Raw genomic sequence first — 113,215 nt, 5'->3', positions numbered from 1 at the left:
GATACCGCCGCGAGGCGTCCACGCTCCAGCCGAACACGCCGGTGTAGAACGACACGGCCTGCCGCGGCGCCCGCGTCATCAGTTCCACCCAGCCCAGGGACCCGGGTACGCCGAACACCCCGGCGCCCGGGAAGGCGTCCGCCTGCCACAGCTGGAAGACGGCGCCGGTGGGGTCGACGGCCACCGCGGAACGGCCCGCGTCGAACACGTCCGTCGGGCCGAGCAGCGCCTGCCCGCCCGCCGCCCCCACCGCACGGAGGGCGGCCTCGACGTCGGTCACCGCGAACGACACGTTCCAGGCCACCGGCTGTGACTCCTGGTACAGCGGCGCCAGCGCGGCGACCGCCGCGTCACCGAGGTACGCGACCGTGCAGCCGCCCGGCTCCTGACGCGGGTCCGTCCCGGGGCGCCAGCCGAACAACCGCGTGTAGAACCGTCGGGCGGACTCCGGATCGGTGGTCCCCAGCTCGGCCCAGCAGGGCCCGCCGGTCACCGGCGCGGACTGTTCCATGGCGCTTCCCTCCGTCCCCTCGCCACGCTAAGCCCGCCTTCCGGGCCCGGCCATCCGGCGCGGGCGTGCGCCGCCCTCAGATGCCCGGCCGGTAGCGCAGCGGGTGTTCGGCCGGGATCTCGACCAGCACGATCGGTGTGCCGTCCGGGTCCGCGATCCACATCTCGAGCAGGCCCCACGGCTCCCGCACCGGGGGACGGACGATGTCGACGCCCTTGGCCGCCAGTTCCTCGTGCGCCACCGCGATGTCCTCGACCTGGAGCCACAGCCGTACGTCCGGGGAGGCCGCCGAGGAGGGGTCCGCGCGGCCCGAGAGCTCCAGGAACCCCCCGCCGAGGAAGTAGACGGTGCCGCGTTCCGGGCCGGTGCCGAACTCGCGGTGGACGGCGAGGCCCAGCCGCTCCCCGTAGAAGGCGCGGGAGCGGTCGGGGTCGGTGGGGCGGAGCAGGACGCGGCTGCTCAGTACGTGCACCATGCGGCCGAGCGTAGTGGCCGGGTTAGTCTCGTTCCCGCCCGAGCCACGCCGGAAGGCGCCCAGACGAACCGGAGACGTGCCCATGGAATCCGCCATCGACACCGCACTGACCTTCCGCGACGCGACCGACGCCGATGTGGACGTCCTCGTCGCGCTGATCGAGTCGGCGTACCGGGGCGAGTCCAGCCGGGCCGGGTGGACCACCGAGGCGGACATCCTCCAGGGGCAGCGGACCGATCCGGAGGGGGTGCTGGAGGTCATCAAGGCGCCGGACAGCCGGCTGCTCGCGGTGGAGCGCGGCGGCCGCGTGGTCGCCTGCTGCCAGCTGGAACACCGCGGCGCGCACGCCTACTTCGGGATGTTCGCGGTCAGCCCCGCCCTCCAGGGCGCCGGACTCGGCAGGACGATCATCGCGGAGGCGGAACGCCGGGCCCGCGAGACCTGGGGCGTGGAGGAGATGCACATGACGGTGATCTCCGTGCGGGAGGACCTGATCGCCTGGTACGAGCGGCGCGGCTACCGCCGTACGGGACGGATGACGCCCTTCCCGTACGGCGACGAGCGCTTCGGCATTCCGCAGCGGGACGACCTGGAGTTCGAGCTGCTGGTGAAGGAACTGGTCTGACGGCTCACGCGGTGAAACGCCCGGTGCGCTTGATCTCCGGGTAGTCGGTGGTGGCGCCGTCGAGCCCCAGGGCCCGTACCAGTCTGAGGTGGTCCTGGGTGTTCACCACCCAGCCGATGATCCGCAGCTCGGCCTTCCGCGCCCGCTCCACGGTCTCCAGGGTGAGCCGGCGGATGTTGAGGCAGACGGTCGAGGCACCGGCCCCGACCGCCCGGTCCACGATGTCGGGGCCGTAGCGGCTGGCGATGAGCGCCGTACGGACGCCGGGCACCAGGCGGGCGGTCTCCGCGATCGCCTCGTCGTGGAACGAGGACACCTCGACCCGGCCGGCCAGGTCCCGTCCGTTCATCACCTCGGCCAGCGCCCGTGCCGCGTGGACGTCCTTGATCTCGGCCTGCAGCGGCGCCCGGACGGCGTCGAGCACCTCCTCGAAGACGGGGATCCGCTCGCCCCGCCCGGCGTCCAGGGCGCGCAGCTCGGCGAGGGTCTTGTCGGCGATCGCGCCCGTGCCGTCCGTGGTGCGGTCCACCTCCGTGTCGTGCATGACGACGAGCGCGCCGTCCTTGCTCAGATGCAGATCGAGTTCGATGACGTCGAGGCCCGCCTCCTGGGCGGCGACGAAGGACCGGAGGGTGTTCTCGGGTTCGACGCCCATGACTCCGCGGTGACCGATGGTGAGGAAGTTCAAGATGCGACTCGCTTCCGTCGACGGCGGCGGGGGGCCGCGTCCCTACGGCCCTCCTGGACCGTATCGCCTGTGCCCGTCGCGTCCAGAGGCTGAACCTCGATCGCAGACAACGTCGCTCCCCAGGTGTATCACAGGAAAAAATGCGGTGAGCGTGGGGGTAGGGCAGGATAATTTCTTGAGATGCCCCTTGCTGGGAGAAACCTCATATGTATACGGTCTCCATACGCGAGGTTCTCCTGTGGAGGATGAGACATGACGGAAATTCTTGTGCAGGTGGGTGCCGAGGGGCAGGTTCCTTCGGCGACCAGGGTGGTGGAGCACCCGGCATGGCCCGTGCTCAAGGATGCCGTGGAGCGGATCCGGCCCTGGCAGTCAAAGGACGGCTCGATCGACTTCGACGCCGACGGAGCCCCGGACCGCGCCGACGCCGAGCGCGCGGTGCGCGCCGTGATCGGCGCCGTCGAGGAGCTCTCCCCGCTGCTCCCGCACGACCGCGCCTACCACGAGGCGCTCGCCGAGGACCTGGACCGCTGGGCCGGGGGCGGCTTCGCGGTGCCCGACTTCCTCGACTCGCTGCTGGCCTTCCAGCCGGCCGCGAACCGCGCGGACGGCCTCCAGCACCTGGTCGTCTTCCCGATGTACACGCAGAACGGCAACCCCGACCGCAACCTCGAGGCGGTCGTGCTGCGCATGGTCTGGCCCGACTGGCTGGCCGAGCTGGAACGCACCCGCTACGACAACCCGCTGTTCTGCGGCATCACCTTCGAGGACTTCACCTCGGGCTACGACACCAACTCCGCGGTCCTCTTCCCGGAGACCATCGCGGTGCGCGAGGCCCCCGAGCGGTTCACCTGGGGCGGCATCTTCTGCGACCGCGAGGCCGCCCGCTTCCGCCGCGTCACCGAGGCCGCCGTGGACATCCTGGGTCTGGAACTGCCCGAGGACGTCGCCGCGATGGTGCACGACCAGAAGCGCTGCGAAGAGGCGTTCGTCCTCTGGGACATGGTCCACGACCGCACCCACAGCCACGGCGACCTGCCGTTCGACCCGTTCATGATCAAGCAGCGCCAGCCGTTCTGGATGTACGGCCTGGAGGAGCTGCGCTGCGACCTCACCGCCTTCAAGGAGGCCGTGAAGCTCGCCGGCGACGGCGTCCCGCAGGCCCGTGACGTCCAGGTCGCGGTGCTCTTCGACCGGATGTTCCGCTTCCCCGTCACCGGCGAGCGGGTCCGCAACTACGACGGCCTCGGCGGCCAGCTGCTCTTCGCCTACCTGCACAAGCACGACGTCGTCCGCTGGACCGACAACAAGCTCTCCATCGACTGGGAGCGCGCCCCGCAGGTCACCAACCAGCTGTGCGCCGAGATCGAGACGCTGTACCGCGACGGCATCGACCGCCCCAAGCTCGTCCACTGGTTCGCCGGGTACGAGCTGGTCTCCACCTACCTCTCCCCGCACCCGGGCTCCAGGTGGGCCAAGGGCCCCGACGCCCTCGACCTGACGCAGCCGCCGCGAAAACTCGTCGATGACGTGCTTCCGGACGAGTTTCCGCTGAGCATGTTCTATGAGGCACTGTCCAAGAAGCTGAAGAACGTGATCGCCTCCACCCGGGGCATCACGGCGGACGGCGCCGAGCGGGCCGCCGCGTGAGCGACGGCACCGACGACCAGGAACAGGCTCGGGAGGCGAGGACCATGGGGAACGGGGCGCTCGACGGCGCGGTGATCGCGGTGGCCGGAGCGGGGGGACCCGCGGGCCGGGCGGCACTGCTCAGGCTGGCCGAGGCGGGGGCGACCGTCGTCGGCTCCGACAACGACCCGGAGCGGCTGGCGCAGGCGGTCGACGCGGCGCGCTACGCGCACGGCGGCGCCACCGTCACCGGTGACACGGTCGACCTGCTGGACCTGGACTCCACCCGCGACTGGGCCACCCGGGTCGAGAAGGAGTTCGGCCGGGTCGACGGACTGGTCCACCTCGTCGGCGGCTGGCGCGGCAGCGAGACCTTCACCAAGACCAGCCTGGACGACTGGGACTTCCTGGAGCTGCTGCTGGTGCGCACCGTGCAGCACACCTCGCTCGCCTTCCACGAGGCGCTCCAGCGCAGCGACCGCGGCCGGTACGTGCTGATCAGCGCGGCCGGGGCGACCAGGCCCACCGCGGGCAACGCCGCGTACGCCGCGGGCAAGGCGGCCGCCGAGGCCTGGACGCTCGCCATGGCCGACTACTTCCGCAAGGCCGGGGGCGAGCGGGGGCCGACGTCGGCGGCTGCCATCCTGGTGGTGAAGGCGCTGGTGCACGACGCGATGCGCGCCGACCGCCCCAACGCGAAGTTCGCGGGCTTCACGGACGTCAAGGACCTGGCCGAGGCCATCGTCGGCGTCTGGGACAAGCCCGCCGCGGAAGTGAACGGAAACCGTCTGTGGCTGACCGAGAAGCCGTGAACCCACCGAGGACCGACGCGCGTCGTCATCACGACCCGGACGTCCGCGGTTTCGCCAGCGACAACTACGCCGGGGCCCACCCGGAGGTGCTCGCCGCCCTGGCCGTGGCCAACGGCGGGCACCAGGTCGCGTACGGCGAGGACGCGTACACCGAGAACCTCCAGCAGGTGATCCGCAGCCACTTCGGCCCCACCGCGGAGGCGTTCCCGGTGTTCAACGGCACCGGCGCCAACGTCGTCGCGCTCCAGGCGGTCACCGACCGCTGGGGCGCGGTGATCTGCGCCGAGAGCGCCCACATCAACGTGGACGAGGGCGGGGCGCCGGAGCGGGTCGGCGGGATCAAGCTGCTCACCGTGCCCACCCCGGACGGCAAGCTCACCCCCGAGCTGATCGACCGGCAGGCGTACGGCTGGGACGACGAGCACCGGGCGATGCCCCAGGTGGTCTCCATAGCCCAGGCCACCGAGCTGGGCACGGTCTACACGCCCGACGAGATCCGCGCCATCTGCGAGCACGCCCACGCGCACGGCATGAAGGTGCACGTCGACGGCTCCCGGCTGGCCAACGCCGCCGCCACGCTGGACGTGCCGCTGCGCACCTTCACCAACGCGGCCGGCGTCGACCTGCTCTCGCTGGGCGGCACCAAGAACGGCGCCCTGTTCGGCGAGGCGGTCGTGGTGCTGAACCCGGACGGCATCCGGCACCTGAAGCACCTGCGCAAGCTGTCCATGCAGCTGGCGTCCAAGATGCGCTTCGTCTCGGTGCAGCTGGAGGCCCTGCTCGCCCGCGACCTGTGGCTGCGCAACGCCCGCCACGCCAACGAGATGGCCCAGCGCCTGGCCGAGGGCGTGCGCGCCGTGCACGGCGTGGAGATCCTCCACCCGGTGCAGGCCAACGCGGTCTTCGCGCGGCTGCCGCACGACGTGAGCGAGCGCCTGCAGAAGCGGTTCCGCTTCTACTTCTGGGACGAGGCGGCCGGTGACGTCCGCTGGATGTGCGCCTTCGACACCACCGAGGACGACGTGGACATGTTCGTGGCCGCGCTCAAGGAGGAGATGGCCCGCTAGCAGTGCATGCATAGATATGCGGCCGACCGGAAATGCATTGACTGCCGGTCGGTCGCATACCTATGCTCTGGCGGCATGCAGCTGATCCAGGAAACCCCGGACCTCTCCGCCTACTTGGCCGCCGATGAGGCGATCGACCACCATCATCCGCTGGTCCGCGAGACGGCGGCACGCCTCGCCGCCAGGGTGGCCGACTCGTATGAATATGCGCAGGCGGCCTTTGAGTTCGTGCGCGACACCATTCCGCACTCCCAGGACTCCGGCGATCTCCGGGTCACCTGGCGCGCCTCCGACGTCCTGGAGCAGCGCACCGGCATCTGCTACGCCAAGGCCCACGCGCTGGCCGCGCTGCTGCGGGCCGAGGACATCCCGACCGCCCTCTGCTACCAGAACCTCGGCGTCGTGCACGGCCTGGTCGCCGTACGGTTCCACGGCGCCTGGCACCGACAGGACCCCCGGGGCAACAAGCCCGGGGTGGACGCGCGGTTCTCCCTGGACGGCGAGCGGCTGGCCTTCGTCCCCGATACGGCATCCAATGAGGCGGACTACCCGGTCCTTCATGCTGCACCGCACCCGGTCGTGCTGAACGCCCTCAAAGCCGCCCCCGACCGGCCGTACCTGTGGAGGACCCTCCCCACCGCCCTCTGACCCGAGGCGGCCCAGGACCTCCACGCCGCCGTGTCCGACGAGGTGCGCGCCCCGGCACCCGGCTTCCCCCGACTCGTCGGGGCCCACGGCCCGGCCGACGGACCGCTGGAGAGGTTCAGTCCCGGCGCGCATCACCGTGCACCCCGTCGCGGGGGTGCCCGGGGCGGCCGTTAGTCTGCCCCTCATGCGTGACGGGGGACAGGACGAACAGGTGGACGCGGACGCGCGACCGGGGCGCCTTGCCCTGCTGAGACGGCACTGGCTGCTCAGCTCGGCCGTGGCGCTGGTGCTGCTCGCCACCGCGACGGCGGTCCCGCTGGCCCTGGCGGACTCCGGTGACGGCCCGCCCTGCCGGGAGGTACCGGCTTCGACCCGCGCCCTCGCGAAGGACCCGGCCGCCGCCACCCGCGCCCTGGACCCGGGTGACGACATGTCCCGTTTCCCGGCCGTCCGCGAGCTCGTCCGGCACGAGCGTCCGTGCGGCGACGGCGCCGAGGCGCTCGGGGCCGTGGTGGAGGCCGCGACCCGCGCCGCGCGCCCCGGCGCCCCGCACACGGTGGCCCAGGCGCGTGCCGCCTACGCCGTCGTCGCGGCCCTGGACTGGGCCGAGGTGCCCGACGGGATGGCTCCCGGCCTGGCGCGGATGCTGGCCGACTACGTGGTGGACGAGGCCCGCTACCTCTCCCCCTCCGACGACGTCACGGGCCCGGCCGCGACCTCCGAGCAGGCGGCGTCCGACGAGGATGGCTACTCCCCGTACGGCCGTTTCCTCGCGCCCGAAGAGGCGCACGCGGACTTCGAGTACACCCGTCCCGACCTTGACGCGGAGGCGGATCCCGACCGCCTCATCGAGGAAGTGGCCCGGAACCCCGAGGCGTTCGCGATCCTCTACGACGCCGAGCGCGCGTACTTCGCCCACTACCTGGAACGGCTCACCTCCCAGGGCGGCGACCCCGACTTCCGTCCCGGGAAAGAGCCCCGTGGCGCCTCCACCTCGACCGCCACCTCCTGGCCCGACAACGACCTGGAGGACATCGCCGGGCGGATCGGCTCCCTGATGAGGCACCGCGCGGCACACGCCAGGAAAGGCGAGATCCCCGACCTCGCAGCCTTCGACCGGGCCGTACGGCGGCACACGCGCGGCGCCTACCTGCCCGCCGTGCGGCGCCTGACCACCCGTCCGCCCATGGGCGACATCGCCGACCGCCCGGTCTCCGGACAGCTGCGCGGGGAACTCGCCGACGGCCGCCGCCAGTTGTTCGCCATGCTCGACGCCTGGGCCGAGGCGCGGAGCGTGCCCGGGGCGCGAGCGGCGGCCATGCGCCAGATCATCGACAACGCGTACGTACTGGGGCTCTGGATGAGCATCTGAGCGGGTTCCGGCGGGCAGCCGGTCACCTCACCAGCAGGCCGGAGCAGTTCCGCCGCTCCATCTGGTCGCGGGCGAACGCCTCCAGCAGCTCCCGTTTGCCGTCCCGCCCCACACCCGGGATCTCGTCCGACCCGTCGACGGCGAAGTGCGCGGCCTCGCCGGCGCAGCGGGCGGTCGCGGTCAGGGGGAGAGGCCGCCCCCTGTGGTCGGTGGCGAAACGGCTGCTCCAGTCGCCGTACCAGGCGACGAACGTCAACCGGCGCCCGTCGCCGCCGTCCGCCGCCTTTCGGCCGTACAGCAGACAATGGCCCGTCGGCGCGGTGTCGTTGGTCCCGTCCGCCACCTGCCAGCCGCCCTCGTCAGGGAGGCCCGCGCGTGTCGTCCACCCGCATCCGGTGTCGCCCGCCTCGGCGAGCGGAACCGGCTTCGGAACCTCCTCCGGTTCGACGAGCCCGGCGTCACCGTCGGGAGCGGCCAGCGGCTCGGCGCCGCAACCGAGCCGGTCGGAGGCCCCGTTGACGAGCGCCACGGCCGTCTCGTAGACGACCGGGTGACCCCACAGGGTGTCCGTGCCGAACTGCGTGCGCACCAGCAGCCTGTGCGGCCGGCCGTCGTCGTCCTTCCCCAGGCCGGGGCAGGGCAGGAAGAACTGCGCGGCACCGAAACGGTCGATGAAGCCGGGCAGGCCCGGGAGCACCGGCGCCTGAGGGAGGAACCCCTCCTCCGGGAAGGCGGTCAGGAACTCCCGGTCCTGCTGGTCCCGTCCGGTGTAGGCCTCCACCCACAGCACCAGGTCGCTGCGCAGGTCGTCACCCTCGAACGACAGCCTGCACCAGTACTCGCCGAGCTCCCGGTGCGTCACCGACTCGGCGTCCTTGAAGTGCGACCCCTTCGTCGCGAGCTGTCGTACCGCGTCCCCCGGCAGTGCCCCGTCGCAGGCCGTGCGCACCAGCCACCAGTCCTGGGCGAAGGGCGCGGCGATCCAGCCGCCCAGGCCCACCGCCGCCGCGGCCGCCACCGCCACCTTGATCCAGCGTCGCATCGTTCGCCCCCGTAACGCAGCCGACAGAACGGAACCGGCGTGCGGGACGCCGGTTCCTCGTCACTGGCGGGACCCTATCGACAGAGCGGGGCACCCGGGACGGTGGGTGTCAGCGGGCCTCGGCCTCGCGGACCTGTTCCGGGGTCGGGGCCGTGCCGCCGAGGTGGGCCGGCATCCACCAGGTGTCGTCCGGGTCCTTGGGTCGCACCGGGTACGCGCGCTGCGCCGCCTCCAGCAGTTCCTGCACGCGCTCGCGCAGCTGACGGGTGATCGCGCCCGCGTACTTGTCCCTGGACGCCTCGATCGCCTCTCCCACGCGGATGGTGATCGGGGTGTGGCTGCGCCCGAAGTTGCGCGGGTGGCCCTTGGTCCACAGCCGCTGCGTGCCCCACACCGCCATCGGGATCAGCGGCACGCCCGCCTCCTGCGCCAGGCGCGCGGCGCCCGACTTGAAGCTCTTCAGCGTGAACGACTGCGAGATCGTCGCCTCCGGGAAGACGCCCACGATCTCCCCCGACCGCAGCGACCGCAGCGCGTGCTCGTACGCCGCCTCGCCCTGCTCGCGGTCCACCGGGATGTGCTTCATGCCGCGCATCAGCGGACCGGAGATCCGGTGCCGGAAGACCGACTCCTTCGCCATGAAACGGACGAGCCGCTTCTGGGGGAGCGCCGCCAGGCCGTTGAAGACGAAGTCCAGATAGCTGATGTGATTGCTCACCAGCACGGCGCCGCCCGAGCGCGGTATGTTCTCCGACCCCTGGCAGTCGATCTTGAGGTCCCACACCTTGAACAGGGTGCGGGCGAAGCCGACGACGGGCCGGTAGACGAGGTCTGCCATGGGCGGGTCGGAACCCTTCCTTCTCTGCCTGGGAAGGAAGCTCCCAGTCGAAGTTACGCAGCCGTAGGTTTTACGGCTTGTCGCAGATGGTGCCCGAAGAACGGCCGGTGAACCAGCCCTGGCGCCCGTCGGCGGCGAGATTCTCGTCACGTCCACCCTTGAGCCACCTCGGGCTTTGTGCGCCCGGCCGGGAATGTCCACGGCCCCGGGAGCGCTGGAAGCCGTTGACGGAGGAGTCATGGCGGGAGCGGGCGAGTGAGGGATCGGGACGGCGGGCGACGGCTCGGAGCGGCGGAACCGTGGGCCGGGCCGGAGGACCGGTGGGTGGACCGGCTGGAGGGCCGGCTGGGGGAGCGCGCCACCCTGGTGCAGTTCTCCAGTGCCTTCTGCGCGCCCTGCCGGGCGACCCGGAGGGTGCTGGCCGAGGTGGCCGCGCTGGTGCCGGGCGTGGCCCATGTGGAGATCGACGCCGAGGCCCATCTGGAGCTCGTGCGCCGTCTGGAGATCGTGAAGACGCCGACGGTGCTGGTCCTCGACGCCGCCGGCCGGGTCGTGCGGCGCGCGACCGGACAGCCGCGCAGGGCCGATGTGATCGCCGCGCTCGGGGAGGCGGTGTGAGGGCCGGCCCATGGTGAGGCGTCTCCCACATCACGGGACCGACTTGACTGTGCCCACCACTTGTCGTCAGCCTGACCCCATGTCTTCGGAACTCCTTCGCCACCGGCGGGTACCCGGCCGCCCGGCGGCCGCCGCCCGCCCCGCGCGTGTGCGCCGACCGGGCCGGTGAGCAGCCGCGAGCCCGTTCGTCACCTCCCGCGGAAGGACAGTTCCGTGACGGCCGCGTCCGACCTGGGCACCGCCCGGCCCGCCTCGCCCGAGCTGTTGCGCTCCGTCTTCCGCAGGCACGCGGCGGGCGTCGCCGTGATCACCGCGCGCGGCCGCCGCGGTCCGGTCGGCTTCACCGCGACCTCCCTCGCCTCCGTCTCCGCCGAGCCTCCGATGCTCTCCTTCGGCATCGGCACCGGGAGTTCCAGCTGGCCGGCGATCGCGACGGGCGACCACGTCGGCGTGCACGTCCTCGGGGAGCACCAGCAGGAGCTGGCGGCGACCTTCGCGCGCAGCGGCGCCGACCGCTTCGGTCCGGCCACCGCCTGGCGGGAGGGGCCGGAGGGGGTTCCGGTCCTGGACGACGTGCCGGCCTGGATGGTGTGCAAGGTGGTGGCCCGGGTGCCCGCCGGTGACCACCGGATCGTGATCGCCGAGGTCCTGTTCGGCGACCCCACCGGCCACGGCCGTCCGCTCCTCTACCACCAGGGGCGCTTCAACGGCCTGCGCGACTGAGACGGGCTTCCCCCTGGTCGCGAGCCCGTCGAGTTCCGGTTACGCTGCGTTGCGAAGGTCACAGTTCAAAGCGCTTGCTTAGCGGGAAGGAACTGGGTGTACTGACGAGTAATATTTCGTTCGGAGCGCGGGCCGCCCCGACCGGGACCGTCCGCTTCGGGCGCCTATGCTGCCTGCAGGCAGGCAGCCAGAAATGACGATGCAGTAGGAGAGCCGGCGTGAGCTTGAGGATCGTTGTCACCGTGAAGTACGTGCCCGACGCCACTGGCGACCGGCACTTCGCCGATGACCTGACCGTCGACCGGGACGACGTGGACGGTCTGCTCTCCGAACTGGACGAGTACGCGGTCGAGCAGGCGCTGCAGATCTCGGAGAACTCCGACGACGACGTGGAGATCACCGTGCTGACGGTGGGTCCCGAGGACGCCAAGGACGCCCTGCGCAAGGCGCTGTCCATGGGTGCGGACAAGGCGATCCACGTCGAGGACGACGACCTGCACGGCACCGACGCCATCGGCACCTCCCTGGTCCTGGCGAAGGCGATCGAGAAGGCCGGCTACGACCTGGTGATCTCCGGCATGGCCTCCACCGACGGCACCATGGGCGTCGTACCGGCGCTGCTGGCGGAGCGTCTGGGCGTGCCGCAGGTGACCCTGCTGTCCGAGGTGTCCGTCGAGGACGGCACGGTCAAGGGCCGCCGCGACGGCGACGCCGCCTCCGAGCAGCTCGAGGCCTCCCTCCCGGCCGTCGTGTCGGTCACCGACCAGTCGGGTGAGGCGCGTTACCCGTCCTTCAAGGGCATCATGGCGGCGAAGAAGAAGCCGGTTCAGTCCTGGGACCTGTCCGACCTCGACATCGACGAGGACGAGGTCGGTCTCGAGAACGCCTACACCACGGTCGTCTCCGCGGCCGAGCGTCCGGCGCGCACCGCCGGCACGATCGTCAAGGACGAGGGCGAGGGCGGCAAGCAGCTCGCCGAGTTCCTCGCGAGCCAGAAGTTCGTCTGAGCTACGAGGCTCCACTCGCTTCCCGCCCCTCACCCTTCGCAAGCAGGAGAGAAGAAGTCCCATGGCTGAAGTTCTCGTCTACGTCGACCACGTGGACGGTGCCGTCCGCAAGCCCACCCTGGAGCTGCTGACCCTGGCCCGCCGCATCGGCGAGCCCGTCGCCGTCGCCCTCGGCAGCGGCGCCGCCGACACCGCCGCCACGCTCGCCGAGCACGGCGCGGTGAAGGTCCTCACCCACGAGGCCGCCGAGTACGCCGACTACCTGGTCGTGCCGAAGGTCGACGCCCTGCAGGCCGCCCACGAGGCCGTCTCCCCGGCCGCCGTCCTGGTCCCCTCCTCGGCCGAGGGCAAGGAGATCGCCGCCCGCCTGGCGCTGCGTCTCGGCTCCGGCGTCATCACCGACGCCGTCGACCTGGAGGCCGGTGACGAGGGCCCGGTGGCCACGCAGTCGGTGTTCGCCGCCTCCTACACCACCAAGTCCCGGGTCTCCAAGGGCACCCCGGTCATCACGGTGAAGCCGAACTCGGCCGCCGTGGAGGCCGCCCCGGCCGCAGGCGCGGTCGAGGCCCTGAGCGTGACCTTCTCCGCCCAGGCGACCGGCACCAAGGTCACCGGCCGCACGCCGCGCGAGTCGACCGGCCGTCCGGAGCTGACCGAGGCCGCGATCGTGGTCTCCGGTGGCCGCGGTGTCAACGGCGCGGAGAACTTCGCGATCATCGAGGCGCTCGCCGACTCGCTCGGCGCGGCCGTCGGTGCCTCGCGCGCCGCCGTCGACGCCGGCTGGTACCCGCACACCAGCCAGGTCGGCCAGACCGGCAAGTCGGTCTCGCCGCAGCTGTACATCGCCTCCGGCATCTCCGGCGCGATCCAGCACCGCGCGGGCATGCAGACCTCGAAGACCATCGTGGCCATCAACAAGGACGCCGAGGCCCCGATCTTCGACCTGGTCGACTACGGCGTCGTCGGCGACCTGTTCGACGTCGTGCCGCAGCTGACCGAGGAGATCAAGACCCGCAAGGGCTGATCACCCGAGGCCCGGCCGGGGCCCCCGCGACCGCACCGGTCGCGGGGGCCCCGGCGTGTCACAGGGTCAGGCAGGCCTGGACCGGCAGATGGTCGCTGGGGAACCGGCCGCTGGCCGCGAACGTGTTCACCGACGCCCGGTGCACCGTGACACCGGGCGTGGCCAGGATCCAGTCGATGCGGGCACCGCCCGGCACCAGCGGCCCGTACCCGTGGAACGTCCCGTACGCCTCCCCGCGCTCGGCCGCCGCGTCCCAGGTGTCGACGAGCCCGGCGCCCAGCATCGTGTCGTACACGGGGTTGCCGTGGGCGGCGGCGTTGAAGTCGCCCGTCACGACCACCGGCAGCGAGCGGGCCAGTTCGCGGACGCGTTCGGCGACGAGGGCGGCGGCCCGCTCCCGCGCGTACTGGCTCGCGTTGTCCAGATGGGTGTCGAGGACGCAGAACTCCCGGCCGTCGGCGCGCAGATCGCGGAAGCGGACCCAGGTGACCATGCGGATGTGGGCGTTGCCCCAGGTGTTCGAGGCGATCACGTCCGGGGTGTCGGACAGCCAGAAGTGGTCGTACTCCAGCGGGGCGAGCCGCCGGGTGTCGTAGAGGACCGCCATGAACTCGTCGCGGCTGCCGCCGGCCCGTCCGGTGCCGATCCAGTCGTACGACGGTCCCAGGTCGGCCCCGATGTCGCGCAGCTGCCGGTACAGGCCCTCCTGGGTGCCGAGGACGTGCGGGCGCTCGCGGCGCAGCAGCTGCCGCATCACGGGCCTGCGGGCGGCCCAGCTGTTCGGCTCGGCCGTGCTCGCGAACCGCAGGTTGAACGACATGACCCGCAGCGGACGTTCCGGGCGTTCGTCCGCCGAGGCCGGTCCGGGCGGCAGTGCTGTACTGGAGAGCGGGAGGACGACGGAGGCGGCGAGCGCGCTCTTCAGTCCCAGACGGCGTGTGACACGGCTGTGAGTCGGCACGGACAAACGATGCCAGATGGACGTGAACATGACGAGATGGGGGAGTGGGCCGGGGCGTAAGACGGTGTTGACCGGCGAGAAGGAAGCCCGATAGCTTCATTCAACGGATTGTTGATTCCGTATGGCGGAAGCTTGGGAGGGTGTGGGATGGGTCAGGAGCGGCAGGAGCGGGTGGCGACCAGTCTCGCGGGCGCCGTGCGTGAGGAGATCGGCGCCTCCCTCGCACCGGTCGACGCCGAGCTGGAGCGCCGCTACCCCGGAGACCCCGGCACCCGCCAGCCCGTCCACACCGTCTACGTCCCCGGTGACGCCTTCGCCGCCGACACCGTGCGCGCCTGGGGCGACCGGGCCCTCGCCGCGCTCGACGAACACGCCCCGGACGCCGCCTCCTTCGCCGCCGTCCTCGGGCTCGACGACGACCTGGCCGAGGACGTGTACGACCGCGTCCGCGCCAAACTGGAACGCGAGCCGGTCGAAGACCTGCGCGTCGACTTCGAGGACGGCTACGGCAACCGCCCCGACGCCGAGGAGGACGAGGCCGCGGCCCGCGCGGCCCGGATCGTCGCCGAGGCGTACCGCGACGGCACCGCGGCCCCGTACACGGGCATCCGCATGAAGTGCCTGGAGGCCGCCGTCCGCGACCGGGGCATCCGCACCCTCGACATCTTCCTCACCGGTCTGGCGGAGGCCGGGGGGCTGCCCGACGGGCTGGTCCTGACCCTGCCCAAGGTCACGTATCCCGAGCAGGTCACCGCCATGGCCCGGCTCCTCGGTGCCTTCGAGGAGGCGCGCGGCCTCGAACCCGGCCGGATCGGCTTCGAGATCCAGATCGAGACCAGCCAGGCCGTCCTCGCCGCCGACGGCACCGCCACCGTCGCCCGCATGATCCAGGCCGCCGGGGGCCGCGCCACCGGGCTGCACTACGGCACCTTCGACTACAGCGCCTGCCTCGGCGTCTCCGCCGCGCACCAGGCGAGCGACCACCCGGCCGCCGACCACGCCAAGGCCGTCATGCAGGTCGCCGCCGCGGGCACCGGCGTACGTCTCTCGGACGGCTCCACCAACGTCCTGCCCGTCGGACCCACGGCGCAGGTCCACGACGCCTGGCGGCTGCACTACGGCCTCACCCGCCGCGCCCTCGCCCGCGCCTACTACCAGGGCTGGGACATGCACCCCGGCCACCTCCCCACCCGCTACGCGGCCGTCTTCGCCTTCTACCGCGAGGGCTTCGCACAGGCCGCCGCCCGTCTCGCCCGGTACGTCGACCGGGCCGGCGGCGACGTCATGGACGAGCCCGCCACCGCCAAGGCCCTCGCCGGACACCTGCTGCGCGGCCTGGACTGCGGCGCCCTGGACGACGCCGAGGTGGCGCGCCTGTCCGGACTGTCCCGCGCCGGCCTGGAGGGCTTCACGTCGCCCCGGCGGGGAGGCCTCACGGCCTCCGTGCGGTAGCACGGCCGCCCGCTTGCTCCACCTATCGAATCTCGATAGATTTCCATCGTGGTTCGGTTCAAGGAGGGGTGATGGGACGGTTGACCGTGCTCGCGCTGCGCGCCGTGATGGTGGCGCTGCTGGCGGGCTCCCTGGGGGTCCAGACGGTGCTGGTGCCGCTGATGGCGAGCGACCTCGAAGGGCTGGACGCGGAGTACTCGTCGCTGCGGTTCCCGCTCCTCCTCGTCGTGGTCCTCGGCGTGGTGACGGCCCAGGTCGTCCTGGTCTGTGTCTGGCGGCTGGTGACGATGGCGCGGCGCGGGACCGTCTTCTCCCATGCCGCCTTCCGCTACGTGCACATCGTCATCGGCGCGTTCGTCGCCGCGGGGCTGCTGGTGTTCGCGCTCGGAGCGCTCCTCGCGCCCGGCGAGGCCGTGGCCCCCGGCGTCGTGGTGCTGCTGGGCGGGGCCGGTCTGGCGATCCTGGGCATCGCCCTGGTCGTGCTCGTCCTGCGGATGCTGCTGGCGCAGGCCGTCGCGCGCGACGTCGAGGCGTCGCGGATGCGGGCCGAGCTGGCCGAGGTCATCTGATGCCGATCGCCGTCGACATCGACGTGATGCTGGCCAGACGGAAGATGTCCGTGGGCGAACTCGCCGAACGCGTCGGGATCACGCCGGCCAATCTGGCGGTGCTCAAGAACGGCCGCGCCAAGGCGGTGCGCTTCACGACCCTCGCCGCGCTCTGCGAAGTGCTCGAGTGCCAGCCGGGCGACCTGCTGCGCTGGGAGCCCGAGGACACCCCGCCCTGACCTGTCACCCGTGCCCCTTAGGCTGTACGCCACGCACGGTCGGTGGTGTCGAGGAACGGGGCAGTGGTGTCAGCGGGGGAGTACGGACAGGGGGACGGAACCGGGCGGCTGCTGGCCGGCCGGTACCGGGTGACCGCGCAGCTCGGGCGCGGCGGCATGGGCGTGGTGTGGAAGGCGGTGGACGAGGTCCTCGGCCGCGAGGTGGCGGTCAAGGAACTGCGCACCTACACCGACGCCGCCGGTCCCGAACTGGCCGACCTGGGACTGCGGATGCAGCGTGAGGCCCGCGCGGCCGCCCGGGTGCGCCATCCCGGCGTCATCGCCGTCCACGACATCGCCGAGACGGACGGCCGGCCCCTGATCGTCATGGAACTCATCGACGGGCCGTCCCTGGACGACGTGCTCCGCGACCGCGGCACCCTCGATCCGCGCGAGGCGGCCGACATCGGCGCCAAGGTGATGGACGCGCTGGCCGCCGCGCACCGGGCCGGCGTGCTGCACCGCGATGTGAAGCCCGGCAACATCCTGCTCGACCGCTCGGGCCGGACCGTCCTCACCGACTTCGGCATCGCCACCATGGACGACCCCGGCGACGGCGCGGCCACCCACCTCACCCGGAGCGGCGAGATCGTCGGCTCCCTCGACTACCTGGCGCCCGAGCGCGCCCAGGGCGCCGTCCCGGGACCGGCCTCCGACGTCTGGGCCCTGGGCGCCACGCTCTACGCGGCCGTGGAAGGCGCCTCGCCCTTCCGCCGTACGTCGACGTTCTCCACCCTCACCGCGATCGTCTCCGAGCCGCTCCCCGACTCCGGCCGGACCGGCCCGCTCGCGCCCGTCCTCGGGCGGCTGATGGACAAGCGGCCCGAGGCCCGTCCGGAGGCCGCGGAGGCACGCGTCCTCCTGGAAGCCGTCGCCACCGGCGCGGACACCCCGACCACCTCGCTGCGCCGGCCCACGCCCGTACCCGCACCCGTCCGCACCGAGACGGAGCGCAGCGTCCCGGCGGTGCCACCGGGCTTCGGGCCGCCGGAGCGGCCGACCCGGCCCGAGGCACCGGGCGGCCCGGTGCCAGGTGCGCACGCGGTCCCGGAGGCCGGTTCCTCACCCACCGGCCCCATGGACTCCGCAGCGCGCTCCCGCCGCAAGGGGCGCGCGCTGCTCGCCGCCGTGGCCGTCACCGTCGTCCTCGCCGCGGCGGGCATCACGGCCGCCGTGTCCGACTCCTCGGACGGGAACCGGGCGGACGCGCGCACCGGGGGCACCCGCACCGACGCCCCGGCCTCACCCACCCCGTCAGGCGACACGGACGCCACGCGTCCCCTGGGACCCGGAGCGGACGCGGAGAGGAGCGCGGCACCGTCGGAGAAGTCCGACGAGAAGGACGAGACCGAGGACACCCCCACCGGCCGTCCCGCCACGTCCGCCGCCGAGAAGACCCCGGACCGCGGCACGTCCGGTGGCGACGACAGCGACGGCGCGCCGGGAGGGGACGGCGGCGCGGCCACGGCGGCCCCCGTCTGCCACCCCGTCGGTGGAGGCAAGTACAACTGCCAGGTCTGGCGCACCGCCACGTCCTACACCGCCTCCGGCACCGAGGCCGGCCTCCTCAACGCGGGCACCAACTACTTCTACTGCCAGCAGAACCTGGGCCGCCGCGAGACGCACGGCGAGTGGACCAACACGTGGTGGGCCAGAACCGACGACGACAGCGGCAACACCGGCGTCTGGGTCAGTGACGTCTACATCAGGGGCGGCGCCGACGACGCACCGGTGCCGGGACTTCCGTACTGCTGAGACCCCGCGTACCGCTCCAGGCCGCAGACCGTCGCCAGCTTCCGCTCCGCGAACAGCCGGGTTCCCCGCGCGCACAGCCGGAGGTCGGCGCGGGCCCGCGCGCAGAACTCCTCGGGGGAGACGCCGAACAGCTCCCGCAGTCCGGGCACGTTCACGAGCAGATCGGTGAGCAGCGCCCGCTGACCCGGGTGGGCGCGCGGGGCGCCGGTGCCGTCGTGCAGCACGCCGTGGCGGTTCACGTACGCGTACGCGCCGGGGAGCGCGGAGCCGTCGGCGAGTTCCACGCGCACATCGGGCGCGGGCAGCCAGACGCGGTGGAAGTTGCCGTCCGGCCGCGGTACGCCCTCGCTCGCGTCGATCACCGCGAGCTGCCGGGCGTCGAGCCAGAGGACGAACAGCTCCCGTACCGTCCCCGGGGCGCGGACCGGCGAGTGGGACACATAGCCCATACGGCTGACGTGCGCCGAGACGCCGATGCCGACGCCTGTCACCCGCGTCCGCACCATCGGCACCGGCGTGATGACCCCGGACTCGGCCATCTTGTGCCGCAGCTGGCCGGGACAGGCGTTGGAGCCGACCGCGAGCACGGGCACGCGGTCCTCGTACACCAGGCGGTCCAGCGGCAGCAGCCGGTCCCCGTTCAGCAGCCCCGAATCCCGCGGCCACGCGCCCGGATACAGCAGCGGGTGCTCGCGCGGCGCCTTCTCGAGACCCAGCGCCCGCAGGGTGCGGTCCTCCTCCACCGGCACCGCCCGCCGCTAGTCCGCCGGAGGCAGCTCGCCGGAGCCGCGGGTGATCAGCCGGGTGGGGAGCTCGATCCGCTCCGGAGCGAGCAGGGTGCCGTCCAGCTGGCGGAACAGCCGCTCGGCCGCGGTCCGGCCGAGGGCCGCCGCGTCCTGGGCGACGACCGTGACGCCGGGCTGGAGCAGATCGGCGAGCTCGATGTCGTCGAAGCCGACCAGGGCGACCCGGCGGGCGTGTCCGGCCAGCACCCGGATCACGGTGACCGTCACCCGGTTGTTGCCCGTGAAGATCGCGGTGACCGGATCCGGTCCTGAGAGCATCTCCTCGGCCGCCCGGCGCACCCGCTCCGGGTCGGTGACGCCCAGCGACATCCAGGAGTCCGCCACCGTTATCCCCGCGTCCTCCATGGCGGTCCGGTAGCCGCGCAGCCGCTCGGCCGCGGTGTGGATGCGGGGCATGTCGCCGATGAAGCCGATCCGGCGGTGTCCGTGCGCGATCAGGTGGCTCACGCCGTCGTGGGCGCCGCCGAAGTTGTCCGACACGACGACGTCCACGTCGATGTGCCCGGCCGGACGGTCCACGAAGACGGTGGCGACGCCCGCCTTGATCTCCGGTGCCAGATAGCGGTGGTCGTCCCCGGCCGGGATCACCACAAGACCGTCCACCCGCCGCGCGCACAGCGCCAGCACCAGCTCCTGCTCGCGGTCGGCGTCCTCCGCGCTGGAGCCGTTGATCAGCAGGGCGCCGTGTGCGCGGGCCACCTCCTCGACCGCCCGGCTCAGCGGACCGTAGAACGGGTCCGCGAGATCCTCCAGGACCAGGCCGATGCTGGCGGTGCGGCCCTTGCGCAGCACGCGGGCGCTGTCGTTGCGGCGGAAGCCGAGCGCCTCGATCGCCTCCTGGACGCGGCGCTCCGTCTCCGGCGTGACGCCGGGCTCGCCGTTGACCACGCGGGAGACCGTCTTGAGTCCGACCCCGGCGCGCGCGGCCACGTCCTTCATCGTCGGACGGTTGCCGTAACGGGTCCCTGGGATGCGGTCGGTGCGGCGGGTCGTCTCCGGCACGGTGCGGTGTCCTGTCCTGTCGGCCACGGGGATGCGTAGGTCCATGGGCTTGTATGAGGATGTGGCGTCGAGCATAGAGCCTGGACAACGTTGTCAGGCTCGGGGGACACTGTCCCATGCACACTCCGGCCCGCACCTCGCCGCACGATCGGCCGTTGCCCGTGCTCCATGTGTTGCCTCCTGGTCGCACATGGTCGTTCTCGGCGGTTTTCTGATGTTTCAACGGGGAGATCCGACACTGATGCACACCGACCTCGTGGCCGCGCTCGACATCGGCGGCACCAAGATCGCCGGCGCGCTGGTGGACGACCAGGGCCGGATCCTGGTCCGCGCCCAGCGGCCGACGCCCGCGCAGGAGAACGGTGAGACCGTGATGCGGGCGGTCGAGGCGGTGCTCGGCGAGCTCACCGCGTCCCCGCTGTGGCACCGCGCCGGCGCGGTGGGCATCGGCAGCGCCGGCCCCGTGGACGCCTCCGCGGGCACGGTGAGCCCGGTCAACGTGCCCGGCTGGCGCGACTACCCGCTCGTCGCCCGGGTCCGGGACGCGGCCGGAGGCCTGCCCGTGGAGCTGATCGGCGACGGGGTGGCGATCACGGCCGCCGAACACTGGCAGGGCGCCGCCCGCGGCCACGACAACGCGCTGTGCATGGTCGTCTCGACCGGGGTCGGCGGCGGCCTGGTGCTCGGTGGCCGGCTGCACCCCGGGCCCACCGGCAACGCGGGCCACATCGGCCACATCAGCGTGGACCTCGACGGCGACCTGTGCCCGTGCGGTTCGCGCGGCTGCGTGGAGCGCATCGCGAGCGGCCCCAACATCGCCCGCCGCGCCCTGGACGACGGCTGGCGTCCCGGCCCGGACGGCGACACCTCCGCCGCCGCGGTGGCCACCGCCGCCCGGGCCGGCGATCCGGTGGCCGCGGCGTCGTTCGAGCGGGCGGCCAGGGCGCTGGCCGCCGGTATCGCGGCCACCGCGACACTCGTCGAGATCGACATCGCCGTGATCGGCGGGGGCGTGGGCAAGGCGGGCGAGGTCCTCTTCACCCCCCTCCGCAAGGCCCTCACCGAGTACGCCACCCTGTCCTTCGTCCAGCGCCTCGCCGTGACCCCGGCCCGGATGGGTACGGACGCGGGTCTGGTGGGCGCGGCGGCGGCGGCGCTGGCGGGCAGGACGGACACGGCGGTGGCGGGAGTCTGAGGGCCGGGTCCGGTCCCTGCCGCCGGTCGCCGGTGTCCGGGGCTTCGCGGTGCGGCCTGCCGTGCGCGGCGCCGTGACGGCCACCGGGGTGGCCCCGGGAACACGTGCGTGACCCCGGGGCCGCTCCGGCAGTTGTGCCGGGCATGAAGAAGCGCAGCATGCTGGCCATCGCCTCCCTCGCCACCGGCTTCGTCGTCGCGGCCGTCACCCCGTCGCACGCGGCCGCCGACGGGGGCGCCCCGCTCGGCGTCGACGACACCCTCAGCACCCTCGACCGGACCGTCGCCGAGGACAACACCGTGGAGCTGGACATCGACCGGGGCGACAAGGACTGACGAGCCCCGCGGCACGGCCGTACGGCGCCGGTGCCCCTGGACGACAGGGGCACCGGCGCCGTTCTCGCGCGTTCTCAACCGGATCTGGTTTCCGTGGCAGGGTGGAGCGGGCAAGCCACAGGGGGCCAACAGAAGAGGGGGAAACGTGATCGTCTGGGTCAACGGGGCGTTCGGTGCGGGAAAGACCACCACCGCGCGCGAACTGATCGAGCTGATCCCGAACAGCACGCTCTTCGACCCCGAGGTCATCGGCGGAGCACTGGACCAGCTGCTTCCGCCCAAATGCCTCGCCGAGGTCGGCGACTTCCAGGACCTCCCGATCTGGCGACGACTCGTGATCGACACGGCGGCCGCGATGCTCGCCGAGCTCGGCGGGACCCTCGTGGTCCCCATGACCCTGCTGCGCCAGGAGCACCGCGACGAGATCTTCGGCGGGCTCGCCGCCCGCCGGATACCGGTCCGGCATGTTCTCCTCGCCCCGGCGGAAACGATCCTGCGTGAGCGCATAGCCGGCCGTGAGGTCCCGGCGGACCTCCCCGACGGCGACATACGCGTTCGGCAATGGTCGTACGACCATATCGAACCGTACAAGGCGGCCCTCGCCGCCTGGCTCACCGCCGACGCCTACCCGGTCGACAGCGGGACCCTCAGCCCCTACGAGACCGCCCTGCGGATAGCGGAGGCGGTCGGCAGCGGGGAGGTGCCGGCCTGCGACATCGTGCAGACGCCCGAGCCCACCGCCGAGACGGTCGCCGCCGGTGTGCTGCTCTTCGACGAGCAGGACCGGGTCCTGCTCGTCGACCCGACCTACAAGCCGGGCTGGGAGTTCCCGGGCGGGGTCGTGGAACGCGGCGAGGCCCCCGCGCGTGCGGGTATGCGCGAGGTCGCCGAGGAGACCGGGATCCGCCTCGACGACGTACCGGCGCTCCTCGTCGTCGACTGGGAGCCGCCCGCGCCGCCCGGATTCGGCGGCCTGCGGCTGCTCTTCGACGGCGGCCGTCTCGACTCCGCGGCCGCCGGACGCCTCCTGCTGCCCGGACCGGAACTGCGCGGCTGGCGCTTCGCCTCCGAGGCCGAGGCCGCCGATCTGCTGCCCCCGGTCCGCTACGAACGGCTGCGGCGGGCCCTGCGGGCGAGGGAACGCGGGAAGGCGATGTACCTGGAGGCCGGAGTGCCGGTCGGATGAGCCCGGACCGGCGGACGCCGGCCGGCGTCCGCCGCCGGGCGAGGGCGGACCCGCCCGGCGGCACGGTGCCGTGGACGGGCGGGGCGGCCTCCTCCTTCGGGAGCGCCCGCACGCCCCGCCGGGTCAGGGAAGCCGTCCCGCCCGTGACGTCCTCGAGTACGGCCGGACCACGGCGGTCAGTTCGCGCCGGACGCGTAGTTGCGCAGGAACAGCGCCTCCGCGACCGACAGCCGCTCGAGTTCGTCGGGGGACACGCTCTCGTTCACCGCGTGGATCTGCGCCTCCGGCTCGCTCAGGCCGATGAGCAGGATCTCCGCCTTCGGGTAGAGGGCGGCGAGGGTGTTGCACAGGGGGATCGAGCCGCCCTGGCCCGCGTACTGCATCTCCTGGCCCGGGTACGCCACCGCCATCGCGTCGGCCATGGCCTGGTAGGCCGGGCTGGCGGTGTCCGCGCGGAACGCCTGCCCCTGACCGATCTGCTCGGTGCTCACCCGCGCGCCCCACGGCGTGTGCGACTCCAGGTGCGCGCGGAGGAGCTTCGTCGCCTCGACCGCGTCGACACCCGGCGGCACCCGCAGGCTGATCAGCGCGCGGGCGCTCGCCTGCACCGAGGGCGTGGCGCCGACCACCGGCGGGCAGTCGATGCCGAGCACGGTCACCGCCGGGCGCGCCCAGATGCGGTCGGCGACCGTGCCGGAACCGATCAGCTCCACACCGTCCAGCACCTTGGCGTCCTTGCGGAACTGCTCGTCGTCGTACCGCAGTCCGTCCCACGCCTCGTCGCCGGCCAGCCCGTCGACGGTGGTGCTGCCGTCCTCGGCGCGCAGCGAGTCCAGCACGCGCACGAGCGCGGCCAGCGCGTCGGGCGCGGCCCCGCCGAACTGGCCGGAGTGCAGGTTGCCCTCCAGGGTGTCGATCCGCACCCGGACGAGCGTCATGCCGCGCAGGGTGGAGGTGACCGTCGGCAGACCGGCGCGGAAGTTGCCGGCGTCGCCGATCACGATGGTGTCGGCCGTCAGCAGGTCGGGGTGGTTCTCGGCGTACCGCTCCAGGCCGCCGGTGCCCTGCTCCTCCGAACCCTCGACGATCACCTTGACGTGCACGGGGACGCCGCCGTTCGCCTTCAGCGCCCGCAGCGCCAGCAGGTGCATGATCACGCCGCCCTTGCAGTCGGCGGCCCCGCGCCCGTACCAGCGGCCGTCGCGCTCGGTCAGTTCGAACGGCGGGGTGGCCCAGCCGGCCTCGTCCAGCGGCGGCTGCACGTCGTAGTGCGCGTACAGCAGCACGGTCCTGGCGCCCTCCGGGCCCGGCAGGAAGCCGTACACCGACTGCGTGCCGTCCGGGGTGTCGAGCAGCGCCACGTCCGTAAAGCCCTCGGCGGTGAGCGCGTCGGCGATCCAGCGGGCGGCGCCCTCGCTCTCGACCCGCGGGAACTGGTCGAAGTCCGCCACCGACTTGAAGGCCACCAGCTCGGTGAGCTCCTCCTTCGCCCTGGGCATCAGCGAGGCGACGGTCGCGGCGACCGGATTCGACGACATGGGCACGCTCCTTGTGGGTGCGACGTTGAAGCTTCCGAGTACTTCTTTGTACGAGATGATCGTGCGGTGTGCGTGAGGACCCGTGTACGGGGCACTCACGCCGCCGATCCTCCCACAGCGAGCCTCGGTGACCGCCGCCGTAGGATGCGGGAGGACATCAGCGGCAGGCGGCTGGATCGGGAGCAGTAGACCATCGTGAGCAGCGAGAACTCTTCGGCGGACGACGTACAGCAGGTGTGGGACGTCGTCGTGGTGGGCGCGGGACCCGCGGGGGCCTCGGCCGCCTACGCGGCGGCGGTCGCGGGACGGCGCGTGCTGTTGCTGGAGAAGGCGGAACTGCCGCGCTACAAAACGTGCGGCGGCGGCATCATCGGCCCCTCCCGCGACTCACTCCCGCCCGGCTTCGAGCTTCCGTTCAAGGACCGGGTGCACGCGGTGACGTTCTCGAACAACGGCCGCTTCAGCCGCACCCGCCGCTCCCGGCAGATGCTGTTCGGGCTGATCAACCGGCCCGAGTTCGACCAGCAACTCGTGGAGCACGCGCAGAAGGCGGGCGCCGAGCTGCGCACCGGCGTCGCCGTGCAGCGGGTGGAGCAGCACGGCTCGGCCGTGCCGGACCGGCGCACGGTCGCCCTCGTCCTGCAGGGCGGCGAGACGGTGCTCGCGCGGGCCGTGGTCGGCGCGGACGGCAGCGCGGGCCGCATAGGGGCCCACGTCGGCGTCAAGCTGGACCAGGTCGACCTCGGCCTGGAGGCGGAGATCCCGGTGCCGGAGACGGTCGCCGAGGACTGGAAGGGGCGGGTGCTCATCGACTGGGGCCCGATGCCCGGCAGTTACGGCTGGGTCTTCCCCAAGGGCGACACGCTCACCGTCGGCGTGATCTCGCGGCGCGGTGAAGGCGCCGCGACCAAGCGCTACTTGGAGGACTTCATCGGGCGGCTCGGCCTCGCCGGCTTCGAACCGAGCATCTCCTCCGGCCACTTGACGCGCTGCCGCGCCGACGACTCGCCGCTGTCGCGCGGGCGGGTGCTGGTGTGCGGGGACGCGGCGGGGCTGCTGGAGCCGTGGACCCGCGAGGGCATCTCCTTCGCGCTGCGCTCGGGCCGGCTGGCGGGGGAGTGGGCGGTGCGGATCGCCGAGGCGCACGACGCCGTGGACACGCGCCGGCAGGCGCTGAACTACGCCTTCGCCGTGAAGGCGGGACTCGGCGTGGAGATGAGCGTCGGCAAGCGGATGCTGGCCGCGTTCGAACGGCGTCCGGGGGTGTTCCACGCGGTCCTCACCGGCTTCCGCCCGGCCTGGAAGGCGTTCAAGGACATCACACAGGGCTCGACGACGCTCGGCGAGCTGGTCCGCACCCACCCGTTGGCCCACCGCGCGCTGATGGCACTGGACCGGCGGCCCGCGGGCGACGAGGCCGGCTCCCGACCGTGATCCGGGGCATGCTCCCGTCCGCCTCCCGTGCCGACCGCGTCCTCGTCGCGTCCTCCGCGACGCCCACCGGGCGGCGGCCCGGCCCTCGCTGCCGGCCGGTGGCCCGGAACCGTGCGGACGGCCGCGGGACGTTCTTCCGGCACGCGGCGGGCCGACCCGCCCGCACCGCCGCCCCGGCGCCGCCGCGGCGGGACGGGGGCGGACGGAGTCCGGTCGCTCAGGCCGCCGGAACCGGGGGTGAGGGCAGCAGCGCCGGATCCTGACGAAGCACCCGGGCGTGCAGCGACCGCAGCCCGGGCCCCGGGTCCGCCCCCCATCGCCTCGGTGAGCCGCCGCCGCGTCTCCTCGTACACGGCGAGCGCGTCCGCGGGACGTCTGGTGCGGCACAGGGCCAGCATCAGCAGCTCCGCGAGGCGTTCGCGCAGCGGGTGCGCCGCCACGAGCCGGACGAGTTCGTGCAGGTGCTCGAAGGCCCGGCCGAGGGTGATCTCGCCCTCCAGCAACCCCTCCAGGACCGTGAGCCGCTTCTCGGCCCACCGCAGCCGCTCGGCCTCGAGGTACGGCGCCCGCAGCCCCTCGACGAACTCACCCCGCCACAGCTCCTCGGCACGGCGGGCCAGTTCGACCGCACGCCGCACCGCACCGCACCGCGCTCGCCGCCATGCGCCGCCCCCTCCCGGCCGGTGCCGCGGTGCTGGCCGTCCTGCTGCTGGCCGCCTCGCCCCTGCTGGGCCTGCGCTTCGGCCTGCCCGACGAACGCACCCTGCCCGAGGGCACCTCCTCGCGCACCACCTCGGAGACCGTGCACCGGGAGTTCGCCGCCGAACCCACGGACACGGTCCAGGTCGTCCTCGACCGGCCCGCCGACACGCGCGTACGCGGCCGGACTCTCCCGCGTCCCCGGCGTCTTCCAGGTCGACGCCCCCGACGGCACCTACCGGGACGGCCGGCGCACCGCTCCGCCCGGACAGGACCGGCTGACGGCGCCGGACGGGCGGGTGCGGCTCGCCGTCGTACCGACCCAGCAGATCATGCGCGGCGACGTCCCCGCCTTCGTGGAGCGCGTCCGGGACACCCCGGCCCCGGCCGGTGCCCTGGTCGGCGGCTACCCCGGCGAGACGACCGACTTCCGCTCCGTCATCCTCGACCGCCTCCCCCTCGCCCTGGGCCTCGTCCTGGCGGCGACCTACGTGATCCTCTTCCTGATGACGGGCAGCCTCCTGCTGCCGCTCAAGGCGACCGTGCTCAACCTGCTGAGCCTGTCGGTGATGTTCGGCTGCCTGGTGTGGGTCTTCCAGGACGGGAACATGTCCGGGATCCTCGGCTTCACCCCGACCGGCTCGATCGAGCCCAGCATCCCGGTGCTGATGTTCTGCGTGGCCTACGGGCTGTCGATGGACTACGAGGTCTTCCTGCTGGCCCGCATCAAGGAGGAGCACGACCGCACCGGCGACACCCGGAAGGCCGTCGGTGAGGGCATCCGGCGCAGCGCCCCGCTGATCACGGCCGCGGCCGGCATCCTCGCCCTGTCCTTCCTGTCCTACGCCACCGGCGGCGTCGTCTTCCTCAAGGAACTCGGGGTCGGCACCGCCCTGACGATCCTCGTGGACGCCACCCTCATCCGGGTCGTGCTGCTGCCGGTGACGATGCGGCTCGCGGGGCGCGCGAACTGGTGGGCGCCGCGGCCACTGCGCCGGCTGCGGATCCGGGGGGCCGACGCACCGGCGGAGGTACTTCACCGGGAGTACGTGTGATCACCACGCCGGGCTGACGCCGGCCGGGGCGTCGGGCGTCTAGCGTGGCGGACATGGACGAGCAGCGTGGCCCCGGCGGCGGGCCGCCGGGGCGGTGGCGCCCCGTGCGGCCGCCCCGGCCGTGGCGGTACGGTCCGCCCGGACGGGGCCGCCGGACCGGCGGCCCCGACGAGGACGGCGAGCGCGGGCGCCCCCGGTGGCCCTGGCGCTCCACCGTGCTGCTCACCGCGTTCGTGCTGGTCGGCTCCGGTTTCGCCGACCACGCCCAGGAGGGCGAGCGGGTCGCCCTCGACCCCGTCGCACGGGTGCTGCTGCTGGCGTCCGGGGCGATGCTGCTGTGGCGACGGCGGCACCCCGTGCCCGTGGTGTTCGGGTCGGTCGCCGCCGTCCTGCTCTACACCGGTGCCGGATACCCGTACGGGCCGGTGTTCCTCACCATCGCCGTGGCCTGCTTCAGCGCCGTCGTCTCCGGGCACCGGCACGCCTCCTGGGCGGCGATGGGGACGTTCTGGGCGGGGCACGCGCTGATCGCGCAGCTGCTGTACCGGTGGCTGCCGCCGTCCGGTGACGCGGCCGCCTCCTGGAACCGGGAGATCGTGATCGCCACCTGGGTGGTGGCGCTCGTGGCGGTGTCGGAACTGGCCCGGACCCGCCGTGAGCAGTGGGCGCGGGAGCGGGCCGAGCGGGCCCGGGCGGCGCGGCGGCGCGCGGACGAGGAGCGGCTGCGGATCGCCCGTGAACTGCACGACGTCCTCGCGCACAGCATCTCCGTCATCAATGTGCAGGCGGGCGTCGGTCTCGCCCTGCTGGACAGCGACCCGGAGCAGGCGCGCAGCGCGCTCACCACCATCAAGGCCCAGAGCAAGGAGGCGCTCGGTGAGGTGCGTCAGGTGCTCGACACGCTGCGCGCGCCGGGCGCCGCGCCGCGCACCCCGGCGCCGGGCCTGGACCGGCTGCCCGAGCTGGTGGAACAGGCCGCGAGCGCGGGCCTCACCGTGACGGTCGAGGGGGAGCCGCCGCACCTGCCGCCCGGCGCGGACCTGGCCGCCTTCCGCATCGTCCAGGAGGCCCTCACCAACGTCGTACGGCACTCGGGCTCGCGCGAGGCGCGGGTGCGGATCGAACGGGGCGAGGGGCGGCTGCGACTGCGCGTCGACGACGACGGTCCCGCCACCGGCGCCGACGCGGGCGGCAGCGGGAGCGGGCTCGCCGGGATGCGGGAGCGGGCCGCCGCGCTGGGTGGCACCATCGAGGCGGGCCCGCGCCCCGACGGAGGGTTCCGGGTGCTCGCCGTACTGCCGATCGAGGCCGAGGAGGACCGTTGATCCGCGTACTGCTCGCCGACGACCAGTCACTGGTCCGGGCGGGATTCCGCGCGCTGCTGGACGCGCAGCCGGACATCGAGGTGACCGGGGAGGCGTCCGACGGCGAGGAGGCGGTGCGGCTGATCCGCGAGCTGCGGCCCGACGTCGTGCTCATGGACATCCGCATGCCCGCGCTCGACGGTCTCGCCGCGACCCGCCGGGTCACCGGGGACGCGGAGCTGGGGGACGTGAAGGTGGTCATGCTCACCACCTTCGAGCTGGACGAGTACGTCTTCGAGGCGATCCGCTCGGGAGCCTCGGGCTTCCTGGTCAAGGACACCGAGCCGGAGGAACTGCTGCGCGCGGTGCGGGCGGTGGTCGACGGTGACGCGCTGCTGTCGCCCGGGGTGACGCGCCGGCTGATCGCGGAGTTCGCGGCCCGTTCCAAGGAACCGGCCGCCGCCGGCGCCCTGTCCGGGCTCACCGAGCGGGAACGGGAGGTCATGGCGCTGGTCGGCATCGGCCTGTCCAACGAGGAGATCGCCCGCCGTCTGGTCGTCAGTCCGCTCACCGCGAAGACCCATGTCAGCCGCACCATGGTGAAACTGGGCGCCCGTGACCGGGCCCAACTGGTCGTGCTGGCCTATGAGTCGGGGTTGGTACGGCCCGGCTGGCTGGGCTGAGCCGCCCGCCGGAACCGGACCAGCACGGCGACCGTGCGGACGGCGAACAGGACCGTCGCGAGCGTCATCCCGGTGCGGAGCAGCACCGTCTCGAAGGTGCCCGGCAGCTCGAAGAGCAGCGCCGGCCCCGCCACGGCCCCGAGAACGACCGCCGCGGCGAACGCCGCGCTGCACAGCGCGTACCCGATCTCGACGGTGACGGCGTCCCGCTCGGCCTGGCTCCGCCGTCCCCCGTGCCTCGTCATGCCCGCCCCCTGGATCCGGTCACTCGAGGAGTGAAACAGGCGTGCGCCCCGGCGGGCAAGGAGCCCGGCCGGGGCGCACGCACCGGGGACGCCGCCCTCGCGGCTGTGGAGCACCGGCAGGGATGCCTCGCAGCCGGGGCCGGTGTCCGCCGGGGACGGAGGCGGTGAGCGCAGAGGTCACGCCCGGGAGACTTGCGTGCGCATGCCTGCTACGGTGCGCCCATGGCGGCGAAGCAGGCCGAACAGGCGCTCGTGGAACGGTGGCGGGACGTGCTCGCGCTGCATGCGCGCACCCAGTGCGAGATCGACCGCGCCCTGCACGGACACGGGCTGTGCGCCAGCGACTTCGAGGTCCTCGACATCCTCGCGCAGGGTTCCGGACCGGGCGGCTGCTCCTACCGCGTCCAGGAGATCTCCGAGCACGTCCATCTGAGCCAGAGCGCGCTCTCCCGGCTGGTCGCCCGGCTGGAGAGGGAGGGCCTCGCCGAGCGCGGGACGTGCCCGGAGGACCGGCGGGGAGTGCGGGTCTCGCTCACGGCGAAGGGGCGCGCGCTGCACGGCGAGGTACTGCCCGTGCAGCGCGCGGTGCTGGCCCGGATGCTCTCGGACGCCGGGTGACCGGACCGGCGGAGGACTCTCAGCCCACGGCGGACGTCTCCCGCCAGAGCGCGGCCAGCTCCGGATCACCCGACACCGCCGGTACCGGCACCCGGTTCCACAGCGCGAGATACAACTGCTCGGCGGGTCCGGCCAGTTCGCACTCCGCGTCCCCGGCCGCGTCCCGGGTGGTCACGGGCGGCTCCGGGGAGAGCCGTACGGTCCACACCGCGTCCGCGTCGGTCGCGCGCACCCGCAGGACCCGGGGCGCCCCGGTGCGCACCCGGCTCCTGGGCCGGGCGTGGAACCCGCGCAGCAGCTCGTCGACGCCGTCCACGGCGAAATCCGTGGCGATCGGCGACGGCGTGCCGCCGCGGGCCGACTCGGCGTCGAACCGGTGGACGGTCGTCTCGTGCGCCTGCCGGCGGGCCCAGAACGCGAGTGCGGAGGGCGGTCCGGGCAGAAAGGTGAAGCACTCCACGTCGGGCGCCGCGCCGGCCAGGGTGTCCACCAGACGGCGGTGACCGTCGCGGTACCAGGCCACCAGCTCGGAGCCGTCCAGTCCGGGATGCTCGCCCATCGGGCGCGGGGCGATGTGCCCGTCCGCGACGAAGGCCGCGGCCCACCGGTGCACCACGCCGGTGTGCCCGACCAGGTCCCGGGTGAGCCACCCCGGGCAGGTCGGGACGGGGGCGTCCGTGCCCGCCCGCTCCGCGGCGTCGGCCAGCAACTGGCCCTCTTTCTCCAGTATTTCCAGGAACCAGGCAGTGTCCATGGGCAGGAGTCTGCCGTACGGACGCCTGCCCGGCCCTACGGAAGCGGGGTTCCGCCCGTCGCGTTGACGATCTCCGCGGTGATGTACGACGCCTCCTGCGAGGCGAGGAAGACGTACGCCGGGGCCATTTCGGCCGGCTGGGCCGGACGCCCGATGGGCGCCTGCTTGCCGAACTCCGCGGTGTCCGGCAGGGTCGCCGGGATCAGCGGCGTCCACACCGGCCCCGGCGCCACGGCGTTGACCCGGATGCCCCGCCCGATCAGCATCTGCGCCAGCCCTTGGGTGAACGTGACGATGGCGCCCTTCGTGGTCGCGTAGTCCAGCAGGTGCGGGCTCGGCTTGTAGGCCTGCACGGAGGCCGAGTTGATGATGCTTCCGCCCTCCCGCAGGTGCGGCACGGCCAGCTTGCACAGCCAGAACATGCCGTACAGGTTGGTCCGCATCACGCGGTCGAACTGCTCGGTGGAGATCGCCTCGATGCCGTCGGGCTGCGACATCTGGTACGCCGCGTTGTTCACCAGGATGTCGATCCGGCCGAACTCCGACACCGCGCGGTCGATCAGCGCCCGGCAGTTCTCCTCCTCCCGCACGTCGCACGCGACGGGCACGGCCCGCCGGCCGGCCTCCTCCACCCACCGCGCGGTCTCGGCGGCGTCGTCCTTCTCGCTGTCCAGGTACGTGAAGACCACGTCGGCACCCTCGCGGGCGAACGCCAGGGCGACCGCCCGGCCGATCCCCGAGTCCCCGCCCGTGATCACGGCCGTGCGGTCCGTCAGCCGGCCGCTGCCCCGGTAGGAGTCCTCCCCGTGGTCCGGCGGCGGGTCCATGGGGCCGGTCCAGCCGGGGTGCGGCTGGTCCTGGGACGGGAAGTCGGGTGTCGGGTGCTGCTCGACGGGATTCTGCTGCTCGGTCACGGTCTCTCCCATTGTCCGTGGAGGGGCGGTCGCGTGGTCGGCGCCCGTCGGCGGAGGACCGGCGGACGCCGGCATCCGGGTACCCCGGTACCGCGCACCCCATCCGTCCCGCCCTCACCACCGCCCGGACGGCCGGGGGCCGCACGGAATCAGCCCGCGTCCACGTGACGGGTCGCGAAGCCGATGACGGTGGCCACCGCCGCCAGTACGGCCACGCTGGTCAGGGCGGCCGGGAGGCTGAACCAGTCCGCCATGAAGCCGATCGCGGGCGGGCCGAGGAGCATGCCGCCGTAGCCCAGGGTGGAGGCGGTGGCGACCCCGCCGGGGCCCGCGAGCGCGCCCGCCCGCTCGACGGCCACGGGGAACAGGTTCGCGAGCCCGAGGCCGGTGACCGCGTAACCGAGCAGGGCCGCCCACAGGGACGGCGCGAGCGCGCCGAGCAGCATGCCGGCCGCCGCGGTGGAGCCGCCCGCGAGGACGGTACGGGTCCGGCCCAGCCGCTCCAGCAGCGTCGTTCCGGAGAGCCGCCCGACCGTCATGGCGAGCGCGAAACAGGAGTACCCGACGGCCGCGGCACCCGGCGAGGCGCCGAGGTCCTCCTCCAGATGGAGCGCGCCCCAGTCGGCCAGCGCCCCTTCGCCGTACGCGGTGCACAGCGCGATGAGCCCGAAGACGATCACCAGCGCGCGGGTACGCCGGTCCGGCCGGTGCGGGGCGGGCGCTGACGCGGTCCGTCCCGCGTCCGCCGGGGTCAGTGGCTCGCACCGCATCAGCGCTCGTCCCGCGACAGCCGTCACGAGCAGTCCGACGACGGCGAGCCCCCACAGGTGCCGGGCCGGCGACAGCGAACCGGCGACCAGCGCGCCCAGCCCCGCGCCGATCATGCCGCCCAGGCTGAACGCCGCGTGGAAGCTGGGCATGATCGGCCGCCCCAGCGCGGCCACCAGGTCGACGGCGGCACTGTTGAAGGCGACGTTGATCCCGCCGTACGCCGCGCCGAACAGCAGCAGTACGACGCCGAGCGCGAGGACGGAACGGGTCAGCGGGGGCAGTCCGACGCTGAGGCAGAGCAGGACCGCGCAGACGACGGTGACGAGGTGGCTGCCGTACCGGCGGCACAGGCGGCCGGTGAGTGTCATGGTGATCACGGCCCCGGCGGAGACGCCGAGCAGGGCGAGGCCGAGGGCGCTCGCGGAGGCGCCGGTCTGTTCCTTGATGGCGGGGATGCGCACCACCCAGCCGGCGAAGACGAAGCCGTCGAGGGCGAAGAAGGCGGTCAGGGCGAGACGGAGTCGGACGAGGTCGGTACCCGGCACCACACTGTGCGAACGGGTTTTGTTTATTGGCGGCACAAAATCAGGCTAGGCGGCGGCGCGGTCCGGGGCAAGGGAGGCCGGACAGGGGCGGACGCGGACGGTGTGCCGCCGGAAGGGTGGGGGCGTTAACCCGTGTGAACGTCCCGGATGGTGAGGTCGGGCGCCATGGCTGAGTGTGGATCATGCCGGAGCCCGGGACATCCGTGCTGACGAGGAGTCAGCTGCCCGGCCTCCTGTGGAAGGACTCTCAGATGCGCTCTGCCCGCATGCTGCTTGCCACCGCGACGGCCACGGCGGCCCTCGCCATCGCCGCGCCCGCAGCCTACGCCGACCAGTCGGGCGACGGGGGGCACGACAAGTCTTCCTCCAGCAAGGAGTACGAGAAGGAAAGCAAGGAGTACGACAAGGGCGGCAAGGAGTACGAGAAGGACGGCAAGGAGTACGAGAAGGAGAGCAAGGAGTACGACAAGGGCGGTAAGTACGACGAGCACGACAAGCCGCACGGCGGCGTGCACACGGGCGGCGGGGCCCTGACCGCCGTGAACGAGGAGGACTGGGGCACCGCCAAGGACCCGAAGTACGACCCCGAGACGTACAAGGAGAAGGACGACTCGCACAGCGAGGAGTCCTACAGCGGCAAGCAGGACAAGGAGTGGAACAAGGAGAAGCCGCGCGGCGGGATGCACACCGGTGGCGGCGGGCTCGCCGAGCCCGGTGTCACCGCGGGTGGTATGGCCGCACTGGCGGTCCTCGGCACCGGAGCCTACGCGCTGCGCCGCAAGAAGGCCGCCGGGAGCGTGGCCTGAGCCGTGTCCGGCGCCATAACGGGGCCGTCGTACGTGCCTCGCGCGTCATGACGGCCCCGCTCGCTCGTCCGTGTGCCGTGTCCGAATGAGGTGGTCCCCCCGATGCCGGCCAGTCCCCTTTCCTCCCTCGAAACCGATCAGACGCCGCCGGCGCGGCGGAGGCTGCGCGCCGTCATGACGGCGGTCTTCTGGAGCGGAGCCGGCCTGGTGCTGGCCACGACGCTGATGGGCGGCGGGGAAGACCCTCCCGACAACGCCCACGGGCCGCGCGCGGCGGCCGCGGTCTCCGCCGCGCCGTCCGCCCCCGCCGCCGACGAGCCCGCCACCCGTGAACCGGCGGCCAGGCACCTGCCGCGGTCCGAGCCGACCCGGCTGCTCATCCCCGCCATCGACGTCGACGCCCCCTTCACCGACCTCGCCATCGGCAGCCAGGGCCGGCTCGATCCGCCGCCGCCCCACAACACCAACCTGGTCGGCTGGTACGCCGAGGGAGTCTCCCCGGGCGAACGCGGTACGGCGATCATCGCCGGACACGTGGACACGGCGACGTCCCCGGCCGTGTTCGCCCGGCTCGGCGAACTCGACAAGGGCGACCGTTTCCGGGTGCTGCGCGCCGACGGCAGCAAGGCGACGTTCGTGGTGGACGAGGCGGAGTCCTTCGAGAAGGACGACTTCCCCGATGAGCGCGTGTACGCCGACACCCCCGACGCCCAGGTGCGGCTCATCACCTGCTCCGGGGCCTACGACCATGCCGCCAAGGACTACACCGAGAACCTGGTGGTCTTCGCCCACCTCGTCTGAGCCGACCGGGACGGCAGGCCGCCCGGAAGGGGGAGGGTGCCTTCCGGGCAGCGGTCCGTCAGGCCACGGAGCAGTCCGCGCCGTTGAGGCTGAACGCCGTGGGGCTGGGGTTCGCGCCGGTCCGCGAGGCCGTGAAGCCGAGGCTGACCGAGCCCGAGGCGGGGATCGACGCGGTGTACGAGGCGGAGGTGACGCTGACCTCGGAACCGCTCTGCGTCGGCGTACCGCCCCACATGTGGGTGATGCGCTGGTCGGCGGGGAAGGCCCAGCGCAGCGTCCAGCCGTTCACCGCCGAGCCGCCCGTGTTGCGGACGGTGACCTCGCCCTGGAACCCGCCGGGCCACTCGCCCGTCACCCGGTAGCCGATCTCGCAGGCCCCCGCCGTGCCGCCGGAGGACGTGGTGACGGTCACCGTGGCGGAGCGCTGCGAGCGGTTGCCGGCGGCGTCCCGGGCGTAGACGGCGAAGGTGTAGGCCGTGTCCGGGGTGAGTCCGGTGACGGTGGCGGAGGTGCCGGCCGTCGTGGTGACGACGCTCTCCGCACCGCCGCTGATCCGCACGACGTCGTAGCCCGTGACACCGTTCGCGTCGGTGGCGGCGCCCCAGGTGAGGGTCGCGGACGAGGCCGTCACCGCCGAGGCAACCGGGGTGCCGGGAGCGGTCGGGGCCGTGGTGTCGTCGCCCGGGCCGGATCCGTAGACCGCGGCCTCCTCGGAGGTGGCCGCGATGCCGTCGGCACCGTCGAAGAGCCGCTCACCCCAGCTGGTCAGCTGGTCCGGGTCGAAGTTCGTGACCATGTCGAGGTACTCGACACCGCCGCCGTTGCCGCTCCAGGACCAGCCGAGGTAGCCGAGCCCGAGCTGCCGGGTGACGGCCAGGATGGTGTTCTCGTCGGGGTCGCCGTCGGAGTGGTTGTGGCCGAACTCGCCCACCACGATGGGGAGTTTCGCCGAGACGAAGCGGCCCAGATAGTCGCTGATCTCGGCGGCGGTGTCGAAGACGCCGTACATGTGGATGGAGAACACGGTGTTGGCGTCCGGGTCGGCGGCGAAGACCGAGGCGGCGTTGTCGCGCATGGTGAAGGCCCAGTCCTGGCCCCAGTTGGGGGCGTCGACCATCAGCGTGTGGTCGAACCCGGCGGCGCGCAGCTTCTGGACGGCGGCCTTGGTGTCGGCCGTCCAGGCCGTGTAGTTCGTGTTGCCGTAGGGCTCGTTGCCGATGTTGACGATGACGTAGTCCTCCTGGCCGGCCAGGGCGCCCTGGACGCTGATCCAGTAGTCGGCGGCCCGGGAGAGGGTGGCCGCTCCGCTCTGCTCGCCGTAGCCGGTGGTGTCGTGCACCTCCAGGACGCAGATCAGCCGGTTCTGCTTGCACTGCGCGACGACGTCTCCCACGTCGGAGGCGTCGTTGCGGGTCCAGCGGTCGCCGCTGGAGAGGACGACGCGCACGGTGTTGGCGCCCTTGGCCTTGATGTGCGCCAGCGAGCCGATCCGGTCGGCGTACCAGGTGTGCGCGTGGTTGACACCGCGCATCACGAAGTCGTTCCCGGACGCCTCGAGGAGCCGGCCGTTCTCGACGCGGAAGCCGGTGGGCGCCGCGTGCGCCGGAGTGGTGGAGGCGAGGAACGGGAGGAGGAGTCCCAGGAGGGCGGCGAGAAGGCCGACGGCTCGTGGGGAGGCGGGCGTACGGGGTCTCATGGCGGCTCCAGTGGGGGTGCGGTCGGTTGTCCTTGCTGTGCGCCGTGCGGTCAGGAGGCGGCCGTGCAGTCGACGGTCGCCGTCGGGGCGGAGGAGGTCGCCGGGGCGGTGGCGATGAGGCCGAAGGTGGCGCTCGCACCGAGGGCGAGGGCCCCGTTCCAGCTCGCGTTGGTGACGGTGGCCGTGCCGTCGGCGGCCGTGCCGAGGGTGCCGTTCCAGACCTGGCCGACACGGGCGCCGTCGGCCGGTACGACCGTCACCGTCCAGCCCGTGACGGGGGCGGCGGAGGTGTTGCGTACCGTCACCTCGGCCTGGTAGCCGCCCTGCCAGGTGGAGACCGCGCGGAAGGACGCGGTGCAGGTGGCGCCGCCGGGCCCGCCCGGGCCGCCGGGGACGCCCGCCTCCAGCAGCGCGGCCAGGGCCGGGAACCAGCGCGCGGCGATCTTCTCGTTGCCGGCGTCGTTCGGGTGGACGCCGTCGTAGGTGTCGGTGGCCGTGTCGAACCCCGTCCACTGGTCGACCACGGTCACCGGGGAGCGGTCGGTGCTCGTCGCCGCGGCCCACGCGGGGACACGGGCGTTGAAGTCGGCCACGCGCTGGGCGCAGGCGGCGCAGGTGCCGGGGTTCATGGGGATGATCTGGGCGACGAGGACCCGCATGTCCGGGTTGGACTCCCGCATCTGCCCCACGAGCTTGGTGTAGGCGGCGAGGATGCGGTCGGGGGAGACGCTGCTCCAGACGTCGTTCGTGCCGAAGTGCATGACAACGATGTCGGGCAGCGTCGCCGCCAGCCGTGCGGGAAGCAGGTTCTGGTCCGCCACGTTGGTGACCAGTTCGCCGCCGTGCCCTTCGTTGTCCCCGTCGTGCGCCACGCCGCAGCCCTGCGCGGGCAGGGTGCCGACGAAGTCGACGTTCGTGTGCCCGGCGTCCAGCAGTCGGTTCCACAGCAGGGCCCGCCAGCAGCCGGGCGACCCGGTGATGGAGTCGCCCAGCGGCATGACGCGCACCGGGTCGGCCGCCGCCGGGGCGGCTGCCGCGGCCGGGGCGGCGGTTGCGGTCACGGGGAGGAGCAGGGCGGCCAGCAGGCCGAGGAGCGGAAGCGTGCGTAAGTGCAGGAGGCGGATGTCGCGCATGGTTGTTCCCCTTCCCTGAAGGATGTGGGAGCGCTCCCATACGGAACATCAAGCCACTGTTGTCATTTACGCGTCAAGAGGTTGGGTCGAGGTGGGTGCCACGAGAGGCCGAACTCCGCGCCACGGCTTTCTCCGTCACCGGATACCGCAAGGGGCTTTCTCCGCCACCGGATGCGGTGAAGACCGGGCGGGGCGGGCCGCGACAGCCGTACGACGGTGACCGTCGTGGCCCGGGGTGGCTCTACGGTGTCGCGGCGGGGAGCCTGGTGGGTACCACCGGCAGCATCATGCCGTCGCCCAGGGGCGCCGTGTGCGGTACGAGGGCGCCTTCCCTGGCGATCTGGAGCAGGTCCGGGAGCTCGTAGGGCTCGGCGCCCTCGAGGTCGACCTGGTAGCCCATGTCGCCGAGGCTCGCCGCGGTCATCCGGCTCAGCGGGTTGCTCGCACCGGAGATGAACGGCGACATCAGTTCGGTGACGAAGACGGCCTCGCGCCAGTGGCTGTCCTGGGTTCCGGGTCCGCCGAAGTTGGCGACCGGTACCGGGACCGGGTCCTCCTCGCCGAGGAGCGCGGCGAACTCCGCCATCGCGCCCGCACCCACGAAGGTGGGGTTCCGGCTGCCGGCGCCCTTGAGGAGGCCGAATTCGCTCCACAGGGTGCCGACGCACAGGACGTGTCCCATCTCGTGCGTGATGACGTCGACCAGCGTGCCGTCCGCTTCCATCACGGCGAGGTCGGCGGAGTCGAACCTCATCACGCCCTTCGCCGGCAGAAGCCGGCCGAACTGGGCGGACTCGTCGCGGAAGTCGGTGGGCCCGGCCATCCCCAGGATCTTCCCGGGGCCGTCGATGTCCACGCCTTCGGCTTCGATCAGCAGGTCGTCGATGACGTCACCGCCGACGAGCGCGGTGTCCAGGTCCCCGACGATGACCCTGGCCCAACGGTCGGCCGCCGCGGCGAAGGCGTCCTGCTGAGTGCTCGTCAGTCCGCCGAGGAAGCGGACCTCGATGGTGAACGGCGAGGTTGTGCGGGCGACTTCCCTGGCCCGCTCGAAACTGGCGACCGCTCGGTACGTCGGGAAGGTGTTCGTGGCGACGCTGCCCATCGTGCTCTCCTCGTGTCGGCCCCACGGTGAGTCACCCCCTCCGTCCACACTAGGCCGATCGGGTGGGTGGCGCGCGCCGGCCGGTCACGCCGCCGTCCTCGACGTGCAGGTGGGCGAGGCCCCTCCTAGCATGGATCGCGGGGCATGTCGGAAACTCCCCTTTCCCGGTCCCGCTCAGCCGGCACCCCGATTCCGGCCGTGAGCCGACCACCGCCGTCCCGGCCGCCGACACGGTGTCCGCCGCCGGAACCTCCCGCGCCCACTGCCCCATGGGGTGGCGACGGAAGGGCGGCGGAGCAAGGAGTACCGCGATGACCGAGCAGCGACGCGCCGGACGGCCTTCCACGGCCGGATACCGTACGTCCCTCTTCTGGCGGATCGTCACCGGCGGTGCCGAGTACGTCGACCGGCGCATCGGCTGGGACCGGCTGCCCGTCCTGCCGGGTCTGCTGACTCTCCTGGGACTGCGTGTCAGGCTCCGGCAGGAGAACCTCCACGACACCGGCTCCCTGCCCTCGGTGAATCCGCCCGACGTCGGGCCGCCGTCCGGGAGCCACCGGGTCAACCGGACCGCCGACGGCAGTCACAACGACCTCGACGAGCCGCGCATGGGCATGGCGGGCACCCGTTTCGGCCGGAACATCCCACTGGACAGGATCGGCCCGGCCACTCCCGAGGACGTGCTGTCCCGGCCGACTCCCCGCGAGGTCAGCCGCGCCCTGCTCACCCGCGACGCGTTGATCCCGGCCGAGTCGGTCAACTCGCTGGTCGCCGCCTGGCTCCAGTTCATGGTCCGTGACTGGTTCAGCCACGGGACGAGTCCCACGGAACGGCCCTGGGAAGTGCCGCTCGTGGACGACGATCCCTGGCCGGAACGGCCCATGCGGATCATGCGGACGCCGGACGACCCGACCCGGGACCCGCGGGCACCCGCAGGGACGCCCGACACCCGTGTCAACGTCTCCTCCCACTGGTGGGACGCCTCACAGATCTACGGGACGGACGAGACCGCACAGCGGCTGACGCGCACCGGTGAGAGGGGCAGGATCCGGCTGTGGGACGACGAGCGGTCGCCGTCGCCCACGGACTTCTCCCGCGTGCCCGGGTTCTGGCTGGGACTCGCGATGATGCAGGACCTGTTCGCCCGGGAGCACAACGCGATCTGCGACCACCTGCACGACGCGTACCCGTCGTGGGCCGACGAGGAGCTGTTCCAGCGTGCCCGGTTGGTCAACGCGGCCCTCCTCGCCAAGATCCACACCGTGGAGTGGACGCCGGCGGTGATCAGCCACCCCACGACCGTCAAGGCGCTGCGGGCCAACTGGTGGGGCCTCGCGGGCGAACGCGTGCACGACCTGTTCGGCCGGATCAGCCGCAGCGAGGCCGTCAGCGGCATCCCCGGTGGCGCCCGTGACCACTACGGCGTCCCGTACTCCCTCACCGAGGAGTTCGTCGCCGTCTACCGGATGCACCCGCTCATCCGTGACGCGTGGCATCTGCGTTCCGTGACCGACGACCGGACCCTGCGGCACTGCAGCCTCCGCGACATCTCGGGGCCCGGCGCGCTGGAGGTCCTGCGGGCCACCGGGACGGCCGACCTGCTCTACAGCTTCGGCACGCTCCACCCGGGACTGGTCACCCTGCACAACTTCCCCAGGTTCCTGCAGGAGTTCGAGCGTCCGGACGGGCATCTGCAGGACCTCGCCGCCACGGACATCCTGCGCTCCCGCGAGCTGGGCGTCCCCCGGTACAACGAGTTCCGGCGGCTGCTGCGGCTGCGGCCCGCGGCGAGCTTCGCCGAGCTGACGGACGACCCGGCGTGGGCGGAGCAGATCGAGCGGCTCTACGACGGCGACATCGAGAAGGTCGACCTCATGGTCGGGCTGTACGCGGAGAGGCTGCCGGCCGGGTTCGCGTTCAGCGACACGGCGTTCCGCGTCTTCGTCCTGATGGCCTCGCGCCGGCTGAACAGCGACCGCTTCTTCACCGACCACTACACCCCCGAGGTGTATTCCCAGGCCGGCCTGGCCTGGATCGACGACAACAGCATGAGCACGGTGCTGCTGCGCCACCACCCGGAGCTGCGCCCGGCCCTCGCGGGTCTGACGAACGCCTTCGTGCCGTGGCACACCGCCACGGGGGCGGGTACCTGACACGGCGGACGGACAGGTCCCGCGAGGAGCGGGAACCCCGGCTCGCCGCGGCGGGCGGCGTGGCCGGGACGGCCGGACCGCGGTGTGCCCGATGCCCACCGCGGCCGAGGCGCCGTTGCCGCCCGGAGTGCGTGCGGCAACGGCGCGGACGAGCCACCACGGTGCGTGACCGGCGTTGCGTGACCGGCGGCGCGTGACCGGCGTTGCGTGACCGGCGGCGCGCCGAGCGCCCCGGTACCCGAGGCCGCTGAGCGGCGACGCCGCCTGCGGGTCGGACGCGTCCTCGAGGGCCGCGGTCGCGCGTCCCCTGCCGTGGGTGGATCCGGCGGACGGCGGACGCACCGGCCGGCGTGATCCCTCCCCGCGCCGTCGGGGCACGCACGCCCCGCGGGGAGGAACCCGCGAGCGATCAGGCCCCGGCGCCCTTCCGGGGCAGCGCCTTGCGCACCAGCGGCCAGGCCAGCAGCAGGACGACCACCGCGTAGACCACCACCGAGAACGGCGTGTCGACCAGACCCGTGACGCTGCCGTCGCTGATCTGCAGGGCGCGACGCAGCTGCTGTTCGGCGGCCGGGCCGAGAATGACGCCGATGACAGCGGGCAGCACCGGCAGCCCGTACCTCCGCATGCCGAAGCCGATCAGGCCGATGATCAGCAGCAGTACCAGGTCGATCACCTCACCGCCGACCGCGTACGCGCCCACCGCCGCGAAGAACATGATCCCGGCGTAGAGGTACGGCCGCGGGATGCGCAGCAGCTTCGCCCACACCGGCGCCAGCGGCAGGTTGAGGGCGAGCAGCAGCACCATGCCGACGAAGAGCGAGGCGATCAGGCCCCACACCAGGTCGGGTTCGCGTTCGAACAGCAGCGGGCCGGGCTGGATGCCGTACTGCTGGAACGCGGCCAGCATCACCGCCGCGACCGCCGTGGTCGGCAGGCCCAGGGTCAGCATCGACACCAGCGTGCCCGCCGCCGAGGCCGACGCGGCCGACTCCGGGCCCGCGACGCCCTCGATGGCGCCCTTGCCCCACTCGTCCTTGTGCTTCGACAGCCGCTTCTCGGTGACGTACGACAGGAAGGTCGGGATCTCCGCGCCGCCCGCCGGGATCGCGCCGAACGGGAAGCCGATGAACGGACCGCGCGCCCAGGACTTCCAGGTGCGCCGCACATCCGCGCGGCCCAGCCACGGCCGGCCCACCGGGATCGGCTCCGGCGGCCTGCGCCGCAGATGCGCGGCGACCCACAGCGCCTCGCCGATGGCGAACAGGCCCACCGCGACGATCACCACGTCGATGCCGTCGGCGAGTTGCAGCGAGCCGAAGGTCAGCCGCTGCTGGCCGGTCATCTGGTCCAGGCCCACCAGGCCGATCGTCAGACCGATCAGCAGCGAGGCCATGCCCCGGACCCGGGACGAACCCAGCACCGACGTCACGGCGATGAACGCCAGCACCATGATGGCGAAGTAGTCCGGCGCGCCGATGTCCACCGCCAGGTCCGCGACCGTCGGAGCCAGCGCCACCAGCAGGACCGTGCCGACCATGCCGCCCGCGAAGTGCCCGATCGCGGCGGCCGCGAGGGCCTGGGCACCGCGCCCCGACTTGGCCATGGGGTTGCCCTCCATGGCCGCGACCACGGCCGCGCTCTCCCCGGGCGTGTTCAGCAGGATGGAGGTGGTCGAACCGCCGAACATCGCGCCGTAGTAGATCCCGGCGAACATGATGAACGCGCCGACCGGATCGAGCCCGTACGTCACCGGCAGCAGCAGCGCCACCGCCATCGCCGGGCCGATGCCGGGCAGCACGCCGATCGCCGTGCCGAGCAGCACGCCCACGGCCGCCCACAGCAGGTTGAGCGGGGTGAGGGCGGTACCGAAGCCGTCCATGAGGGAGTTGAAGGCGTTCATGTCACAGCACTCCCATCAGCGGACCGCCGGGCAGCGGCACTCCGAGCAGGTTGTTGAACACGGCGTAGGTGACGAAGGAGACCACCGCCGCGATCAGCGGATCGCGGTCGGGCCTGCGGCTGCCGAGCGCGAAGGCCGCGCCCCAGAAGAGCAGGGCGCCCGCGACGGGGAAGCCGAGCGGCTCGATGAGGACGGCGGCGCCGAGGAACACTCCCGTCAGCAGCAGCACCGTGCGCCAGTCGGCGGGTTCGGACAGGTCGACGTCCTCGCCGGACTCGGCCTGCCCCCGGCCGCCGCGCAGCACGTCGACGGCGAGCAGGGCGGCCACGACGAGCAGCCCGATCCCGACCACGACCGGCACGGTCTTCGGGCCGACGGGCCCGCGCTGGGCGATGTCGACGTCCATGGTGAGCGCGTCGGTCAGGACGAGCACGCCGAGGGCCAGCAGCAGTACGCAGACGCCGAGTTCGGAGTGGTCGCGGAGCCAGGAGCGCCGTCCGGCGGCGGGCGCCGGCGACGTGTCGGTGGTCGAGGTCGTCACAGTCCGAGCTCCTTCAGCACCGAGACCACGCGCTTGTCCTCGGAGTCCAGGAACGCGCCGAACTCCTCGCCGGTCAGGAAGGCGTCGTCCCAGCCGTTGCGCCGCATCGACTCCCGCCACTCCTTCGAGTCGTGCAGCTCCCGCACCAGGCGGACGAGCTTGTCGCGCTCGGCGTCGGTGAGGCCGGGCGGGGCGACGATGCCGCGCCAGTTGGTGAAACTCACGTCGTAGCCCGCCTCCTCGAGCGTGGGCGCGTCGAGGCCGTCGACCCGCTCCGGGCCGGTGACCGCGAGCAGGCGCAGCTCACCGGACTTGATCTGGTCGAGGTACTCGCCGACGCCGGAGACGCCGAAGGCCACCTTGTTGCCGAGGATCGAGGCGAGCAGTTCGCCGCCGCCGTCGAAGGGGATGTAGTTGACCTGCTTCGGGGGGATCCCGGCGGCCCGCGCCATCAGCATCGGCGCGAGGTGGTCGGGCCCGCCGGGGGAGGACCCGCCGCCCACCGGGAGCTTGCCGGGGTTCTCCTTCCAGGCGCCGATCAGATCGTCGATCGTCCTGTACGGAGAGTCCTTGGCGACCACGACGACGTCCTGCTCCTCGGTGAGCCGGGCGATCGGGGTGGTGTCCGCCAGGGTCTTCGGCGCGTCGTTGGAGCGGACGGCGCCGACCACGCCCAGGCCCATCGACATGGCGAGCTTGCCGTTGCCGTGCTCGCTCACCAGCCGGCTCAATCCGACGGTGCCGCCGGCGCCGGGCAGGTTGAACACCTCGATGGTGTGGGTGAGCCCGGCGTCCTCGGCGTTCTTCGCGGCCGTACGGGCCGTGATGTCGTAGCCGCCGCCGGGCGAGTTGGGAACCATGAAGCGCAGACCCGGGATCTGCGTGCCGGTCTCGGTGCCGCTGCCGGTCGTGAGCAGCGGCGGGCCCACGAGTACGAGCACGGCGGCCCCGAGCAGGGCGAGGGGTGTGCGCAGGCGCACGAGTGCCACCACCTGTCGGTCGGTCGTCTGGAGATCACGCCATGCCCTGTGGGGGGAGGGTGACGCGGGCCACATGGTGCCCGCGCGCCGCCGGGCTGTCGCGCTTGCGGAACCAATGGAGGTTGTGGTCATTGCGTCAGCGGGAGGCCGTCAGTGGTGCACGTCTCTTTCCCCGGCCGCAGGTGAGGGCCATGATGGACGGTTCCGGCGCCCGCGCGGCGCTGCGTCGTGGCCGCCGGATGTGACGGCCGCCGCCCCGGTGGCCGCGGCCACCTCACCGACGCGGTGGCGGAAGGAGCGGAACCGATGAGCAGCACGACGGACGGGCGGTCCGCGCCCGCGGCCGTCGACGCGATCGACGTACTCGTGGTCGACGACGACTTCCGGGTGGCCCGGGTGCACCGCGCCTACGTCGAACGCCTCGACGTGTTCCGGGTCGTCGGTGTCGCCGGGACCGGTGAGCAGGCCATCGCCGCCGTGGACGAACTCCGTCCCGATCTGGTGCTGCTCGATCTGTACCTGCCCGACCTCTTCGGTCTCGACGTCATTCCTCGGCTGCGGACCGCCGGGCACGACTGTGACGTGATGGTCATCAGCGCCGCCCGGGAGGCGGACGCGGTGCGCGGCGCGGTCCGGCACGGGGTCGTCGACTATCTGCTCAAGCCGTTCGACTTCGAGGACCTGCGCGGGCGCCTGGAGCGTTACGCCGGCCGGCGCGGCCGGCTGCTCGACACGGTGGTCCGCGGTCAGGCGGACGTCGACCGGGTGCTGGCCGGGGTGGCGGGGCCGGCGGCCCCGGTGCTGCCCAAGGGCATGAGCGCGGAGACCGCGGGGCTGGTCGAGCGCACCCTGCGCGAGACCGACGGCACCCTGTCGGCCACCGAGTGCGCGGCTCTGACCGGGGTCTCGCGGGTCAGCGCCCGCCGGTATCTGGAGTACTTCCACACCGTGGGCGCCGTGGAGGTGTCGTTGCGGTACGGGGCGACGGGGCGGCCCGAGCGGCGGTACCGGTTGCTGGGGCAGGGCGGAGGGCTGCGCTCGGAGGGCGGGGCGCGGGCGTAGGGGAGCCGCGGGCTTCCGATGATCCCGAAATCGGGACACGGGGTTGTCGCTGCCTGCGCGCGGGCCTAGGGTCGACTGTGAGGGAAAGCGCTTTCTGAACGCTGCCCGGCCTGCCGTCGTCGTCGTTCCGAGGAGCGCCGCATGTCCTTGTCCCCCGTCCGCCGCCGTGTCGCCGTCGTCGGCACCGGCGCCATCGTCAGCGGCGGCCATCTGCCCGCGCTGCGCGCCCACGCCGACCGCACCGAACTGGTCGCCGCCGTCGACGTGGACCAGGGCCGGCTCGACGCCTTCCGCGCCTCCGCGGGGGAGCAGGTCGCCGGGTTCACCTCGATGAGCGCGATGCTGGACGCCGTACGGCCGGACCTGGTGCTGATCGGGACCCCGCCCTCGCTCCACCGGGAGCAGACGGTGGCCGCCCTCAAGGCCGGCGCGTGGGTGCTGTGCGAGAAGCCGCTGTGCCTGTCGCTCGCCGAGTACGACGACATCGCGGCCGCCGAGGAGGCGTCCGGGGCGTACGCGTCCGTGGTCTTCCAGCACCGCTACGGCTCCGGCGCCGCCCACGCCCGCGAGCTGATCCGCAGCGGTGAACTGGGCGCCCCGCTGGTCGCGCACTGCCAGACCACCTGGCACCGGGACGCCGCGTACTACTCCGTGCCCTGGCGCGGACGCTGGGCCACCGAGGGCGGCGGACCCACCATGGGGCACGGCATCCACCAGTACGACCTGCTGCTGCACCTGCTCGGCGAGTGGGAGGAGATACGGGCCATGGCGGCGCGCCTCGTCCACGACACCGAGAGCGAGGACGTCTCCACCGCCCTGGTCCGCTTCCGTGGCGGCGCGCTCGCGACCGTCGTCAACAGCGTGCTCTCCCCGGACGAGGTGAGCCGCGTCCGCGTCGACTGCGCCGACGCCACGGTCGAACTCACCCACCTCTACGGGCACGGCAACGACGACTGGACCTACACCCCGGCCCGGCACGTCCCCGCCGAGCGGGCCGCCGCCTGGCGCGCTCCGGCGCTCGACGTCCCCAGCTCGCACACGGCCCAGCTGAAGACCCTGCTCGACGCCTACGACGCGGGGGTGCGGCCACCGGGCAGCGGCCAGGAGGCGCGCGGCACCCTGGAGTTCGCCGCCGCGCTGTACAAGGCCGCGTTCACCGGGCGACCGGTGCGGGCCGGCGAGATCACGCCCGGCGACCCCTTCCACGCGGCCATGCACGGCGGCCGGCTCGACTGGGCGACCGAGGAGCGCGCATGAGCATCCGCGTCACCCACCGTCACGGCGAGTCCGTCACGGTGACGGCACCGGGCGGCACCGAGATCCTCCGCTACGTCTACCGGCCCGACCCCGAGCCGTTCGAGTCCCGCAAGCCGTACGCCCATCCGGTGCGCACGCTCGCCGGGCACACGGTGACCGGGTACCGGCCCAACGACCACCGCTGGCACAAAGGGCTGCAGATGACGGCCAGCCACCTGTCCGGGCAGAACTTCTGGGGCGGCAACTCCTATGTGCACGGGCGGGGTTACCTGGCGCTGCCCGAGCGGATCGGCTCCATGCGGCACGACGGCTTCTCCGCGTTCGAGGCCGGGGAGGAGCGCTTCGACTGCACCGAGGACCTCACCTGGGTGGAGAACGGGGGCGCCGAGTGGGCGCGCGAGGAACGCGGGCTGAGCGTCCACTCGGTGGACGTGGCGGCCGGGGCCTGGGTGCTGGACTGGTCGATCCGGCTCACCAACCTGCGTGAGGTGGCACTGGAGTTCGGCTCGCCCACCACCGCCGGCCGTGAGATGGCCGGCTACACCGGGCTGCAGTGGCGCGGGCCGCGCGACTTCACGGGCGGTACGGTCCTCGTGCCGGACGTCGGCGCGGGTGCCGGTGCCGAGGCCGGAGAACTCATGGGCACGCGGGCGCCGTGGCTCTCGTTCAGCGCCGAACACGACGAGCACGACGGTCACTCCACGCTCGTCTTCGCGCACGCGCCGGAGAACCTCGACGGGAGCGCCGTCCACCCGTCGCACTGGTTCGTGCGCTCGCAGCCCATACCGTCGGTCGCGTTCTCGTGGGCGTTCTTCGAGGAGTTCGCGCTGCCGCCGGGGGAGTCGTTCGCGTACCGGTACCGCATCGTGGTCGCGGACGGGGTGTGGGACCGGGAGCGGGTGGAGAAGCATCTGGACGGTCTGCCGTGGTGAGCGGGCCCGCTCCGCTCCCCGGCGCGGTCGGCCTGTCGCATCTCAGCGCCTACGACTGGGAGGCCGCCGACGGGGTGTGCGGCGGCAGTCCGCATCTGCACCTGGTGTGCACGGAGGCGTACGTCGTGACCGGCGGCCGGGGCGCCGTGCAGACGCTGAGCCCCGACGGCTACCGGGACATCCCGCTGCGGCCGGGGACGGTGGCCTGGTTCACGCCGGGGACCGTGCACCGGATGGTGCAGGGCGGGGATCTGCGGGTCACGGTGCTGATGCAGAACAGCGGGCTGCCGGAGGCCGGGGACGCCGTGTTCACCTTCCCGGCGGAGGTGCTGGCCGACCCCGGACGGTACGCGGACGCCGCGACGCTCCCGGCCGGTACGGACACCCGGGTGGAGGCGGCGGCGCGGCGACGGCGGGACCTCGCGGTCGAGGGGTACCTCGTGCTGCGCGAGGCGCTCTGTGCCGGTGACGACGGGCCGTACCGGGAGTTCCTGCGGGCGGCCGCGCGACTGGTGCGGGAACGGGTTCCGGTGTGGCGGGAGTTGTGGCGGGCGGGTGCGCTGGCGGCCGCGGAACGCACGGGCGCGCAGCTGGACGCGCTGGCGGGCGGAGACCTCACCCATCTGGCCGGGGCGACGGCGTACGAGGCGGAACCCAGCCGGCGCGGCGGGTACGGGATGTGCGGGCGGCGGGACGAGTACGCGCTGCCGGGGGTCACCGTGCCGTACGGGAGCGGGTGAACCCGCCGCCCGCACGGACGTCGCCGGGATCCTCCCGGTGCCGTCGGCCCGGCGGAGTCTGCTTGGATGTCGCGGGTGACGAGCAACTCCCCGTTTCCCCCTGTGGACGAAGCCGGTTCCGGCCGTCCGGCCGCCCTGCTGGAACGTGCCGCCGCCGGCCGGGACAGCCAGGTCTGGAGCGACCTCTGGACGGAGCTGTATCACAACGGTTCGCTCGACGTGTCCCACCCGCTGGTGCTGCCCGCGCTGACGGACATGGCCGAGGGGGACGACGCCGACACGGCCGCTTCGGCCCTCCACCTGGCCGGCGCACTCCTGGTCCAGGCCGATCAGCGGCACGAGACCCGGGAGCTGCGGGACCGACGGGCACCCGAGGTCGCACGCCTGCTGGCCGCCGCCCACCGGTGGCGCCGGGTCACCGGGGACCGGGACGGCTACTGCTACCTGCTCGAGGCGGTCCTGAACCTGGAGGGCGACATCTCCTGGGGAGAGGATCTGGTCTGGGGCCTCGTCAGTGAGGAGTACGAGCTCGAATGCCCTGATGAGGACTGCTCCGAGGTGCTGTGGGTGGTCATCGGCGAGCGGGGCTTCTTCAGTACGTCGGAGGACCACGCCCTCTCCGACGGTGTCGAGACCCTCCCGCTCCACCCGGCCGCTCCCGATGCCCTCGACGGCCTCGGCCGCCGCCTGCACGGGCTGGCCCTGGCGGACGGCCACGAGGACGTGGCGCACGCCCTGACCCATGCCTTCGGTGAGGCGACCTGTCCCCGGTGCGGGAGGCGCTGCTCCGTCGTCGGACAGGTCATCGCTCGTTCGGGCTGAGCCCCGCGGGCGCGGGAACGCGGTCGACGGGCGGCCGGGGCGCCGTCCCCGTCACCGGCGGCCGCGGAGCGGGCCGCGCCGGCGTCCGTGGGTCACGGCCGGCGCAGGGACCGCATCCGGTGCGGGGCGTACGACGCCGGAAGCCGGGCCGCGCCCACGGCCAGCGCGGTGGCCGCACTGGCGATGCCGAGGATGGCCCCGGCGGCCACATCGCCCGGATAGTGCACACCCGTGTGCACCCGCGAGTACCCCACCGCACACGCCAGCGCCCCCAACGGCACCGACGCCGCGGGCAGCACCGTCCCGACCGCCGTGGCGAACGCGACCGCCGACGCCGTGTGCCCCGAAGGGAACGACGCCGACGTCGGCATGGGCACATGCCGGTCCACGGTCACCCGCGCGGCCTCCCGGTCCGGCCGATCCCTGCGCACCAGCCGCTTCCCCAGCAGGTTCGCCGACGCCGACGCCACGGCGACCGCCCCCACCCCCGCCAGCGCCGCCCGCCGCGGCCGGGCCCCGCTCAGGGCGAGGGCCCCGGCGATGACGAACGAGATCTTGGAGTGGTCGGCCGTGTGGGACAGTCTGCGCAGCGCCCGGTCGAGCGTCGGCGTCGGCGTGGCGGCGACCGCCGCGTACAGGGCGCCGTCCACGGCTCTGAGGTCGCCGAGGACCGCGGCGGCGACCCTGCGCAGTCCGTCGGCGGGCGGTACGGGCCTGGTGAGCGGACGGGTGACGTCCTGGTCGGTGGTGGGCGGCTCGCTCATCTGTCTCTCCCGCAGTGGCATCGTGGACGAATCACCAGGTGCCCACGGTACGCATGATCCATCCGCACGGGTTCGCCCACCCCGGTCAGCCGGCCCGGAAGGTGCGCAGACGCAGCGAGTTGCCGACCACGAAGACCGAGGAGAAGGCCATGGCGGCTCCGGCGATCATCGGGTTGAGCAGTCCGGCCGCGGCGAGCGGCAGGGCGGCGACGTTGTAGGCGAAGGCCCAGAACAGGTTGGACCGGATGGTGCCCAGGGTGCGGCGGGCGAGCCGGATGGCGTCCGCCGCGGCCCGCAGGTCCCCGCGGACGAGGGTGAGGTCGCCGGCCTCGATCGCGGCGTCCGTGCCGGTGCCCATGGCCAGGCCCAGATCGGCCTGGGCGAGCGCCGCCGCGTCGTTGACCCCGTCGCCGACCATGGCGACCGAACGGCCCTGCGCCTGGAGCCGCTTGACGACGTCCACCTTGTCCTGCGGCAGCACCTCGGCGATGACCTCCTCGACGCCGACCTCGCGGGCGACGGTCCGGGCCACCGCCTCGTTGTCCCCGGTCAGCAGGACCGGCCGCAGTCCGAGTGCCCGCAGCCGGCGGATCGCCTCGGGGCTGGTCTCCTTCACCGCGTCGGCGATCTCCAGGACCGCGCGCGCCGCACCGTCCCAGGCGGCCAGGACGGCGGTGTGTCCGGCCGCCTCGGCCCGCTCCCCGGCCCGCCTCAGGTCCTCGGGCAGCTCCAGCGCCCACTCCCGGAGCAGGCCCTCCCGGCCGACGAGGACCGCGTGGCCCTCGACGACGCCCTGGACACCGAGCCCGGGCACGTTCGCGAAGTCCTCCGGTGTGGGCAGTTCGCCCACCTTCTGCCGGGCGCCGTCGGCGACGGCCCGTGCGATCGGGTGCTCCGAGCTGTGCTCCAACGCGCCCGCGAGCCGCAGTGCTTCGGCCTCGTCGGTGCCCTCGGCGGTGTGCACGGCCAGCAGGGTCATCCGGCCCGTGGTCACCGTGCCGGTCTTGTCGAGGACCACGGTGTCGACGCGGCGGGTGGACTCCAGGACCTCGGGGCCCTTGATGAGGATGCCGAGCTGGGCGCCGCGGCCGGTGCCGACCATCAGGGCGGTGGGGGTGGCCAGGCCGAGGGCGCAGGGGCAGGCGATGATCAGGACCGCCACGGCGGCGGTGAACGCGGCCGTGAGACCGGCGCCGTTGCCGAGCCAGAAGCCGAGGGTGCCCAGGGCGAGGGCGAGGACGACGGGGACGAAGACCGCGGAGATCCTGTCGGCGAGCCGCTGGGCGGCGGCCTTGCCGTTCTGCGCGTCCTCGACCAGCCTGGCCATGCGGGCGAGCTGGGTGTCGGCGCCCACCCTCGTGGCTTCCACGACGAGCCTGCCGCCGACGTTGATCGTGGCCCCGGTGACCGGGTCGCCGGCGGCCACCTCCACCGGCACCGACTCGCCCGTGAGCATCGAGGCGTCCACCGCGGAGGATCCCTCCACGACGGTTCCGTCGGTCGCGATCTTCTCGCCGGGGCGCACCAGGAAGCGGTCGCCGGTCCGCAGCTCGGCCACCGGGACCGTCCTTTCCCCGTGGTCGGGGGTCAGTACGGTGACGTCCTTCGCGCCGAGCTCCAGCAGGGCGCGCAGGGCCGCACCGGCCTTGCGCTTGGCGCGGGCCTCGAAATAGCGGCCGGCCAGGATGAAGGCGGTCACTCCGGCCGCGGCCTCCAGGTAGATGTTCCCGGCGCCGTCGCTGCGGGCGACGGTCAGCTCGAACGGGTGCGTCATCCCCGGGGTGCCCGCGGTGCCGAAGAACAGCGCCCACAGCGACCACAGGAACGCGGCCGACGTGCCGACCGAGATCAGCGTGTCCATGGTGGCCGCGCCGTGCCGGGCGTTGGTGAACGCGGCCCTGTGGAACGGCCAGGCGGCGTACGTGACGACCGGCGCCGCGAGCGTCAGTGACAGCCACTGCCAGTACTCGAACTGCAGGGCGGGGACCATGGCCATCGCGATGACGGGGACGGCCAGCGCCACGGCTGTCACCAACCGCTGCCTGAGCGGCCGGAGTCCGTCGGGCTCGGAGTCCTCCCCGGAGGGCTCGTCGGGTGGTGCGGGGCGCTGGGCCGTGTATCCGGTGGCCTCGACCGTGGCGATCAGGTCGCCGACGGTGACCTCACCGCCGTAGCTCACCCTGGCCTTCTCGGTCGCGTAGTTGACGGTGGCGGTGACCCCCTCCATCCGGTTGAGCTTCTTCTCGATCCGCGCGGCGCACGAGGCGCAGGTCATCCCGCCGATGGCGAGCTCCACCTCGGCATCGGCACCGGCTGTACGGACGGTCATGATCGCTCCTGGAGTGGATACGGGGCGGGGGTACCCGCCGGACGATCTCCATGTATACCCCCCACGGGTATGAGGTGCAAGCGTGGGCAGGACTTGACTTGATACCCCCCAGGGGTATCGTGAGCTGCATGGAGCGGCTCAACGTGAGCCGCGGGTCCCCACTTCCGAGGAGTCACGGCCATGAACACCGGACTGAAGATCACCGCGTTCGCCGCCGCCCTGGCCGCCACCTTCGGCACGGCCTACGGCGTCGGCGAGGGACTCGACCCGGTCGTCGCGGACCGGGCGCCGGCGCACGACGAGCGGCACACCCCCTCCGCACCGGGGGCGGAGAAGGGCGACGGCCACACGGGACACGAGACGCCCCCGGCGGGCGGGCTGCAGATCTCCGAGGGCGGCTACACCCTCGATCTGAAGACCCCGCGCGTCACCGCCGGGCACCGCACCGAACTGCGCTTCACCGTCCGGGACGACCGCGGCCGGGCCGTCACCGAGTACCGCCGCGAGCACGACAAGGAGCTCCACCTCATCGTCGCCTCCCGCGACCTGCTCACCTACCGGCACCTGCATCCCGCCCGCGCCGCCGACGGCACCTGGGCCACCCCCGTCGACCTGCCCCGGGCCGGCGGCTACCGGGTCTTCGCCGACTTCACCCCGGCGCGGAAGGGCGCGGAGAACCTCACCCTCGGTGCCGACCTCGCCGCCTCCGGTCCCTACCGTCCGCAGGAGCTGCCGCCGGCCACCGGCACGGCCCGCGTCGACGGCTACGAGGTCGAGCTGACCGGGACCCTGCGTCCCGGACGGGCGAGCGAACTGCGCTTGTCCGTCTCCCGCGACGGCGAGCCGGTCACCGACCTCCAGCCCTACCTCGGCGCCTACGGCCACCTGGTCGCCCTGCGGGCCGGGGATCTCGCCTACCTGCACGTCCACCCGGGCGGCGAACCGGGCGACGGCAGGACCGAGTCCGGACCGGCGGTCTCCTTCACGGCCACGGCGCCCAGCACCGGCAGCTACCGGCTGTTCCTGGACTTCAAGCACGACGGCGTCGTCCGCACGGCCGCTTTCACCGTCCACGCCGGGGAGCAGGCACCGTCGAGCGGCACGCCGGAGCACTCCGACGGCCACGGCCACTGAGCCTCAGCCCAGGGCACGGTCCAGATTGAACGCGGCGCTGATCAGGGCGAGGTGGGTGAACGCCTGCGGGAAGTTGCCCTGCTGCTCCCCGGTGTGGCTGATCTCCTCGGCGTACAGGCCGAGATGGTTGCCGTACGTCAGCATCTTCTCGAAGGCGAGGGACGCCTCGTCGAGCCGCCCGGCACGGGTCAGCGCCTCGACGTACCAGAACGAGCAGATGGAGAACGTACCCTCGGCACCGTGCAGCCCGTCGGGGCTCACCAGCGGGTCGTAGCGGTAGACCAGCGAGTCGGACACCAGGTCCTCGGTGAGCGAGTCGAGCGTCGACAGCCACTTCGGGTCGGTCGGCGCGATGAACTTCGCCATCGGCATCATCAGGACCGCCGCGTCCAGCACCTCCCCGTCCTCGTGCTGCACGAAGGCCCGGCGCGACGCCGACCAGCCGCGGTCCATGATCCGCCGGTAGATGGTGTCCCGGCTCGCCTGCCAGCGGGGGAGGTCCGCGGGCAGGCCGCGCCGGTTGGCCATGCGGACGGCGCGCTCGATCGCCACCCAGCACATCAGACGCGAGTACAGGAAGTTCTTCCGTCCGCCGCGGGTCTCCCAGATGCCCTCGTCGGGCTGGTCCCAGTGCGCGCACACCCAGTCCACCAGCGCCGTCACATGGTCCCACTGCTCGCTGGAGACGGGCTCGGCCCACTTGTCGTAGAGGTAGATGGAGTCGATCAACGCCCCGTAGACGTCCAGTTGCAGCTGGTCGGCCGCCGCGTTGCCGACGCGGACCGGTGCCGAGCCGTGGTGGCCCTCGAGATGCCCGAGCTCACGCTCGGGGAGGTCGGTGCGGCCGTCGATGCCGTACATGATCTGCAGCGGGCCTGAGGCCTTGCAGTCGCCCGGACTGATGTGCCGGGAGACGAACCCCATGAACGCCTCGGCCTCCTCGGTGAAGCCCAGCCGCAGCAGCGCGTACACGCAGAACGCCGCGTCGCGCACCCACACGTACCGGTAGTCCCAGTTGCGTTCCCCGCCGAGCTCCTCGGGCAGGCTGGTCGTCGGCGCCGCCACGATCGCCCCGGTCGGCGCGTAGGTGAGCAGCTTCAGGGTGAGGGCGGAGCGGTGCACCATCTCCCGCCAGCGGCCCCGGTACCGCGACGAGGACAGCCACCGCCTCCAGTACGCCACCGTCGCACCGAACTGCCGCTCCGCCTCCCCGCACTCGCAGCGGTCCGGAGCCACCTCCGGGCCGACCTGGTCCAGGGCGAACACCGCCGTCTCCCCCTCGGTCAGCTTGAACTCGGCCCGTACGTCCGGCCCGTCGGTCTCCATCGGGACGGTCGCGGTGAGCGCCAGGGACAGCTCCTCGGAGTCGAAGACCGCGACGCCGCCGGTCAGCCGCACGGTGTGCCGGCGGGAACCGTAATCGAACCGCGGCGCCACCCGCGTCCGGAACGGCACGGAGCCGCGTGCGCACAGCACCCGCCGGATCAGCCGGTGCCGGGCCTCGTCGGCCGGCGTGCCGCCGACCGGCATGAAGTCCTGCACCTCACCGACCCCGTCCTCGGTGAAGAACCGGGTGATCAGGACGTTGGTGTCGGGGAAGTAGAACTGCTTGGTGCGGGCCGGTGCGGCCGCCGCCAGTTCGAAGCAGCCGCCCCGCTCGGCGTCCAGGATCGCCCCGAACACGCTCGGCGCGTCGAAGGACGGACAGCAGTACCAGTCGATGGTGCCGTCGGTCCCCACCAGCGCCACACTGCGCAGATCGCCGATCAGCCCGTGGTCGGCGATCGGTACGTACCGGCGCGGCCCGGTCCCGTCCCGTTCCCTGGTCGTCCCGTCCATCGCAGCCTCCCTGGGCCGGCACGCCGTGCTCATGTGCCAGCTTAGGCAGCCCCGGCCGGACCGGCTCAGGCCACCACGACCCGCACTCCCGCCTCCTCGAAGCGGCGTACCGTCCCGGCGTCCGCTCCCGAGTCCGTGACCAGGGTGTCCACCGAATCGGCCGCGCAGATCCGGGCGAACGCCCGCCGGCCCAGTTTGCTGGATTCGGCGGCCACGATCACCCGCTCGGCCCGCTCGCACAGCAGCCGGTTGACCGCCGCCTCCGCCTCGTCGTGGGCCGCCGCCCCGTGCACGGCGTCGAACGCGACGACACCGAGCACCGTCACATCGAGGGTGATCTGTCCCAGCACCCCGTCCGCGAGCGGCCCGACCAGCTCGTACGACTGGGCCCGCGCCACCCCGCCGGTCAGCACGATCTTGAACTGCGGCCGCACGACCAGCTCGTTGGCGATGTTCAGCGCATTCGTCACCACGGTCAGCGCGGGCGCGCCCGAGGCGAGGTCCCCGCGCACGGCCAGCGCCCGCGCCACCTCCGTGGTGGTCGTACCGCCGGTCAGCCCGACCGCCTCGCCCGGCGCGACGAGCCCCGCCACCGCCTTCGCGACGCGCTGCTTCTCGGAGGCGTGCCGCGCGGTCTTGTAGCGCAGCGGCAGCTCGTACGACACCCCGTGCACCACCGCGCCGCCACGGGTGCGCACCAGCATCTGCTGCTCGGCGAGCCGGTCGAAGTCGCGCCGGATCGTCGCGGCCGACACCGCCAGCTCACCGGCCGCCTCCTCGACGTCCAGCCGGCCGCGCTCGACGAGCAGCTCCAGCAGCGCCTTCCAGCGGGCGTCCCGCGACATCCTCCGCCCTCCCGTCTCCCGTGGTCCCCGGCGACCCTAACGCACCCACCCTTCGACCGAATGCTTGATTTTGCTCGAAACCTCGCTCAATCTTGCAAGAACAATCACCAAGCCTTCGGGGGTGCGGCATGACCCATGTCGAGGACGAACTGAGCAGTCAGCCCGAGTGCTGGAGCCGTGCCGCCGCGCAGGCCGCGTCCCACGCCCCGGTCCTCCCGGCGGCGGGGGAGCGGGTCGCGGTGGTCGGCTGCGGGACGTCGTACTTCATGGCGCAGGCGGTCGCGGCCCTGCGTGAGGACGCGGGCCTGGGCGAGACCGACGCCTTCGCCGCCTCGGAGTTCCCGCGGCACCGGGCCTACGACCACGTCGTCGCCCTCACCCGCTCCGGCACCACCACCGAGGTCCTCGACCTGCTGGGCCGGCTGAAGGGCGGCACGCGCACCACCGCGGTCACCGCCGACCCGGCCACCCCCGTGATGTCGCTCGCCGACGAGACGGTCGTCCTCGACCACGCGGACGAGCGCTCCGTCGTCCAGACCCGGTTCGCCACCACGGCCCTCACCCTGCTCCGCGCCCACCTGGGCCTGCACACCGAAGCGGTCGTCGAGGACGGGCGTACGGCCCTCCGTGAACCGCTGCCCGAAGGGCTCGTGGACCGCGCCCAGTTCACCTTCCTCGGCCGCGGCTGGACCGTCGGCCTGGCCAACGAGGCCGCACTGAAGATGCGCGAGGCGGCCCTCGCCTGGACGGAGGCCTACCCGGCGATGGAGTACCGGCACGGACCCATCAGCATCACCACCTCCACCACCGCGACCTGGATGCTCGGCGACGCACCGGAGGGGCTGGCCCGACAGGTCCGTGACACCGGCGGACTGTGGATCGGGGGCAGCCTCGACCCGCTCGCCGAACTCGTCCGCGTCCAGCGGCTCGCGGTCGCCGTCGCCGCGGCCCGCGGCCTGGACCCCGACCGGCCCCGCCACCTCACCCGCTCGGTCGTCCTCGCGCCCTGACCGCAGGGGAAAGGACGGAACTCCGCAGGAAAGGACGGACCGTGCCCCTCACCACCACCGGCGAGCTCGTCACCCGCGCCGCCGCCCGCCGCTCGGCGGTCGCCTCGTTCAACGTCATCACCCTCGAACACGTCGAGGCCGTCGTCGCCGGCGCCGAATCGGCGAACGCCCCCGTCGTCCTCCAGGTCAGCGAGAACGCCGTGAAGTTCCGCCACGGCCGGCTGCTCCCGCTCGCCCGCGCCGCCGTCGCCGCCGCCGAACGCGCCACCGTCCCCGTCGCCCTGCACCTCGACCACGTCCGGAGCGACACCCTGCTGCGCCAGGCCCCGGACGCCGGATTCGGCTCCGTGATGTACGACGCGGCCCGGCTGCCCTACGCCGACAACCTCGCCGCCACCCGGGCCGCCGTCGACTGGGCCCACGCCCGGGGGCTCTGGATCGAGGCCGAACTGGGCGAGATCGGCGGCAAGGGCGGGCAGGCCGCGCCGGACGCCCACGCCCCGGGCGCCCGTACCGACCCCGCCCAGGCCCGCGCCTTCGTCGCCGCCTCCGGCGTGGACGCGCTGGCCGTCGCCATCGGCACCACCCACGCCATGACCACCCGCACCGCCACCCTCGACCACGCCCTCCTCGAACGGCTGGCCGCCGCCCTGGACGTCCCCCTCGTCCTGCACGGTTCCTCCGGCCTCCCCGACCGGGAACTCGCCGCGGCGGTCGCGGGCGGCATCACCAAGGTCAACGTGGGAACGGCCCTGAACATCGCCATGACCGGCGCGATCAGGGAATTCCTCACCGCCCACCCCGAGGCGGTCGACTCCCGCGGCTACCTCACGGTGGGCCGGGAGGCGATGACACGGGCGGTGACGGGGATCATCGAGGCGCTGGGCGCGGTCCCGGCGCCGTCCTGAGTCAGCGCTTCACGGCCTTCAGGACCACGAACTTCGGGTCCGAGGCCACCACTTCGCTGTTGCCGAACAGCCGTCGCAGCTTCACGTGGTACCCCAGGTGACGGTTGCCGATCACCCACAGTTCGCCGCCCCGGCGCAGGGCGCGCCGGGCGCCGGTGAACATGCGCCAGGCCGTGGCGTCGGTGGTCGCCTGGTGGGAGTGGAAGGGCGGGTTGTTCAGGACGAGGTCGACACTGCCGGCCGGTACGCCCGACAGGCCGTCGCCGACCCGGAACTCGGCGTGTCCGGGCACGTCGTTCTCCCGGTACGTGGCCTGAGCGGACGCCACCGCCTGGAACGACTCGTCCACGAACAGCACCTCGGCGCGCGGGTCGGCCAGCGCCATCGCCGTACCGACGACGCCGTTGCCGCAGCCCAGGTCCACCACCCGTCCGCCGTTCCCGCCGGCGGGCAGGTGCCGCAGGAAGAACCGGGTGCCGATGTCGAGGCGGTCGGCGCAGAAGACGCCGGCGTGGTTGACGACCGTCGCACCCGACACCGGGCCGATGCCGTCGGGCAGCGGGTAGCGGTACGGCCAGGGGTTCCCGGGGCGCCGCAGCGTGGGATCCGGGGTGCACAGGATCAGCCGGGCCTTCTTCTCGGCGAGCGAGGTCCTGGTCGGGCCGAGGATCCGCGCGAAGAGGTCCAGCGTCGAGGTGTGGATCTCCTTCACCATGCCGGCGCCGACGACGACGGTGCCCTCGTGCACCGCCGGCGCCAGCCGCAGCAGCTGGTCCTCCAGCAGCGCCAGGCTCTTCGGCACGCGGACGAGCAGGACGTCGATCCGGTCCGGCGGGGGATCCTGCGTGGTCAGCAGCCGGACCGCGCCCGGCTCGACGCCGTTGCGCGCCAGGTTCGCGCGGGTCGCCTCCTGCCCGAGCCAGGAGTCGGTGATCTGCGTCGGCCGGTGCGCGGCGAGCGCCGTGACCAGCGCGCCCCAGCGGTCGCCGACGGCCACGACCGTGCCGGACAGCGGGATCCGCCGTTCGGCGAGATGTCTGAGGAGGTACTCGTCGGACGCGTCCCAGGCGCGCAGCCTGTCCCTCGGGTCCTCGGGGAACCTGGCCAGCGCCGGCTCGCCCCACGCGGTCGTCATACGGTCGTTCATCGTCCGACCAGGCTAGCCCAGCCGCAGCTCAGGGTGCGTCCGGCAGGATGGGAGGCATGGACGCCGAGCTGTTCCCCCGGGCACGCGGAGAGATCGCGCCCGGCGCGGTGCACGTGCCGGACTGGCTGGACGCGCGGGCGCAGCGCGGGCTGCTGGACGCCTGCCGGGACTGGGCGAGGCCGCCCGCCGGACTGCGCACCGTCCGCACGCCCGGCGGCGGCACCATGACCGCCCGGCAGGTGTGCCTCGGCCGGCACTGGTATCCGTACGGCTACGCCCGCACCGTCGTCGACGGTGACGGCGCGCCGGTGAAACCGTTCCCCGCGTGGCTCGGCGAACTGGGCCGCCGCGCGGTGACCAACGCGCTGGGCGCGGACGCCGCGCGCGGTGCCGCGTACGACATCGCGCTCGTCAACTTCTACGACGGCGACGCCCGCATGGGCATGCACCGCGACAGCGACGAGAAGGCGGACGCGCCCGTGGTGTCGCTGAGCCTCGGCGACACCTGCGTCTTCCGCTTCGGCAACACGGCGACCCGGACCCGCCCCTGGACGGACGTGGAGCTGCGCAGCGGCGACCTGTTCGTCTTCGGCGGACCCTCCCGGCTCGCGTACCACGGCGTCCCCCGGGTGCACGCGGGCACGGCACCGCCCGAGTTGGGACTGGCCGGAAGGCTGAACATCACGCTGCGGGTCGGCGGCCCGTAGTCCGCGCCGGTTTGCGGATCATGGGAGACTCGCGTTCATGAGCGGGAAGGCGGACCCCCGGCCGGCGGGGGAAGGGACCACCTCGAGGACGCGGCTGGACCGGGGGCGCGGCGCGCTCGGACCCGCGCTGGAGCTCGTGCACACCGGACGCGCGCCGACCCGCGCGGTGCTCACCGCCGAGCTGGGCGTGACCCGCGCGACGGCCGGCGCGGTCGCCGCCGAACTGGAGGCGCTCGGGCTGATCCGGGTGGACGCCCGGCCCGGCGCGGCGGCCGGTTCCCAAGGGCGCCCCTCGCACCGGCTCTCGGTCGCCGAGGACGGGCCCGTGGCGCTCGCCGCGCAGGTGCACTCCGACGGTTTCCGGGCGGCCCTGGTCGGGCTGGGCGGCCGTATCGTCGCCACGGCACCCGGCTGCGAGGTCGTCGACGCCGACCCCGCGAAGGTGCTCGGCTCCGTCGTCGCGGCCGGCGCCGAGCTGCTGCGGGAGACCGGACGGCGGTGCGTGGGCGCCGGGCTCGCCGTGCCGTCGGCGGTGGCCGAACCGGAAGGGCTCGCCCTCAACCCCCTGCACCTGGCCTGGCCCGCGGGCGCACCGGTGCGGGAGATCTTCGCCGAGCAGGTGCGCGCGGCCGGTCTGGAGGGGCCCGCCTTCGCGGCCAACGACGTCAACCTCGCCGCCCTCGCCGAACACCGGCACGGCGCCGGGCGCGGCTCCCGCGACCTGCTGTGCGTGGCCACCGGCCACCGCGGCGTGGGCGGCGCGCTGGTGCTCGACGGCCGCCTGCACTCGGGCAGTTCGGGCCTCGCCCTGGAGGTCGGCCACCTCGCCGTCAACCCCGACGGCCGCCCCTGCCACTGCGGCAGCCGCGGCTGTCTCGACGTCGAGGCGGACCCGCTGGCGCTGCTCACCGCGGCGGGCCGCGCGCCGGGCCCCGAGTTCTCCCTGCTGAAGCAGGCCGAGGACCTGATCCGCGGCCAGTACGACGACCCGGACGTGCGCACCGCCACCGAGTCCCTCATCGACCGGCTCGGCCTGGGCCTCGCCGGACTGGTGAACATCCTCAACCCGGACCGGATCATCCTCGGCGGCCTGCACCGCACCCTGCTGGAGGCCGACCCGGACCGGCTGCGCGCCGTCGTCGCCGACCGCAGCCTGTGGGGCCGCAGCGGCGGCGTCCCCATCCTTCCCTGCACCCTGGACCACAACAGCCTGGTCGGCGCGGCGGAACTGGCCTGGCAGCCGGTGCTGGACGATCCTCTCGGGGCACTGGTGCGATAAGGCAGCCCGACAGACAGAAAGCGACCTCATGACCGAGAAGCTCACCGTCAGCGTCCTGGGTACCGGCATCATGGGCGCGGCGATGGCCCGCAACCTCCTGCGCGCCGGGCACGCCGTACGGGCCTGGAACCGCACCCGCGCGAAGGCCGAACCGCTCGCCGCCGACGGCGCGCACATCGCCGGCACCCCCGCCGAGGCGGTCGAGTCCGCCGACGTCGTGCTGACCATGCTGTACGACGGCCCGGCCACCCTGGAGACGATGCGCAGGGCCGCCCCCGCCCTGCGCGGCGGAACCGTCTGGGCGCAGTCCACCACCGCGGGCATCGAGGGCGTCGCCGAACTGGCCGGTTTCGCCCGCGAGCACGACCTGCTCTTCTACGACGCCCCGGTCCTCGGCACCCGCCAGCCGGCCGAGGCCGGACAGCTGACCGTGCTCGCCGCCGGCCCCGCCGAGGGCCGCGACAGGGTGACCCCGGTGTTCGACGCGGTGGGTGCCCGCACCGTGTGGACCGGGGAGGACGGCGCCACGGCCGGCGCGACCCGCCTGAAGCTGGTCGCCAACAGCTGGGTGCTCGCCGCGACCACCGCCGCCGGTGAGGCCCTCGCCCTGGCCGAAGCCCTCGACGTCGCACCGGACGGCTTCTTCGACCTCATCGCCGGCGGCCCGCTCGACATGGGCTATCTGCGCGCCAAGGCCGGGATGATCCTCGAGGGGCGGCTGACCCCGGCCCAGTTCGCCGTGACGACCGCGGCGAAGGACGCCAGACTGATCGTGCGGGCCGGTGAGCAGCACGGCGTCCGCCTGGACGTGGCCGCCGCGAGCGCCGAACGGTTCGAGCGGGCCGACGCCCGGGGCCACGGCGACGAGGACATGGCCGCCGCCTACTACGCCAGCTTCGACGACGACCCCACCACCTGATCGGCCGAGCCGCGAGCACGAAGGAGTCCGTAGTGTCCAAGCCCCCGCTTCCCCCCGAAGCGCAGGAACTGCTGCGCAAGCCCAACCCCTGTGTCATGGCCACGCTGCGCTCCGACGGCGCGCCCGTGTCCACCCCCACCTGGTACCTGTGGGAGGACGGCCGCGCGCTGGTCAACTTCGACGAGGGCCGGGTCCGCCTGAAGCACGTCCGCCGCGACCCCCGCGTCACCCTCACCGTCCTGGACGGCGACGGCTGGTACACCCACGTCACCCTGATCGGCCGGGTGACCGACCTGTACGACGACGAGGACCTGGCCGACATCGACCGCCTCTCCCGGCACTACACCGGCAACCCGTACCCGGACCGGAAGCGGGCGCGGGTCAGCGCCTGGCTCGAGGTCGAGCGCTGGCACGGCTGGGGCGCGATGAAGGACAGCGACCAGGCGGGCGGCTGACCTCCGGCGCCCGGCCGGGCGTCAACGCCGGTCGACGGCGAAGGCCCGGCCGGGATTCCCGGTGAGGGCGGCGCGGACCGTGCTCACCACTGCCGTCCCCGGGACAGCGCGTCCCGCTCCGGCGCCGACAGACGCAGCACCTGGAAGACCTCGCCGTCCGCCTCGGGCGCGTCATGTGCCCAGAGCGAGAAGCGCACCAACTCCCAGCGGGCGGTGTCCACGGCGGCCGCCGCGAGCACCGCGCCGTCCCGGCCGGCCAGCCGCCCGCACTCCCGCACCGCCTCCTCGGCCGTCTCACCCACCCGCACCCCGTCCGGCACGGGACGCCGGTGCCGTACGGCGACGACCGCGGGTGCTCCCGAGGCCACCCCCTCCTCGTACGCCAGGCCGGTCCACTGCCGCACCGGGGGCCGCCCGAAGTCGTCGGCGATGCCCTGGAAGCCGCCGCCCCAGAGGAAGGCGTTCATGCCCTCCACGGTGTTCCAGAGATAGAACGGCGCGTACTGGTTGACCGGCGAGCCGTGCACCCCGCGCTCGCGCACCAGGTACGCCTTGACGCCGAGGCCCGGCCACGCGTCGAGCAGATGCCCGCGCCGGGCCACCCGGTCCCGGACGATCCCCATGCCGTAGTCGGCGGGCAGGGTGAGTTCGTACTGCAGGGCGTGCAACGGAGGTCTCCTCGAGGGAAGTTGACGGGACTATCGCTCGCGCGGCGCGAGCAGCGCGAGCAGACCGCGCACTCCCGCGTCGAAGGCGGCGGGGGAGCCGGAGGCGCGGGCCAGTACATAGCCCCCCTGGACGGTCGCGACGACGGCCGCCGCGATCTCCGCGCTGTCGAGCACCGGCGCGAACTCGCCCCGCTCCTTACCCTCTCCGACGATCCCGGTGAGCCGCGCGCGCAGCCAGTCCAGGGTCTCGTCCACCGGGGCGCGCAGCGCGTCGTCGGCGATGACGTCCGGGTCCATGGTGAGCCGCCCGACCGGACAGCCCCGCAGGACATCGCGCTCGCGCAGCAGATACGCCTCGATCCGCTCGTACGGCGTTCCCGGCCCGCCGAGGACCGCCTCGGCGGCGGCCCGCGTCTCCTCGGCGGTCCGCCGGATCGCGGCCAGCGCGAGGTCCGGCTTCCCCTTGAAGTGGTGGTACATGCTGCCCTGGCCCGCGCCCGACCGCTCCAGGATCGCCTTCGGGCTCGTGCCCACGTAGCCGCGCTCCCACAGCAGCTCCCGGGTGGACTCGATCAGTCGTTCCGAGGTGCTCATGCCCGCACTGTACATACCAGTAGTTACAGAAGTCGAGTGCTCCTCGGCCGTCCGCGTACTCCCCGCGGGGTAGGCGTAGTGCCGTCGGCCGTACGACGCCCCGACCCCCCTCGCGGGAGGACGCTCGGAGAGGTCGCACAAGGAGCGACGAGACAGCGCATCCGAGGAGTTGAACGATCATGCAGACCCTGGCGCACTTCGGCGACGGCGGGCCCGGCCCGTGGATCCTGCTCTTCCCCCTGATCTGGGCCCTGGTCATCGGCGGCGGCATCGCACTGCTGCGCCGCACGGTGTGGCGTGGACGCCGTGGCCCCGGCCCCGGACGGCCCACGGCGGAGGACGACTCGCCCATCGCGGTGCTCGGCCACCGCTTCGCCTCCGGCGAGATCGACGAGGACGAGTACTGGCGGCGGCTGTCCGTCCTGGACGAGCAGTTCGGCCGGCACGGCAAGGACGGCGCACGATGACACTCTGAGACGCCTCGCCCCCGCTCCGCCCCGGGCGCGGACGCGGCTCACGCCCCGGCCGCGCCCGGCTCGTCGAGCAGGGCCAGCTCCTCCTCGGTCAGCCGCAGGGCGCCGGCGGCGATGTTCTCGGCGAGGTGCGCCGGGTTCGTGGTGCCGGGGATGGCCAGTACGTGTGGTCCCCGGTGCAGGGTCCAGGCGAGACGGATCTGCGCGGGCGTGGCGCCGTGGGCACGGGCGACCGTGTGGACGCGCGCGTCCCGCTCCGGCGCCGCGGCCGCCTCACGCCGGAGGCCGGAGAGGGCGAAGTAGGGGACGAAGGCGATGCCACGCTCCCGGCAGAGGTCCACCAGCCCGCTCTCGTCGGAACGGCGCGAGTCGAGCCCGTACGCGTTCTGGACGCAGGTCACCGGGGCGATCGCCCGGGCCTCGGCCAGGTGTTCCGGCCGGACGTTGGAGAGCCCGAGGTGCCGGACCAGGCCCGCCTCGCGCAGCTCGGCGAGGGCGCCGAAGTGCTCGGCGACCGAGGTCCCGGGGCCGTTGACGCGCAGGTTGACCACGTCGAGGTGGTCCCGGCCGAGCTGGCGCAGGTTCTCCTCGACCTGACCGCGAAGCCGGTCGGGACGGGCCATGGCGAGCCACTGGCCGGAAGGGTCGCGCCCCGGGCCGACCTTGGTCACCACGACCACGTCGTCGCGCCAGGATGCGAGGGCCCGGTTGATGAGCTCGTTCGCGGAGCGCAGCGGTGAGAAGTAGAAGGCGGCCGTGTCGATGTGGTTGACGCCCTGCTCGAACGCGCTGTGCAGTATCCGGACGGCGGCGCCGCGGTCGATCGGCCTGCCGTCGGAGTTGCCCATCATGCCGTTGCCGGTCAGCCGCATCGCGCCGTAGCCGATGCGGTTCACCTCCAGGTCCCCGAGTCTCCAGGTCCCCGCTGCCGCCGCTGCGCTCACCGTGCTCCTTCACCCGTCGGTTCGTCAGGCTCCGGAGGGTAGGGGGGGCGCGGGGTGCCTCGACAGGCCGACGGGCTGGACGAAATGTCACACCCGTAGCGGGAACGAACCGTCAGGGACCGGTCGTTGTAACTGTCGAAGCACCCGGTCGGCAGCGGCGCGCCCGTTGCCGGGGACCCGTGTCAGCCGGGGACGGTGGAGCGGGCGGGGGCCCGTTCGGCGTGGTGGTCCCCGGTGGTGTGTTCCACGAGGGCGACCTCCGCGAAGCGGTGGCCGGCGGGCTCGTCGGCCGTGATCCGCGGACGCCGGTCCCAGGCGGGCGCGGTGGTCGCGGCCGGTGTCGGCAGGGTGAACCACACGACCTTGCCGGACTCGCCGTCCGGCACCGCGCCCCAGCTCTCGCTCATCGCGGCGACCATCGCCAGCCCGCGCCCGCACGTGGCGAGCGGGCTCGCGTCCGCCAGGACCGGCAACCGCGGGTCGTGGTCGCGCACCGACACCTTGAGCCGGTCGAGCAGCAGCTCGATCTCGACGGTGCACGTCTTGTCGGGCTGGGCGTGCCGGTGGACGTTGGACAACAGCTCCGTCACACCGAGCGATGCCCGGTCTATCAACGAGTCCATATGCCAGTAGCGCAACTGCGCAGATACGATTCTGCGGACCTGGCCGATCCGCGACGGCAGGGCTTGGAGCTCCACCGCGCAGTGCCTGCTTGGGTGAGTGATCACGGCTGCGACTCCCCGACGTGAGGTCCGGAAGAACACGGAAGACGGATCCAGCAGGGCGCCTGCGTGACACTGCCGCCTGCTGTCGTGGCCGGCGGGCTGGTTCGCAGCGTTATCGCCGGTAAACCCAGAGTGACGTGAGACCAGCGTGACGCAAGAGGTGAAGTGACGCAAGTCACGTGCATCTCAGGTGCCGCGCCCCGACGCCCGGCGCACGGCCTCGATGAAACGGCGGGCGGCGGGCGGACCGGGTTCGCCCGGCGCGGGGTCGTGGTCGCCCAGGGTGAGCAGGTACCGCTTGCCGTTGAGGTCCGCGAGCGCCCGGTCCTCGGGGGCGAACCAGGGCCTGGAGGCCCGTACCGCCTGCACCGGCGCGCTGTCGATCTCGCTGCCGTAGCTGGTGAGCAGCTCCAGGCGGCCCTCGCTGATCCGGACCTGGCCGGCCCGGGTGAGCGAACGCAGCCACTTGCCGATCCGCACGCCCGTGGCCGTGAACTCCGGCTCCGCCATGCCACCCGCCCCCTTGTGCGCGTCGGTGTGCCGGACCGTGCTCCACGGGCCGGCTCCTGCCCAGCTCCAGTGTGCCCCCGTACGGGGCTCTGCTCACGCCGGTGCAGTCTGCCCGCACCCGCCGCCGAGCACCAGTGCGCGCGCCACCGTTCCCCGGGGCCCGGGGTGCACTCGCGCCAATGCGCCCCCTTGCCGCCTCCTGCGCTCCCCAGGGGTGCCTTTGAGTGGCTCAAAGGTGTGTTTATGCAGGTGAGAGGTGGTGTGGAGGGTGCTTATGATCGGGGTACCGGCCGCGCGAGACGCCGTCGGCGCTCAGCGTAAGGAGCCCTGCCGTGAGCACTCCCCGACAGACCTCGACCGGCGCCACCCTCGACGTCGACCACAGCGACGCCGCCTACCGGGCCTGGCTGAAAGAGGCCGTGCGCAGGGTGCAGGCCGACGCCAACCGTTCGGCCGACACCCACCTGCTGCGCTTCCCGCTGCCCGAGCGGTGGGGCATCGACCTCTACCTGAAGGACGAGTCGACCCACCCGACCGGCAGCCTCAAGCACCGGCTGGCCCGTTCGCTCTTCCTCTACGGGCTCTGCAACGGCTGGATCCGTCCGGGCCGTCCGGTGATCGAGGCGTCCAGCGGTTCCACGGCCGTGTCGGAGGCGTACTTCGCGAAGCTGATCGGCGTGCCCTTCATCGCCGTCATGCCGCGCACGACGAGCGCCGAGAAGTGCCGCCTGATCGAGTTCCACGGCGGTCGGTGCCACTTCGTGGACGACCCCCGCACGATGTACGAGGCGTCCGCCGCCCTCGCGGCGGAGACCGGCGGCCACTACATGGACCAGTTCACCTACGCCGAGCGGGCCACCGACTGGCGGGGCAACAACAACATCGCCGAATCGATCTTCCGCCAGCTGGAGCTGGAGCGGTTCCCGGAACCCGCGTGGATCGTCGCCACGGCCGGCACCGGCGGCACCTCGGCGACCCTCGCACGCTACGTCCACTACATGCAGTACGACACCCGCATCTGTGTCGCCGACCCGGAGAACTCGTGTTTCTTCCAGGGCTGGACCACCGGCGATCCGGACGTCGCCTGCGACCGCGGCTCCCGTATCGAGGGCATCGGCCGGCCCCGTATGGAGCCGAGCTTCGTGCCCGGCGCGATCGACCGGATGATGAAGGTGCCCGACGCGGCCAGTGTCGCCGCCGTGCGGGCCCTGGAGCGGGTCATCGGCCGCAAGGCGGGCGGCTCCACCGGCACCGGGCTGTGGAGCGCGCTGAAACTCGTCGCGGAGATGGTGGCGGAGGGCCGGCGGGGGAGCCTGGTGACGCTGCTGTGCGATCCGGGGGACCGGTACCTGGACAAGTACTACTCGGACGCCTGGCTGGCCGAACAGGGCCTGGACATCGCGCCGTACACGGCGGCGATCGAGTCCCTGCTGCGGACCGGCGTCTGGCCCGACTGAGCGCACCGGGGCCGCGGGCTACGCCCCGAGCCGGCGGTCCAGTGAGGTCACCGCGGAGCGGAACGCCCGCCCCAGTCCCGGCCGGGCGGCCCTCAGGACGAGACGGAAGGGCGCCGTGCCGTCGGCCGCGAACGTCCACCGCACCCGCGTGCCCGTGCCGGCCGGGGTGAGCCGCCACTCCTCGGCCAGGGCACGGGCGCCCGGCGCGTTCGTCACGTCGACGCGATAGGCGTACACCTCGGACGCCTGGGCCACGAGGACCGTCTCGCGGAACCGGGTGCCGCCCCGGAGCCGGATCTCACGCCCCGCGCCGTCGTCGAGGGGGCGGGCCAGCGTCACCGCCCCGAACCACTCCGTCCAGCCGGTCACGTCCTCGGCGAGCGCGCGGAACACCCGCTCGGGCGCGGCGGAGATCTCCCGCCCGAAGACCAGCCGTACGGGCGCGGTACGGACGAACTCGTGCTCCACGGGGCGCAGACGGTGGGCCATGGACACAACCTCCTTGACGGGCACCGGAACGGGCGGCGGGCAGGAGGCCCGTCAGGTGTCCGCGGCCTCCGGGGGCTCCTCGGGCTCGCCCGCCACCACCAGCCGCCGCAGATGCTCGGACACCTCCGCGCGTGCCCCCGCGGGCAGCCCGGAGTCCGTCACCATGGTGTCGACCTGCTCCAGGGAGGCGAACGAACTCAGCCCCACCGTGCCCCACTTGGTGTGGTCGGCGACCACGACCACCCGCCGGGCCGACTGCACAAGGCGCCGGTTCGTCTCCGCCTCCGCGAGGTTCGGGGTCGACAGCCCCGCCTCCACCGATATGCCGTGCACCCCGAGGAACAGCAGATCGAAGTGGAGCGCCGCGATCGCCTGGTCGGCCACCGGCCCCACCAGCGAGTCGGACGGTGTGCGCACCCCGCCGGTCAGGACGACCGTGGCCGAGCCCTGCCGGGCCCCCGACGTGCGCTGCGCCGCGTGGAACACGTCGGCCACCCGCACCGAGTTGGTGACCACCGTGAGGTCGGGGACGTCGAGCAGGTGGTGCGCCAGCGCGAAGGTCGTCGTACCGCCCGACAGCGCGATCGCCGCGCCGGGAGCGACCAGCTCGGCCGCCGCCCGCGCGATGTCCTCCTTGGCGGTCGGCTCCAGGCCCGACTTGGCCTCGAACCCGGGCTCGTGCGTACTCGCCTCCACCACCGGGACCGCGCCGCCGTGCACCTTCTCCAGCACGCCCTGCCGGGCCAGCGCGTCGAGGTCGCGGCGGACCGTCATGTCCGACACGCCGAGCTTGCGGGTCAGCTCGTTGACCCGGACCCCGCCCCGACGCCGGACCTCGTCGAGGATCAGGGTGCGCCGCTGCTCCGCGAGCAGGTTCTGATTCTCGCTCACGTACGCTCCGGTCCTTTCGCCGCAAACCGCCCGACACGTCCGGCACCCTCTGCGACGAGCAGGTCTCCGCCCGTCATCGGTGCGTGGACGTCCCATCCTCGCACGCCGTGCCCCGGCCGGCGTCACCGGTGGCTCGTCGCGCACATGCCACTGGTCTCCCGTATGTTGCTTGCTCGTCACGCGGATCGGGGAGATTGCGTGACGAGAGGTGCGAGCCGTTCCGCCATGGGAGATCCTGTGCCCGCACGGACGGAGCCGACGGGGCGTCATGGGGGAAGTGCGAATCGGTGGAGAGCGCGCAGCGACACGGACCGGCCGAGGGGACCGACCGTCCCGCGACGCGGCCCGGGGAGTCCGGGACCGCCTTGGAACTCCTGGTCCACGGGGTGGGCGGCACCACCCCCGAGGAGATGCTCGACGACCCGCGCACGGTCCGGATCACCGGTGACGACATCGCCGCCGTGTTCCGCCGTGCCGACGACGCCGACGCGGAGCGGCGACCCGCCGAACGACGCGAGGACCCCGTCCCCGAGGCCTATGTCTGGTGCAACCTCACCTCCGGGAACGGCACCCGTGCCCTGTGGCTCCTGCTGCTCCCCTTCATGGTGGTCAACCTCGCCCACTGGATGCGCCCCACCGCCCACGGCCGCCGGCGCACGGTCCGGCTGTACGGGCTGCTGGTGCGGCTGGCCGGACTGAGCCTGACGGTGCTGCTCGTCGCGGCCGCCTGCGAGGTCGCCCTCGACCTGGCCGCCTGGCAGTGCGCGGGCACACAGGTGTGCTCCGAACGGCACTCCTGGCTCGGCTTCCTCTCGCCCGGGACGTCCGACGGCGGCTGGTGGAGCGCGCCGGGCCGCAGGCTGGCGCTCGCCGCCCTGGTGCCCGCCGCCCTCACCGGCCTGCTGTGGTTCCTGTCCCTGCGCACCTGGAGCGCGTACGAGTCCCAGCAGCCGATGACCCACGATCCCGAGCCCGAGGAGGACGGCGGGCGCACCGCGCTGGGCCGGCCCGGCTTCTGGTACGGCCGGCGTCTGGTCGCCCGGCTGCGCGCCGCGCACACCGCCGCCGGGCTGCTGACGGTCGCCGCCGCGGTCGGTTCCGCCGCCGCCCGCCACGACCGCGAGCCGGGCGGCCCGGCCGCCCTGGGCGTCCTCGGCGTGCTCCTGGAGGCGGCGCTGGCCGTCGGGGCGGGCGTCGTGGTGTGGGTGGTGTGCCGCCGGGGCCGCACCGAACGCCGGCTGGACGACGGACTCGACCGGCACCTGGTGCGGTACCTACCGCTCGCCGCGCTCGTCCTGCTCGCCCTCACCCTGCTCTACGCCGGGTGGGAGCGCCCCGGGTGGGAGTCGGCGGGCCGGCTGCCGGGCGACGCCGCCTTCGGCGCCCTCGTCCTCGTCCAGGGCCTGCTGGTGATCGTGCTCGCCGGGGTCGCCCGCAGCCTGCACCGCACCGACCCCGACCGGCGCACCGCGATGCGGGGCCTGGCCGGACCGGCGGTCGCCATGCTCGCCTGCGCGCTGGGCGGCGTCATGTCCGGCGGCGTCTCCCAGCGGGTCTCCGACTGGCTGGACGGCACCGGGACCTCGATCCCCGGCCCGCCCGTGCTGCTCACCTGGCAGGCGTCCGTCATCCCGCCGCTGCTCGTCCTGGTGCTGCTGCTGTGCGGCTGGCTCGCCCGACGCGCCTGGCGCATGGCGCGCGTGGAACGTGCCGCCGTGGAACGCGAGTACCCCGGCGAGACGGGCGACCCCGGCCGCACCCGCCGTATCGCCTCCGTGCGCGCCATGGCCACGCTCACCGACCGCGCACCGCGCGTCCTCGCCGTCACCTCCGCCGCGACCCTGCTGCTCGGCGCCGGCGCCCTCGTCGGCGCCCTGGCCACCGACAGGACACCCGGCGAGGCGGCACGGGGCTCGTACGCCGTCGTCCACGGCGCCGCCGAGACCGCGCAGGCGCTGGGCTCCTGGCTGATCGGACTCGGCTTCGTCCTCCTCGTCACCTGGGGCCGCCGCGCCTACAAGGACGCCTCCGCGCGGCGCACCATCGGCATCCTGTGGGACGTCGGCACCTTCTGGCCGCGCGCCGCGCACCCCTTCGCGCCGCCCTGCTACGCCGAGCGCGCGGTGCCCGACCTGACCTGGCGCATCGCCACCTGGACCCGGGCCACCGGCGGCAGGCTGGTGATCTCCGGCCACTCCCAGGGCAGCGTCCTCGCCGCCGCCACGGCCTGGCAGCTGCCGCCGTCCACCCGCAGACGCGTCGCGCTGCTGACCTACGGCTCCCCGCTGGAGCGGCTGTACGGCCGCTGGTTCCCGGCCCACTTCGGCCCGGAGGCGCTCAGCTCCCTGCACCGGGAGGTCGACTGCTGGCGCAACCTCCACCGGCGCACCGACCCCATCGGCGGCCCGATGCGGCTGCCCGGCGACCGCGGTCCCGACGTGGACCGTCCCGCGCTCAAGGACCCCCTCGCCTACGGCCGCACCGAGTCCCACCCCCTGCCCGCGCCGATCCTCGGCCACTCCGACTACCAGGCCGACCCGGCGTTCGCCGAGGAACGGCGCCGACTGCTCGCCCGCCTGCGTCCCGGGGTGCCGGCACCCCGGCACACGGAGGAGCCCGACGGCGCTCAGGGCAGCGAGGGCAGGTCCTCGGCGTAGAGGAGGGTCAGGTCGGCGGTGGTCGGCTCGTCGAGCTGGGCCACCCGGCTCGCGTGCCGCTCGACCATCGCCTCGAAGGTCTGCCGCGCGGTGCGCCCGTTGCCGAACGCGGGCCCCTTGGGGATGTCGGTGAAGTACGCCAGCAGCGCCTCGTCGGCGCCCGGCGCCAGCTGGTACTCGTGCTCCTCGGCCTGCTGCCGCACGATCCGCAGCAGCTCCTCGGGGCCGTAGTCGCCGAAGGTGATCGTCCGTGAGAAACGGGACGCCACGCCCGGGTTGACCGACAGGAACCGTTCCATCTCGGCCGTGTAGCCGGCCACGATCACCACCACCGCGTCCCGCTGGTCCTCCATCAGTTTCACCAGCGTGTCGATGGCCTCCTTGCCGAAGTCGCGTCCGGCGTCCTCCGGGGAGAGCGCGTACGCCTCGTCGATGAACAGCACACCGCCGCGCGCCTTCTCGAACGCCTCCTGGGTGCGGATCGCCGTGGAGCCGATGTGCTCGCCGACCAGGTCGACCCGGGACACCTCGACCAGATGCCCCTGCTCCAGCACCCCGAGCGAGGCGAGGATCTCGCCGTACAGACGGGCGACGGTGGTCTTGCCCGTGCCGGGGGAGCCCGTGAACACCAGGTGCCGCTTGACCGACGCCGCCTTCAGGCCGGCCCGCTGCCGGCGCCGGCCCACCTCGATCATGTCGGTGAGGGCGCGCACCTCGCGCTTGACGCTCTCCAGGCCCACCAGCGCGTCGAGTTCGCCGAGCACGGCCTTGGAGGTGCGGGCCTCCCGCTCCGGTCCGGGGGCGGGAGCGGGCGGTGCCGGCTCGGCCGTCCGGGCGGCGGGGACCGTGCTCAGCAGGCCGGTGGTGTGGCTCACCGTCCGCACGGCGGCCGGCTCCGGTGACGCCGCCGGCTTCAGGCTCCCGCTCTCGTCGCTGGTGCAGTCCTCCACGACGGGACCGCCCGAACCGGACGCCGCGTCGCCCTCGGCGAACTCGTACCCACCGCGCGCGCAGCGCTCCGTACGGCACTTCCGCAGCGTCGTACGGCTGCCGTCGATCACATGGAAGCCGTAGCCGCCGCTGCCCGTGACCCGGCAGTTCACGAAGGTGCCGCGGCCGCCGGCGGAGACGTAGACGCCGGCCTCGGCGGGGGAGCCGACGGTGCAGCGCTCGACGGTGGGGTCGGCACCCTTGGTGACGATCACGCCGGTCTGCACGTCGTCCAGGGAGCAGTCGGCGAGGATGCCGCCGCTGCCGTGGTCGCGGAACCAGGCGCCCGTCGCCGCCTCCCGGATCCGGCAGTCGTCGAGCTGTGCGGTGGCACCGTCGCTCACCGACACGGCCGTGTTGCGCACCTGCGTCAGATCGCTGTCGACGACGTCCACGCGGGAACCGCGGTCGAGCACGAACAGGGCGTCCGGCACGTCGTGCACCCGGCAGGAGTCCAGTACGGCGGTGGCGCCGTCGCTCACCCACACCGCCGGGTAGTCGCCGGTGCTGTCGAAGATCTCGCACTGGTTGGCGTCCACGCGCGTGCCCGGGTCCCACACCGACAGACCGTTGCGGCCGAACTGCCGCACACTGGTGCGGGTCAGGGTGAGCACCGAGCGGGACCGCAGGTCGACCGCGTTCTCCGGGACGTCGTGGATCCGGCAGTCGGCCAGGGTCAGCACCGCGTCCGTGTCGAGGGTGATGCCGTCCCCGGTCGTCCGGTGCACGTCGCAGTCGGTGAGGTGCGCGGTGGCGCGGCCGCTGACCTGGACACCGCTGCCCCGCACCTCGTAGACCTCGCAACCCACCGCCTCCAGCGCCGAGTTCTCCCCGGTCGAGGTCAGTCCCGAACCCGAGGCGTGGTGCACCCGGCAGCGCTCAAGGCGGGGGCGGGCACCGCCGCGCACCGCGACCCCCGCCTGCCCCGCGGCGACCACCTCGCACTCCTCGAACACCCCGCCCCCGCCGTCCAGGACGGCGATGCCGACGCCCGCCGGATTGTCGACCGTGCAGCGGCGCACCGTGGGCCGGGCACCGCCGCGCACCTCGATGCCGGCCGCGGACCGGGTGACCACGCGTATGTCGCGCAGCTCCGGGGTGCCCCCCTCGACCAGCACGGCCGGGGCGGTGGTGTCCTGCCCCTCCACGTGCAGGTCCTGGACCACCGCCGAGGCGCGCACGGTCAGCGGAACGCCGTCCGGGGGCGCGATGCGCACCGAGCCGGGTGAGCCCTCGGGGCCGCGCAGGGTCACCGCCCGCTGCACGACGAGGTTCTCCCGGTAGGTCCCGGGAGCGACGGTGAGGACGTCGCCCTCGGCCGCGGCCTCCAGGGCGGCGGCGAGCGATGCGTACTCACCCGTGCGGCGCCGCCACCGCGATGTGCCGGTGTGCGTCACCTGGACCGTGCCCTGTGCCATGGCGTAGCTGTGCCCCCACCTTGTCGTACGTGGCTCGTTCGCGCGCGTGTCGCCGCCGATCGGTTCGGCCGGACCACCGTAGCGTGCGCGCGGGCACCGGGTTGACCAGAGCCGTGACGTCGGTCAGCTGCCGGTCCCGGTCCTGCCCCAGTCCGGGCCCGCCTTGTCCCATGCCTGGTCCCAACGCGCGTACCGGCGGCGGAGCATGCGCCGGACGGCCAGCCGTCTGAAGCCCTCGACGAAGGCCGCGGCCACCAGGGCTGCGCCGACGCCGGCGAGCACGGCGTGCGTCGTGGCCGTCGCGGTGTCCAGGGGGCGGGCCACCGTGGTCCCGTGCCCGTCGGTCCATATCCGGAAGAGGTCGCCCGGCCGGGGGTCCTCCAGGCGCGTCGGCACCGGCCCGCTCCGCTCGGTGCCGTCCGGCGCGGTCCAGTGGGCGAGGACGCGGTGGCGCGGATCCCCACCGGTGGAGCCCTCCGGGTCGGCGGCCGACGGGGACGGATCGAGCTTGCGCACCACCGTGGCCGTCACCAGGTGACGGGACTGGTGCTGGGCGCGGACGGAACGCTGCAGGGCGTCCTGGGCGGCGCCTCCGGCGAGCACGCCGGCCACCGGGGCGGCGACGAGGACGAGCAGCAGCGCCGCGAACGCCACCCAGGCCTCGGCCAGGTCGGTCCCGCGGCACAACGGGTTGTGCCGCCAGCGCCAGAGTCCGCTGATCGCTCGCACGGTCCGCGCCCCCTATCCCCCCGCGGGTCCTTTCACGGATCTCTCATGAAAGGCCAACGCGCGAGCCCGGGGTCTGGTTCCCGCGCTCGCGAGGGGAACCGCGGCGTGCGGACCTCCGCGCCGGCGCCGATGCCTCCGTTCCCGGCGCGGACGGCCGGACACCGGCGGTCGGAAGTCCGGCGGCGTCCCGCACGAAGCGCGGCGGTCGGCGCCGTCCGAGGCGAAACCGCGTTCTCCGCCCGCCGGGCAGAAGTCCGATTCCCTCCCCCCGGGGGGCAGCCGGAAGCGGCCTCGGGGCCTCCGGCGAATCGGGTGCGGACGGGCATGCCCGCGGGGCCGTCGTGCCGTACGGCACCGACAGCCCCGGGCAGGCTCAGTACCCGCGGTACTGCTGGCTGTTGTACGGGTCCTGGTAGGGAGCGGGACCCGGCCGCGGAGCCGCGGGGCGCATCGCCTCGTAGCCGGCGGGCGGAGCCGGACGCGGCGGCTGCGGCTGGGGGCCGGGGTAGCCGCGCGGCGCGGTCGCCTGCTGCGGGATGTACGCGGCGGGCGCCTGCTGTGGGACGTACGCCGCGGGCGCCTGCTGGAGCGGGGCGGGCTGCGGCGCCTGCGGGTAGCCGTAGGAGGGCTGGGACGGGGCCGCCGGGAGGGCGGGCAACGCCGAGGGGAGGGCGGGCAGATGACTGGCAGGCGCCTCGTACGCGGCGGGGACCCGGATCGGGGCGATCTGCGGGGTACCACGCTCGGCCACGAGCGAGTCGTAGATCGGGGTGTCCGGGAAGGCAGCGGAGTAGTAGCCGCCGCCATAAGTGGAGCGGGGGGAGGTCATGGCACATAAGTTAAGCCCACGATGTGCTGGTTGGGGAGACCGATAAGAGGGTTGTTTTCCGTGCCCGCCGTGACTGGAGATCCCCAATGCGAGCGAACTTATGGAAAACGGGCACATCGGTAGGCGTATTTCGTGTAAAGGCCGAGTTCCGGGCCGGTTACCGGCGGTTGGCCACCGGTTCCCGCGCACACCCCATGGGAGTTCCCCGCGCGGAGGAATAAGTTGTGCGGACGAAGGCCGACGGATGCCGGGACCCGGCCTGGCGCGGCGGCCCGTGAATGGGGGCGGACATGTCAATGCCGAAGGGATCGAACACACCGGTGCCGACGACGGCACTGCGGGTGGACGTGGGCCGGCGCTCGGGCCCCGGCGTACCCGACGCGGACGCCTCGGCCCTCCTGCTGACCGGCGGGAAGGTCCGCTCCGACGACGACTTCGTCTTCTACAACCAGCCCGCCCACGCCTCCGGCGCCGTGCGTCACGAGGGCAAGCGGGACGCGGGAGGGCGGGTCACCGACACCCTGCTCGTCGACCTCGCGCGCGTGGAGCCCGGCATCGAGACGGTGATCCTGGCCGCCTCCTGCGACGGCGGCACGTTCGGACAGGTCCCGGACCTGTCCATCGAGGTCAAGGACGCCGCGAACGGCACCGTGGCGGCCCGTTTCGACAGCACGGGCGCGACCACCGAGACGGCGTTCGTCCTCGGCGAGTTCTACCGGCGCCAGGGCGCCTGGAAGTTCCGCGCCGTCGGCCAGGGTTACAGCAGCGGACTCGAGGGCCTCGCCACCGACTACGGCATCACGGTGGACGAGCCGCAGCACACCCCCGCGGCCCCCGCCGTCTCCGCGGCCCCGGTGCCGCCCGTCGCGCCCCCGGTCACCGTGCCCCCGCCGCCCGCACCGCCCGCACCGCCCGCGCCGGTCCGGCTGACGAAGGTGACGCTCACCAAGGCGGCCCCCTCCGTCTCCCTGACCAAGCAGGGCGGCACGTCGGGCGCGCTGCACGTGAACCTCAACTGGGAGGTGCGCAAGCAGTTCTCGGGCTGGGCCGGGAAACTGGGCCGCCCGGTCGCCCTGCACTCCGACCTCGACCTCGACCTGTGCGCCCTGTACGAACTCACCGACGGCCGCAAGGGCGTCGTCCAGGCCCTCGGCAACGCCTTCGGGGCACTGCACCAGCCCCCCTTCATCCACCTGGACGGCGACGACCGCACCGGTGCCGTGACGAGCGGCGAGAACCTCACCGTCAACCTCGACCACAAGCACCTCCTCCGGCGCGTCCTCGTCTTCGTCACCATCTACGAGGGCGCCCGCTCCTTCGCCGACCTGCACGCCACGGTCACCCTCCGGCCGCAGCACGGCGCGCCGATCGACTTCTCCCTCGACGAGTGCACCGTCCCCTCGACGGTGTGCGCGCTCGCCCTGATCACCAACACCGGCGGCGGCGAGCTCGTCGTCCGGCGCGAGGCCCGCTACCTGGTCCCCGAGCGCGGAGTGAGCCCGCAGCGCACCGTCGACCACGCCTACGGGTGGGGCATGAACTGGACCCCCGGCCGCAAGTGAGGTGACGCGCGGTCAGCCCTCGTCGGGCACGGCGTCCGGACGCGCGTAGGTGCGGCCCTTCCAGGCCGCACCGCGCCCCCGGTGATGTCGCACCGCCGAGTCCACCGTCATCAGCAGGTACAGGAACGCGGTGAACGGCAGCAGGGGAGCGAGCCACAGCGGCTGCCGGTAGTACCGGAGCATCGGGACGTACGTCCCCGTCATCACCAGCCAGGCCGCCGCGCCGAGGACCGCCGCCGTCCCGCTCCCCGTCACCGTGCCCGCGGTCACCGCGACGGGCGGCACCAGATACACCAGCGCCAGCCCGGCGACCGTACCGGCCAGCAGCATCGGACTGTGCCGCAGCTGCGCGTACGCGCTCCGCGACACCATGCGCCACAGATCGTGCAGCCGCGGATACGGACGCACGCTGTCCACCCGGTCCGCGAGCCCCAGCCAGACCCGCCCGCCGCTCCGCTTCACCGCGCGGGCGAGCGCCACGTCGTCGATGACGGCCCCCCGGATCGCGTCCGGGACCCGCGCCCGCCCGGCCGCCTCGGCCCGCAGCAGCACACAGCCGCCCGCCGCGGCGGCCGTCCGGGTCCCCGCCCGCCCGATCCGGCGGAACGGGTACAGCTGCGCGAAGAAGTAGACGAACGCCGGTACGACCAGGCGTTCCCAGAGGCTCTCCACCCGCAGCCGGGCCATCTGCGACACGATGTCGAACCCACCGGTACGGGCCGCCGCCACCAGCCGGCGCAGACTGTCCGGGGCGTGCGCGATGTCGGCGTCCGTCAGCAGCAGGTACTCGGGGTCACGCGCGCGTGCCAGTCCCATGCCGTGCCGCACCGCCCACAGCTTGCCGGTCCAGTCGGCGGGCGGCCCGCCCGGGGAGTCCACCGTGAGCGGCAGCCCGCCGTGCCGGTCCGCGAGCTCCCGCGCGAGCTCCCCGGTGCCGTCCGTGCTGCCGTCGTCGACGAGGAAGACCTCGGCCCGGCCCGGATAGTCCTGGGCGAGCAGCGAGGGCAGGCTCGCGGGCAGCACCGCCGCCTCGTCCCGCGCGGGGACCACGACGCACACCGACGGCCAGGCCCCCGGGTCGCGGGACGGCGGGAGCCGCACGTCGGTACGCCAGAAGAAGCCCTGGCAGAGCAGCAGCCACCACCAGGCGGCGAGGGATCCGGCGGCACTCCACACAACGGCGCTCACCTGCCGCAGTCTGCCCCACGACAGGGGCCCGAAGCGGCTCATCGTCTATCGTGGCCGGGTGAAGATCGCGCTCATGGACTCCGGAATCGGTCTGCTGGCGGCCACCGCCGCGGTACGGCGCCTGCGCCCCGACGCCGGTCTCGTCCTCTCCCTCGACCCCGACGGCATGCCCTGGGGACCCAGGACCCCGGAGGACCTCACCGGGCGCGCCCTCGCCGTCGCCGAGGCGGCCGCCGCGTACCGGCCCGACGCGCTGATCGTCGGCTGCAACACCGCCACGGTGCACGCCCTCACCGCCCTGCGCGCCCGCCTCGAGCCCGGCCTGCCGGTCATCGGCACCGTCCCGGCGATCAAACCGGCCGCGGCCGGCGGCGGACCGCTGGCGATCTGGGCCACACCGGCCACGACCGGCAGCCCCTACCAGCGGGACCTGATCGAGAACTTCGCCGACGGCGTCACCGTCACGGAGGTGCCGTGCTGGGGGCTCGCCGAGGCCGTGGAGCGCGCGGACGAGACGGCGATCGACGCCGCCGTCGCCGCGGCCGCCGAACTCACCCCGGACGACGTGACGACCGTCGTCCTGGGCTGCACCCACTACGAACTGGTCGCCGAGCGCATCCGGGCCGCCGTGCAGCGCCCCGGCCGCCCGCCGCTCGCCCTGCACGGCTCCGCCGGAGCGGTGGCCGCCCAGGCCCTGCGCCGCCTCGGCGAGCAGCCCGACCCAGGGGCGCCGGCGAGCGGCACCCTGACGGTGTTGCTGAGCGGACGCGAGGGCGCGCTCCCCGCGGCCGCCCTCACCTACGCGGAGGGCCGGCTGCTGCGGCACGCCGCTGCCGCCCGGACGGCGCAGTAACGCCGCGCTGCGCGGTACCCGCCGAGCGGATCCTGAGTAACCTCGAATCCATGAGGGACCACCGCCACGGCGAGCATGCCCCGTACCCCGAGGTCTGGACCGGTCGCGCGACCAACCGCTTCCAGTGGTTCCTGGCGCTGATCGGCGCCGCCTGCCTGGCGCTCGGCATCGTGCTGGCCGTCGACTCCGCGTGGACGTCCGGCATCGCGCCGCTGGCCATGGCCGTCGTCGGCTGCATCGCCGCCGGGCTGCTGGTCCTGTTCGGCACCCTCGCCTTCGTGCACGTCGCGCTGCGGGTCGACGAGGACCACCTGGAGGTGCGCTGCGGCCACATCGGCGTGCCCCGCCGCCGCATCCCGCTCTCGCACGTCGCGGGCGCGGAGTTCGCCCCGCACGTCACCCCGCGGCACTGGGGCGGCTGGGGGTACCGCTGGCGGCCCGAGAAGGGCACGGCGGTCGTCGTACGCCGGGGTGAGGGCATCATCCTGCGCCTGTGGGACGGCCACACCTTCACGGTGACGGTGGACGACGCGGAAGCGGCGGTAACGGTCATCCGCGACCGCCTCCGCCCCCACAAACCAGGCACGACCCACTGAACCACCGCCCCCGCTCACCGCGGGCAGTCGTGCCTCTCCCCGTGCCTGAAGGGCCTGGGAGGTACCCCCAGGGCGGCACGGGTGGGCTGGGGGGTACCCCCTCTGGGGGAGGCACCCCGTAAGCGCCGGGCCGCGCGAACACCCCCCGCGAGCGCCGGTCACCGCACCAGACGCTCCCGCGCGGACGGCCCCGCGTCCTCCGCGAACGGCCGGGACGTGGCCAGCCCCGCCAGCAGCCCCCCACCCACGGACACCGCCGTGAAGCTCAGCGCATTACCCACCGCGGCGATCACGGCAAGAGCGGTCAGGGCCGCCCCCGCACTGAGCACCACCGGCGTGGCCCGCGGACTGCGCCACAGCGCGTACAACAGCCACCCGAAGGCCAGCCCCAACAGCACCACCCCCACGACCCCCTGCTCCGCCGCCAGCTGCAGCGGCGCGGAGTGCGGCTTGCCGTCGGACAGCGGTGACTGGCCCGACACCGTGCTCAGCTCCCCGAAACGCCCCGGCCCCACACCCAGCCCCGCATGCCCCCGGACCATGCCGAGCGCGTCCCGCCACAACCCCACGCGGTGCGCGGTCAGCCGCCCCTCCAGCGACGCGGCGAATCCTTCCGGTACGGCATCACCGGCCACCGCCCAGATCACCCCCGTCACCCCGGCGGCCGCCACGGCCAGCCCGGCGAGGACGGGACCCCGGCGCCGTACCCGGCCCACGGCGAGGGAGCACAGCAGTACCGCCGCGCCGGCGACGCACCCCGGGACGGAGCCCAGTACGGCCGCGGTCACCACGACCCCTGCGGCCAGCAGGAGCAGCGCCGACCGCACCGCCGGCGCCGAGGCCGCCCAGGCCGCGCAGCAGGCGGCACCGGCCGACAGGGCCAGCATCGCGGTCGTCGCACCGGCGTGCCCCAGCGGAGCGGTGATCTGGGGGCCCGGCACCAGTCGCGGCACCGCCACCGTCAGGCCGACGCCGGCCAGGGCACCCGCGCACGGCGCCGCCACCGGCAGCAGCGCCCCGCCGATCCGGCCCGCCGCGTAGCCCGCGGTCACGGCGAGGACCGCGAGCAGCATGCCCTCCGGGCGGCCGCCCCGGGCCGCCGCCGTGATCAGTGGCCAGGCCGCGCAGACCCCCAGCACCGCGACCCCCGCCGCGTCCGGACCGATCCGTCTCTCGCCGTCCGCATCCGGACCGGCGGAAGCCATCCCCGTGGAACCCACCCCGCACCCCGCACCGCGTCGTCGCCCCCGACCTGTGACGGGCCCCGGCCGCCGCCGGCGCCGCGACGGGCCGCACGACCAGGGCACCGGCACACCGTAGCGGCTGGTGCCCGGTTTGGGGATGTGTGGTGACAAGTCGCGCGGAAACGATGCGGCACGCGGCCCGCACACCCGGAGGGAGCGCGGGCCCGCCCGGCGTCCCGCGCCCCGCCGACCGTGCTGTCGGCCGCCAGGCCACGCGCCGTAGACTCCCGGAGTGACCGTCACCGCAACCTCCGTCGGCGAGTCGGACCCGATGCCGCCGCAGACCGCGCCACCGGCGCGGGGCAGGCGGCTCGTGCGCCTCCTCCCGGCCGCCGCAGCCGCGCTCTCGGGCCTGCTCCTCTACGTCAGCTTCCCGCCGCGCACCCTGTGGTGGCTGGCCGTGCCCGCCTTCGCCGTCTTCGGCTGGGTGCTGCGCGGCCGGAGCTGGAAGGCGGCACTCGGCCTCGGCTACCTCTTCGGCCTCGGCTTCCTGCTGCCGCTGCTGGTGTGGACCGGTGTGGAGGTCGGCCCCGGCCCGTGGATCGCCCTCGTGGTGATCGAGGCGGTCTTCGTCGCGCTGGTCGGCGCGGGCGTCGCCGCGGTGTCGAGACTCCCCGGGTGGCCGGTGTGGGCGGCGGCGCTGTGGATCGCCGGCGAGGCGGCACGCGCGCGCGTACCGTTCAGCGGCTTCCCCTGGGGCAAGGTCGCGTTCGGCCAGGCGGACGGTGTCTTCCTGCCGCTCGCCGCGCTCGGCGGCACCCCGGTGCTGGGCTTCGCCGTCGTGCTGTGCGGCTTCGGCCTGTACGAGATCGTCCGGCTGTCCCTGCGGGCCCGGCGCACCGGAACCGTACGGCGGGCCGCGGCGGTCGTCGGTGTGCTGAGCGTCGTCGTCCCGCTGGTGGCCGCCTTCGCCGCCCGGTCGCTGGTCGACGACAAGGCCGAGGCCGACACCGTGACCGTCGCCGTCATCCAGGGCAACGTGCCCCGCCTGGGCCTGGACTTCAACTCCCAGCGGCGCGCGGTCCTCGACTACCACGCGCGGGAGACGGAGCGCCTGGCCGCCGACGTCGCGGCCGGCAAGGCCGAGCAGCCCGACATCGTGCTGTGGCCGGAGAACTCCTCCGACATCGACCCCTTCACCAACCCCGACGCGCGCGCCGTCATCGACAGGGCGGCCAAGGCGATCGACGCGCCCGTCTCGGTCGGCGGCGTGGTCGACAGGGACGGCGAGCTGCTCAACGAGCAGATCCTCTGGGACCCGGCGAAGGGCCCCGTCGACACCTATGACAAACGGCAGATCCAGCCGTTCGGCGAATACCTCCCGCTGCGCCCGCTCGTGGGGGCGGTCAACGAGAACTGGACGTCGATGGTCCGCCAGGACTTCAGCCGGGGCGGTGAACCGGGCGTCTTCACCATGAACGGTGCCGGTGTCGGCCTGGTCACCTGCTACGAGGCCGCCTTCGACTGGGCGGTGCGCGACACGGTCACCGCCGGCGCCCAGCTGATCTCGGTGCCCAGCAACAACGCCACCTTCGGCCGCAGCGAGATGACCTACCAGCAGCTCGCCATGTCCCGGGTCCGCGCCGTGGAGCACAGCCGCGCCGTCACCGTGCCGGTGACCAGCGGGGTCAGCGCGATCATCATGCCCGACGGGGAGATCACGCAGAGGACCGGCATGTTCGTCGCCGACTCGCTGGTGGGGGAGGTGCCGCTGCGCACCTCCCAGACCCCGGCCACCCGCCTCGGCATCCTCCCGGAGATCGCCCTCGTCCTGGTCGCCGCGGGCGGACTGGGCTGGGCGGTCGCCGCCGGGGTGCGCGGGCGACGCGCCGGTGACATGCGGTAGTACGCCCGCCGCACGCCCCCTGAAGTGCCGGGAAGGGACCTGACCGGCCGGTTAGGGTCGGGGGCATGGCTACTCCTGACTTCATCCGCACCCTGCGTGCCTCCGCCGGCCATCAGCTGCTCTGGCTCCCCGGGGTCACCGCGCTCGTCTTCGACGACGAGGACAGAATCCTGCTGAACCGCCGGACCGACACCCGCAAGTGGTCGGTGCTCGGCGGCATCCCCGACCCCGGCGAGCAGCCCGCGGCCTGCGTCGTGCGGGAGGTCGAGGAGGAGACCGCGGTGCGCTGCGCCGTCGAGCGGGTCGTGCTGGTCCAGGCGCTGGACCCGGTCACATACGGCAACGGCGACGTCTGCCAGTACATGGACATCACCTTCCGCTGCCGTGCCCTCGGCGGCGAGGCACGGGTCAACGACGACGAGTCGCTGGAGGTCGGCTGGTTCGCCGTGGACGCGCTGCCGGAGCTCAACGAGTTCGCGCACTTCCGGATCAAGCAGGCCATGTCCGACGCACCCACATGGTTCGACCCCACTGGACTTGGCTGAACTGTAGGGCCTGACCACATGGGGTGGCGTACGGGTGCTGCCTAGGGTCGAGACATGACCGCGCCCCGTGCCCTTCCGGCCCCCCACGCCACCCCGCTCGACCTCGGTGGCCGTACCGCCCTCGTCACCGGCGCCGCCGGCGGCATCGGCCGCGCCTGCGCGCTGCGGCTCGCGGCCGCCGGGGCCGAGGTCAGAGCCGTCGACCGGGACGCCGCGGGCCTGGAGACGCTCGTCGACGCGGCCTCGGACCTCGAGGGCGCCGTCGAGCCGCACGTCCTCGACCTCACCGACCTGGACGCCGCCGAGCTCGCCGCCGCCGGCACCGACGTACTGGTCAACAACGCCGGACTGCAGCTGGTCCGCCCCATCGAGGAGTTCCCGCCCGACGTCTTCCACACGGTGCTCACCGTGATGCTGGAGGCACCCTTCCGGCTCATCCGGGGCGCCCTGCCCCACATGTACGGCCAGGGATGGGGCCGCATCGTCAATGTGTCCTCGGTCCACGGTCTGCGCGCCTCGGCCTATAAGTCCGCCTATGTGGCCGCCAAACACGGTCTGGAGGGACTGTCCAAGACCACCGCCCTCGAAGGCGCGCCCCACGGCGTCACCTCCAACTGTGTGAACCCCGCCTATGTGCGCACCCCACTGGTCGAGAAGCAGATCGCCGACCAGGCCCGGGCCCACGGCATCCCCGAGGAACGTGTCCTGTCCGAGGTGATGCTGCGGGACAGCGCCGTCCGGCGGCTCATCGAACCGGAGGAGGTCGCCGAGGCCGTCGCCTATCTGTGCGGCCCGCAGGCGTCCTTCGTGACCGGCACCTCACTGGTCCTGGACGGCGGCTGGACCGCCCACTGAGACATCGGCCGTCAGCGGCCGGCCGTCGGCCGACAGGGTTTTCCACAGGCCTGACGGGGCGGCCGCGGGATGAGGAATCCTGTGAGCATGTCCCGCGATCACGCGCAGTCCGCCGAGCGTCCCGCCCCCGCTGCCGGAGCGCCGGGCCGGGCACATGCCGACGCCGGCCCCGCGCCCGGCCCCGCCTCGGGCAGCGCCGAGGCGCCGTTCCTGGAGCTGCTGGCCCGAGGCGCCTCCGCCGAGGCGTACGAGCAGCCGGTGCTGCTCGCCCGCGCCGAGGGACTGCCCGCCGGGCGGATCGCCGCCCTCCAGCAGGCCAAGGTGCTCGCCCTGCGGGTGCGCGCGGAGCTGGAGGGGCGCCGCCGCCGGGAGGCCGAGCTGTCCGCCCTCTTCGAGACCGCCCACGACCTCGCCGGACTGCGCGACCTGGACGCCGTGCTCCAGGCGATCGTGCAGCGCGCCCGCTCCCTGCTCGGCACCGACGTCGCCTACCTCAGCCTGAACGACCCGGCCAGGGGCGACACCTACATGAGGGTCACCGAGGGCTCGGTCGCCGCCCGCTTCCAGCAGCTGCGCCTCGGCATGGGGGAGGGGCTCGGCGGCCTCGTCGCCCAGACCGCCCGCCCCTACGTCACCGACGACTACTTCCGCGACGACCGCTTCCAGCACACCCACAGCATCGACACCGGCGTGCGGGACGAAGGGCTCGTCGCGATCCTCGGCGTGCCCCTGATGCTGGGGCACCACGTCATCGGCGTCCTGTTCGCCGCGGACCGGCGGGCCCGGGTCTTCGAACGGGAGCAGATCGCCCTGCTCGGTTCCTTCGCCGCCCTCGCGGCGGCCGCCATCGACACCGCCAACCTGCTCGCCGAGACCCGCTCGGCCCTCGCCGGCCTGGAACGCGCCAACGAGATCATCAAGGACCGCAGCGCGGTCATCGAGCGCGCCTCGGACGTCCACGACCGGCTGGCCGAGCTGGTCCTGCGCGGCGGCGGGGTGCACGACGTGGCCGCCGCCGTCTCCCAGGTCCTGGACGGCACGGTCGAGTTCACCGAGGCCACCGCGGCACCCGCCCAGGCCCTCGAGTCCTCGCGGGCGGAGGGCCACGCGGTACGGCACCGGGACGACTGGATCGCCGCGGTGGCCGCCGGCGACGAACTCCTCGGCGCGCTGGTCCTGCGCGGCCACCCCGGCCTCGACCCCGTCGACCAGCGCACGCTGGAACGCGCGGCCATGGTCACCTCACTGCTGCTGCTCGCCCGCCGCTCCGCCGCCGAGGCCGAACAGCGCGTCCGCGGTGAGCTGCTCGACGACCTGCTCGACGCCCGCGACCGGGACCCACGCCTGCTGCGCGAGCGCGCGGCCCGGCTGCACGCCGACCTCGACGCCACCCACGCCGTGCTCGCCGCCCGCCTCGAGGGCCCCGCCGCCGACGCCGACGAAGAGGCGGACGCCCGCAGACGGCTGTGGGCCGCGGCCTCCCACCTCGCGGCCACCCGGCAGGGCCTGGCCGCCGCACGCGACGGCGGCACCGTCCTGCTGCTGCCCCTCACCCCCGGCGACACCGCCACAGAGCTGGCCCGCCGCACCGCCCGCCACCTGGGCACGGCCGTCCACGAACCGGTCACCGTCGGCGCGTCCGCCCCGGTCGAACACCTCACCGCCCGCCCCGACACCGTGGCGTCGGCCTACGCGGAGGCCCGGCGCTGCCTCGACGCCCTGCGCCTCCTCGGCCGCTCCGGTGACGGCTCCGCCGCCGAGGACTTCGGCTTCCTGGGGCTGCTGCTGGCCGGAGAACGGGACATCGCCGGCTTCGTCGGCCGCACCATCGGCCAGGTCGTGGCGTACGACGAACGACGCGGCACCGAACTGCTGCGCACCCTCGACGCCTACTTCGCCTGCGGCATGAGCCCCGCCCGCACCAAGGACGAACTGCACGTCCACGTGAACACGGTCGTCCAGCGGCTGGAACGCGTCGGCCGCCTCCTCGGTGACGACTGGCAGAGCCCGGCGAGGGCCCTGGAGATCCAGCTCGCCCTGCGCCTGCACCGCCTGTCGGCGGGCACCACGCCTCCCGCGCGGCACTGACCCCCGTACGCGGCGCGCGTACGGGGGCCGGTGCCGCACCGGGTCAGGCGGTGCGGGCGTCCTGGGCGGCCGGGGCGGCCTCGACGGATCCTTCCGCGTCACCCGACGGGGCCACGTCCGCCAGGTCACGGTGGCGGGTCTCCTCGGCCGCCGCCACGGCGACGACCGTCAGCAGGCTCGCAGCGATGACGTACAGCGCGATCGGGGTGGAGCTGCCGTGGTCCGCGAGCAGCGCGGTGGCGATCAGCGGCGCCGGCGCGCCCGCCGCGACGGAGGCGAACTGGGCGCCGATGGAGGCACCGGAGTAGCGCATCCGGGTCGCGAACATCTCGGAGAAGAAGGCGGCCTGCGGCGCGTACATCGCCCCGTGCAGCACCAGCCCCACGGTCACCGCCAGCAGCAGGCTGCCGAAACCGCCGGTGTCGATGAGGGCGAAGAACGGGAACATCCACAGCCCCACCCCGGCCGCGCCGATCAGATACACCGGACGCCGGCCGAGCCGGTCCGACAGCGCGCCCCAGGCCGGGATGACGGCGAAGTGGACCGCCGAGGCGATGAGCACCGCGTTGAGCGCGGTCTGCTTCGACACCCCGGCGGACGTGGTCGCGTACACGAGGATGAACGCGGTGATCACGTAGTAGCTGATGTTCTCCGCCATCCGCGCCCCCATCGCCACCAGCACGTCACGCCAGTGGTGCCGCAGGACCGCCACGACCGGCATCCGCTCCGTGCCGGCGTCCGCCTTGCGGACCTCGGCCCGCTCCAGCGCCTGCTTGAACACCGGCGATTCATCGACAGAGAGACGAATCCACAGACCGACGATCACCAGCACCCCGGACAGCAGGAACGGGATCCGCCAGCCCCAGGCCTCGAACGCGGAGTCCGACAGCACGGCGGTCAGCAGCGACAGCACGCCGGTCGCCAGCAACTGCCCCGCCGGCGCACCGGTCTGCGGCCACGAGGCCCAGAACCCGCGCCGCCGGGCGTCCCCGTGCTCGGACACCAGCAGCACGGCACCGCCCCACTCGCCGCCGAGCGCGAACCCCTGGACCAGCCGCAGCACGGTGAGCAGCACGGGCGCGGCGCTGCCGATGGCCGCGTGCGTGGGCAGCAACCCGATCGCGAACGTCGCCCCGCCCATCATCAGCAGGCTCAGCACCAGCAGCTTCTTGCGCCCGAGCCGGTCCCCGTAGTGCCCGAAGACCAGCGCGCCGAGCGGCCGCGCGGCGAACCCGACGGCGTAGGTGAGAAACGACAGCAGCGTGCCGACGAGCGGGTCGGAGTCCGGGAAGAACAGCTTGTTGAAGACGAGCGCGGCGGCGGAGCCGTAGAGGAAGAAGTCGTACCACTCGATGGTGGTGCCGATGAGGGACGCGGCGACGATGCGCTTGAGGTTGTTCGGGGTCGGCGGGGCGGCTGCGGGCGACGACATCGGCACCACTTCCTGGGGATCTGCGGGGACGGTTGGGTGTCGCCACACCGTAGGAAGGCGCAGGTCAGAGGCGTATGTGGTGGGACACCATAGTTCGGAGGCGAGCTATGCGCGCGGTCCCCATGCGTCCTCGCCAAGGGGTGTTTTGGCGGCCTGGAAGGGGGTGGATCGGGCGGTGCCTGCGATGCGTAGATTGGCATGATTTGACGATGGCGTGCTGACTCCCGTGCTGACTGAAAGCGCACGTCATCACCCGTCTTCACCCCTCCCGTGCTGACTTGGTGCTGACTACGTAGCGTTGAAGTCCGTCATCCGGGGCCCATCGGACAGCCGCTGTAGCTTGGTCCGACGTGGAGCTGCCTGAGAGCTCGAGGATCGGGCCCTACGACGAATGGAATGGTCGACCCGTGTGTGGTCTGGCACTTGATGTCGGTGGTGTCGCAAGCGTCCCCACGCGATCGTGCCAGTTGGTAAACCGCGTGGGGGGCGAGGCGAATGGCGACGGCCAAGCTCTCCTCCGAGGGCACGGGCCCTCCCCGTGCGAGAGGTGGCGGTACCTGTCAGGCACGCACGTCAGCGCGGTTGCAACGCTGTCACGACACCCCTGCCGCGCCTTGCTGGACCGGCGACAGATCTGGCGCCGAGTGAGCAACCGCGGTGGCGGCGCCCGCACCATCCCGCTGGCCGGCAAAGCCGTCGGCGCCGAGGTCTTCCTTGCCGGGCAGACCCTCTTTGAAGGCGGCGCCGCGATCGCCCTGCATACCCGCAACTGTCCCGAGTGCGTGACCATCCTTGAAGGCGACGCCATCGCGGAGATCGACGGCACCGAACACCACCCGCTTCGACACCACCTACGTTCCCGCAGGCACGCCCCACCGCTTCCGCAACGCCTCCGCCACCGAGCTCATGCGCATCGTGTGGATCTACGCTTCCTCGACGCCACCCGCACCCTCGTCGAGACGGGTGTCACCGTACGGGGCGACGCCGAGCACGACAGGGCCGCCGCGACAGGCGGCGACTGACCCACCTCATATCCGTAAGGTCCCCCACCCATGCTCACGGGGAACAGCCGGATCGACAGCAATCCACCGCGCGCTACCGGCTCATGGCCCGGTGGGGACGGCCAGTGGACCTTTGCGCCTGCGCCGGCCTCTCGCACGAGGGCTGTGACAGTGCCAGGGCGTCGCCGTCTGCGGTCCGTCGGTCAAACGGTTTCCGGGTAGAGCAGGCAGTCGTCGGGGCGGATGAGCAGGTTGATCTCGCCGTCCGTGTGGCGGACGGGGCTCTCGGCGTGGACGCGCAAGTCACCGACGCTGAGCTCGTACTCGAACCGGGCACCGGTGTAGGAGCACTGTTCGATCCTTGCCCGGAGCACGTTGACGGTGCCGTCCTGCGGGGCGTCCGCACGGTCGGTGAGTGTGACGCGCTCCGAGCGCAGGCCCACGGTCGCGGGTGCTCCCGTGGTACCGGTGCCGGCCACCTTCAGGCGTTGGCCGGTTTTGCCCAGTGCGACCTGTACGGTTCCGCCCTCGGCGGAGTCGACACGGCCCTCCAAGAGGTTGCGGCGGCCGATGAAGCCGGCGACCTCGGGCGTGTCGGGGGTCTCGTAGATCTCCCCTACTGCACCGGATCGACCCACGACGCGGCCTTACCATCGACGACTTCACAACGCTGACGGCATGGGCGACCGGCCTCGACTGACTCTGCAGCCGGTCGACAATCGACTGCGACGCCTTCCTCCGTGACCTTTACGGGACAAGTCTTACGAGCTCGTGCACGGTAAGCGGTAGCGTGTCGAGGGCTGTGGATTGGCCGTTGTGTTCACGTTCGCGTACCACTGGCCAGTGTGGCGGCTTGCTGGTGGGAGAGTAGTCCGGCGACAGCCTGGATGATGTCGCTCATGTGCTCGCGGCGGCCGTGGTGCCGCGCGAGGGATCGCCAGTTCTTCAGATGGCCGATGCCGTGCTCGACCCGGATGCGGCGCGAGGAGTGCGCCTTGCGCTGCCGCTCGTGCATCTCCTCGTACCACTCGGGCGGGTTCTTCTTGAACTTGCGGTGCGGTGGCGTCACCACCCGCCCGCCGGTCTGGGCACCCAGTCCCTGGTAGCCGGCATCGGCCAGGATCTCCACGGCGGGTCCGTCGGCCAGTAGCTTGACCAGGCTCAACTTCCGGGCGTGTGTGATGTCCGCGCAGCTGGCCGGTTCGGCCGGACTGCAGAACAGCAGCCGCCCTGCGGCGTCCGTGACGACCATCGACTTCACGGCGTTCTGCTTGTTCTTCCCGGAGATGAACTTCTCCCGGTCCTTGCGCCCGGCCGCCGGACGACGCACCCGGACCTCGGTTCCGTCGATGATCCCGGTCTGCCCGCTCGCGCCGAGATAGTCGATGACCTCGGCGAGGCTACGCAGCCTGAGGCCGGGCGCAACGGTGCAGCCCCGCTCGGCGAGCAGCGGCCGCACTTCACCGATCGCGCGCGTAATGGTGGAGCGGTCGACACCGAACCAGCAGGCCAACACATCGTGCGTGGCGCCATGGCGGAGGTGCACCAGCGTGGCCAACAGGCGGTCGACGAAGACCAGCTTGTGCTTGGCCCCGGCACCAACTGCCCGGCGGCGAGGGCGTGACGTCAGCACGGCCTGGTGCCGCTCGTGCCACAACGGGCCAATCTCAGCAACGAGTTCAGCAATCACTCCGGCCGTCAGCCCGGTGATCCGCTGGCTACGGATGAGTGCTTCACGCGTCCGATTCCCCACCACACAGATCATGATCAACGATCAAGGTCTCGACGTGCTACCGCTTACCGTGCACGAGCTCGTTACAACGGCTAACACAATGAGGTGGATCGTGCCTGGTTGCCGCATCCGAGGGGCGAGTTGAGCGTTCAGTCCGAAGTGGGAACGTCTCCGTGGATCGTGTCGGATGAGCTGTGGGATCGCCTGAAGCCGTTGCTGTCGCAGCGTGAACGCAGGTTCCGGTATCCCGGCCGCAAGCCGCTGCCGGATCGGGATGTGCTGTGTGGGATCTTGTATGTGCTGCACACCGGTATCCAGTGGGAGGACCTGCCGCAAGACCTCGGTTTCGGCTCGGGCATGACGTGCTGGCGGCGGCTGAGAGACTGGAACGAGGCCGGCGTGTGGCAGAGACTGCATGAGGTCCTGCTGGCCGAGCTGAACGCCGCCCTACGGTTGGATTGGTCCCGGTGTATGGTCGGCTCCTCCCACGTAAGGGCCCTAAAAGGGGGATCCACACGGGTCCCTCGCCGGTCGACCGGGGACGGGCCGGCTCGAGACATCATCTGATCACTGACGGGCAAGGCACTCCGCTCGCGTTCCTGCTGACTGGCGGCAACCGCAACGATGTCACTCAGCTGCTGCCTCTGCTCGACGCGATCCCACCGGTCCGCGGCCGGGTCGGCCGCCCCCGCCGCAAGCCCGACTACCTGTTCGCCGACCGGGGTTACGATCACGACGTTTACCGTGACCAGGTCCGCGCTCGCGGCATCGTGCCTGCGATCGCCCGCCGCGGAACCCGGCATGGCACGGGACTGGGCACCTATCGCTGGGTCGTGGAGAGGACCTTCGCGTGGTTGCACGGCTTCCGACGCCTGCGGATTCGCTGGGAACGGCGAGCCGACATCCACGAAGCGCTCCTCAGGCTGGCCTGCTGCCTGATCACCTACCGGCGAGTGCAATCCTTGTGTCAGCCGTTGCGCGCTGCTGGCCGCTGCAAACCCTCGGGACAGCAGCTGAGGGTCTCACCAGTGTTCCTGGCGGCCTCCGAGAGCGGTGCCCCGGGAGATGAGGAAAGAAGTCTGACATGACTCAGCCTGTTGTCGCCCGCCTGCATCAACTACTCCCGCCGCCCGTCTCCACAGGGGACGGGGTGGACTGGGAAAGGCTAGCCGACACAGCGCAGTTGGAACTTCCGATGGATTACCGTGAGTTCGTGGAGCTGTACGGCGGAGGAGAGATCAACGAGTACTTGGCCGTTAGCACGCCTCCGGTCCAAGGATCGCCCTACGGGTGTCTCCTCGACAGACTCGATTCCACATTCTCGGACCGGGATTGGCAGGAATTGGACGCTGTCCTTGGTGGGCAAGGCGTGCCACCTCTGTTGCCCTTCGCGGACCCGGCGAGCAGCGATGTCGCCTTCTGGCTTCGGAAGGGTGCACCCGACAGTTGGAGAGTGGCCACTTTTCGTAGGCAGGCGCAGTACGGGGCGAACCGCTGGACTGCCTTCGACGGTGGCATGGCACAGTTCTTGGTAGACGCCCTGACTGACGTAGTGGATCCGTTCAGCGAGCGGGTCTCAGGGCCGGGCCCGCACATGTTCGTGAACTGGCGCGAAATGTAGCCAACAGGCGAACTCGCGCGTCCCCCGAACCTACTGCCGTCCTTGACGTCACCAGTTGACCGCTCACCTCATTGTGTTAGCCGTTGTTAGTCACCCGGCCTCAGACCTGCTGCGTATCTCGCCGAAGTCGAGTACCGCAGCCGGAAACGGAAGACGCCTCACCTCCCAACTCGCGACTTCGAAACCAGGTGATTGGACGAACAATAGAAGCTCTGCCTTGTCAGCGGCACCGCCGGACCATTGCTGAATCACTGCTTAATTTTCCACGGTACGACTATGCCGAACTTCCAGAGGTAGATTCCTGCCAGCGCTGTGATGATCACGAGCCCCGCCGTGGTGAGAATGACATTGCGCCGCCGTACCTTAGGGTCGAGTGCGCGCTGGGCGGCTTCGGTGACCTTACGCCGGGTCCAGCGTAGGACGACCTGTGCCCAGGCGAATTCGGTCGCCCAGATGGCCATGCCACCGAAGATCACCAGCCAGCCCGGGCCGGGCAGCACCAGCATCGCGACGCCGGCCCCAATTACGGCGAGACCAACGACAAAGATTCCGACCTGCCAGCCCAGGCGGAGGAAACTTGACTTCCGGATGAACTCGGGGGCTCGCGAGCCCAGTTTCCGCTCCGTCGCCCGCTCGTCCCCCACAGCGGAATCAGCGGTCACCGTCACGGCGACCTTGTTCTGGTTATCATTCTCCGCGTTCATAAAGCCCAACCTATCGGAACCGAGACCTTGACCGGAATGGAGGTATGACCCAAAGGGACACACGTGAAAAAGAACGGATTGAAGCACCGCAAGGTGCTTACGGTGGTGGACACCTCTGCGCGGAACGGGACTGGAACGAGTGCGAGTGCCTCGCGCGGTCGACCCAACCGGCTGGCTCAACCCCCAGACTAAAAAACCCATCCCGCTGCTCTGAGGCCCTGATTCGCGTAGTGATGATCGACCACACTGGCCGGAGGCTGACCCGAGAATTCATCCCAAGACCGGAAAGGCCCACAGCGGGCCCAGTGAGGGGCCGCTACTGCCAGGCGGGCTTTCTCGGCCATTCCTGACCCGAAATCGGTCGACCTGGCGCAGCAACAGATTGGCCAACTGGACGACCTGAACCGTTTCGATCGGTTCCTCGAAGCCAACGGTGCGATGACTGGTGGGGTTCATGGAACGGCTCTTGGCTCCGGCGAACAAGGCGAAGTATGACTTCTGTTCGTGGCATCAGCGCGACGTCGACGAGGGAGCTCATCGAGCCCGGAGGCGTCGCGGCCGGCGACCTCGATCGCCTTCATGGCGGCGAAGTCCGCGGTCTCGTGGTGGGGGCTGTCAGACGGCGGCGATGTCGATGGACATCTCCTTGAACGCCTTGTCCATCATGGCCGTCATGACCTTCTTGCCGACGCGGTTGGTCAGTACCTTCTGCATGGCGGTGCGTACGATTTTGTCCTTGCGGGTCTGGGGGACGAATGTCGGCAGGCCTTCGGTACGGGCGGACTTCTGTTGGAGCGCCATGAAGGGGCGTAGTTTCTGGTCCCATTCGCGCAGGGCGCGGGGAGTGTTGCCGGGGTTGCGCTGGAGCAGGGTGCCCAGCAGGTCGGCGCCGGCCATTGCGGTGGAGGCGCCCATGCCGGAGTAGAGGGTCAGGCACCAGGCGGCGTCGCCGAGCAGGACGATCCGGTCGGTGTGCCAGGTGTCCATTTCGATCTGATGGGCGGAGTCGAAGATGTAGTCCTCTGCCTGCTCGAACTGCCGGAGCAGGTGGCCGAGGACGGGGCCGGCGGGCTCGGGTCCGAAGGCGGCGCGAAGGGACTCGATGGGCGGGCGGCGGAACTGGGCGTCCTCGTCGGCGGTGCGGTAGTTGAACAGCAGTCCGGGCTGGTGGTCGGTGAAGGGGAAGGTCCACACGGAGCGCCCGGGTTCGGCGAGGACGATGCCGTCCTGGGCTCGGTAGCCGGGGACGGGTTCCTTCATGGTGGTGGCTGCGACGATGTGGTGCAGCGGGCGCATGAACCGGCTGTCGGGGCCGAACGCGAGGCGGCGGACGGTGGAGCGCAGGCCGTCGGCGCCGATGACGAGGTCGAAGCGCTCGGTGGTCTCCGCGGCGTCTTCGCCGGTGGTGGTGCGGAGGGTGACGTCGACGCCTGCGGGGTGTTCGTCGAGGGCGGTGGGCGTGGTGCCGTAGCGGATTTCGGTGCGGGGGGCGACGGTGTCGTAGAGGGCGGTCTCGATGTCGCCGCGCAGGATCAGGCGAGGGCCGCCGGGCAGGTCGCCGTAGCCCATGCCCGGACGGCGGCGTCCGTCCCGCTCCACGTCGTAGGTGATGCTGGTGGGGTCGGTGCGGTTGCCGATGGCGTCGAGGATGCCCATGCGCTTCGCGGTGGCGCGGCCGGTTTCGAAGAGGCCGATGAAATAGCCGGCGGCGCGGCGTTCGGGGGCCCGCTCGACGATCACGGGCTCCCACCCGATCTCATGCAGGCGCATCGCCGTGGCGAGGCCGCCGATTCCCATGCCGACGACCAGGGCTCGGGGTGTGCTGCTGTTCACTTGGGGTCTCTCCTCTGCAGTGCGGGTCCGTGACTGCGGATCCGCTACGTGATGCGGCGGCCGGGGACATGGGGACGGCGGGTGCGGCGGCGGGATCCTGCCTGGCAGGGCGCGGCGGAAGAGCAGACCGTGGACGACGGCTCCGATGGCGCAGGGAGCGGCGGACCGCGTGCAGAGCGCTGAGCAGATCTCCAGCGTGCGCATGCGGGCGTGCTCTGGGCGGGCGGGCTGGGGGCCGGTCCGGGGCGGACTGTCCGGCCCCTCCCGTCGCTGCTGCTCTTGGCCTGCGGTAGCGAACCGCGAAGAGCCGGTGGTCAGGTGCCTTGCGGGAGGTTATGCACGGCGGCCCGGGGCACGGGGCCGGCGAGGGCGGGTGTCGTCACTGCCCGGCGTCGAGGCGTGCTGCCACTTCGGTGGCCGCGCGCTGTCCCGAGAGGATGGCGCCGTTCATGGTGCCGGATGTCTCGTCGGCTGTTTCGGTGCCGGCCCAGTGGACGCGTCCGACCGGCTGGCGCAGGTACGGTCCGAAGGTGGTCCATGTCTTCGGTCCGACTGCCGGGTTGGGCCCGCCGGGTGCGAAGCTGTCGTTGCCCCAGGAGAAGTCGGTGTAGTCGATGGAGTGGCGGGCCGGCTTACCGTACAGGTGGATGAGGTGCCGCATGACGCGGCGGCGGCGCTCGGCCTCGTCGTATGCGTCGAACCCGCGTGCGTCACAGAACACCATGAGGATGCCGGGGCCGTCGGCGCGGGGGCTGACGTCGAAGGTGAGGAAGGCGGTCTCGTCGTCGGACATTCCCTCTCCCGAGAGACCTTCGCTTCGCCAGAAGGGGCGGTCGTAGGCGACGAAAGCCTTGCTGAGGGCTCCCAGTCGCCAGCTGCGCGAGAGTCCGTAGTGGCGCTCCGGGAGTGCGGGCGTGAACTCGATGGTCGAGCGGTGTGTCGGCGATGCCGTCACGATGACGTACCGGGCATCGATGGTGTGCTTGCTGGTCTCGACCGTGACGCGTTCGCCGACCGTGGTGATGCGCTCCACCGGGGAGGCGAGGAGCAGGCAGTCTTCCAGCGTGCCGGCGAGCCTGCTGACCAGCGTGTGCGTGGTTCCCAGCACTCGGTCCTGCTGGTCGCCGCCCTCGACGGCGAGCATGTGCTCGATGCCGCCCAGGTTCTTGATGTACCGCATCACGTTGAACAGTGACACCTCGCCGACGGGTGCGCCCCAGTGCACCAGGCTGAACATGTTCATGAACTTGCGGGTGTCCGTCAGGGCGTGCTTCAAGGTCAGCCATTCGCCGAGCGACATCGAATCGAAGTGCGCGGCATGGGGGTGCTCCCAGGGGGACGAGACGGGAAGGCCGTCGACCATCTTCTGCAGGGTGCCCATGATCCGCGTGAGGTCGAGCATCGCCCAGGGCGCCATGGACGTGGCGCTCTCGATCTTGCGCTTGCCTCCGAAGGACATGACGCCCTTGCCCGGTTGGAACTGGGGCACGAACTCGCAGTCGAATCGGCGTGCGAGGTCGCGTACCGCGGTGTGACCCGGTGCGACCCAGGTCGCTCCGGCGTCGACGGGGACGCCCGCGACCTCGACCGTGTGGATCCGTCCGCCGACGCGGTCACGGCCCTCGATGACGACGACGTCGTGCCCGGCTCGGGAGAGCTGGTCCGCTGCCGTGAGTCCTGCGAGCCCGGCTCCGACGACGACGACGTCAGCGGATCGGGTGCTGGCACTGGTCATGGTCGCGCTCCGTTCGTATGCGGCCTGCCGGCCGTCTGGCTCTTCCCAATACTGTACTGACATGTCAGTACAGTTTTCAAGTCGGGATGCCATGTTCCGAGGTGAAGGTGGAAAGAGTTGTGGGCGATTAGGAAGAACGGCTTCCGCGGGAACGCCACCACATACGAGAAGACCGCCACTTCCTGCAAAGTGGCGGTCTTCCTTGCGTCGATCCTGCTCCGGGCAAAATCCCCTCGGAAGCGGACCTCAGGCGCTGGGGCTGGCAAGATCCTCCAGCTTGTTACGCAGGGCGACGAGTTCGGCACGATCAGGCTTGAGCCCCCATCCGGTCATCAGGCCGGCGCCGTCGATGGCGTTGAGGATGACCGTGCGCGCTCCGACCGACAGTCCGTCCTTGGCCATCTCGGCCTTCCAGGCGGCCCCGTCTTCGGCGAGAACTTCGGGCACCCCGGGGGTGACGGCGAGGGCAGCCAGGAGGAACAGCCGCTCGCCGACCGCATCGATCTCGTCGCCTTCCAGAGATGCGCGGATGAACGCGCGTGCCAGACGGCCGGGCTCCTGGCCGTCCTCAACGTTGTCATGCACCGCTTTGCGGAACTGGGTGAGCACATCGCGGGTCAGGGCGACCCACAGCGCGTTCTTCGAGCTGTAGTGGTAGATCACGGCCCCGCGGGTCATCCCGGCCGCGTCCGCCACGTCATCGAGGGTCGCCCGGGCTCCCTGGGCCACGACGACACCCCTCGCGGCGTCCAGGATCAACCGCTTGGTGTCCTCAGGTCCTCGTCCTGCTGTGCGTCCCATTGATCTCTCTCATGTGCAGTTGACGTCGTTCGGCGACCAGTGTGCCCGGTCGCGCGATCTCGTCACAGCTTGGTGATCTGCTTGGGGCGGGAGGGCTCAGCCCCGAAGGGGGTCTTCCTGCGGTTGCTGTGCCTTGTCAGTGTCGCCGGGATGGTGGCCAGCAGGTCGCCGATCCCTCCAGCGAGCGTGGCCGCGCGGTTGCGTCCCTCGGCCCGGGTGCTGAACTCCACGGTCCGCGCCGTAATGCTCTGTGCCGTCTTGGCGAAGGGACGGATCTCGGCCTCGAACCGTGCGAAGGCGAGAGTGACGTCATCGGTGTCGCGGAGGGACTCGGCGAGCACCTTGGCGCCCGGCAGGGACGCGTGCGCGCCCATGCCGGAGACCGGGTCGATGCAGTGGGCGGAGTCGCCGAGGAGGACGACCCGGCGGGTGTACCAGCGTGGCAGTCGCACCTGTGAGAACCGGGTCAGTTTGGTGTCCTCGGACTTGCGTGCTTCCGCCGCGACCGCGCGCATGTCCGGGCCCAGGCGCTCGACCATGTCACAAACCTGCTCGACCAGCATCGGCTCGTCCGGCGTGGTCGAGCCCGGCACGGGAACAACCGCCATGACCGACGTCTGGTCGGTGTCCAGGAACGGGTAGATCAGCGACAGCATCCCCTCGCGGGACGCGATCACCGCACGCCCGTCGGGCAGGGGCACGTCGGCGTTGATCCATACGTGGGTCAGGCCATTGCGGTACACGCTGTGCGCTTCTGACGCCAGCGTCAGCCGGCGCACCGTCGAGTGCAGCCCGTCCGCCCCGACCACCACGTCGAACGACTCCGACGAACCATCACTGAACCGGGCCAGGACGTCGTCGCTACGGTGCTCCAGCGCCTCGAGCCCGACGCCCAGCCTCTTCTGAACCGTGCTCGGCAGGTGCGCGAACAGCCTCGACAGCAGCACCGAACGGCGGGCCAGACGCCAATCGCTGTCGCCGTCGAGCTTGAGCTCGCGGACCTTGCGCGTGCCCCACCGCACCGACATCGCCGGCGCCGCGAAGGTCACCTCGTCGATGATCTCCTGGCCGCCCATGAGCCGCAGCACCCGCGTCGCCTGAGCATCCAGTTGCAGCAGATAACTGCTCGGGTACGGCTCGGCCTCCTTGTCGACGAGCACGACCTCCCATCCCTCGTGCTCCAGCCACCATGCCGCGGCGCATCCGGCCATCCCGCAGCCCACCACGAGAGCCCGTCGTCGAGCGGTCTCCACGGTCCCGGATGCCATACACCCTCCAAAACTAGTCTGACTTGTCAGTACAGTTTATGGGTGGGTGTGGGGCCCGTCAATGACGGGGGCCGCATAGGCCAGGGCGGGGCGGCCTCGTCGGCGGCGCCCGGACGGCCCGAGCGTGGTGCGCCGGCCCTTATGTGGCAGCAGTCGTTCTTCGATGCGGCCGAAGGGTCTCGGGATGACGTGGCCGGCCTGCGCGTGTGTGACTGCCGGTGAGGACGTGAGAGTGGGGCCAGGGGGTCGCAGCGGGAGTCGATGACGTAGCGGATGAGACATCATCGTCTCGTATGAGTTAAAGTTGACTCATGAGCTTCGATCGTGATCATGTGTTGCGTGCCGCTGCCGATCTGTTGACGCGCAAGGCCACGGCGACCACGGAAGAGGTCGCCCGGGCCGCCGGGATCAGCAGGGCGACACTGAACCGCCATTTCTCCGGACGTGACGTTCTGGTGCGCGCCCTGGAGGACCTCGGTATCACCGAGTGCGAGGCGGCTCTGGACGCGGCCCGCCTGACGGAGGGGACGGCAGAAGAGGCGGTGCGCCGTCTGGTCCGTGCCCTCGAGCCCTGCACGAGCCTGCTCGCCTTCCTGTACTCCGAGAACCAGCTCTTCGAGGGCGAGGGGCAGCACGCGGGCTGGTCCCGTATCGACGCCCGGCTCACCGAACTGTTCCGCCGGGGCCAGGAGAGCGGCGAGTTCCGCATCGACCTGAGTGCGGTGTGGCTCACCGAGGCCCTGTACGGACTGTTGGCCGCCGGCGGCTGGGCCGTCATCGAGGGCCGGGTGGCCCGCAACGACTTCACTCACATGATCGCCGAGCTGCTGCTCGGCGGCACCATGCGAAGGGACGCATCATGACCCATCCCCTGAGTACGGCTGAACAGGCCGGCACCCAACGGGCTCCGGGCCGCTGGATCGCCCTGGGCGTCCTGGTCCTGGCCGTGCTGCTCGTCGCGGTGGACGCCACCGTCCTCGGACTGGCCACGCCCTACCTCAGCGAGGACCTGCAACCCTCCGGCACCCAGCTGCTGTGGATCGGCGACGCCTACTCGTTCGTCCTTGCGGGCCTGCTCATCTCCATGGGAAGTCTGGGTGACCGGATCGGCCGCAAACGTCTGCTGCTGATGGGCGCGACCTTGTTCGGGTTGGTCTCCATCCTGAACGCTTATGCACAGACCCCCGAGATGATGATCCTCGCCCGGGCGCTGCTCGGTGTCGCCGGCGCCACGCTGATGCCCTCCACGCTCGCGCTGATCCGCAACCTCTTCCACGACCCGCGTGAGCGCAGCCTCGCCATCGGTATCTGGAGCGCCGCCGCCTCCGCGGGCATGGCGGTCGGCCCGATCGTCGGCGGTGTGCTGCTGGAGCACTTCTGGTGGGGCTCGGTCTTCCTGATCAACCTGCCCGTCATGGCGCTGCTCGTCGTCATCGGCTTCAAGATGCTGCCGGAATCGCGCAACCCCTCCCCGGGACCGTGGGACCTGCCGAGTGTCTTCCTGTCGCTGGTCGGCATGGTCGGCGTCGTCTACGCCGTCAAGGAGACCGCGTCCGAAGGGCTCTCCTGGCTCATCCTCGCGGCAGGCGTGCTCGGTGTCGCCGCTCTCTACGGGTTCGTCCGGCGCCAGCGCGCCCTGCCCGTCCCGCTGGTGGACGTCAGTCTGTTCCACAACCGTGGCTTCAGCGGCGCCGTCCTGGCGAACGTTCTGACCATTCTCGGGCTCTCCGGGCTGCTGTTCTTCCTCTCCCAGTACCTGCAGCTGGTCCAGGACCGGCGGCCCATCGAAGCGGGCATCGCCGAACTGCCGGCCGCCGCGGGCGCGGTCGTGGCCGGTCTGGTCGCCGGCGCCGCGGCGCGACGCTTCTCGGTGCGCGCGGTCGTCTCCAGCGGCCTGGCCGCCATCGGCCTGTCCCTGGCCGCCCTGACCACGCTCACCCAGTCCACCGGCTACCCCCTGATCGGCACCACCCTGCTGGTCGTCGGCTTCGGCGCCGGACTGTCGTTCACGATCACCTCGGACATCATCCTGACCGCCGTACCCAAGGAACAGGCCGGCGCCGCTTCCGCGGTCTCCGAGACGGCCTACGAGCTGGGCACCGCCCTGGGTATCGCCCTGCTGGGGTCGGTCGTCACCAACATCTACCAGGACTTCACCGGACCGGCCGGAACCCCGGAGGCGGCACACGAATCGCTGGCCGGAGCCGTCGTGGCGGCCATGCACATGCCCGCCGACGCGGCCGCGGCGCTACTGGCAGCGGCCCGTGAGTCCTTCGTCGACGGCGTGGCACTCGCCTCAGGCGTCGGCGCCGGTCTGCTGCTGCTCGCCTCCGCCGTCGCCTGGTTCCTGCTGCGCGGCCAGAAGCTGACCAACGAACCCGTCGAGCACTGAGCACGAACGCAATCAGCGTCGGCGCGTGCCGTCGGCGGAGGGCCGGACAGGTTCTCCGCCGACGGCCGTCGGCGCGCTGCGGCTGTCACCAGCGCCCCACCGAAAACAGCCCGTTCAGGAAGAGACCATGAGTAACCGTCCCGCCGCCAACCAGATCTCTGTGGATCGCAGGTCCCTGCTCTCGCAGCGGGCGGCCGCCTACGCGGTGTGGTACTTGCGCATCGTCGCGTTCATCAACTTCCTCAGCGCGATATGGGTCTCCCTCGGCCAGGACGTACGCCGGCACAATCAGCAGGACCTGTTCACGCCGCACCTGCTGACCGCCGGCTTCACCTCCGGGGTCTTCGCCGCCTTCCTCGCGGTGACCATGCGGCGTCGCAAGCGCGCGGCGTGGATACTGAACATGGCCCTCGGCGGACTGTTCCTGGCGATCGTCTGCTTCGCCATGTTCTTCCAGGAGTTCCGACAGCACCCGCTGGACTGGATCTCCCTGTTCATCACCGTGACGTTCGTGGTCGCGCTGCTGCTGGGGCGGCGCGAGTTCTACGCGAAGGGTGACCGCTCCAACCCGAAGCTCGCCGCGGCGGTGGCCGTCGGTGGACTGCTGCTGTCCTCGCTGCTCGCGTGGCTTCTGGTGACCGTCGCCGACCACGCTCCGCACGGCACCGGCACCTCGTTCGCCGAGCGCTGGGGCTACGGCACCCTGCAACTGTTCACCGTCAACGTGGACGAGTCACGCTTCCCGGGCATCACCGTCGCGCACGGGGTCGATGTCGCCATCAACGTGCTCGGCACGGTGCTCCTCGTCGCCGTCGCCTACGCAGCGTTCCGGGCCCGCCGTGCCGTAGACCCGCTCAGCGAGGACGACGAGACACGGCTGAGGGCGTCGCTGGAGTCGTACGGAGAACGCGACTCCCTCGGATACTTCTCGTTGCGCCGGGAGAAGAGCGCGATGTGGTCGCCGACTGGCAAGGCAGCCGTCGTCTACCGCGTGGTGGGCGGAGTGTCGTTGGCGTCCGGCGACCCGATCGGGGACCCGGAGGCATGGCCGGGAGCCATCACTCCCTGGCTCGCCGAAGCGCGCGCCCACGGCTGGTCGCCCGCGGTCATGGGGGCGAGCGAGGAAGCGGGCACCATCTACGCGCGGCACGGACTGGACGCGCTGGAACTCGGCGACGAAGCGATCGTCGACATCGCCGACTTCACCCTGGAGGGGCGCGCCATGCGCACCGTGCGGCAGGCCCACAACCGAGTGCAGCGGGCCGGATACACCGTGCGCATCCGGCGCCACCAGGACATCCCCGCAGACGAGATGGCGCTCCTCGTCGAGCACGCCGACGACTGGCGCGACGGCCACACCGAACGCGGATTCAGCATGGCGCTGGGCCGACTCGGGGACCCGGAGGACGGGCTGTGCGTGATGGCCGAGTGCCATGACGGCGACGGCGAGCTGCGGGCGCTGCTGTCCTTCGTGCCATGGGGCTCGAAGGGATTGTCCCTCGACCTGATGCGCCGGGACCGTGACTCCGACAACGGGCTGATGGAGTTCATGGTCATCGAGTTGCTGCGCCGCGCGAACGAGATCGGCGTCGCCCGAGTGTCCTTGAACTTCGCGATGTTCCGTTCCGTGTTCGAACGCGGGTCCCGACTGGGCGCCGGTCCGGTCCTGCGGCTGTGGCGCTCACTGCTCAGCTTCTTCTCCCGCTGGTGGCAGATCGAGTCCTTGTACCGCGCCAACGCGAAGTACCGCCCCACATGGGAGCCGCGCTTTCTGCTCTTCGAGAAGAGCGCGGACCTGTTGCGCATCGGGTTGGCGTCGGCCCGCGCCGAGGGCTTTCTGGAGGCCCCGGGGTTGCCCAAGTGGCTCCATCGGCGACGCCTGCGGATCGACAGCTAGGCCCCGAGACGACGAAAGGCACACGATGGGTAACCGCCCCGACCAGGTGGCACAGCATTCCGCTTGGGGCAACGGGCCCGCTGTGCGCGGCATGCGGCTGTGGCTGCTGGCTCGCTCCGGCGACCCGGTGGCGAAACTCCTCGAACCGGGCTTTCGAGGCGACGCCCACGCGCTGTACGCACGCATGCGTTCACAGGGCCCCGTCTACCGCAGCCGCACAGGAATGTTCGCCGTCCTCTCATACGAACGCGGCTACCGGATTCTCCGGGATCCGCGTTACTCGACCTGCGAGTCACTCGTCCGTCCTTCCGGGGTGCATACGCTCACTCCCCGCGCGTACGCCGTTGCCGTTCCGTCCGTGGAGTCGGCTCTGCGGCACGCCGCGGTCCACGTCGATGCCGCGGCACGCGCCCTGGTCCGCCGACTTGCGTGTGGGGAATCCTTCGACGCCGTCGAAGGGTTCGCCTTCCCTCTGGTCGTGACGTGTCTGCGTGAGGTACTGGACGTCCCGCCGGGTGACTCGGAGCGCTTCATGAAGATCTGTGACGCGCTCAGCGGGCCCGCCCGTGGGGCTCCGGCGACGGCCGATGCCGAGGCGGTGCGTGATGCGCGCGAGGACCTGGCGGCTCTTGTCATCCGGCTCGAACGGGAGAGGCGCCACAGTACCGCCGACGACCTGATCAGCCGACTCGCCTCGTCCCGAGCCCGGGGCCCGGCCGCCATGGACCTGGCCGGCCCGGTCGATCAGGTGCGTCGGCGCGGTCTCCTGAACGCCGACGGGGCCGCAAAGCCATACATCGTCTCCGATCGGCTGGATCTGGAGGAGCTCGCCGAACTCTGCGAGGCTTTGATCACCGTCGGCCTGAGCATCGCGGTCGGCCTGATCGGCAACGCCATCGCCGCACTGACGGCGCATCCGGACCAATGGAAGATGCTCACGGCTTCTCCCCGACTCGCGAGCAAGGCGGTCGAGGAGACCTTGCGCTTTGATCCCCCACACCAGTTCGCCCTGCGTGTCACCTCCGAAGAGGTAGAACTGGCAGGCCACACACTGCCGCGCGGAACCGGCGTTCTGGTGATGCTCGCCGCGGCACACCGCGACGTCGACCGGTTTGCGCACCCGACGCGCTTCGACATCACCCGCGATGGTGAGGGCCACCTCCTCGTTCCGGACGGCGCCACAGGTCTGGCACTCTCGCTTGCCCGCCTCGTGGGACAGACCGCCCTGTGGACACTGGCGCACCGACTGCCGGAACTGTCTCCGGCAGGGCCTGCGGTGCGTCGCCCCAGGGGTACCGTCCGCGACTTCCTTCGGCTACCGCTCCGAGCACCTCACCTGTAGGCGCACCCCGGGGGACGGCCCACGTGCCGCGGGCAACTGGCAGGGACGCCCCATGCACGGGCGCCCTCCGACAACGCCCCGCGCCACATGTGGCAAAGGGTGTGAACGTCGGCCAGAGCGGACCACAGGGCGATCCTCCCTCAGGAGTTCACAACAGAAGAAGACTGATCACGCCATGTTCATGCAGGGGAAGGCAGTCTTCGTCTCCATAGCCGCGCGCGGTCAGGGCGCGGCGCAAGCGCGCCGGATGGCGGCCGAAGGTGCCGCGTATCTGCTCACGGAGATCCTCGACGCTACGGGCAAGGAGACCGCCGCCGGTATCGCCGAGGCGGGCGGGGCGGACTTCCTCCACCTGAACGTCAGGGAGAACGACGACTGGGAAGCGGTCGACTGCGCACTCACCGTCTGAGAAGCCGTCGCCCGTACCCCTGGTGGGACCTTGCCGCCGTCAGGCGGAACTGCCGCCAAGCAGCGATCGGACCAGGAGCGCGCGCCACTCGTCCCTGACGCGCACCTTCTCGCCCTCCGCGGTGTCGGCGAGCGCCGCCGCCGCGCCCCCCATCATCCAGAAGACGAACTGCACCGCCGTCTCCTGGCCCGACTCGGTCAGGTGGCCCGCACCACGCAGGTCGGTGACGAGATTCTCGATCAGGCCGTAGGAGTACTTCTCCTCGTACTCCCGCCACCTCTGCAGGCCGAGAGCGCCCGGAGCCTCGATCCAGCACAACCGCGCGTACACCGGATCGCAGCAGCGGTCGAGGAACGCATCGACCCCCTGCAGTGCCGCCTCGACGGGGCTGTCCGAGGTCGCCGCCCTCACGACCTCCTCCATCGCCCACGACTCCTGCTGGTCCAGGACGGCTTCCAGAAGCGCCTGCTTGCTCGCGAAGTGATGGTAGACGGCTCCGCGGGTCACCTGCGTCGCCGTCGCGACGTCCGTCAAGGACGTTCCGGCGTATCCCCGGGAAGCGAACAGCGTGGTCGCCTCGCTGAGCAACGCTGCGCGAGTGGCTTCCGAGTACAGATCCCTGCGGCTCTTGACGTCTGGCATACTCTGAGACTACAGACATACACGATGTATGTGACCGACTCTGTGTATCTCGCCTTCGCGACCGAACCCGCGGCGCGCCCCGGAAGGACACCAGCCACGCGGCGCCGTCGGATCTGCGGGCGGGAGAACCCCAGCGCACGAGAGGCCCGCAGGATGACCCGCGACTCAGCCGCTCCGGAGGACTCGGAGCGCAACAAGCCCTCACTGTTCGACCCGTTCGCGAAGGGGTTCACCGACGACCCTTATCCGCAGTACGCGCGCATACGGCAGAGCGCCCCCGTACATGAGCACCCGCTCGGCTTCTGGGTGGTGTCCACCTACGAAGACGTCTCGACGCTGCTGCGTTCAGGCGCCTCCGTCGAGCTGCGAAACGTGACCGGCCCGGGAACCCCTGAGCAGGATTCGACAGCACACGCTGCCCTCCAGCCGATCGACAGTATGTCGATGCTCGACCGCGATCCACCCGACCACACACGCCTTCGTCGCCTCGTGCAGAAGGCCTTCACGCCCAGGGCCATCAGCGCGCTCGAGCCCCGGATCCGGAAACTGACCGACGAATTGCTCGATCGGATGGAGGTCGCGGGAAGCGTGGACCTGGTCTCCGCGCTGGCCTTTCCCTTGCCGTTCGCGGTGATCGCCGAGATGCTCGGTACGCCGCCCACCGATCATGCCCGGATCCGCGAGCTGAGCGGGATCGCCGTTCGATCGCTGGAACCGGTGGTCGATCCGGACATCATGAGCAAGGTCGAGGCAGCGCACGAGGAGCTCGTCGGCATCACGGCCGAAATGATCGCGTGGAAGCGCAACCATCCCAAGGACGATCTGCTCACCGCGCTCATCAACGCCGAAGAAGGCGGTGACGTTCTGAACGAGGAGGAACTGGTCGCCCAGGTGCTGTTGCTGTACATCGCCGGCCACGAGACCACAGTGAATCTGCTCGCCAGCGGCACCGTCGCGCTGCTGCGCAACCCCAGTCAGATGAAGACACTCCTCGCCGACAGGACTCGCGTGCCCGGAGCCGTCGAGGAATTCCTTCGCTACGACAGCCCTGTTCAGGCGAGCGGTCGTGTCACGTTGGAACCGACCGTGCTGAGCGGCGTCGAGATTCCGGCGGGCTCCTTCGTCATGGCACTGCTCGGCTCGGCCAACCGGGACGAGCGGCACTTCGGCCACGACGCCGCGCAGTTGCGCATCGACCGTCAGAACGCACACCATCAGGTCTCGTTCGGGGCCGGCCCTCATCACTGCCTGGGCGCGGCACTGGCGCGCTTGGAAGGACGAGTTGTGTTCGAGCGGCTGCTGGACCGTTTCCCGCGTCTTTCCCTGGCCGGGGACGTCACGTGGAACGGCCGGATCAACCTGCGCGGCCCCGCGACGCTTCCTGTGACCGTGGGGCGGCGCTAAGGCGTGTCCGGCGGATCATGAGCGTTCCAGTGTCCGTGGCCGTGTAGTTGGTCGTGGGCCGTGGTGATCTGACAAATGAGGAGTGGCTCCGTCTGGAGCCTCATCTGCCGGTGGGCGGACGGCGTGGTGGGTGGTGGGCCGGTCACCGGGGGGTGATCAACGGGATCCTGTTTCGGGAGCGGACGGGGATCCCCTGGCGTGACCTTCCGGAGAGGTTCGGCAGGTGGAAGACGGTTTACGAACGGCACCGACGCTGGTCCGCCGACGGCGGCTGGGATCGGATCCTCCAGGCCGTCCAGAGTGCCGCTGATGCCGAGGGCCTGATCGACTGGAGCATGGTGGGTGTCGACTCGACGTCCTGCCGTGCCCACCAGCCCGCCGCCGACGCCCGCAGGAAGGGTCCGCGGACACCGAAAATAGATCGGCGCCCCGGCGGCACCGCCCCGACGAAGGACTCGGAAGGTCCCGGGGCAGGCTGACGAGCAAGCTGCATCTCGCGTGCGACGGCGGCTGCCGGCTGCTCGCTCTTCTGGTCACTCCCGGTCAGTGGGGCGATGCTCCGCAGATGATTCCGGTCCTCGAACGCATCGGCGTGCCCCGGACCGTGGAGGGACGGCCGCGCACCACCCCGGACTGGCTCGGCGCGGATAAGGCGTATTCATCCCGCAGCACCCGCTGGTACCTAGCAGGCGCGGCATCAAGCACACCATTCCCGGACCGAGGGACCAAAGAGCCAATCGTCGGCGCCGTGGCAGCAAGGGCGGTCGCCCCCTCGGCTTCGACAAGGAACGGTGCAAGCGCCGTAACGAGGGGGAACGGACGATCAACCGCCTCAAGAGCTTTCGCGTCGTCACAACTTGCTTCGACAAGCGAGCCTACGTCTTCCATGGCACCGTCACCTGGCCACGATCAGGCTCTGGCTCCGAGCGTGAACCGCTGTCGGCGCCTCACCCAGTGAAGGGATCTTCCACCGTAGGGACGTACGGAGACAGCAATGCCTCCGTGTGGTGCGTGACCCTGCCTCGGACGAGCCTCAGCACGCGTACCTCGTTCTCGTGTTCCGGTTCCTCGTCATCGATAACGTGGAGGAGCCCGTAGGAACCAGGGGCAACCACTGCCACATGCTCGAACAGTTCGACCACGTCAGGCGACGAGCGGTGATTGGAAGAGCCGCCGAGGTGGATGAACGGCTCGCCGTTCATCCACCTGAGATCAAGCAAGTACGGGCTTTCCATCTGGGCAAGGTGAAGGTGCAGTTCATCGACGATCTGCCGCAACCGGGGCTCGTCGTCATCGGTTGCGGTCTCTCTGACCGTGATCCACCCGTGATACTCAAACATCTCACGATCGTAGTGATGACCTGCTTCACCGTTCCGATCGCAGCATGATCCGTCGGACACGTATTACTCCCGCCCAGGTCAGAGCTGTGCGGAGCAGTGGCGGCACGGGGCACCTCGCCCACGCCGTCCCTGCGCGCCGACACGTAGACGATGCCTGCCCCGCAGGTCACTTCGGTCGCGCGTAGCCGGCTGAAGCACACCTCGAAAAACTCGTGCTCCCCAGGCGGGCGGCTCCACGGCGATCGTGATGTCGTCACCGCACCGCACCGCACCGCACCCGGACCCGGACCGTCAGTCGATCTCGGAGCGGACGAGTTGGAAGTCGATGCCGTGGTCTGCCATCTCGGTACTACTTGGGCCTCGGTGCTGCAGGAAAGCGGACAGGATCTCGTCGAACCAGACGAGGTACCGGGCGTTGAAGACCACGCCCTACCGGTCCGCCTCGCAGTAGCGGACCTGCGACGGTTCGACGAATTCCACGCTCTGTCCCTAGGCGCGTCGGTAGCGCGGCGGCGCTAAGAGTTGACGTCAAATGATCTTCGCTCGGCGACGGGGCCCGGGGCGTGTACTTCTTCTGCGGTGAAGGCGGCGAGGAACGTCCGATTCTCTATACCGAATCCGAAAGGGGACTTTTATGGAGTTGCAGACGCATGGAACGGCAGATGGGTGAAGCCGCTGATTGCTCCGCCAGGCCGGCGGACCGCCCGCCCCACCGGTCGCAGTTGCGGCAAGCGGCCGGCTAGGGTCCTGAGGGCGATCTCTCCTGCCAGTTGCGCCAAGGAGTTCTCAAGCCTCATGGCACCGTCGGCAATGAGGTGACTGGGCTGGGTACTCCGTGCGAGGTCGAAGCGGTCAGGGTCGGGGAATTGGTGGCCATCGCGGTGGGCCGCAGCGAGCGCAATCAGAACGCCGCTGCGCGGGGGCAGGGGGTGACCTGCCACCTCAACCTGCTCGGAGGCGATACGCAGGACGAACTGGTGCGGAGGATTGAAGCGCAGGGTCTCTTCGACCGCCTTGGCCGCGAGGGTCGGTGCTGTTCTGAGCGTCTGCCATTGGTCAGGACGGGCCGCGAGTGCGGCCACCGCGTTGCCGATCAGACAGACCGCGGTCTCCAGGCCGGAGGCGATCAGGGTCCTACAGACTGCGGCGATCTCTTCCAGGCTCAACTTGTCAGAGGCCATGCCTGAGCCTCCCAGACTCGTCGCTGGTGTGTCCTGACGGCCACGCCGTTGTATGTGATCGATCAGTGCGGAGAGGTCATTACCTGTCTCATCTCCGCCACGGGAAGCGGTGAGCCGACTGATGAGGTCGCCTCCAGGACTTCCTCGCCGCTCACGTTCCAATCGGATGGCGAGGGCTGCCAGATCCTCGTGCGCATCGTGGACTGCTTCCGCCTGGGCTTCCGAAAGCGTCTCGTCGACGGGTCGGCCGATGACGTCGCAAATATCAGCAAAGTATGCCGAGTCGGCTGACGGAATGCCCAGCACTTCACTGAGACACGCGACAACCAGTGGGAAGGCGAAGTCGTCCACAAGATCTATGGAGCCGGCATCAGCCCGCTGGCGAAGCAGGTCGTGAGCGACGGTGTCGATTCGGGTGGCGGACCGATGCAGAGCCGGGTGCAGCAGCGATGCGGCGATTGAGTACGCCTTTTCGAATCGTGTCGGCCCTGAGCAGCACCCCTCAGCGCGAGTCGGCGCCGGACGCGTGAGCGCGCACGTATGTACGGAGCGGGTGAGTGACTCGCATGTCGAGAAACGTGGATCTTGGAGAACCTGGTGACAGCTGTCGTACGAGACGACGGCGAGCAGTCCTGTACGGCTGCGATGGGCCGGCCCCTGAGCGCGCATCTGCTCGTACAACGCGTAGGCGTCCCCCCGGAAGTCCGGCGCGATGAGTTTGCCGACAGGGTCACCGGTGCGGGCAAGAAGCCTCGTCCGCATGCTGTGCAGGCCGTACGTGCCGGCGCAGGACGACTCGATGTCTTTGGGGCGGTGGCTCATGATCTTCCCCTCGGCAAGCGACTGTAAGCAGGGCGCTGGGCGCGGCTGTTATCCGCGGGCGTTGACGGCTCCGGGTTCGCCTTGCACTCACCGTTGATGCGAGTTCTGCCAGGTGGGCGGCAGGGCCCCGGGCGACACGTTCCGCAGGTGCGGTAGTGGGAGTGAGGAGGTCGGTGATTCCGCGGTACGTGTTCCGACTCACTGCCCATGAGTCAACGATATCCCACGTGAGACGCGAACGTGTCAATCGAACCGTAGGTGACTCACGCTGTGCCCGCCCTGTTGCCCGAAGTCCCGTCCTGCTAGCGCCGGACTTGTAGGCGCTGGCGGTGGCGTCCCTTCGTAGTCCTGGGGCTCCGGGAAGCACTCCGCGCGGGCTGGCGCCAGTCCGATGCGGGACAGATCAATACCGGGCCGTGATGGGCACCCTGTCCGCCACGGAATCCTGGGGGTTCCAGTTCGACGGGCACCATCTGGTCATCTACTACGTCGTGGGTGACCAGGTCGTCATGAGCCCCTGCTTCTGGGGCTCGGAAGCGACCTCCATGAAGGTCGATGGGCGAGACGGTCACCGTCTGCCACGAGGAGGTCGTCGCGAGCCCGGCCTTCATCAACTCCCTCACCCCTGCTCAGCGGCTCCTCGACCAAGTCGAACGAGTCGATGAAGGCGGGGGCGTTCTTCGACAATGCGGTGCAGACGTACGAGGGCCTGCGCGGAAACAGGCCACCACCGTCCAGAAGAAGAGTCTTCTCGCCATCGTCGAGGTGTTCGTCGGCCGCGCCAAAGCCGATGTCGCCAGGGCAAGGATGGCGGAGGTCTGCCGGCACCTCGACGACACCTGCGTCACCTGGGCCGGCGGTATTGCCGACGACTCGGCCTTTTACGTCCGTGTGCACAGCCCCGTCGTCTGGGTCGAGGTCGACTGTCAGGGACCCGGCCCTCTCGCTGGCGCCTACTGTGCCACCCAGAGCCTTGATGCCGCGCTTTCACAGCAGGCGACGGTACTTGTCGAAGTCGTAGCCGCGGTCGGCAAACAACCGCTTCGGCTTGCCCCGTGGCCGGCCTCGCATTCCTCGAATGCGGGGGACAGCGTCGAGTAGAGGGAGCAACTGGGTGACATCGTGCCGATTAGCGCCGGTCAGCGAGACGGTGAGCGGAGTGCCGCGGCGATCAACGAGGAGATGGTGCCTGGAGCCCGGCCGACCCCGGTCGACCGGCGACGGTCCAACATGGTCCCCCTTTGAGAGCACGGACGTGCGATCCGTCCACGGAGCAGTCGTCAAGGTTCAACGAGCCCGCGCGGGGCAGTTCTGTCAGCAGGGCGGCGTGCAGACGTGGCCAGACGCCAGCCTCGGTCCAGTCCCGCAGTCGGCGCCAGGCCGTCACTCCGGAACAACCCACCGTCTCCGCGAGGGACATCGCGCCACGCGACACCGGTCCGCAGCACGTACATGACGCCGGCGAGAGCCACGCGGTCGGGAATACGCAATCGCCCGGGACACCGTCGGCGCCGTTCGGGAGCGGGCGGCAACAGCGGGGCCACCCGCTCCCACAGGGTGTCAGGAACAAGATCAGCACGCACGCGGGTGACCCTGCCGCCCATGATCACCGAACGCAAGACCTGGGCCTCAACTCATTCTGAAACGATCAGTAAGGCAGCGTCGGCTGGCCACCTCCCGCGGCGTAGACGGGCCGCCACAGCCCTCGCGAACGCTCCGGTCCCGGACGGACGGTGACACCGGCGTCGCCGCTGGCCGAGGCAGACCTGTCTGTCGAGGGCACCGCCTGCTCCGCGTCACCATCCTGCTGCGCCTGCGCAAGCAGATCGACGACGCCACCCGGCACCGTCGTCCACGTCATCGCCACCGGCCTCGTCGTACCGCTCGATCTGCCCGCCTGGTGCCCCATGACCGGCCATACCTACCTCGGCCCGATCCCTGGCAGGCAGCCGGTGTACGCCTACGGTGCACCCCCGGTGCCCGCACCACCCGCCCTGACGCGCCTGGGGTGAACCCGGCCCGGGAACGGAAGGGTTTCACACCCCGGAGGAGACCTCCGCCTTCTCCTTGCCGCCTTCTCCCCCGGCCGCGGCGAGCCGCTTGTTGCGGCGCACGGAGGACCAGAAGGAGGCGCCGATGAGGACGACACCGATCATGCCGGTGACGAACTCGTTGATCTCGTACTGGATGGTGACCAGGAGGACGATCGCCAGGGCGCCGATCGCGTAGTGGGCGCCGTGCTCCAGGTAGACGTAGTCGTCCAGGGTGCCCTCACGGACCAGGTACACGGTCAGCGACCGGACGTACATGGCGCCGATGCCGAGGCCGAGGGCCATCAGGACGATGTCGTTGGTGATGGCGAAGGCGCCGATGACGCCGTCGAAGGAGAACGACGCGTCCAGGACCTCCAGGTAGAGGAACATGAAGAACGCGGCCTTGCCGGCCAGCTTGACGGCCGACTTGGGCTTGCCCGCTCGCTCGGCCTGCTCCTCGGCCTCGTGCTCGCGTTCCTCCTCTTCCTCGAGCTTGTCCTCGAAGAAGCCGGAGAGGCCGCCGACGACCAGATAGGTGATCAGACCGGCGATGCCGGAGAGCAGGACCGTCTCCGCCTTGTCGGCGTGGGTGCCGCCGTGCTGGTGGGCGTGGGCACCGAAGGTGATCGCGGAGACCAGCAGCACGATCAGGGCGATGCAGACCGACAGCATGTCGACCTTGCCCAGCTTGGCCAGCGGGCGCTCCAGCCAGCCCAGCCACTTGATCTCCCGGTCCTCGAAGATGAAGTCGAGGAAGATCATCAGGAGGAACATGCCACCGAAGGCGGCGATCGACGGATGCGCGTCGGTCACCAGCTCCTGGTAGCGGTCCTTGTCGGTGAGGGCGAGGTCGACGGCCTCGATCGGGCCGAGGGACGCGCTGACGGCGACGATGACGACCGGGAAGACCAGGCGCATGCCGAAGACGGCGATCAGGATGCCGATGGTGAGGAAGATCTTCTGCCAGAAGGCATTCATCTTCTTCAGGATCCCGGCGTTGACCACCGCGTTGTCGAAGGACAGCGAGATCTCCAGGACGGACAGGATCGCC

At 72.0% G+C, this 113,215-nt stretch carries 105 protein-coding genes and 5 pseudogenes (2 of these 110 only partly in view); 57 read left to right on the top strand and 53 right to left on the bottom strand.

Going from position 1 to position 113,215, the window contains the following annotated elements:
• Positions 1-511 carry the 5' portion of a VOC family protein gene (locus KUM38_RS33925; RefSeq protein WP_217135248.1) on the bottom strand. Its footprint begins 254 nt before the window's first position, so the window shows 511 of its 765 coding nt (coding positions 1-511); the start codon lies at positions 509-511; its stop codon lies beyond the left edge, outside the window.
• A 76-nt stretch (positions 512-587) separates the two neighbouring features.
• A complete protein-coding gene (locus tag KUM38_RS33920; RefSeq protein ID WP_217135246.1) occupies positions 588-986 on the bottom strand; it encodes a VOC family protein in 399 nt (132 codons plus the stop codon).
• A gap of 82 nt (positions 987-1,068) precedes the next feature.
• Here KUM38_RS33920 and KUM38_RS33915 point away from each other — a divergent pair, with 82 nt between their 5' ends.
• Positions 1,069-1,611: a GNAT family N-acetyltransferase gene (locus KUM38_RS33915; RefSeq protein ID WP_217135244.1), complete on the top strand. Its 543-nt coding sequence runs from the start codon at positions 1,069-1,071 to the stop codon at positions 1,609-1,611.
• A 4-nt stretch (positions 1,612-1,615) separates the two neighbouring features.
• Here KUM38_RS33915 and KUM38_RS33910 read toward each other — a convergent pair whose 3' ends face one another.
• Complete coding sequence (locus KUM38_RS33910) at positions 1,616-2,299, bottom strand: glycerophosphodiester phosphodiesterase family protein (RefSeq protein WP_217135242.1); 684 nt, start codon at positions 2,297-2,299, stop codon at positions 1,616-1,618.
• Positions 2,300-2,551: 252 nt separating this feature from the next.
• Here KUM38_RS33910 and KUM38_RS33905 point away from each other — a divergent pair, with 252 nt between their 5' ends.
• From KUM38_RS33905 to KUM38_RS33885, 5 genes are all read left to right on the top strand, one after another.
• Positions 2,552-3,949: a DUF6421 family protein gene (locus tag KUM38_RS33905; RefSeq protein ID WP_217135240.1), complete on the top strand. Its 1,398-nt coding sequence runs from the start codon at positions 2,552-2,554 to the stop codon at positions 3,947-3,949.
• A gap of 44 nt (positions 3,950-3,993) precedes the next feature.
• Positions 3,994-4,740 carry an SDR family NAD(P)-dependent oxidoreductase gene (locus tag KUM38_RS33900; protein ID WP_217135637.1) on the top strand — a complete coding sequence of 249 codons (747 nt, stop codon included), beginning with the start codon at positions 3,994-3,996 and terminating at the stop codon, positions 4,738-4,740.
• Positions 4,737-5,807, top strand: coding sequence for a low specificity L-threonine aldolase (locus KUM38_RS33895; protein ID WP_217135238.1), 1,071 nt, complete (start codon positions 4,737-4,739; stop codon positions 5,805-5,807). Before KUM38_RS33900 ends, KUM38_RS33895 begins: the two co-directional genes overlap by 4 nt.
• 75 nt (positions 5,808-5,882) lie before the next feature.
• A complete protein-coding gene (locus KUM38_RS33890; RefSeq protein ID WP_217135236.1) occupies positions 5,883-6,455 on the top strand; it encodes a transglutaminase domain-containing protein in 573 nt (190 codons plus the stop codon).
• A gap of 184 nt (positions 6,456-6,639) precedes the next feature.
• Complete coding sequence (locus tag KUM38_RS33885) at positions 6,640-7,827, top strand: hypothetical protein (protein ID WP_217135234.1); 1,188 nt, start codon at positions 6,640-6,642, stop codon at positions 7,825-7,827.
• Positions 7,828-7,849: 22 nt separating this feature from the next.
• Here the strand turns inward: KUM38_RS33885 and KUM38_RS33880 are convergent, their stop codons facing one another.
• A complete protein-coding gene (locus KUM38_RS33880; RefSeq protein WP_217135233.1) occupies positions 7,850-8,869 on the bottom strand; it encodes a hypothetical protein in 1,020 nt (339 codons plus the stop codon).
• A gap of 109 nt (positions 8,870-8,978) precedes the next feature.
• A complete protein-coding gene (locus KUM38_RS33875; protein ID WP_217135230.1) occupies positions 8,979-9,707 on the bottom strand; it encodes a 1-acyl-sn-glycerol-3-phosphate acyltransferase in 729 nt (242 codons plus the stop codon).
• 255 nt (positions 9,708-9,962) lie between these two features.
• Here KUM38_RS33875 and KUM38_RS33870 point away from each other — a divergent pair, with 255 nt between their 5' ends.
• The 4 genes from KUM38_RS33870 (at position 9,963) to KUM38_RS33855 (ending at position 13,079) form a co-directional block, all read left to right on the top strand.
• Positions 9,963-10,325 carry a thioredoxin family protein gene (locus tag KUM38_RS33870; protein WP_217135229.1) on the top strand — a complete coding sequence of 121 codons (363 nt, stop codon included), beginning with the start codon at positions 9,963-9,965 and terminating at the stop codon, positions 10,323-10,325.
• A 213-nt stretch (positions 10,326-10,538) separates the two neighbouring features.
• Positions 10,539-11,048, top strand: a complete 510-nt coding sequence (locus KUM38_RS33865) for a flavin reductase family protein (protein WP_217135228.1) — start codon at positions 10,539-10,541, stop codon at positions 11,046-11,048.
• A gap of 218 nt (positions 11,049-11,266) precedes the next feature.
• The gene (locus KUM38_RS33860; protein ID WP_217135227.1) at positions 11,267-12,055 is read left to right on the top strand and encodes an electron transfer flavoprotein subunit beta/FixA family protein; all 789 of its coding nucleotides are present in this window, start codon (positions 11,267-11,269) and stop codon (positions 12,053-12,055) included.
• Positions 12,056-12,116: 61 nt separating this feature from the next.
• Complete coding sequence (locus tag KUM38_RS33855) at positions 12,117-13,079, top strand: electron transfer flavoprotein subunit alpha/FixB family protein (protein WP_217135226.1); 963 nt, start codon at positions 12,117-12,119, stop codon at positions 13,077-13,079.
• A 58-nt stretch (positions 13,080-13,137) separates the two neighbouring features.
• Here KUM38_RS33855 and KUM38_RS33850 read toward each other — a convergent pair whose 3' ends face one another.
• On the bottom strand, positions 13,138-14,040 hold the full coding sequence (locus KUM38_RS33850) for an endonuclease/exonuclease/phosphatase family protein (protein WP_217135225.1): 903 nt from the start codon (positions 14,038-14,040) through the stop codon (positions 13,138-13,140).
• 147 nt (positions 14,041-14,187) lie between these two features.
• Between KUM38_RS33850 and KUM38_RS33845 the strand changes: the two genes are divergently transcribed.
• From KUM38_RS33845 to KUM38_RS33830, 4 genes are all read left to right on the top strand, one after another.
• Positions 14,188-15,492, top strand: coding sequence for an aldolase/citrate lyase family protein (locus KUM38_RS33845; RefSeq protein ID WP_217135224.1), 1,305 nt, complete (start codon positions 14,188-14,190; stop codon positions 15,490-15,492).
• Between the two features lie 71 nt (positions 15,493-15,563).
• Positions 15,564-16,061: a DUF2975 domain-containing protein gene (locus tag KUM38_RS33840; RefSeq protein ID WP_217135223.1), complete on the top strand. Its 498-nt coding sequence runs from the start codon at positions 15,564-15,566 to the stop codon at positions 16,059-16,061.
• Positions 16,061-16,279, top strand: coding sequence for a helix-turn-helix transcriptional regulator (locus KUM38_RS33835; protein WP_217135222.1), 219 nt, complete (start codon positions 16,061-16,063; stop codon positions 16,277-16,279). The genes KUM38_RS33840 and KUM38_RS33835 overlap by 1 nt, the downstream gene beginning before the upstream one ends.
• Before the next feature lie 66 nt (positions 16,280-16,345).
• Positions 16,346-18,073 carry a serine/threonine-protein kinase gene (locus tag KUM38_RS33830; protein WP_217135220.1) on the top strand — a complete coding sequence of 576 codons (1,728 nt, stop codon included), beginning with the start codon at positions 16,346-16,348 and terminating at the stop codon, positions 18,071-18,073.
• Here the strand turns inward: KUM38_RS33830 and KUM38_RS33825 are convergent.
• Positions 18,019-18,822 carry a hypothetical protein gene (locus KUM38_RS33825; RefSeq protein WP_217135218.1) on the bottom strand — a complete coding sequence of 268 codons (804 nt, stop codon included), beginning with the start codon at positions 18,820-18,822 and terminating at the stop codon, positions 18,019-18,021. The genes KUM38_RS33830 and KUM38_RS33825 overlap by 55 nt on opposite strands.
• Before the next feature lie 9 nt (positions 18,823-18,831).
• Positions 18,832-19,926, bottom strand: coding sequence for a LacI family DNA-binding transcriptional regulator (locus KUM38_RS33820; protein ID WP_217135216.1), 1,095 nt, complete (start codon positions 19,924-19,926; stop codon positions 18,832-18,834).
• Positions 19,927-20,122: 196 nt separating this feature from the next.
• Between KUM38_RS33820 and KUM38_RS33815 the strand changes: the two genes are divergently transcribed.
• The 3 genes from KUM38_RS33815 to KUM38_RS33805 all read left to right on the top strand — a co-directional run bounded on the left by KUM38_RS33815 (position 20,123) and on the right by KUM38_RS33805 (position 22,597).
• Positions 20,123-21,076, top strand: coding sequence for an ROK family protein (locus tag KUM38_RS33815; RefSeq protein ID WP_217135214.1), 954 nt, complete (start codon positions 20,123-20,125; stop codon positions 21,074-21,076).
• A gap of 143 nt (positions 21,077-21,219) precedes the next feature.
• Positions 21,220-21,411 carry a hypothetical protein gene (locus tag KUM38_RS33810; protein WP_217135212.1) on the top strand — a complete coding sequence of 64 codons (192 nt, stop codon included), beginning with the start codon at positions 21,220-21,222 and terminating at the stop codon, positions 21,409-21,411.
• Positions 21,412-21,556: 145 nt separating this feature from the next.
• Positions 21,557-22,597, top strand: coding sequence for an NUDIX hydrolase (locus KUM38_RS33805; RefSeq protein ID WP_217135210.1), 1,041 nt, complete (start codon positions 21,557-21,559; stop codon positions 22,595-22,597).
• 176 nt (positions 22,598-22,773) lie between these two features.
• Here KUM38_RS33805 and KUM38_RS33800 read toward each other — a convergent pair whose 3' ends face one another.
• Positions 22,774-24,135: a dipeptidase gene (locus KUM38_RS33800; RefSeq protein ID WP_217135208.1), complete on the bottom strand. Its 1,362-nt coding sequence runs from the start codon at positions 24,133-24,135 to the stop codon at positions 22,774-22,776.
• A 195-nt stretch (positions 24,136-24,330) separates the two neighbouring features.
• On the opposite strand from KUM38_RS33800, the gene KUM38_RS33795 reads away from it, so the two are divergent.
• Positions 24,331-25,569 (top strand): geranylgeranyl reductase family protein, encoded by a 1,239-nt coding sequence (locus KUM38_RS33795; protein WP_217135206.1) that lies wholly within the window; start codon positions 24,331-24,333, stop codon positions 25,567-25,569.
• A 353-nt stretch (positions 25,570-25,922) separates the two neighbouring features.
• Here the strand turns inward: KUM38_RS33795 and KUM38_RS43845 are convergent.
• Positions 25,923-26,207 (bottom strand): annotated as a pseudogene (locus tag KUM38_RS43845) (BTAD domain-containing putative transcriptional regulator); the annotation flags it as partial.
• 45 nt (positions 26,208-26,252) lie between these two features.
• On the opposite strand from KUM38_RS43845, the gene KUM38_RS43420 reads away from it, so the two are divergent.
• Genes KUM38_RS43420 through KUM38_RS33780 form a run of 3 tightly spaced genes read left to right on the top strand, consistent with a single transcriptional unit; the run spans position 26,253 to position 29,310 of the window.
• Positions 26,253-27,323, top strand: coding sequence for an MMPL family transporter (locus KUM38_RS43420; RefSeq protein WP_374227120.1), 1,071 nt, complete (start codon positions 26,253-26,255; stop codon positions 27,321-27,323).
• A gap of 44 nt (positions 27,324-27,367) precedes the next feature.
• Positions 27,368-28,648, top strand: a complete 1,281-nt coding sequence (locus KUM38_RS33785) for a sensor histidine kinase (RefSeq protein ID WP_308409126.1) — start codon at positions 27,368-27,370, stop codon at positions 28,646-28,648.
• Positions 28,645-29,310, top strand: coding sequence for a response regulator transcription factor (locus tag KUM38_RS33780; RefSeq protein WP_217135202.1), 666 nt, complete (start codon positions 28,645-28,647; stop codon positions 29,308-29,310). The genes KUM38_RS33785 and KUM38_RS33780 overlap by 4 nt, the downstream gene beginning before the upstream one ends.
• Here the strand turns inward: KUM38_RS33780 and KUM38_RS33775 are convergent.
• The gene (locus KUM38_RS33775) at positions 29,271-29,555 is read right to left on the bottom strand and encodes a DUF6332 family protein (RefSeq protein ID WP_217135200.1); all 285 of its coding nucleotides are present in this window, start codon (positions 29,553-29,555) and stop codon (positions 29,271-29,273) included. The genes KUM38_RS33780 and KUM38_RS33775 overlap by 40 nt on opposite strands.
• Positions 29,556-29,777: 222 nt before the next feature.
• Between KUM38_RS33775 and KUM38_RS33770 the strand changes: the two genes are divergently transcribed.
• Complete coding sequence (locus KUM38_RS33770) at positions 29,778-30,173, top strand: MarR family winged helix-turn-helix transcriptional regulator (RefSeq protein WP_217135198.1); 396 nt, start codon at positions 29,778-29,780, stop codon at positions 30,171-30,173.
• Between the two features lie 19 nt (positions 30,174-30,192).
• Here the strand turns inward: KUM38_RS33770 and KUM38_RS33765 are convergent, their stop codons facing one another.
• The 3 genes from KUM38_RS33765 to KUM38_RS33755 form a co-directional block, all read right to left on the bottom strand.
• Entirely contained in the window at positions 30,193-30,927 is a 735-nt protein-coding gene (locus KUM38_RS33765; RefSeq protein WP_217135196.1) for a maleylpyruvate isomerase family mycothiol-dependent enzyme, read from the bottom strand.
• A 35-nt stretch (positions 30,928-30,962) separates the two neighbouring features.
• On the bottom strand, positions 30,963-31,853 hold the full coding sequence (locus tag KUM38_RS33760; protein ID WP_217135194.1) for an SDR family oxidoreductase: 891 nt from the start codon (positions 31,851-31,853) through the stop codon (positions 30,963-30,965).
• 137 nt (positions 31,854-31,990) lie between these two features.
• A complete protein-coding gene (locus tag KUM38_RS33755; RefSeq protein WP_217135192.1) occupies positions 31,991-33,157 on the bottom strand; it encodes an MFS transporter in 1,167 nt (388 codons plus the stop codon).
• Positions 33,158-33,408: 251 nt separating this feature from the next.
• On the opposite strand from KUM38_RS33755, the gene KUM38_RS33750 reads away from it, so the two are divergent.
• Positions 33,409-33,963: a hypothetical protein gene (locus KUM38_RS33750; RefSeq protein WP_254398155.1), complete on the top strand. Its 555-nt coding sequence runs from the start codon at positions 33,409-33,411 to the stop codon at positions 33,961-33,963.
• A gap of 102 nt (positions 33,964-34,065) precedes the next feature.
• Positions 34,066-34,764, top strand: coding sequence for a class F sortase (locus KUM38_RS33745; RefSeq protein ID WP_374227119.1), 699 nt, complete (start codon positions 34,066-34,068; stop codon positions 34,762-34,764).
• 58 nt (positions 34,765-34,822) lie between these two features.
• Here the strand turns inward: KUM38_RS33745 and KUM38_RS33740 are convergent, their stop codons facing one another.
• The 3 genes from KUM38_RS33740 to KUM38_RS33730 all read right to left on the bottom strand — a co-directional run bounded on the left by KUM38_RS33740 (position 34,823) and on the right by KUM38_RS33730 (position 38,698).
• The gene (locus KUM38_RS33740; protein WP_217135190.1) at positions 34,823-36,460 is read right to left on the bottom strand and encodes a cellulase family glycosylhydrolase; all 1,638 of its coding nucleotides are present in this window, start codon (positions 36,458-36,460) and stop codon (positions 34,823-34,825) included.
• 50 nt (positions 36,461-36,510) lie between these two features.
• On the bottom strand, positions 36,511-37,593 hold the full coding sequence (locus KUM38_RS33735) for a GDSL-type esterase/lipase family protein (RefSeq protein ID WP_217135189.1): 1,083 nt from the start codon (positions 37,591-37,593) through the stop codon (positions 36,511-36,513).
• Positions 37,594-37,834: 241 nt separating this feature from the next.
• The gene (locus tag KUM38_RS33730; protein WP_217135188.1) at positions 37,835-38,698 is read right to left on the bottom strand and encodes a leishmanolysin-related zinc metalloendopeptidase; all 864 of its coding nucleotides are present in this window, start codon (positions 38,696-38,698) and stop codon (positions 37,835-37,837) included.
• A gap of 311 nt (positions 38,699-39,009) precedes the next feature.
• On the opposite strand from KUM38_RS33730, the gene KUM38_RS33725 reads away from it, so the two are divergent.
• Entirely contained in the window at positions 39,010-40,851 is a 1,842-nt protein-coding gene (locus KUM38_RS33725; protein ID WP_217135186.1) for a peroxidase family protein, read from the top strand.
• 409 nt (positions 40,852-41,260) lie between these two features.
• Here the strand turns inward: KUM38_RS33725 and KUM38_RS33720 are convergent, their stop codons facing one another.
• The 3 genes from KUM38_RS33720 to KUM38_RS33710 are packed head-to-tail and all read right to left on the bottom strand — an operon-like array spanning position 41,261 to position 44,275.
• Entirely contained in the window at positions 41,261-42,754 is a 1,494-nt protein-coding gene (locus KUM38_RS33720) for a tripartite tricarboxylate transporter permease (RefSeq protein WP_217135184.1), read from the bottom strand.
• A gap of 1 nt (position 42,755) precedes the next feature.
• Entirely contained in the window at positions 42,756-43,295 is a 540-nt protein-coding gene (locus KUM38_RS33715; protein ID WP_217135182.1) for a tripartite tricarboxylate transporter TctB family protein, read from the bottom strand.
• Positions 43,292-44,275 (bottom strand): tripartite tricarboxylate transporter substrate binding protein, encoded by a 984-nt coding sequence (locus tag KUM38_RS33710; RefSeq protein WP_217135631.1) that lies wholly within the window; start codon positions 44,273-44,275, stop codon positions 43,292-43,294. The genes KUM38_RS33715 and KUM38_RS33710 overlap by 4 nt, the downstream gene beginning before the upstream one ends.
• A 306-nt stretch (positions 44,276-44,581) precedes the next feature.
• Here KUM38_RS33710 and KUM38_RS33705 point away from each other — a divergent pair, with 306 nt between their 5' ends.
• The 5 genes from KUM38_RS33705 (at position 44,582) to KUM38_RS33685 (ending at position 49,088) form a co-directional block, all read left to right on the top strand.
• Positions 44,582-45,337 (top strand): response regulator, encoded by a 756-nt coding sequence (locus tag KUM38_RS33705; protein WP_217135180.1) that lies wholly within the window; start codon positions 44,582-44,584, stop codon positions 45,335-45,337.
• A gap of 141 nt (positions 45,338-45,478) precedes the next feature.
• Positions 45,479-46,594, top strand: a complete 1,116-nt coding sequence (locus tag KUM38_RS33700; RefSeq protein WP_217135178.1) for a Gfo/Idh/MocA family protein — start codon at positions 45,479-45,481, stop codon at positions 46,592-46,594.
• Complete coding sequence (locus tag KUM38_RS33695) at positions 46,591-47,526, top strand: PmoA family protein (protein WP_217135176.1); 936 nt, start codon at positions 46,591-46,593, stop codon at positions 47,524-47,526. Before KUM38_RS33700 ends, KUM38_RS33695 begins: the two co-directional genes overlap by 4 nt.
• Positions 47,520-48,266: a cupin gene (locus KUM38_RS33690; RefSeq protein ID WP_217135174.1), complete on the top strand. Its 747-nt coding sequence runs from the start codon at positions 47,520-47,522 to the stop codon at positions 48,264-48,266. Before KUM38_RS33695 ends, KUM38_RS33690 begins: the two co-directional genes overlap by 7 nt.
• A gap of 75 nt (positions 48,267-48,341) precedes the next feature.
• Positions 48,342-49,088 (top strand): hypothetical protein, encoded by a 747-nt coding sequence (locus KUM38_RS33685; protein WP_217135172.1) that lies wholly within the window; start codon positions 48,342-48,344, stop codon positions 49,086-49,088.
• Between the two features lie 92 nt (positions 49,089-49,180).
• On the opposite strand, the gene KUM38_RS33680 is transcribed toward KUM38_RS33685, so the two are convergent.
• Positions 49,181-49,852: a phosphatase PAP2 family protein gene (locus tag KUM38_RS33680; RefSeq protein WP_217135170.1), complete on the bottom strand. Its 672-nt coding sequence runs from the start codon at positions 49,850-49,852 to the stop codon at positions 49,181-49,183.
• Between the two features lie 85 nt (positions 49,853-49,937).
• Positions 49,938-52,181, bottom strand: coding sequence for a cation-translocating P-type ATPase (locus KUM38_RS33675; protein WP_217135168.1), 2,244 nt, complete (start codon positions 52,179-52,181; stop codon positions 49,938-49,940).
• Positions 52,182-52,361: 180 nt separating this feature from the next.
• Here KUM38_RS33675 and KUM38_RS33670 point away from each other — a divergent pair, with 180 nt between their 5' ends.
• Positions 52,362-53,315 (top strand): DUF748 domain-containing protein, encoded by a 954-nt coding sequence (locus KUM38_RS33670; RefSeq protein ID WP_217135165.1) that lies wholly within the window; start codon positions 52,362-52,364, stop codon positions 53,313-53,315.
• Between the two features lie 3 nt (positions 53,316-53,318).
• Here KUM38_RS33670 and KUM38_RS33665 read toward each other — a convergent pair whose 3' ends face one another.
• Positions 53,319-55,154, bottom strand: a complete 1,836-nt coding sequence (locus KUM38_RS33665) for a glycoside hydrolase family 15 protein (RefSeq protein WP_217135163.1) — start codon at positions 55,152-55,154, stop codon at positions 53,319-53,321.
• Positions 55,155-55,219: 65 nt separating this feature from the next.
• On the bottom strand, positions 55,220-55,999 hold the full coding sequence (locus KUM38_RS33660) for a DeoR/GlpR family DNA-binding transcription regulator (RefSeq protein WP_217135161.1): 780 nt from the start codon (positions 55,997-55,999) through the stop codon (positions 55,220-55,222).
• 128 nt (positions 56,000-56,127) lie between these two features.
• Between KUM38_RS33660 and KUM38_RS33655 the strand changes: the two genes are divergently transcribed.
• Positions 56,128-57,009, top strand: a complete 882-nt coding sequence (locus tag KUM38_RS33655; protein ID WP_217135159.1) for an SIS domain-containing protein — start codon at positions 56,128-56,130, stop codon at positions 57,007-57,009.
• 41 nt (positions 57,010-57,050) lie between these two features.
• Positions 57,051-57,917 (top strand): class II fructose-bisphosphate aldolase, encoded by an 867-nt coding sequence (locus KUM38_RS33650; RefSeq protein ID WP_217135158.1) that lies wholly within the window; start codon positions 57,051-57,053, stop codon positions 57,915-57,917.
• A 1-nt stretch (position 57,918) separates the two neighbouring features.
• On the opposite strand, the gene KUM38_RS33645 is transcribed toward KUM38_RS33650, so the two are convergent.
• Positions 57,919-59,052: a methyltransferase gene (locus KUM38_RS33645; RefSeq protein ID WP_217135156.1), complete on the bottom strand. Its 1,134-nt coding sequence runs from the start codon at positions 59,050-59,052 to the stop codon at positions 57,919-57,921.
• Positions 59,053-59,120: 68 nt separating this feature from the next.
• Here KUM38_RS33645 and KUM38_RS33640 point away from each other — a divergent pair, with 68 nt between their 5' ends.
• Genes KUM38_RS33640 through KUM38_RS33625 form a run of 4 tightly spaced genes read left to right on the top strand, consistent with a single transcriptional unit; the run spans position 59,121 to position 62,424 of the window.
• On the top strand, positions 59,121-59,771 hold the full coding sequence (locus tag KUM38_RS33640) for an alpha-ketoglutarate-dependent dioxygenase AlkB (RefSeq protein ID WP_217135154.1): 651 nt from the start codon (positions 59,121-59,123) through the stop codon (positions 59,769-59,771).
• A gap of 37 nt (positions 59,772-59,808) precedes the next feature.
• Positions 59,809-61,050, top strand: coding sequence for an ROK family protein (locus tag KUM38_RS33635; RefSeq protein ID WP_217135151.1), 1,242 nt, complete (start codon positions 59,809-59,811; stop codon positions 61,048-61,050).
• 28 nt (positions 61,051-61,078) lie between these two features.
• Positions 61,079-61,969, top strand: coding sequence for an NAD(P)-dependent oxidoreductase (locus tag KUM38_RS33630; protein ID WP_217135149.1), 891 nt, complete (start codon positions 61,079-61,081; stop codon positions 61,967-61,969).
• 32 nt (positions 61,970-62,001) lie between these two features.
• Entirely contained in the window at positions 62,002-62,424 is a 423-nt protein-coding gene (locus tag KUM38_RS33625) for a PPOX class F420-dependent oxidoreductase (protein WP_217135147.1), read from the top strand.
• A gap of 83 nt (positions 62,425-62,507) precedes the next feature.
• On the opposite strand, the gene KUM38_RS33620 is transcribed toward KUM38_RS33625, so the two are convergent.
• Both KUM38_RS33620 and KUM38_RS33615 read right to left on the bottom strand, forming a co-directional pair.
• On the bottom strand, positions 62,508-63,092 hold the full coding sequence (locus tag KUM38_RS33620; RefSeq protein WP_217135145.1) for a DUF4865 family protein: 585 nt from the start codon (positions 63,090-63,092) through the stop codon (positions 62,508-62,510).
• Positions 63,093-63,122: 30 nt separating this feature from the next.
• Entirely contained in the window at positions 63,123-63,686 is a 564-nt protein-coding gene (locus tag KUM38_RS33615; protein WP_254398154.1) for a TetR/AcrR family transcriptional regulator, read from the bottom strand.
• A 179-nt stretch (positions 63,687-63,865) separates the two neighbouring features.
• Here KUM38_RS33615 and KUM38_RS33610 point away from each other — a divergent pair, with 179 nt between their 5' ends.
• Complete coding sequence (locus KUM38_RS33610; RefSeq protein ID WP_217135141.1) at positions 63,866-64,153, top strand: SHOCT domain-containing protein; 288 nt, start codon at positions 63,866-63,868, stop codon at positions 64,151-64,153.
• Between the two features lie 47 nt (positions 64,154-64,200).
• Here KUM38_RS33610 and KUM38_RS33605 read toward each other — a convergent pair whose 3' ends face one another.
• The 3 genes from KUM38_RS33605 to KUM38_RS33595 form a co-directional block, all read right to left on the bottom strand.
• Positions 64,201-65,103: an oxidoreductase gene (locus tag KUM38_RS33605; protein WP_217135139.1), complete on the bottom strand. Its 903-nt coding sequence runs from the start codon at positions 65,101-65,103 to the stop codon at positions 64,201-64,203.
• 182 nt (positions 65,104-65,285) lie between these two features.
• The gene (locus KUM38_RS33600; protein ID WP_217135137.1) at positions 65,286-65,831 is read right to left on the bottom strand and encodes an ATP-binding protein; all 546 of its coding nucleotides are present in this window, start codon (positions 65,829-65,831) and stop codon (positions 65,286-65,288) included.
• 183 nt (positions 65,832-66,014) lie between these two features.
• Positions 66,015-66,338, bottom strand: a complete 324-nt coding sequence (locus KUM38_RS33595) for a hypothetical protein (RefSeq protein WP_217135135.1) — start codon at positions 66,336-66,338, stop codon at positions 66,015-66,017.
• Between the two features lie 332 nt (positions 66,339-66,670).
• Here KUM38_RS33595 and KUM38_RS33590 point away from each other — a divergent pair, with 332 nt between their 5' ends.
• Positions 66,671-67,795 carry a PLP-dependent cysteine synthase family protein gene (locus KUM38_RS33590; protein WP_217135134.1) on the top strand — a complete coding sequence of 375 codons (1,125 nt, stop codon included), beginning with the start codon at positions 66,671-66,673 and terminating at the stop codon, positions 67,793-67,795.
• A gap of 18 nt (positions 67,796-67,813) precedes the next feature.
• Here KUM38_RS33590 and KUM38_RS33585 read toward each other — a convergent pair whose 3' ends face one another.
• Positions 67,814-68,284 carry an SRPBCC family protein gene (locus tag KUM38_RS33585; protein WP_217135133.1) on the bottom strand — a complete coding sequence of 157 codons (471 nt, stop codon included), beginning with the start codon at positions 68,282-68,284 and terminating at the stop codon, positions 67,814-67,816.
• A 51-nt stretch (positions 68,285-68,335) separates the two neighbouring features.
• Positions 68,336-69,175: a DeoR/GlpR family DNA-binding transcription regulator gene (locus KUM38_RS33580; protein WP_217135131.1), complete on the bottom strand. Its 840-nt coding sequence runs from the start codon at positions 69,173-69,175 to the stop codon at positions 68,336-68,338.
• Between the two features lie 287 nt (positions 69,176-69,462).
• Here KUM38_RS33580 and KUM38_RS33575 point away from each other — a divergent pair, with 287 nt between their 5' ends.
• Complete coding sequence (locus tag KUM38_RS33575; protein WP_217135129.1) at positions 69,463-71,832, top strand: hypothetical protein; 2,370 nt, start codon at positions 69,463-69,465, stop codon at positions 71,830-71,832.
• Here the strand turns inward: KUM38_RS33575 and KUM38_RS33570 are convergent.
• From KUM38_RS33570 to KUM38_RS33560, 3 genes are all read right to left on the bottom strand, one after another.
• Complete coding sequence (locus KUM38_RS33570) at positions 71,802-74,240, bottom strand: right-handed parallel beta-helix repeat-containing protein (protein ID WP_217135127.1); 2,439 nt, start codon at positions 74,238-74,240, stop codon at positions 71,802-71,804. The genes KUM38_RS33575 and KUM38_RS33570 overlap by 31 nt on opposite strands.
• Positions 74,241-74,363: 123 nt before the next feature.
• A complete protein-coding gene (locus tag KUM38_RS33565) occupies positions 74,364-74,969 on the bottom strand; it encodes a hypothetical protein (RefSeq protein ID WP_217135126.1) in 606 nt (201 codons plus the stop codon).
• Between the two features lie 373 nt (positions 74,970-75,342).
• Positions 75,343-75,798 (bottom strand): DUF6643 family protein, encoded by a 456-nt coding sequence (locus tag KUM38_RS33560; protein WP_217135124.1) that lies wholly within the window; start codon positions 75,796-75,798, stop codon positions 75,343-75,345.
• A 296-nt stretch (positions 75,799-76,094) separates the two neighbouring features.
• Between KUM38_RS33560 and KUM38_RS33555 the strand changes: the two genes are divergently transcribed.
• Positions 76,095-77,360 carry a TerD family protein gene (locus KUM38_RS33555; RefSeq protein ID WP_217135629.1) on the top strand — a complete coding sequence of 422 codons (1,266 nt, stop codon included), beginning with the start codon at positions 76,095-76,097 and terminating at the stop codon, positions 77,358-77,360.
• A 12-nt stretch (positions 77,361-77,372) separates the two neighbouring features.
• Here the strand turns inward: KUM38_RS33555 and KUM38_RS33550 are convergent, their stop codons facing one another.
• A complete protein-coding gene (locus tag KUM38_RS33550) occupies positions 77,373-78,590 on the bottom strand; it encodes a glycosyltransferase (RefSeq protein WP_217135122.1) in 1,218 nt (405 codons plus the stop codon).
• Between the two features lie 16 nt (positions 78,591-78,606).
• Between KUM38_RS33550 and KUM38_RS33545 the strand changes: the two genes are divergently transcribed.
• Both KUM38_RS33545 and KUM38_RS33540 read left to right on the top strand, forming a co-directional pair.
• Positions 78,607-79,401, top strand: a complete 795-nt coding sequence (locus KUM38_RS33545) for a glutamate racemase (protein ID WP_217135120.1) — start codon at positions 78,607-78,609, stop codon at positions 79,399-79,401.
• Between the two features lie 50 nt (positions 79,402-79,451).
• Complete coding sequence (locus KUM38_RS33540) at positions 79,452-79,997, top strand: hypothetical protein (RefSeq protein ID WP_217135118.1); 546 nt, start codon at positions 79,452-79,454, stop codon at positions 79,995-79,997.
• 158 nt (positions 79,998-80,155) lie between these two features.
• Here the strand turns inward: KUM38_RS33540 and KUM38_RS33535 are convergent, their stop codons facing one another.
• Positions 80,156-81,202 carry an O-antigen ligase gene (locus KUM38_RS33535; RefSeq protein WP_217135116.1) on the bottom strand — a complete coding sequence of 349 codons (1,047 nt, stop codon included), beginning with the start codon at positions 81,200-81,202 and terminating at the stop codon, positions 80,156-80,158.
• A 271-nt stretch (positions 81,203-81,473) separates the two neighbouring features.
• Between KUM38_RS33535 and lnt the strand changes: the two genes are divergently transcribed.
• The 4 genes from lnt (at position 81,474) to KUM38_RS33515 (ending at position 86,575) form a co-directional block, all read left to right on the top strand.
• Positions 81,474-83,087, top strand: coding sequence for an apolipoprotein N-acyltransferase (lnt, locus tag KUM38_RS33530; RefSeq protein ID WP_217135114.1), 1,614 nt, complete (start codon positions 81,474-81,476; stop codon positions 83,085-83,087).
• A gap of 65 nt (positions 83,088-83,152) precedes the next feature.
• A complete protein-coding gene (locus tag KUM38_RS33525; RefSeq protein WP_217135112.1) occupies positions 83,153-83,632 on the top strand; it encodes an NUDIX domain-containing protein in 480 nt (159 codons plus the stop codon).
• A gap of 54 nt (positions 83,633-83,686) precedes the next feature.
• Positions 83,687-84,487 (top strand): 3-hydroxybutyrate dehydrogenase, encoded by an 801-nt coding sequence (locus KUM38_RS33520; protein WP_217135110.1) that lies wholly within the window; start codon positions 83,687-83,689, stop codon positions 84,485-84,487.
• An 87-nt stretch (positions 84,488-84,574) separates the two neighbouring features.
• On the top strand, positions 84,575-86,575 hold the full coding sequence (locus KUM38_RS33515; RefSeq protein WP_217135108.1) for a GAF domain-containing protein: 2,001 nt from the start codon (positions 84,575-84,577) through the stop codon (positions 86,573-86,575).
• A gap of 43 nt (positions 86,576-86,618) precedes the next feature.
• Here KUM38_RS33515 and KUM38_RS33510 read toward each other — a convergent pair whose 3' ends face one another.
• From KUM38_RS33510 to KUM38_RS33495, 4 genes are all read right to left on the bottom strand, one after another.
• Positions 86,619-88,007: an MFS transporter gene (locus KUM38_RS33510; protein WP_217135107.1), complete on the bottom strand. Its 1,389-nt coding sequence runs from the start codon at positions 88,005-88,007 to the stop codon at positions 86,619-86,621.
• A gap of 593 nt (positions 88,008-88,600) precedes the next feature.
• A complete protein-coding gene (locus KUM38_RS42495; RefSeq protein ID WP_254398153.1) occupies positions 88,601-88,858 on the bottom strand; it encodes a hypothetical protein in 258 nt (85 codons plus the stop codon).
• 353 nt (positions 88,859-89,211) lie between these two features.
• Complete coding sequence (locus KUM38_RS33500; RefSeq protein ID WP_308409125.1) at positions 89,212-89,646, bottom strand: TOBE domain-containing protein; 435 nt, start codon at positions 89,644-89,646, stop codon at positions 89,212-89,214.
• Positions 89,647-89,828: 182 nt separating this feature from the next.
• Positions 89,829-90,773 (bottom strand): transposase family protein, encoded by a 945-nt coding sequence (locus KUM38_RS33495; protein ID WP_217135105.1) that lies wholly within the window; start codon positions 90,771-90,773, stop codon positions 89,829-89,831.
• Positions 90,774-90,899: 126 nt separating this feature from the next.
• Between KUM38_RS33495 and KUM38_RS33490 the strand changes: the two are divergent.
• Together KUM38_RS33490 and KUM38_RS33485 are read left to right on the top strand one after the other, a co-directional pair.
• A pseudogene (locus KUM38_RS33490) lies at positions 90,900-91,702 on the top strand (IS5 family transposase); the annotation flags it as partial.
• Between the two features lie 122 nt (positions 91,703-91,824).
• A complete protein-coding gene (locus KUM38_RS33485; RefSeq protein ID WP_217135104.1) occupies positions 91,825-92,361 on the top strand; it encodes an SMI1/KNR4 family protein in 537 nt (178 codons plus the stop codon).
• A 248-nt stretch (positions 92,362-92,609) separates the two neighbouring features.
• Here KUM38_RS33485 and KUM38_RS33480 read toward each other — a convergent pair whose 3' ends face one another.
• From KUM38_RS33480 to KUM38_RS33460, 5 genes are all read right to left on the bottom strand, one after another.
• Positions 92,610-93,065: a TIGR02611 family protein gene (locus KUM38_RS33480; RefSeq protein ID WP_217135102.1), complete on the bottom strand. Its 456-nt coding sequence runs from the start codon at positions 93,063-93,065 to the stop codon at positions 92,610-92,612.
• A gap of 615 nt (positions 93,066-93,680) precedes the next feature.
• The gene (locus tag KUM38_RS33475; protein ID WP_308409124.1) at positions 93,681-94,898 is read right to left on the bottom strand and encodes an FAD-dependent monooxygenase; all 1,218 of its coding nucleotides are present in this window, start codon (positions 94,896-94,898) and stop codon (positions 93,681-93,683) included.
• A 379-nt stretch (positions 94,899-95,277) separates the two neighbouring features.
• Positions 95,278-96,633, bottom strand: a complete 1,356-nt coding sequence (locus KUM38_RS33470) for a flavin monoamine oxidase family protein (protein WP_217135100.1) — start codon at positions 96,631-96,633, stop codon at positions 95,278-95,280.
• Positions 96,634-96,879: 246 nt separating this feature from the next.
• Positions 96,880-97,392, bottom strand: a complete 513-nt coding sequence (locus tag KUM38_RS33465) for a TetR/AcrR family transcriptional regulator (RefSeq protein ID WP_217135098.1) — start codon at positions 97,390-97,392, stop codon at positions 96,880-96,882.
• 104 nt (positions 97,393-97,496) lie between these two features.
• A complete protein-coding gene (locus tag KUM38_RS33460; RefSeq protein WP_217135096.1) occupies positions 97,497-98,702 on the bottom strand; it encodes an NAD(P)/FAD-dependent oxidoreductase in 1,206 nt (401 codons plus the stop codon).
• A 311-nt stretch (positions 98,703-99,013) separates the two neighbouring features.
• Here KUM38_RS33460 and KUM38_RS33455 point away from each other — a divergent pair, with 311 nt between their 5' ends.
• The 5 genes from KUM38_RS33455 to KUM38_RS33435 all read left to right on the top strand — a co-directional run bounded on the left by KUM38_RS33455 (position 99,014) and on the right by KUM38_RS33435 (position 104,742).
• Positions 99,014-99,565: a TetR/AcrR family transcriptional regulator gene (locus KUM38_RS33455; RefSeq protein ID WP_217135094.1), complete on the top strand. Its 552-nt coding sequence runs from the start codon at positions 99,014-99,016 to the stop codon at positions 99,563-99,565.
• Complete coding sequence (locus tag KUM38_RS33450; RefSeq protein WP_217135092.1) at positions 99,562-101,094, top strand: MFS transporter; 1,533 nt, start codon at positions 99,562-99,564, stop codon at positions 101,092-101,094. Before KUM38_RS33455 ends, KUM38_RS33450 begins: the two co-directional genes overlap by 4 nt.
• A 127-nt stretch (positions 101,095-101,221) precedes the next feature.
• Positions 101,222-102,991 (top strand): phosphatidylglycerol lysyltransferase domain-containing protein, encoded by a 1,770-nt coding sequence (locus tag KUM38_RS33445; RefSeq protein WP_217135091.1) that lies wholly within the window; start codon positions 101,222-101,224, stop codon positions 102,989-102,991.
• A gap of 91 nt (positions 102,992-103,082) precedes the next feature.
• Positions 103,083-104,333, top strand: a complete 1,251-nt coding sequence (locus KUM38_RS33440; RefSeq protein ID WP_217135089.1) for a cytochrome P450 — start codon at positions 103,083-103,085, stop codon at positions 104,331-104,333.
• 181 nt (positions 104,334-104,514) lie between these two features.
• On the top strand, positions 104,515-104,742 hold the full coding sequence (locus KUM38_RS33435) for an SDR family oxidoreductase (protein ID WP_217135087.1): 228 nt from the start codon (positions 104,515-104,517) through the stop codon (positions 104,740-104,742).
• A 39-nt stretch (positions 104,743-104,781) separates the two neighbouring features.
• Here KUM38_RS33435 and KUM38_RS33430 read toward each other — a convergent pair whose 3' ends face one another.
• Positions 104,782-105,384, bottom strand: a complete 603-nt coding sequence (locus KUM38_RS33430; protein WP_106415454.1) for a TetR/AcrR family transcriptional regulator — start codon at positions 105,382-105,384, stop codon at positions 104,782-104,784.
• Between the two features lie 24 nt (positions 105,385-105,408).
• On the opposite strand from KUM38_RS33430, the gene KUM38_RS33425 reads away from it, so the two are divergent.
• Complete coding sequence (locus tag KUM38_RS33425; protein ID WP_254398152.1) at positions 105,409-106,788, top strand: cytochrome P450; 1,380 nt, start codon at positions 105,409-105,411, stop codon at positions 106,786-106,788.
• A gap of 53 nt (positions 106,789-106,841) precedes the next feature.
• A pseudogene (locus tag KUM38_RS33420) lies at positions 106,842-107,720 on the top strand (IS5 family transposase).
• 15 nt (positions 107,721-107,735) lie between these two features.
• Here the strand turns inward: KUM38_RS33420 and KUM38_RS33415 are convergent.
• The 3 genes from KUM38_RS33415 to KUM38_RS33405 all read right to left on the bottom strand — a co-directional run bounded on the left by KUM38_RS33415 (position 107,736) and on the right by KUM38_RS33405 (position 110,131).
• Complete coding sequence (locus KUM38_RS33415) at positions 107,736-108,128, bottom strand: Imm7 family immunity protein (protein ID WP_217135085.1); 393 nt, start codon at positions 108,126-108,128, stop codon at positions 107,736-107,738.
• 291 nt (positions 108,129-108,419) lie between these two features.
• On the bottom strand, positions 108,420-108,554 hold the full coding sequence (locus KUM38_RS43115; RefSeq protein ID WP_217135084.1) for a hypothetical protein: 135 nt from the start codon (positions 108,552-108,554) through the stop codon (positions 108,420-108,422).
• A 206-nt stretch (positions 108,555-108,760) separates the two neighbouring features.
• Positions 108,761-110,131: a cytochrome P450 gene (locus KUM38_RS33405; RefSeq protein ID WP_217135082.1), complete on the bottom strand. Its 1,371-nt coding sequence runs from the start codon at positions 110,129-110,131 to the stop codon at positions 108,761-108,763.
• 419 nt (positions 110,132-110,550) lie between these two features.
• On the opposite strand from KUM38_RS33405, the pseudogene KUM38_RS42490 reads away from it, so the two are divergent.
• A pseudogene (locus KUM38_RS42490) lies at positions 110,551-111,232 on the top strand (DUF3500 domain-containing protein).
• Here KUM38_RS42490 and KUM38_RS33390 read toward each other — a convergent pair.
• The 3 genes and pseudogenes from KUM38_RS33390 to KUM38_RS33380 form a co-directional block, all read right to left on the bottom strand.
• A pseudogene (locus KUM38_RS33390) lies at positions 111,122-111,714 on the bottom strand (IS5 family transposase); the annotation flags it as partial. The pseudogenes KUM38_RS42490 and KUM38_RS33390 overlap by 111 nt on opposite strands.
• A 65-nt stretch (positions 111,715-111,779) precedes the next feature.
• Positions 111,780-111,998 (bottom strand): hypothetical protein, encoded by a 219-nt coding sequence (locus KUM38_RS33385; RefSeq protein ID WP_217135079.1) that lies wholly within the window; start codon positions 111,996-111,998, stop codon positions 111,780-111,782.
• Positions 111,999-112,167: 169 nt separating this feature from the next.
• Positions 112,168-113,215, bottom strand: the 3' portion of a protein-coding gene (locus KUM38_RS33380) for a DUF475 domain-containing protein (RefSeq protein WP_217135078.1). The gene runs 95 nt beyond the window's last position; 1,048 of the gene's 1,143 nt are visible here — the last part of the coding sequence; the start codon falls outside the window, past its right edge; the stop codon is at positions 112,168-112,170.

Origin of the sequence: Streptomyces sp. AC558_RSS880 (genome assembly GCF_019049255.1) — a bacterium.
Lineage (GTDB): Bacteria > Actinomycetota > Actinomycetes > Streptomycetales > Streptomycetaceae > Streptomyces.
Note: the sequence above shows the minus strand (reverse complement) of the source record. Positions and strands in the feature narration are given on the sequence as shown.

Coding starts and splice junctions, on each gene's coding strand:
- KUM38_RS33570 (WP_217135127.1), bottom strand. CDS start 74,240: ATGGCACAGGGCACGGTCCAGGTGACGCACACCGGCACATCGCGGTGG.
- KUM38_RS33915 (WP_217135244.1), top strand. CDS start 1,069: ATGGAATCCGCCATCGACACCGCACTGACCTTCCGCGACGCGACCGAC.
- KUM38_RS33425 (WP_254398152.1), top strand. CDS start 105,409: ATGTATGTGACCGACTCTGTGTATCTCGCCTTCGCGACCGAACCCGCG.
- KUM38_RS33485 (WP_217135104.1), top strand. CDS start 91,825: ATGACTCAGCCTGTTGTCGCCCGCCTGCATCAACTACTCCCGCCGCCC.
- KUM38_RS33810 (WP_217135212.1), top strand. CDS start 21,220: ATGAAGAAGCGCAGCATGCTGGCCATCGCCTCCCTCGCCACCGGCTTC.
- KUM38_RS33675 (WP_217135168.1), bottom strand. CDS start 52,181: ATGACCGTCCGTACAGCCGGTGCCGATGCCGAGGTGGAGCTCGCCATC.
- KUM38_RS33875 (WP_217135230.1), bottom strand. CDS start 9,707: ATGGCAGACCTCGTCTACCGGCCCGTCGTCGGCTTCGCCCGCACCCTG.
- KUM38_RS33480 (WP_217135102.1), bottom strand. CDS start 93,065: ATGAACGCGGAGAATGATAACCAGAACAAGGTCGCCGTGACGGTGACC.
- KUM38_RS33540 (WP_217135118.1), top strand. CDS start 79,452: ATGAGGGACCACCGCCACGGCGAGCATGCCCCGTACCCCGAGGTCTGG.
- KUM38_RS33445 (WP_217135091.1), top strand. CDS start 101,222: ATGAGTAACCGTCCCGCCGCCAACCAGATCTCTGTGGATCGCAGGTCC.
- KUM38_RS33440 (WP_217135089.1), top strand. CDS start 103,083: ATGCGGCTGTGGCTGCTGGCTCGCTCCGGCGACCCGGTGGCGAAACTC.
- KUM38_RS33525 (WP_217135112.1), top strand. CDS start 83,153: ATGGCTACTCCTGACTTCATCCGCACCCTGCGTGCCTCCGCCGGCCAT.
- KUM38_RS33855 (WP_217135226.1), top strand. CDS start 12,117: ATGGCTGAAGTTCTCGTCTACGTCGACCACGTGGACGGTGCCGTCCGC.
- KUM38_RS33560 (WP_217135124.1), bottom strand. CDS start 75,798: ATGACCTCCCCCCGCTCCACTTATGGCGGCGGCTACTACTCCGCTGCC.
- KUM38_RS33585 (WP_217135133.1), bottom strand. CDS start 68,284: ATGGCCCACCGTCTGCGCCCCGTGGAGCACGAGTTCGTCCGTACCGCG.
- KUM38_RS33705 (WP_217135180.1), top strand. CDS start 44,582: ATGAGCAGCACGACGGACGGGCGGTCCGCGCCCGCGGCCGTCGACGCG.
- KUM38_RS33495 (WP_217135105.1), bottom strand. CDS start 90,773: ATGATCTGTGTGGTGGGGAATCGGACGCGTGAAGCACTCATCCGTAGC.
- KUM38_RS33595 (WP_217135135.1), bottom strand. CDS start 66,338: ATGGCGGAGCCGGAGTTCACGGCCACGGGCGTGCGGATCGGCAAGTGG.
- KUM38_RS33670 (WP_217135165.1), top strand. CDS start 52,362: ATGAACACCGGACTGAAGATCACCGCGTTCGCCGCCGCCCTGGCCGCC.
- KUM38_RS33680 (WP_217135170.1), bottom strand. CDS start 49,852: ATGAGCGAGCCGCCCACCACCGACCAGGACGTCACCCGTCCGCTCACC.
- KUM38_RS33760 (WP_217135194.1), bottom strand. CDS start 31,853: ATGGGAGAGACCGTGACCGAGCAGCAGAATCCCGTCGAGCAGCACCCG.
- KUM38_RS33510 (WP_217135107.1), bottom strand. CDS start 88,007: ATGTCGTCGCCCGCAGCCGCCCCGCCGACCCCGAACAACCTCAAGCGC.
- KUM38_RS33800 (WP_217135208.1), bottom strand. CDS start 24,135: ATGTCGTCGAATCCGGTCGCCGCGACCGTCGCCTCGCTGATGCCCAGG.
- KUM38_RS33550 (WP_217135122.1), bottom strand. CDS start 78,590: ATGAGCCGCTTCGGGCCCCTGTCGTGGGGCAGACTGCGGCAGGTGAGC.
- KUM38_RS33405 (WP_217135082.1), bottom strand. CDS start 110,131: ATGAGCCACCGCCCCAAAGACATCGAGTCGTCCTGCGCCGGCACGTAC.
- KUM38_RS33750 (WP_254398155.1), top strand. CDS start 33,409: ATGCGCTCTGCCCGCATGCTGCTTGCCACCGCGACGGCCACGGCGGCC.
- KUM38_RS33455 (WP_217135094.1), top strand. CDS start 99,014: ATGAGCTTCGATCGTGATCATGTGTTGCGTGCCGCTGCCGATCTGTTG.
- KUM38_RS33815 (WP_217135214.1), top strand. CDS start 20,123: ATGCACACCGACCTCGTGGCCGCGCTCGACATCGGCGGCACCAAGATC.
- KUM38_RS33735 (WP_217135189.1), bottom strand. CDS start 37,593: ATGCGCGACATCCGCCTCCTGCACTTACGCACGCTTCCGCTCCTCGGC.
- KUM38_RS33555 (WP_217135629.1), top strand. CDS start 76,095: ATGCCGAAGGGATCGAACACACCGGTGCCGACGACGGCACTGCGGGTG.
- KUM38_RS33835 (WP_217135222.1), top strand. CDS start 16,061: ATGCCGATCGCCGTCGACATCGACGTGATGCTGGCCAGACGGAAGATG.
- KUM38_RS33520 (WP_217135110.1), top strand. CDS start 83,687: ATGACCGCGCCCCGTGCCCTTCCGGCCCCCCACGCCACCCCGCTCGAC.
- KUM38_RS33700 (WP_217135178.1), top strand. CDS start 45,479: ATGTCCTTGTCCCCCGTCCGCCGCCGTGTCGCCGTCGTCGGCACCGGC.
- KUM38_RS33720 (WP_217135184.1), bottom strand. CDS start 42,754: ATGAACGCCTTCAACTCCCTCATGGACGGCTTCGGTACCGCCCTCACC.
- KUM38_RS33920 (WP_217135246.1), bottom strand. CDS start 986: ATGGTGCACGTACTGAGCAGCCGCGTCCTGCTCCGCCCCACCGACCCC.
- KUM38_RS33900 (WP_217135637.1), top strand. CDS start 3,994: ATGGGGAACGGGGCGCTCGACGGCGCGGTGATCGCGGTGGCCGGAGCG.
- KUM38_RS33665 (WP_217135163.1), bottom strand. CDS start 55,154: ATGGACGGGACGACCAGGGAACGGGACGGGACCGGGCCGCGCCGGTAC.
- KUM38_RS33415 (WP_217135085.1), bottom strand. CDS start 108,128: ATGTTTGAGTATCACGGGTGGATCACGGTCAGAGAGACCGCAACCGAT.
- KUM38_RS33635 (WP_217135151.1), top strand. CDS start 59,809: ATGAGCGGGAAGGCGGACCCCCGGCCGGCGGGGGAAGGGACCACCTCG.
- KUM38_RS33470 (WP_217135100.1), bottom strand. CDS start 96,633: ATGACCAGTGCCAGCACCCGATCCGCTGACGTCGTCGTCGTCGGAGCC.
- KUM38_RS33740 (WP_217135190.1), bottom strand. CDS start 36,460: ATGAGACCCCGTACGCCCGCCTCCCCACGAGCCGTCGGCCTTCTCGCC.
- KUM38_RS33460 (WP_217135096.1), bottom strand. CDS start 98,702: ATGGCATCCGGGACCGTGGAGACCGCTCGACGACGGGCTCTCGTGGTG.
- KUM38_RS33615 (WP_254398154.1), bottom strand. CDS start 63,686: ATGAGCACCTCGGAACGACTGATCGAGTCCACCCGGGAGCTGCTGTGG.
- KUM38_RS33765 (WP_217135196.1), bottom strand. CDS start 30,927: ATGGACACTGCCTGGTTCCTGGAAATACTGGAGAAAGAGGGCCAGTTG.
- KUM38_RS33775 (WP_217135200.1), bottom strand. CDS start 29,555: ATGACGAGGCACGGGGGACGGCGGAGCCAGGCCGAGCGGGACGCCGTC.
- KUM38_RS33820 (WP_217135216.1), bottom strand. CDS start 19,926: ATGGACCTACGCATCCCCGTGGCCGACAGGACAGGACACCGCACCGTG.
- KUM38_RS33730 (WP_217135188.1), bottom strand. CDS start 38,698: ATGGGCAGCGTCGCCACGAACACCTTCCCGACGTACCGAGCGGTCGCC.
- KUM38_RS33640 (WP_217135154.1), top strand. CDS start 59,121: ATGGACGCCGAGCTGTTCCCCCGGGCACGCGGAGAGATCGCGCCCGGC.
- KUM38_RS33645 (WP_217135156.1), bottom strand. CDS start 59,052: ATGACGACCGCGTGGGGCGAGCCGGCGCTGGCCAGGTTCCCCGAGGAC.
- KUM38_RS33845 (WP_217135224.1), top strand. CDS start 14,188: ATGGGTCAGGAGCGGCAGGAGCGGGTGGCGACCAGTCTCGCGGGCGCC.
- KUM38_RS33840 (WP_217135223.1), top strand. CDS start 15,564: ATGGGACGGTTGACCGTGCTCGCGCTGCGCGCCGTGATGGTGGCGCTG.
- KUM38_RS33610 (WP_217135141.1), top strand. CDS start 63,866: ATGCAGACCCTGGCGCACTTCGGCGACGGCGGGCCCGGCCCGTGGATC.
- KUM38_RS33430 (WP_106415454.1), bottom strand. CDS start 105,384: ATGCCAGACGTCAAGAGCCGCAGGGATCTGTACTCGGAAGCCACTCGC.
- KUM38_RS33435 (WP_217135087.1), top strand. CDS start 104,515: ATGCAGGGGAAGGCAGTCTTCGTCTCCATAGCCGCGCGCGGTCAGGGC.
- KUM38_RS33660 (WP_217135161.1), bottom strand. CDS start 55,999: ATGTCGCGGGACGCCCGCTGGAAGGCGCTGCTGGAGCTGCTCGTCGAG.
- KUM38_RS33880 (WP_217135233.1), bottom strand. CDS start 8,869: ATGCGACGCTGGATCAAGGTGGCGGTGGCGGCCGCGGCGGCGGTGGGC.
- KUM38_RS33725 (WP_217135186.1), top strand. CDS start 39,010: ATGACCGAGCAGCGACGCGCCGGACGGCCTTCCACGGCCGGATACCGT.
- KUM38_RS33535 (WP_217135116.1), bottom strand. CDS start 81,202: ATGGCTTCCGCCGGTCCGGATGCGGACGGCGAGAGACGGATCGGTCCG.
- KUM38_RS33655 (WP_217135159.1), top strand. CDS start 56,128: ATGACCCATGTCGAGGACGAACTGAGCAGTCAGCCCGAGTGCTGGAGC.
- KUM38_RS33770 (WP_217135198.1), top strand. CDS start 29,778: ATGGCGGCGAAGCAGGCCGAACAGGCGCTCGTGGAACGGTGGCGGGAC.
- KUM38_RS33695 (WP_217135176.1), top strand. CDS start 46,591: ATGAGCATCCGCGTCACCCACCGTCACGGCGAGTCCGTCACGGTGACG.
- KUM38_RS33890 (WP_217135236.1), top strand. CDS start 5,883: ATGCAGCTGATCCAGGAAACCCCGGACCTCTCCGCCTACTTGGCCGCC.
- KUM38_RS33515 (WP_217135108.1), top strand. CDS start 84,575: ATGTCCCGCGATCACGCGCAGTCCGCCGAGCGTCCCGCCCCCGCTGCC.
- KUM38_RS33745 (WP_374227119.1), top strand. CDS start 34,066: ATGCCGGCCAGTCCCCTTTCCTCCCTCGAAACCGATCAGACGCCGCCG.
- KUM38_RS33630 (WP_217135149.1), top strand. CDS start 61,079: ATGACCGAGAAGCTCACCGTCAGCGTCCTGGGTACCGGCATCATGGGC.
- KUM38_RS33905 (WP_217135240.1), top strand. CDS start 2,552: ATGACGGAAATTCTTGTGCAGGTGGGTGCCGAGGGGCAGGTTCCTTCG.
- KUM38_RS33885 (WP_217135234.1), top strand. CDS start 6,640: ATGCGTGACGGGGGACAGGACGAACAGGTGGACGCGGACGCGCGACCG.
- KUM38_RS33450 (WP_217135092.1), top strand. CDS start 99,562: ATGACCCATCCCCTGAGTACGGCTGAACAGGCCGGCACCCAACGGGCT.